Consider the following 115,343-nt stretch of genomic DNA (forward strand, 5'->3'; position numbering starts at 1 on the left):
AGGCTTTGTTTCCTTACTCGGTTTTAGTTAAAAACGCGCCTAAAATGACTAGTTGTTAGGCTATTACTACTGTTTTAGGCATACCTAACCCTGTCAGCTTATTTAACGCTTTTATCATGGCGTAAGTCTCACCAACCTGCGCATTGTAACTTCTTAAACTTAATGTACCGCTGAGCAGTTTCTTCACACGGAACATCGTCGTCTCTGAGAGCGAACGTTTATGGTAGCCGTACTTCTTTTTCCAATGCTTATTTGAACCATATAGCTTCTGACAGCCGACCGCTAGATTGCGGGGATGACCTTGCTCCCAGAAGGCTGCGCCTTCCCTCGGAGGAATAAGCGGAATAGCATTTTTGACGCGAATAGCTTCGTAGCACAACCTTGTGTCGTAAGCACCATCGCCAGATATCTCATTGATTCTTCGGCGAGTCTGTTTGAGTAAGTTTGGAAGTGCTTCTCCGTCGCTTACATTCGATAAACTTAATTCAGCGGCAATGATTTCATGCGTGTTTGTATCGACCGCTAAATGTAGCTTTCTCCAGACTCGACGCTTCCCATCAGTGCCATGCTTTTTGACTTTCCATTCGCCTTCGCCGTAGACCTTCAGACCAGTCGCATCAATGGCTAAATGCTGGATAGCTCCTTTAGTTTTTGGCTTGAACGCGACGTTGACCGTTTTGGCTCGCTTGCTAATGCATGAATAATGAGGGCATGACAATGGCAGTTGAGCAAGCTTGAAAACAGAATTGATGAATCCTTGCAGGCCTCTCAACGGCATTGAAAATACCCGTTTGACCATAAGAGCCGTCGTAATGGCTAAGTCACTAAACAAACGAGGTCTGCCACGGTTACCTTGCTTGACCTGTTTCCAGTGTTGGATTGCCTCTTCATCAATCCAAAACGTCAATGAACCACGATTGATTAAAGCTTGGTTATATTGCTTCCAGTTAGTTGTTTTGTAGCGAGGCTTGGCCATTGATCTAAGTATTTGAGTGAACTTAGCTGATCAGATCGTCGGTTAATGAGTTAGTTCCCTGATTTAGGAAACAAAGCCCCTTTTCTAGCAAAAACATATGCAACCAGCGACGAGATAATTAGACACCAATAAGCAATTTGATAAAAACTGAGGCATTGATAGGTCGAGTCCATCGACTCATATTGAGCTAAGCTATAAGCACCGTGTCAAATTGGTAACTAGTGTGATTATATTTAACTTCTGCTAAACGAGAGACAGTCACTTGAGTCCCTGAATTATCAATGGTTTTTCTTCACTAACCATTGCTCTATCATAAAGAAAATCTAACGTGTAAAAAGGAATTCCCATGTCTGTAGAAGACGATAAGCAAGCGCGTCACAAAGCGAGACAGCAAAAAGTCAAAGAACAAGTCGATGCTAGAGTGGCTGCTGCTCAAGAAGAGAAAGGGTTACTGCTGATCATCACTGGTAATGGCAAAGGCAAATCTACCTCTGGGTTTGGCACGGTAGCACGCGCCGTCGGCCATGATAAGAAAGCAGCCGTTGCACAGTTCATTAAAGGCACCTGGGCCAACGGGGAGCGAAACCTACTCGAAAAGCTTGGGGTCGAGTTTCACGTTATGGCCACGGGGTTTACTTGGGAAACTCAAAACAAAGCCGCGGATACTGAAGCTGCACAAATAGTTTGGCAAGAGTGTAAGCGCCTACTTACTGATGAGTCCATTGACGTAGTGCTGTTTGATGAACTGACCTATATGGTGAGCTATGGCTATATCGATCTTGATGAGGTCGTAGAAGCATTAAACAACCGCCCTAAGATGCAATCTGTGATTATTACTGGTCGCGGTGCTCATCGCACATTAATTGAAATGGCCGACACTGTCTCTGAAGTGAAAAATGTGAAACATGCTTTTGAGTCTGGAGTGAAAGCGCTGCAAGGTGTGGATTGGTAGCAATAACCTCACAACTATATAGTAGCTGGCAGCAAAGATAAGCTGCTGCCAGCTTTCTTAAATCAAGAGATATAACGACTCAGAAGCTCTTTTTGCCTTTCTGACATAACGGCAAGCTCATCTGAAGCCTCAAAGCAGTGACCAATACTCTCCGTATTGTCGGTAACAATTTCCGACACTTGAACAATGCTTCTAGAAACAGAATCTGTGACATCCGCCTGCTCTGAAGAAGCGGCAAAAACTAAGGAATTTTGCTCCGAGATCTTTTGCACCGCCAAAGTAATCTCATTAAATGCACCTAGAACATGCTGAGAGGATTCCTGACTACCCTTAATCAAATTAACGTTATGAAGCGTCAAATCACTCACAATGGAAGCTTGTTCTTGTAGCGCCTCAATCACATTCTGTATTTCAGCGGTCGAATCTTGAGTTTGAACAGCAAGTCCCCTAACTTCGTCTGCGACAACGGCAAAGCCTCTACCTTGCTCCCCTGCTCTTGCCGCTTCTATAGCAGCGTTTAGAGCGAGCAAATTAGTTTGATCGGAAATGTTATTAATCACCTCAATGACACGGCCGATATCTGAAGAGTGACCTTTTAACTCTCCAATCATTTCAGCTGAGCGATTAATTGATTTTGCGACTTCTTCACTACTTCTTTGCGCATCATCAATGTGCTTTTGACCAATTGAAACGAATTCAAGTGCAGAGTCAGACGCTTTTTCTGCCGCGGCAGCATTGGCGTTGACCTCTTTTGCTGTACTCGATAGTTCAGTCACAGCCACACTTATTTGAGCAAACTGCTCCTTTTCCAAATGTGAACTTTCCCTTGATTGATGCATGATAGAATTTAGCTCTGTTGCCGCTGCTGCAACCCCATCAATGTTGACGTTGACTTGCTCAATAATGTGCCCGATAGACTCCCCTAGGCCATTAATCGAGCTCGATAAACTGCCTAGTTCATTCTTCCCTACATATTGATATCTTACGCTAAAGTCACCGTTCGCCATTTCATTCAGCTTCATAGCTACGTCATTGATTGGTCTAGCAATAGTGCTTGCTACATAAGTAATGAACAACAGGGATACCAATGAAATGATGGCTAATTCGATGAGGCTGTGAATCGCGACTTGATCAGCATGAGCTTGGGTTTGGCGGAAGTCCTCACGAATACTTGAATTGATTTCATCAGAAAACTCAGCCAAAGATTGGATTAGCTTTGACGCTAGTTCGTCAGATTCCTTTAAAAAGCCAGCATACTCTTCACTGTATGCAGAATACTTGTTTTTGACCTCAGGGAGATTTCGCACATGATGATAATAATTTTTATAATTCTCTAGTCGCAACTGGGTAGCACTTTTACCATCATCGATAAAGTTTCTTTCAATGCTTTGATACCAAGAGTCTAAAGCACTGATAAACGTCCCATCTAAGCCTTCTCGACCAGCCGCTTTCAAGAACAATAATCTTATTTCATACGTCGACTGTATTTCATTGTCATAAACTGAATTAATCTTGCTGAGAGACGAACTACTGTAGCTATTCAGATTAGTAATATCGCTATTCAGGACGTTCAAGTTGTAGATATTAACAATGGTAAATAGTACTACCATTGACAAAAATGAGAGCAGTAGCTTTGTTTTAATTCGGAGCCGAGATAGGAATTTAACCATACGTCTTTTGTCTCAATATACGTTAATGAATTTAAGACAAAATTACACAAACTTAACAACACTGTATGTAGGTTTATTCTCTCGGGAGTAGGATAAGGGAGTAAGGATTGAGGCAATATAGCAGTCTAAGGCAATGACAGAATAGCGTTGAAAATCAAAGCACTAAGTTAACAGTTTTATCCAATTAAGAAATCCGAGCAAACATTGCGTTCGCTCGGATTTTGTACAGATTTTAGTTAAAAAGTCCTTTCAGTAAACCGTCAACGGCTTTCTTGGTCTCTTCATCTTTAATCTTGTCTGTCAGCTTCTCTACACCACGGTCGATTTCTTTCTGAGCTTTTTGCTTAAGCACATCATCAAACACAAGTTTGAACTTAGGCTCTGCCCATTTACCCGACACATTGATTGGAATTGTGACATCTTTTAGCTCATCGATATCTTTACCGCCTTGCCCTTCTAGCGTACCAACAATAGACGTGCTGACCGTGAAGTCGACCGTCTGATTAAGGTAGTTCGCCGCACCGTTACCACGAATTCTCAGTAATGGAGACTGCATAGTCAGGTCGTTGGTCGATACATTGCCTTTGTTCAGCTTCAGGGTTGCTTTCATCGCGCTGAAGTCCGTTTTCTGAACTTCACCTTTCGACTCTACTTTTTGGCCCTTAATCTTGGCGTAATTTTCACGGATCAACTGCGCCACGTTGATGCCATGAACCGCACCGTCTTCGAAGTTAATCGCAATCGTGCCAACCAAGTTCTTCTGAATACCTGTTGGCGTTAAGCTGCTGCCTTTAACATCAACATTAATATTACCGGTACCTTCTAGCATATCGTTATTCGCCACATCTTGAAGCAGCGGTAACACCTTAACGCCTTTGATGCGCTTTTTCGCCGTGTAAGAAGCTGGAGACTTACGCGCATCAAGTCGTGCAGTGGCACTGATCGAACCTTGGTACAGGTTAGAGGTGAAGGATTTCAGCTCTGCAATACCGCGATTCACTGAGAAGCTTGCCTTAACATTTTGCATCTTAGCGTTATTCGCTTTGAACTTATCAATAGTGATATCGCCCATTACATCTAACGTTTTCAGTGCAGATAGGTCTGGTTCAACTTCTTGAGCTGGCTTTTTAGGTGATGTCTTGGCCGTTTTAGACTCACTGTTAGCAGGGGCCGCTTCCGAGTTAGTTTCACTTGCCTTACTTTCTTGAGCCTGACCTAAGCCAAGGAACTCATCCAAATCAATATTTGGGCTGTGCAGTGAGAAACGAACTTTCGGGATGTCTGCCAAAGTAATGTCTGCTTTACCATCAAACGCCAATGCATTTGCTGTTAGCTTTTCTAGCACAAAGCTTAAATGGTTTTTGGTCAAATCAAATGAAAGATCCGACGCCATATCCACTTTCATTGGTGATTGCGGCAGCGAGTCACCTTTGAATGTCGCGTCCAGTGTCAGTTGGTTCATCACAACTTTGCTGATCGCTTGATCAACCGTCAGTGACGCTGCACCTTTCATATCGATATCTAAACCCGCAGCTTGACCCACCACTGAGTATGTCAATGCGTTGGCTTTATCAAACTCAAACGTTTCTAAGCCAATTTTTGCACTGTCGATCTGAGTAGCAGGATCGCTGAAGCTGGCATCTAAGTTGATATTGCGTAGAGCATATTGTTGGAAACCTTTCGCTAGCTTAAATTCAGCATCGCCACTAGCAGCAAATTTCTGCTTGTTCGCTTCGCCTTTCGCCGCGAAATCCACTTTGGTCCAGGTGTCCACTGCAAACTCAGAAAGATTCAGTGAGACATCATAGAGCTTAGTGAATGTGCCAGCCTGCTTATCTTGGATTTCAACCGATGCGTTAGATACCGTCACACCGGCTAGATTGATTGTCCACGCAGAAGCACCGCTTTGTTCTGTTGGTGTTGACTCTGCCGGCTTTGAATCTGATGTTGTCGCAGCTGGCGCAGATTCAGTCGCGGTCGCTTGAGCAGTTTGTGCTTGCGTCAACGCATCAATGTTCTTAGAGCCATCTTTCAATGTTTCTAACGAGAAAGCCGCGCCATCTAAGGTGATATTGCCGATTTCTAGTTGTTGGCTGAATAATGGCATCACAGAAACATCGATGCCAACCGTGTCCACTTTGAACATGTTTAGTTGCTCAAAGCCTTGCGGGTTACGCAGCTCTGTTTGGCCGAGCTCAAAACCAATTGATGGGAAAAATTGCCAGCTAATATCACCTTCAATCACAAGATCTAACCCAGTATGGGTTTTCGCTTGCTCGACAATAAGCGGCTTAAACTGGTTAGGGTTAACCAGTACAACGAGCGCAATTATAGCGCCCAAAATTGCAACCACAGGAATTGCAATAAACAGGAACAGTTTCTTCATCAGCATTATCCTTGCTAAACGAGTCTTACCAAACAGGCAACAACCCCAAGTATAAGTCTTCAAAAAGAATATTTGAGACCATAAAAAGAAAGTGGCACTTAAAGTGCCACTTATCTCATAAAAAATAAAGCCTGATTGCTTATCAAATGATTAAGCTTTCAGAAGTTTTGCAATGTGCGCTTTTAGTACATCGATAGCGATACGGTTTTTACCACCACGCGGTACGATAATGTCTGCGTATTGTTTCGATGGCTCGATGAACTGCATAAACATTGGACGAACCGTCTCTTGGTACTGCTTTAGAACTGAGTCCATAGTACGACCACGTTCTTCTACATCACGCTTAACGCGGCGTAATAGACAGATATCAAGTGGTGTATCCATAAATACCGTCGCATGCATTAGGTCACGCAGACGTGGGTCAGTCAGAAGTAGGATACCTTCAAGGATGATAACCTTCTTCGGCGTCATCGGCGTAGTATTGTCTGTACGAGTATGATCTGTGTAGCTGTACTCAGGAACTTCTACCGCTTCACCTTTGACTAGCTTTTCTAGATGCTCACACAGTAAGTCGTGATCAAGCGCGCTCGGGTGGTCATAGTTGGTTTTAACACGCTCTTCCATGCTTAGGTGGCTTTGATCGTTGTAGTAGCAATCTTCCGTAATCACACCAATTTGATGATCGCCCACTTTCTCACGTAATTCGTTATAGATAGTGCTCGCGATTAAACTTTTTCCAGAAGCAGACGCGCCAGCAATACCGACGATGACGCATTGATTATTATCAGACATTATTCTTGCACCCGATGATTTAGATTGGTGTCTTATGCTAATACTAGCAGTGCCAGTATGGACAAGCCCTAGGTATGAGCATAATTTTGGATAAACCGCCTGATTATAGGGAGTTAAGACCTTTGTTGCTAGCAAGGATTGTGAAGAAATAAGTAAATAGAATAAAAGCCACTCACGCAATCGATTACACAGAATAAAAACAAAAAGAGCGCTCATTGGCGCTCTTTATTAGTGGATAAAAAATCCGCTATTCGACCATGGTAAACATAATGTTTTCAGGCTTAGTCTTGCCTCGCCAATATAAACGAGAGCTTACTGCTTCTGCCATTGCCATATATTGCTGCGCATGTTCAGACTCAGGGCGAGCTGCCACTGTCGGCTTGCCATTGTCGATATCTTCACGCATTTGAATATGCAGTGGAATTTGCGCTAACAAATCTAGGCCATACTCGCTCGCCATTTGTTCAGCCCCACCAGCGCCAAAGATGTGCTCTTTCTCGCCGCAGTGACTACAAATGTGGTAGCTCATGTTTTCAACCACACCGACAACCGGCACATCCACTTTGCCAAACATAGCGGCGCCCTTACGCGCATCAGCCAATGCTAAGTCCTGCGGTGTCGTAACAATCACAGCGCCTGTCACTGGCACTTGCTGAGAAAGAGTCAACTGAATATCGCCGGTACCCGGCGGCATATCAATCACCAAGTAATCCAGTTCTGGCCATTCAGTTTCATTCAATAGCTGAGATAAAGCTTTTGCTGCCATAGGACCGCGCCAGATCGCCGCTTCATCTTTAGAAACTAAGTAGCCAATTGAGTGAGTGTAGATACCGTGGGCAGCAATAGGCTGCATCCACTTATTGTCACGCACTTCCGGTCTAGCCTCAGTCTGACCAATCATCAAAGGAACCGAAGGACCATAGATGTCAGCATCTAGCAGGCCAACTTTAGCACCAGACTGAGCAAGCGCCAGTGCTAAGTTCACCGACGTAGTCGACTTACCTACCCCGCCTTTCGCTGACGTCACCGCAATAACGTTTTTAACCCCTTTAATCTCATGGGCAACATGAGTTTCTAAAGGCTTAGGTGAAACATTGATTGAATAATCAAACTGAGCGACCTCTGCTGAAGCTTGTCGGCTCGCTATCCACTCATTAAGCCCAACAACTAAATCATTGGCTGCAAAAGGAATATCAATAGTGAAACCTTGTGGCTTTACTGAAACGATATTGGCTGAAGAGGCCCATTCCGAAATAAGAGATGGGTGCTCAAATTGGTTCAACCAATCACAGAAATCTTGCTTTGAAGTGAACTGACGCATAGGTCCTCCTTATGCATCTAATCGTAACACTCCACCAGCCGATACTGAACCCTGAAAAAACTAAGGTAATCCAGTCGTTCCGACCTTGGAGTCACTGGTGGGATAAGGTAGTATTACTCTCTATTTTTTTATACATCATTAGAAGCGAATATTAAGTATGGCGACTGATCCAAGAAAACTACTGGTCACTTGTGCCCTTCCGTACGCTAACGGTTCGATTCACCTAGGTCATATGCTTGAACATATTCAAGCGGATATCTGGGTTCGCTACCAACGCCTACGTGGCAACACTGTAAACTTCATCTGTGCTGACGATGCTCACGGCACGCCAATCATGCTAAAAGCACAACAGATGGGTATTACGCCAGAAGAGATGATCGCTGCAGTAAGTGAAGAGCACCAAAAAGACTTCGCTGGCTTCGATATTAGCTTTGATAACTACCACAGCACACACTCTGAAGAGAACCGTGAGCTGGCTTCGCACATCTACCTAGAGCTTAAGAAAAACGGTTTCATTTCTAGCCGTACTATTTCTCAGCTATTTGACCCTGAGAAAGAGATGTTCCTACCGGATCGTTTCGTAAAAGGTACCTGTCCTAAGTGTAAGTCAGAAGACCAATACGGTGATAACTGTGATAACTGTGGTGAAACGTATAGCCCAACTGAACTGATCGATCCTAAATCAGCAGTATCTGGCGCGACACCAGTCATGAAAGATTCAGAGCACTTCTTCTTCGACCTGCCGCAGTTTGAAAGCATGCTACAAGAGTGGACTCGCTCTGGCTCACTTCAATCTGAAACTGCGAACAAGATGCAAGAGTGGTTCGAGTCTGGTCTACAGCAGTGGGATATCTCGCGTGATGCACCTTACTTCGGTTTCGAAATCCCAGGTGAAAAAGACAAATTCTTCTACGTATGGCTAGACGCACCGGTTGGCTACATGGCTTCATTCAAGAACCTATGTAACAAGACTGAAGGTCTAGACTTTGATGAGTATTGGAAGAAAGACAGCACAACTGAGCTTTACCACTTCATCGGTAAAGACATTGTCTACTTCCACTCTCTATTCTGGCCTGCAATGCTAGAAGGCAGCGGTTTCCGCAAGCCAAACAACGTATTCGTACACGGTTACGTAACGGTAAACGGTGCGAAGATGTCTAAGTCTAAAGGCACATTCATCAAAGCAGCGACGTACCTAGATCACCTAGATCCAGAATGTCTACGTTACTACTACGCAGCTAAACTAAACAGCCGCATTGATGACCTAGACCTTAACCTTGAAGACTTCACTCAGCGCGTTAACGCTGATGTAGTAAACAAGATCGTTAACCTAGCATCTCGTAACGCTGGCTTCATCACTAAGCGTTTTGAAGGCAAACTATCTGCTAACTTCGCAGAAGCTGAGCTATACAATGAGTTCGCTGCAGCAGCTGATCGTATCGCACAGCTATACGAGACTCGTGAATTTGGTCGTGCAATCCGTGAAATCACGGCACTAGCAGACAAAGCAAACCAATACGTTGATGAGAAAGCACCGTGGGTTGTGGCGAAAGAAGAAGGTAAAGACCAAGAACTACAAGACATCTGTTCTGTTGGTATCAACCTATTCCGCGTTCTGATGACTTACCTGAAGCCGGTAATGCCAGAGCTTGCTGCACGTACTGAAGCGTTCCTAAACGAAGAGCTAACTTGGGAAGGCATCGCTGCACCACTAACGGATCACGAAATCACTAAGTTCAAAGCATTGTTCAACCGCATCGATCCTAAGAAGGTTGAAGCGATGATCGAAGCTTCTAAAGAAGACGCAGCAGCAGAAGTTGCAGCAAAAGAAGCGGCAGAAGCAGCTAAGAACAAAGCAAGCCAAACTGAGCTAGACAAAGATCCAATCGCAGACGAGATTGAATTTGATGCTTTCGCTGCAGTAGATATGCGTATCGCACGTATCATCTCTTGTGAAGAAGTGCCAAAAGCAAACAAACTGCTTAAGTTCCAACTAGACATCGGCGGTGAAACTCGTCAGGTATTCTCTGGCATTAAGTCAGCGTACAAACCTGAAGAGCTAGAAGGCAAGCTAACAGTAATGGTAGCTAACCTAAAACCTCGTAAGATGAAGTTCGGCATGTCTGAAGGCATGATCCTAGCCGCTGGCCCTGGTGGCAGCGACCTATGGATTCTTGAGCCGCACGAAGGCGCTCAGCCTGGTATGCGTGTAATGTAAACCTTAACGCATTAGCAAAAAGCCTCGCTCATTGAGCGGGGCTTTTTTATATATTTTAATCACTTAGCTTTCACTACTATGGGGACCAATTGCACCAACTAAGGACAAGACGATTACCAACAAACACTCAACTCATTGAAATATAAAGAAACTTAACCATGGCACCAAACATGCCTACCACTTTATAGGTAAAACATATAAAGGAGTTGGCTATGTTTGTATTACTTTCATTACTTTGTTCATGTGCCGTCTTGGCTTTTCTATTTCATTATTCGAAAAAGCGCCAAGTCATACTACAGCGCAAATTCGACACTCTCGTTCAACTGCGAACCCTACTTCGTTTGTGTCGAGAGCACCGAAAGCTCAGCCACCATGCACTCAGCGCGGCAATAACCGATAAATCTCTGCACAGTACCAATACACTCTATGCCGAGATCATCGATTGCTCAAATAACCTTATTGCTACCGCCCCGTTTGACAATAAGCCCATGTATCGAATCTACCAGTTAAAACTTAAAGCAATGCATGATGACTGGCATACGCGCTCTGTCTCGCGCAATCAAATTATTCATGGTAAAGCGATTCGTCATGCGATGTTCTTGATGGATGAAATCGCCTTAGCTTGGCTCATCGAATCAGAGCGTGAAGACCTCAGCGATGAGTACCACTTAAACTGGCAACAAATACTTGAAAGCATGGAAGTGCTGACTCAACTTCGACTGTGCATTCCAGACAGTGAGAGTCCAGACGGGTTCATGCGACTTAAATACTACTGTGACAAAACACGAAGAAAGCTCAACCAACTGTCATTAATTAGTCCGCTTTCGGTCGCCTCACCAGCCAGTATTGACTCAATTCATCAGCTAAGCGAGATTTCTTCAGCGATGAGTCTACCGATCAGTACCGAAGAGATGTACAGCGTTACCAGTGATATTTCAGCGACCATCTCTCAGGTTTATGATCAGATGCTATCTGAAATGTCAGAGAGCCTATATCTTCCGCTCCCTTCAATCGCTTATTCATAATTTAGTCGTCATATGGGCACGGCATGTGCCCTTTTATTTCTATCGCTATACAAGCAACTCTGCTAAAGTCACGCCCAACTATATCTCGTCAGCGATGACTTACCACAAAGAGAATCTTGTGACTAATAACGAAATCTTACGCCGTATCCAGCATTCACTTAATTTGAAAAACACTCAAATAATGAAGGCTTTTGAGCAGGTAGATACCACGGTAGCACCTAACCAAGTCAACGACTGGCTAAAGGCAGACTCAGATAAGTCTATGACTAAGATGAAAGACAAAGAGCTTGCTCTATTCCTTAATGGTTTCATCAACCTAAAGCGCGGTAAGAAAGAAGGCGAGCAGCCAAAACCAGAGCAGACACTGACTAACAACATGATTTTCATGAAGCTACGCATTGCTCTGAATATGAAAGCAGAAGATGTGTTAGATGTTCTCGAAGTGGTTGGTGTTAGCCTGAGCAAATATGAAATCGGCGCTTATTTCCGCAAGCCAAACAATAAGAACTACAAAGCATGTGAAGATCAATTGCTATGTGATTTCTTAAGCGGCGTCCAGTTCACTGCTCGTCCTGACTCAGAAGAGTTTGTCGCTTAAGCGCTAACTCATCTGCCTAGATACAAAAAACCTCAATTGGTTCATTCCAATTGAGGTTTTTGTTTATCTGTAAGGGTGCTTATTACTCATCTGAGTATTTAAAGCATCTTGCGTGCAGCTTCTACTACAACTTTGATTGAACGAGCTTCTGTCTCTTTCAGTGTTGAGTGGTCTGGAATCTCTTTCTGCGTACGGTTGATGATTACACCAGCAACACAACCTGCTTTAAGACCAGAACTTGCACACATGGTAAGTAGTGTTGCAGATTCCATCTCAAAGTTAAGTACGCCCATGTCTTGCCATTCTTGCATAGAACCTTGGAAACGCTTAACAACACGGCCAGAGAACGTATCGTAACGCTCTTGACCTGGGTAGAAAGTATCACTTGAAGCAGTTACACCCATGTGTACTGTTGCGCCTGATTCTTCAACTGCCGCTTTCATCGCTGTTGCTACTTCAAAGTCCGCTACTGCTGGGAACTCCATTGGAGCAAAGTGTAGACTTGCGCCATCTAGACGCACAGAGCCCGTTGATACAATCATGTCACCCACGTTTACATGTGGTTGAATCGCACCAGTAGTACCAACGCGTAGGAAAGTACGAACACCAAGCTGAGCTAGTTCTTCAACTGCGATAGATGTTGATGGACCACCGATACCTGTTGAACAAACAACAACAGGCTTGCCGTCAAGCTCTGCACGGTAAAGTGTGTATTCACGGTGACTTGCTAGGAATACTGGGTTCTCCATTTCCTCTGCAATTTTTTGTACACGCGCTGGGTCACCTGGAATGATAGCCAGAGTTGCACCAGCAAGATCGTCTTGAGTAACACCAAGGTGGAATACAGCTTGAGACATAGGTCGCTCCTTATGATGGCAAGTCAGCCGATGAGTTAGGTCTGCTTGCTCTATAAATTTATCGGGTACAGGAGATACTCTAACTAACCACCGAACTCTTTGAAGTGACAACGATCACAAATAAGATCGCAACAAATAATTACATTGCACATAAAAACGGTTTACATCACACTTTGCCGTAACAAACACTCCTGATTGCATAAAAAAACAGCCCTTCCATCAAAGATGCAGGGCTGTTTCATTGAGAGCTCTCGCTATAGATTTAGGCTTGATCGAGTTTCGATTTGAACTTAAGTAGCCTTAAAGCATTCAGCGTTACAATGGCAGTCGCACCGCTGTCAGCCAGCACCGCAACCCAAAGGCCTGTAATACCCAATAAGCTTGTGACCAAAAAGACACCTTTTAAGCCAAGCGCAAGCGCGATATTTTGGCGAATGTTGTTGAGCGTCGCTCGTGATAGCTCAATCATCCCCGCAAGCTCTAGCAATCGGTTGTGAGTGATTGCCGCATCTGCGGTCTCAAGCGCAACATCGGTTCCGCCTCCCATCGCGATACCAATGCTCGATGCTTTCATTGCGGGCGCATCATTAATACCGTCGCCGACCATAGCAACATTGCCTTGAGCGGAAAGCTCCTCAACATAGGTCACTTTATCTTGCGGTAGCAGGCTCGCTTTAAAGTCAATATCAATCATTGAGCTGATAGCCTGTGCACTGCGCGGGTTATCACCTGTTAACATAATTGAATGAATACCTAGGCCTTTTAGGGCTTTAACTGCCTGAGCAGAGTCCTCGCGCAAAGTATCTTGCCATGCGATCAAACCAATCGGCGTGGTTTGGCTTTCAAGCGCCACGACAACGGTTTTGCCTTGGTGCTCCAGTTGCTCAATTTGATTTTTCAAAGACTCATCAAGGTCTATGGTCAACTTACTTGGTGCTGAAACTTGATATTCAACCCCTTCAACTAAGCCACGCACACCACTACCGACTAACGCCTGCTTGTCTTGAGCCTCAATAATCTCAATACCCAGCTGTTTGGCTTTATTTACTACCGATACCGCTAGAGGGTGACTCGAACCGACTTCAATCGCTGCGACTTTGGCTAACAGTGACTCTTTTTGCCAACCCGACAAAGCCACTACATCCGTCACTTCCGGCTTACCTTTGGTCAGTGTCCCGGTTTTATCAAAGGCAATGGTCTCAACATTACCGAGCTGCTCTAATGCCGCGCCACCTTTAATTAGGGCACCACGACGAGCGGCTGCCGCTAAGCCTGAGGTAATAGCCGCTGGTGTGGAGATCACCAGTGCACAAGGACACGCAATCAATAACAGTGCTAGACCACGATATACCCATGTTTCCCACGGCTGAGCAAACAGTAGTGGAGGCGTAATGATGACCAGTAGAGAAACCAACATCATCAGCGGCGTATACCAGCGACTAAATTTATCTAAGAATCGTTCTAATGGCGCTTTACGGGATTCTGCTTCTTCAATCAAATGCAGAATTCGGTCAATGGCATTTTCACCTTGCTTAGAAGTAATGGTAAAGCGCACCACTTTATCAACCGCTACCGCGCCAGCCATTACTGATTCGCCTTCGTAACGCTCGACAGGGATCGACTCTCCGGTTAAGGCACTTTCATCAAAGCTTGCTAATGCATCGGTTAACTTGCCATCTGCAGGTAAACGGGCGCCAGGAGAAACTTCAATCATGTCACCCGGTTGTAATTCACTCGCCGACACTTCAACGCGCTTTCCATCGACTATCTTGGTTGCCGTTTCAGGCACCAGTTCCATTAATGCTTGAACACCGCTACGCGCTCTTGATGCAGCAAAAGCTTCTAGTTGCTCACCAATCAAAAACAGTAGCAACACCATCGCCGCTTCAACCGTTTCGCCAAGATAAAGGGCACCAATGGCCGCAACACTCATCAAGGTTTCAATCGCAAACGGAGTACCTGAGCGCGCTAAACTGATCGCTTTTTTACCAATTGGATAAAGACCTGCTAAACAGGTAATGAAGAATAGCCATTCACTGACTTGAGGGAATGCAGGTTTCAAAGCTGCAGCAATAGCCATCGCTGAAGCAATCGCGATCACTTGACTGTTTTGTTTGATAACAGCCTTCCAGCCTTTAGGTTTTTCTTTTTGATTCGATTCGGCAGGATTCGCGAACGTAAAACCGGTATCTAGGATTGTTTGTTCAACCAACTGAGCAACGCCCGAGCTGTCTGATTTAATCACGAGCTTTTCTGTCGCAAACAGAACCTTCGCTTCTAAAACCCCTTCGACACGATTAACGGCAGTTTCTATTTTTCGGGCACAAGATGGACAGTCCATCCCGTTAACTTTCCAACTTTGGGTGAAGCGTGCGGAAGAGCTTCCGGACTCACCTTCTTCGTCAGTCGGATCCGCCCCACTGCTGCAACTGTTCGAGCTACAACAGCCTGATTCTGTTGTACTGACATCCGCCATTTGAATCGTAGCAATTTTTGGGCTTGAACATGAGCCTGCTTGGGAAGGATTTACCGCAATTTTCTCAGAGCGGCATGCTTGATGTTTTGTGCACATATGTTTATCTCCATTCATTGTACACATCAAGTTTAAACCTTAGAGTCTACTCCAAGGTCAAACTTTTTCTGCAATTTCTTCCGCTACCTCTGCGGTGGAAGCAACATCATCAATCAAAACCGCATCGTGGCTACAAAATGGCTGGCTATTAACACTGGTTATCGATGGATCAGCTTGCGCTTGCTCAGCACATGAACCTGCCATGAGATCAGAGATGTGCTTGCGCAAGACAATAATAGCAATGATACCAAACACCACGGTACCTAATGCTTGCCCATACAGCACACCTAACGCGCCAAACCACAGCGCGCCAAAATGAACGAACGGTAATGTCCCTAACGTCGCTTTACCCAGGTTAAGAGCTGTTGAATACAACGGCTTACCTAAATTATTGAACGAGGTGTTGGCAACAAACTGTGCACCGTTAAAGATGAAACTGATCGCCACATAAGTACAAAATGCCGCGACGATAATCTGAGCATCCCCTTGCAGACTGAACATACTCACAATTAAGTCTTGGGCAAAATAGAGAATGGCACATACCGCTAGGGTATACGCGGTTGTGACAATAAGTGAGTTGTTGAGTGTCTCTTTCACTCGGTCCATACGTTCAGCGCCATAGTTTTGGCCGATAATCGGACCAACCGCGCCCGACAACGCAAAGATAACCGCAAAACAAACCGGAGTTAATCGGCCAATCACTGCGAAGCCTGCGACATAGTTTTCGCCAAACTGGGCGATGGATGAGGTAACAATGGCGTTACCAATCGGCGTGGCGATATTGGTAATAATCGCAGGGACGGCAATCGCAAGAATCAGTCTTAAATTGCTTCGCCATACTGAGTAGTTAAAGCGAGCGACCAACTGATGCACTTTGATCAACGGATAAAGAGAGAAAAATAGTACCGTAAAACGCGCAAACACCGACGCTAACGCAGCGCCTTCAACGTTCCACCCAAAACCAAAGATAAAAATCGGATCAAGAATCGCGTTAACGATACCACCAGCGAGCGTTGCCCACATCGAACGCTTAGCATCCCCTGCAGCGCGAAGCCCAGCCCCCGCAGCCATCGCAACCGCAATCACTGGCGCACTTGGCAGGATAATTCTCAAATACGCTTCTGCGCGCTCTGCTGCAACGCCTTGCGCTCCGATGGCCTGTAACAGTTCAGGGATATAGGTAAACATGATACCCGACACCAAAATACTGATGGCCACGGCGGTAAACATGATACTCGTGGTGAGCTGTTTGGCATGCTGATGCTGCTTAGCCCCAATGGCTTTCGACACCAGGGCGCCCATCGCGATAGAGGTACCAATTGAAATTGAGGTAGAGAAGAAAACCAGTGTGCCCGCAAACCCGACAGCGGCGGCCAATTCAACTTGGCCCAACATACTAATGAACAGCATGTCGATTAAGTCAACGACAAACAAGGCCATCAGACCCACTGAGCCAGCCCCTGACATGACAAGGATATGTCGCATTGTAGAACCTTCTACAAATTTGGCACTTTGGTCTGACATCACACTCTCCTAGTTACGCAGAAAAAATAAGAGGTGCACTAGGGCACCTCTTATTGTCTATCTTATGATTACTTTACACCGGATGTTTAAAGCAGTCTTCGATATTTTTACCTATCGCACGTAAAACGTCGCGGCGCGTAATGATTCCGACTAACTTGCCTGCATCAATAACTGGATACACTTTCGGTCGCCCTACTTTCATCATATCTGCCAGTTCAATAATCGAAGTCTCTGATGTCACTGAGAGCACATCTTTGTGCATGCAGTCTGAAACAATGTGGGTGTCTTGACAGTAATAACTGACCTTAACCAATTTATCGAGCAAATCCTGACCAGATAAAAAGCCAATGACTTCTCGTTGTTCATTGATAACCGGACCACCCAAATATCTTGAGTTCATAACCTTATCTAAAGCGGCACTTAACGACATTTCAGGGGTAAATGTCACCGCTTGTAGTGTCATATAGTCTTTTACTTTTAATGATTCCATTGACGTCTCCTTAACGTGCCAGCCACGCTGCCTATATTGTAATTGTTGTCTAATTTCTTGATTTTACTAAATGGAAATCAACAATTTTTACAATAGGCAATCCCTATCACGTTCCGAAGCACCTTCCATTCTATCCAATTGAATGCCTCAAAAGCCCGTCAAACTGGAGGCTACAGCGGTAAATAGGCGCCCACATCTACTTTTCATCACTTTAAACATGGTTTTAAGCTCAAAGCGCTCTCTAACTCTCCACCTAGAGACTAAACTATATAAGGAGTGCGATGTAACCCAGAGGAGTACAGATGGTGAAATCCATTTTTTCAGCGGAAGTTACAAACAATCCGGACTTAATGCATGTGGTGTTTGAGGCAATGCCAGAGCCGACTTTTCTTATCGATAAGTCAGGAACCTATGTCGAAGCATGGGGCGGCCGAGACACCAAGCGCCACCATAATCCCTCCGCTTTGATTGGCCTCAATCAATACCAAGTACTCCCCGCTGATAAAGCAATCTGGTTTAGCCAAGTCATCGTCGATGTGATTGATAGCCAAACGGCGACAGAAATTGAATACAACTTAGACCCTAAAGATCTCCCCTGCTTCGAAGGTATCGAAGGCCCTACCGACACGCAGTACTTTAGCGCTCTGGTCATCCCTTTACCCGATACGTCACTCGTATTATGGACAGTGCGCAATATTACCGAATACAAGAAAACCTCGATAAGCTGGCGCAAAATCAGCTAGAGCTGGAAAAACTCACCTACATTGATCACTTAACCCAAGTCTACAACCGCTATGCATTGGATTCGCTGCTACCTGACGCGATTGAACTGGCTAAGCTCGAACTCTCTGGCGCTGCACTCTTAATGATCGATATCGACTGCTTTAAGCAATATAACGACAGCTACGGGCATATCAAAGGAGATCGAGTCCTCTCTTCGCTAGGTCAAACGATTAGAACTTGGGCTAAGCCGAGCGACCTATGCTTTCGCTATGGCGGCGATGAGTTTTTGGTATTTGTGCCCAATACCAATGATGGCGAGATCTTAACAAGAGCGCAAAAGCTGCAAACGGATGTGAAAAATCTGGCAATTCCACACAAATCTTCAACTGTCGGCAATATTTTCTCAGTCACCATAGGTATTCAACAATACAAGCTTATGCCTGAAGCAATGAAAGCCGATGACTTTATCGCCATTGCCGATAAAGCACTGTTCTTTGCTAAAGGTCAGCAACGCGGCTCAATTCATCAATTAAGCGGAAATGAAAAAAGCTCCCTATCACTAGGGAGCTTTAAGTAAAACAGAGTTAAGTGCTAAGGCGCTACTTTTGCCAGCGTTCAGCCGCTTTAGCGTCGGAGTCTCTTGAATCGACCCAGCGCGTTTCTTCAGTGGTGCGCTCTTTCTTCCAAAATGGGGCTTTGGTTTTCAAGTAGTCCATCACAAACTCACACGCTTCAAACGCTGTACCTCGGTGGGCGCTAGACACGCCAACAAACACGATTTGGTCACCAATGTCTAAATCACCAACACGATGAATCACTCGGATATTCAGTAACGGCCAACGCTTTTCTGCCTCGTCACAGATTTCTCCCAGAGCTTTCTCAGTCATTCCAGGATAATGTTCAAGTGACAGGCCAGTCACATTGTCACCTAGGTTCATGTCGCGAACTTTACCAACAAAAGTCACCACAGCACCGGCAGCCGTGCCTTGCGCTAACGCGTCATATTCCACGCCAACAGAAAAATCATCAAACTGTACAGAAACTCGATTGTCCATCATTAACCACCTGTTACTGGCGGGAAAAAGGCGACTTCATCACCAGCTTGAATTGGGTGCTCAAGAGGAACAATGGATTGGTTTACCGCAGCAAGCAACTTGCCTTGCTCTAAGGCGATATCCCATTTACCTTCTTGCTTAGCAAGGTGACTGCGAATCGCTTCTACCGTTTGAAAATCATCTTCTAGCTGAAGTTCATCGACACCCACTAGCTCGCGAGTTTGCGCAAAAAATAGTACTTTAATCATGCTTCCACCTTAAAGTGACCCGATTTTCCGCCCGTTTTCTCCAACAGTCGAACTTGGCCAATCACCATATCTTTCTGTACCGCTTTACACATATCGTAGATAGTCAGTGCAGCAACAGAAGCCGCAGTCAGCGCTTCCATCTCTACCCCTGTCTTACCTGCTAGCTTACACACAGATTCAATGCGAACCATGTTTTCAGCTTCGATCGCTTCAAGTTGAACTTCAACTTTTGATAGCAATAGTGGGTGGCAAAGAGGAATCAAATCCCAAGTTTTTTTCGCCGCTTGAATACCTGCAATACGTGCCGTTGCAAACACATCACCTTTATGGTGAGAGCCAGATACGATCAGTTGCAATGTTTCAGGAGCCATATGAACAAACGCTTCCGCGCGCGCTTCGCGCACAGTTTCTGCTTTCGCTGACACATCGACCATATTCGCCTCGCCAGAAGCATTGATATGAGTAAATTCGCTCATGGTTTGCTCCCGACGCTAAACAGATAAGTGAGGCATGAAGTTACATGGACGGTGGCTTGCATCTAGCTGCTGCTTGATGATCTTAGTCCAACCTGTACGACAAGCACCTGTAGAACCTGGCATTGCAAAAATAACCGTATGGTTAGCAAAACCTGCAATCGCGCGAGATTGAATGGTTGATGTACCAATCTCTTCGTAAGACACTTGGCGGAACAACTCACCAAAGCCTTCAACTTCTTTATCAAATAGTGGTTTTAGCGCTTCTGGAGTGCTGTCACGTGAAGTAAAACCAGTGCCGCCAGTAATCATGATTGCTTGAACGTTTTCGTCAGCAATCCACTGAGAAACAATCGCGCGAATCTTGTACATATCATCAATCACAATTTGCTTATCAACAACATTGTGGCCTGCTTCTTTCGCATTCTCGACTAGGTAGCCACCAGAGGTGTCATTCTCTTCTGTACGAGTATCTGAAACAGTTAGTACGGCAATATTAGCTGGTTGGAATTTGCTTTCTGCGTGACCCATTTGTTCACCTATTTTTCTTAAAGTAATGTTCGCTCTAAGCTCATGCTTAGTCGATAAATTGATATTGACTGGAAAGATCAGCCGCCAATAGAGGCTAAATGCGGCGTCATGCCTGAATTTCCATCATGAAGGAAATGGCTGACTGATTTAGTTTGCAACTGCTCTTGAATTCGCTTGATCAGCGCAGCTTCTTGAGAATCTTCTTGCAGTAAGTCTCTTAGCTCTACGCCGTGATCACCAAATAGACAAAGGTGAAGCTTACCAAGCGCAGAGACACGCAGGCGGTTACAGCTTTCACAGAAGTCTTTTTCGTAAGGCATAATCAGACCGATTTCACCTTGGTAATCAGGGTGGACAAAAACCTGCGCAGGTCCGTCATTGTGATCACGAACCTTCAATAGCCAACCGTTGGCAATAAGTTGATTACGAATCGCGACACCAGAGACATGGTGACGTTGGAATAACTCATCCATTTCACCAGTTTGCATCAGCTCGATAAAACGCAATTGGATTGGGCGGTCTTTAATCCAGTTTAGAAAGGCTGGCAATTCATGAGCATTTAAGTCTTTCATCAGTACAACATTGACTTTAACTTGCTCATAGCCCACTTCGAATGCACGGTCGATACCGCCCATTACTTGAGTGAACTTATTTTCGCCTGTGATTTGATGAAACATTCGAGGATCGAGGCTATCGACACTGACATTAATATGAGTCAGGCCAGCATCTTTCCAATCCGCGACTTGTTTCTCCATACGATAGCCATTGGTCGTGGTTGCCACTTTACGAATGCCCTTCGTTGAAGCGACTGTATGGATAATGTCATTGAAATCTTTGCGTAGACTCGGCTCACCACCAGTAATGCGCACCTTAGACGTCCCGCAATCTGCGAACGCTCTAACGACACGTTTAATCTCTGGTAGTGCTATAAAAGACGAGTTTTTTTGCCCCGAAGGTTTGTAACCATCGGGTAAACAATATGTGCATTTAAAGTTACAGACATCTGTAACAGAAAGTCGTAAGTAGTAAAACTTACGATGGAATCTATCTTCGAATTGTTGCGCCACGGAACACCTTTCCAAACACGGGAGGCAGAGTCATTTCCAACTTTGCCCTTGTGACAACATGTCACTGGCTCAGCACGCTTATTCATTGTGAACTTAGCTTATTGAGCTCGGAGTTATGGCAACTACCTCACGTACGGGTAGCAGCTAGCCTATAAAATACTTAATAATTGTGTGTGTTTCTACCTTTAAAGCCAAAAAATCCTGCTTACTGCTCATTTTACCTATTCTTGAGTAGGGGATATTAATGCAATAATCTAAATTGTAGTTGGTTATAAATAGAATAGAAGCTCAGCATGACAATTTACGCTAGCAAAAAAATCGTAGCTGTTGGTGGTGGCCACGGTCTTGGCCGTATGCTTGCCGCACTTAAAGAGTTTGGCTCCAATGCCACGGGGATTGTTGCAACCACGGATAATGGTGGTTCAACCGGTCGAATCCGCAATTGCCAAGGAGGCATTGCTTGGGGTGATACACGTAACTGTATCAATCAGCTTATCACTGATCCTTCCATCAGCTCGATGATGTTCGAGTACCGTTTCAAGGGCGCTGGTGAACTAGACGGCCATAACCTTGGTAACCTAATGCTGACAGCATTAGACAACCTTTCAGTAAGACCACTGGATGCAACCAACCTTATCCGCAATATGCTCAAGGTGGACGTCAATATCATCCCGATGTCTGAACATCCTTCAGACCTTAAAGCACTTTCGCCAGATGGACGTTGGGTCACTGGTGAAACCAGTGTCGATGAAATGCCAGATAAGCTGTTGAGACTCGACCTAGAGCCAGAAGTCCCAGCGACGAAAGAAGGCGTGATGGCGATTGAACAAGCGGATGCGATCATTTTAGGCCCAGGTAGCTTTTTAACTAGCATCATGCCACCGCTGCTCCTACCAGAAATCGGTAGAGCTATTTCTTGCAACACCAAAGCGCAACTGATCTTTGTCGAAAACCTATCGCCTGAATATGGGCCTGCGGGCAAAATGACCTTAAAGGAAAAGTTAGAGTGGTGTGAGCGTTCATGCCGTGGGCGCAAGATTGATGTTGTGCTTGGAGAGGAGCCTCACCCTGAGCTCTCTGAGTGGAACTGCGTTACTGTACCGCTTGCCTCACCTAACCGAGACTGGCGCCACGATCGCACAAAGCTTCAGCAAGCGGTTGAGTTTTTATTAACTGACTAATGCCTGATATCTCTGCTGAGTTTCTCTGAGCAGAGATATCATTTTCGCCACATCCTGCTCAATATTAAGCAAGGCACCTGACTTTGCCATGCTATCAATTTCAACCGAATACGCACACAGAGCTTCGGCACCAAAACTGGCGGCACTGCTTTTCAAAGCATGACAAATCTCTTTCATATAGGCGTCATGCTCACTTTGATCTTGCTGAGTTAGGTTGTCGATATACATCGCCAATTCGCCTAAGAATATATCAAGCAAAACCGGCACATTATCTGCTCCAATTTCACCCGCTAATCGATCAATCTTACTCTGATTTAAAATATCCACTATTGTACTTCCTTGGCGTTCCATGCCTGTAATTTTCTATAAATGGTCGATGGACTTACATCCAAATATCCTGCCGCTTTTGGAATATTGCCGTCACACGCTTTAATTGCCTGCTCGATAGCATTCTTTTCAGTTAGCCATAGCGGGAAAATATCTTGTACCGATACCGAATCTGGTTGCGGCAGCATCACTCGAATTTCATTGGCTGAAGGCTGATTTAATGGCGGTGGCAGCATCTCTAAATGAATTTCTCGGCCATTGTTCAACACAACCACATTACGCAGCACATTTTGTAACTGACGTACATTGCCCGGCCATTCATAGCGAGCGAAACGTTCAACCACTTCAGGGGCTAGTCGAATAAAGTCTTTCCCTTCTTCTTTCGACATGAAACCAAGCAGTGAGTAGGCAATTTCAATAATGTCATCACCACGTTCTCGAAGTGGTGGGAGGTGCAGCGGTATCACGTATAAGCGATAGTAGAGATCTTCCCTAAAGCGCCCTTCTTCTACCTCTTTCCATGGGTCTCTGTTGGTAGCACAAACAAAGCGCACATCCACGCTCTTCATTTTAGAAGAACCCACCTTCTGGAAGGTACCCGTTTGGATAAACCGCAAAAGCTTGGTTTGTAATTCTAGGTCCATTTCACACAGTTCGTCGAGAAACAGTGTGCCGCCATCAGCAAGTTCTGCCGCTCCCTGTCTGTCCGTCGCTGCGCCAGTAAACGCCCCTTTGACATGACCAAACAGCTCACTTTCAATCAGGTCTTTTGGAATGGCCGCACAGTTGATCGCGATAAACGGTTTATCGCCACGCTTACTCGTCGCATGAATCGCTTCTGCGCACACCTCTTTACCGGTACCACTTTCGCCAGTAATGAAAATACTCGCTTTACTGCTGGCAGCCGAGTCAATGGTTCGATACACCGCTTGCATTGTATGGCTACTACCGATAAAGCCTTGGTAACCTTGGCTACCGGGACTATCCGCATCATTCTTCAGCTTGTTCGCTTTGCGTAGCGCGTTATTGACGGTGACACGTAAGCGGTCTGCTTCACAAGGTTTGATCAAGAAATCCTGAGCGCCATGTCGCATCGCTTCAACAGCGGTATCAATAGAGCCGTGCGCCGTCATAAAGATAACGGGAACATCCGGGTTCTTTTCTTTCACCGCATGCAATACGTCCATCCCCGTCATATCAGGGAGACGTAAATCAAGCAGGATCAGATCTGGTGTTCTAAAATTGAGGCTATCAATCGCGTCACGTCCAGTGCCAACAATATTGATATCAATTTGAAGTGGTGTGAGATAAGAACGATACAAGGCCGCGACTGAAGCGGTGTCTTCTACCATTAATAAATATTTTGCGTTTTTCTTTTGCGTATTATGTTGCATAACCTAGCCAGGGTATTCTTCGCATTTTGTATAAATCATTGCATTAGGCTTTGCATTATGCAATTTAAAAGCTAATAAATGCTTAATTATGGTGATGAATAGCTCATTTTCACCACAATTATTTTGGCACGCTATCTGCTAAATATTCTATGACCCGCAAGGGTCACCTAGCCAACTGACGTTGTTAGTGAACTTAGTATTCACAAATTACAGCCAATAGAACCCTGTTTCTACTGGCTATTTTTTTACCTAAAATTTAAATAATTTAGCTATTAGTAATAAACTGGCTACGTAATTTATCTATCTGGTCGCGCTTCTGTGCGGCTAGTTCAAACTCCAAGTCTTGGGCATGCTGGTACATCTGAGCTTCGAGCTTGCTGATCTCTTTATCCAGTTGCTGAGGTGTCATCACATCATAACTTTGTGACGGCTCGGCCACTTTAGACAGTGGTACCGCCTTGCTAGTGCGTTGCTTCTTACCCTTAGCGATATCACCAAGCTCCATAATATCTTTGATATTACGTTTCAGCGCTTGTGGCTCAATCCCCATTTTAGCATTGTATTCTTGCTGCTTCTCACGACGGCGGCTAGTTTCGCCCATCGCTTTTCCCATCGATTTAGTAATCGAGTCAGCGTACAAGATAGCCTTACCGGCGATGTTACGCGCTGCACGACCAATGGTCTGAATCAGAGAACGCTCAGAACGTAAGAAGCCCTCTTTATCGGCATCAAGAATCGCCACTAAAGAAACCTCTGGCATATCTAAGCCTTCTCGCAGCAAGTTGATCCCGACGAGTACGTCAAACTCGCCTAAGCGTAAGTCTCGAATGATTTCTACTCGTTCTACGGTATCTATATCTGAGTGTAAGTAACGCACCTTAACATCATGCTCGGTGAGATATTCGGTTAAGTCTTCTGCCATACGCTTGGTCAGCGTTGTCACGAGCACGCGTTCATCTTTTGCTGCACGGATACGAATTTCAGAAAGTAGATCATCAACCTGAGTTGCTACAGGCCTTACTTCAAGTTCAGGATCTAAAAGACCGGTTGGGCGCACAACCTGATCAGCAATTTCACCGTCTGACTTTTCGAGCTCATAGTTGCCAGGCGTTGCCGAGACGAAAATCGTTTGAGGAGCTATCGACTCGAACTCTTCAAACTTCATCGGTCGGTTATCGAGCGCTGACGGTAAACGGAAACCAAACTCCACCAGCGTCTCTTTACGTGAGCGGTCACCTTTGTACATAGCACCAATTTGCGGCACCGTTACGTGGGATTCGTCAATAATCAGTAAGCCATCATGAGGAAGATAGTCGAATAACGTCGGTGGCGGCTCGCCTTCACTGCGCCCACTTAAGTAGCGCGAGTAGTTTTCGATACCCGAACAAAAGCCCAGCTCATTCATCATTTCGATGTCAAACTGAGTACGTTGAGAGATACGCTGCTCTTCCAACAACTTATTGTTATCAAGCAGGTACTTTTTGCGGCTCTCCAGTTCAACCTTAATATCTTCAATCGCCGCAAGGATTCGCTCACGAGGCGTCACATAGTGCGTTTTTGGATAGATAGTGTAACGGGCAAGGTCGCGCTGCTTCACTGCCCCAGTAAGTGGGTCGAACACACTGATGCAGTCAATCTCATCATCAAACATCTCAATTCTAACCGCATCTTGATCCGATTCTGCGGGGAAGATATCGATCACTTCGCCACGTACTCGGAACTGACCACGCTCAAACGCAACATCATTGCGGCTGTATTGAAGTTCAGCTAAGCGGCGAAGAATATCGCGCTGATCCATCACGTCCCCGCGACGAACATGTAGCATCATTTTCAAATAGGATTCAGGATCACCTAAGCCGTATATCGCAGAGACTGAAGCAACAATGATGGCATCTTTGCGTTCAAGTAAGGCTTTGGTCGCCGACAAACGCATCTGTTCAATATGCGCATTCACCGACGCGTCTTTCTCAATAAACGTATCAGTGGTAGGAACGTAAGCTTCAGGTTGGTAATAGTCATAGTATGAGACAAAGTATTCGACCGCATTGTTCGGGAAGAACGCCTTCATTTCACCATAAAGCTGAGCTGCCAGAGTTTTATTCGGTGCTAATAGAATCGCTGGCCGCTGTGCAGTCGCGATCACATTGGCCAGAGTAAAAGTTTTACCTGAGCCTGTAACCCCCAATAGGGTTTGATGGGCTAGGCCTGAGTCTAAGCCTTCAAGCAACTGATGTATTGCGGTTGGCTGGTCACCTGACGGTTGATAGTCAGACACCAAATCAAAAACTTTACTCATATTCGAACTCTATTCGCAGGTGGTCAGTACCTCTATTGTGTCTGTATATATATACAGACACAATAGCTACAAAAGAAATTAATCGCTGTTTTATTGAAAGTCTTCATTAGTCACTAGATCATTACTGATGAACCTGATATTATTCTTCGCCCACCAGATCCACACCTTAGAAAAACTCACTTTTTCGCCCACAAGTTATTCACATTTTTCTCTTGAAATAGCAAAATACCCACAGCTAACGTCTGACACTCAACTTTTGTTACTTTATCCAGAATCAGCCATAAACACCCATTTTACAGTACGTTATGACTTTCTTTCGCCTTCCGCCAATAGCGCTTGTCCGTTGATATTTTACATTATTCTGACTTACTCAATTTTAACCAACACACTTATCCACAATTTTGGTGGATAAGTAAATATAGCCCTTGTCGGATAAGGGATACAGAAAAGTAAAGCGAAAAAAGTGCGAATATTTGCAATTATTTTAACTGTCGAGAGTTGACACCCGATATTTCCATAGCTAAGATTCGCCTCGCTTTAAAGCAATTCCTCCTTAGCTCAGTTGGTAGAGCGACGGACTGTTAATCCGCAGGTCGCTGGTTCGAGCCCAGCAGGAGGAGCCAACTTTAGAAAAAGCCGCATCTACTGATGCGGCTTTTTTGTTTCTAGCAGATAGAACCTATTCGACACTTTCTATTCTGAGCATCACCGCATCAGGCCGCCAGTACTCATGCTCGCAGTCCATCACTTCACCATCTTGCTTATCGTTCACGCGACATATTTTTAATACAGGTTGGCCTTCTACAAGGTTCAACGCTTTAGCGACATAGGAAGGCGCTGAAGTCGGTATGACATCGAATCGAGAGCGCTGCGTCTCATAACCATACTTCTCACGATAAATTCCGGTCAGCGACATGGTTAAGTTTTCAGATAAGATGCCGTCAAATAGCGACGCTTTAAGCACGTTTTCAACAAATAACACCGGGCGCCCATCAATATAACGCAGTCGCTCTATAATATGGATTGGCGTCATGTGCCCTACCTCTAAAGCCCTTGCGTATTCAACTGCCGCGACTTCACTGCATACATTCACCAACTTAGTCTCGGCAATGCGATGCTGCTCTCGGATCATTTGATGAAAGTGAGTACGCGATAGCGGGTTGTAGCAAATCCGTTCTGGCGACACAAACCAACCGCGGCGCTCTTCCCTATATATCAGTCCTTCTGTCTCTAGTGAGATCAACGCATCTTTTAATGTAATGCGTGTGGTCGAAAACAGTTGGCTAAGCTCTCTTTCCGAAGGTAGCTTTTGCCCTTGTACCAAACTTCCAGAATGAATTTGTTCTCTTAAGCTCTTTTTGATTTTTCCTAGCTGTGTCTGGGGTTGACAACTTACGACGACGCTCATGTTGTGATTTAGTCCATTGGTAATGTAACCAAAACAATAAGAGCATCAGATAACAAAAATATGACATACCTTAACGTCGGATACATTTCGTACTGATGAAATATCACTGCCATAGAAACGCATCAAAACTGTCAAAATAGTTGCGCTAAACCGTCACATTTTCTGCCTAGGATAATTTTCGAACTTACTGACCTAGTCCAGAAGGATAGAGACAATGAAAACTTTGCTAAATCGTTCAACTACTTTTTCTGCAAAGAAAATCGTACCCGCGGCATTGATCGCTGCAACATTATCACTGCCTGCTATGGCAAAAGATGCAGACCTAGAATCACTGGTTAAAGCCGCGCAAAAAGAAGGTGCGGTATATAGTGTAGGCATGCCAGACAGTTGGGCGAACTGGAAAGATACTTGGCTCGACTTGAAAGCAAACTACGGTTTGAAACATCAAGATACCGATATGAGCTCAGCGCAAGAAATCGCAAAGTTCGAAGCTGAGAAGAAAAACGCTACCGCTGATATTGGTGATGTCGGTTTTGCGTTTGCGCGAGTAGCAGTGAAGAAGGGTGTCACTCAACCTTATAAACCTACTACTTGGAGTGATGTTCCTGATTGGGCCAAAGACAAAAATGGCCATTGGGCACTTGCCTACACAGGCACTATCTCATTTATCTCAAATAACAACTTAGTTAAAGATGCGCCTAAAACATGGGCTGACATACTGAAAGGTGACTACAAGGTAACAGTCGGTGATGTCGGTGTTGCCTCTCAGGCCAACAACGCTGTCCTTGCTGCTGCTTTTGCTAACGGCGGTGACGAGTCTAACCTAAAGCCTGCAATCAAATTCTTCGCTGAGCTATCCAAGCAAGGCCGCCTATCGTTCACTAACCCAAGTATCGCTAACCTAGAAAAAGGCGAAGTGGAAGTCGCGATTCTGTGGGACTTCAATGCACTTAGCTACCGCGATCAAATAGACCGCCAGCGTTTCACGGTCAATATTCCTCAAGATGGCTCGGTCATTTCAGGCTACACCACCATTATCAACAAATACGCTAAGAACCCGAACGCAGCTAAGCTGGCTCGCGAATATATCTTCAGCGACCAAGGCCAAATCAACTTAGCCGAAGGTTATGCGCGCCCAATCCGTACTAATGTGACTCTACCTCACTCAGTACAAGACAAATTGATTGCAAACGACCAATACAGCAATGTTCATCCAGTGACTGATTTCAAAGCGTGGGAAAAGTCAGCGCGTAAGTTGCCTCGTCAATGGCAAGAAAGTGTCTTGATTCACCAGCAATAAGAGCCTGTAACTATGAGCAATAAGGTTATCCTTGTTGTTCTAGATGGACTGAACTATCAGGTAGCCCAAACGTGTATGGGCTACCTAAACGGTCTTTTAGAACAACCGCAGTCGAGCATGCGTGCAACACTGTATTCAATACAATGTGAATTGCCATCACTGTCGCGCCCGCTTTATGAATGTATTTTGACTGGCGTTCGCCCGGTAGAAAGCGGCATCACCAACAATGACATTGTGCGCCTATCGAATCACGACTCAATTTTCAGCCTGGCAAAATCACAAGGTAAAGTGACAGCAGCAGCGGCTTATCACTGGGTTAGTGAGCTCTACAATCGCGCGCCGTTTAATCCTGTGCGTGACCGTTTTACCAATGACGAGTCACTCAATATCCAACATGGCTGTTTCTATCATTGGGATCACTACCCTGATGAAGCCCTGTTCCTAGATGCTGAGCACTTACGTCAAACCCACCAGCCGGACTTCTTACTGATCCACCCGATGAACATCGATGATATGGGTCATAAACACGGCTTAGATTCTCGTCAGTATCGTAATAGCGCTCGTCACGCTGACATTATTCTTTCTAACTATATCGAACAATGGCTGAGTGACGGCTATCAAGTGCTGGTGACCAGTGATCATGGTATGAACAACGATCTTTCTCACGGTGGCATTCTGGCCGAAGAGCGTGAAGTGCCTTTGTTTGTGATTGGCGATAAGTTCACTCATCAGGAGTGCCACATTAAACAAACTGATCTCTGCGGCACGATTTGCCAACTATTAAATCTCGACCACACAAAATCTTATACTCAGGAATTGTTAGCACTATGAGCAGCTCCGTTCTCACTCCCAGCGCTAGTGAGCCACACTCAACAACCACTAGCACTTGGTTAAAGCGAGCGAGACCCGCCCTCTGGCTGATCCCTTTCGCGCTATTCTTCTATCTGTTTCAATTGGCGCCGATGATTTGGGTGCTGATCAACAGCTTTATCTACGATGATGAATTTGCTCTCGATAACTACATTGAGGTACTCGATTCTGCGTTTATGATGCAGGCTTTCGGTAACAGCTTATGGCTGGCGGTGTGGTCAAGCATCATCGGGCTATTGATTGCCACTGTATTGGTTTCTTCGCTACGTCGGGTAAATTCTCGAATCCGTGATGGCGTAATTGCCTTTACCAATATGAGCAGCAACTTTGCTGGTGTGCCTTTATCCTTCGCCTTTATTATTATTTTGGGCACCAATGGCGCAATTACCTTGTTACTTAAGCAATATGGCTTACTCGGTGATTTTGACCTGTATGGTAAATGGGGCTTGTTGGCGATCTATATCTATTTCCAAATCCCCCTTGCGGTATTGCTGCTCTACCCTGCCTTTGATGCCTTAAGCGATGATTGGCAAGCCGCGGCATCCTTACTCGGTGCCCGTACCTCCCAATACTGGGCAAAAGTGGCGCTACCTGTGCTATCTCCGGCACTGTTGGGCACTTTCATTATCTTGGTTGCCAATGCGATTGGTGCCTACGCCAGCGTTTACGCGCTAACTTCTGGCAACTACAACCTTATTACCATTCGTATTGCGAGCTTGGTTTCTGGTGACTTGTTCCTTGAGCCAAACCTTGCCGCAGCAATTTCAGTGATTCTGATGCTCCTTCTCGCCTTCATTACAGTCATTAACCAATGGCTGATTTCTAAAAGCTACGCGGGCAAGAGTGCTAGGAAGTAAGTGATGCAAAATATTAATACTCGATTCCACCAAACCGTGGTGTACACCATCGTCACCATTATGTTGATACCGATACTGGCTACCTTTGTCTATTCGATCTCATCACGTTGGGGAGCGACCGTTCTACCTGATGGCTTTACACTAGATTGGTATATCAAACTGCTTACCGACCCGCGTTTTTTGCAAGCATTTGGACGTTCACTGTTTATCTGTATCGCGTCGCTGACTCTAAGCGTGGCCTTGATTCTACCTGCAATTTTTGTGGTGTTTTATTACTTTCCGAAACTGGATAAGCTAATGAACATCATGATATTACTACCTTTCGCAGTGCCGCCTGTTGTGTCATCGGTCGGCTTACTTCAGCTTTACGCCGACAGTGAAATATCCCTAATTGGCACGCCCTGGATCTTGATTGGTACCTACTTCACCATCGCACTGCCATTTATGTACCGTGCAATTTCAAATAGCTTTGAGGCAATCAATCTTCACGACTTAATGGATGCTGCCCATCTGCTCGGTGCCAGTACCACCAAAGCATTCCTGCTGATCATTCTACCGAACGTAAAAAAGGGATTAATGGCCTCACTGTTCCTATCGTTCTCGTTCTTATTAGGGGAATTCGTTTTTGCCAATATCTTAGTCGGCACTCGCTATGAAACCTTACAAATCTACCTATACAACATGCGTCAAACTAGCGGCCACTTTACCTCTGCCCTAGTAATGACCTACTTCCTATTTATTTTCTTACTAACTTGGCTAGCAAGTCGTTTTAGCCGAGGAGCACAATCATGAGTTACGTAACTGCACACAACCTAACTAAGCGTTTTGGCGACAATACTGTATTTGAAGATATTCAGTTCACTATTGAGCAAGGGGAATTCATCACCCTTCTCGGACCAAGTGGTTGCGGTAAATCGACATTACTGCGCAGCCTTGCAGGGTTGAACCCAGTTGATGGCGGTGAGGTTTGGGTCAACGGTGAAGAAATCACTCACCAAGTCCCTCAGGAACGCGGCATTGGCATGGTCTTTCAGTCTTATGCCCTATTCCCCAACATGACGGTTGAAGGCAATATTGCCTTTGGTCTGAAGATGAAAAAACTTGGTGCCGATACCATTCAAGCTGAGGTAGCCAAAGTGATTGAACTGGTTGATCTCAAAGGAAAAGAAAAACATTATCCGCATCAACTTTCTGGCGGCCAACGTCAGCGTGTTGCCCTCGCCCGCGCATTGGTGGTGAAACCGCGAATCTTGCTACTTGATGAACCCTTATCGGCACTGGATGCCAAAATCCGTAAACATCTACGTCAGCAAATCCGTGATATTCAGAAAGAGATGAACCTGACGACCATTTTCGTTACTCACGATCAGGAAGAAGCGATGATCATGTCTGACCGTATCTTTCTAATGAACAAAGGTGAGATCGTCCAAGCCGGTACACCAGAAGAGATTTACACTCAACCAGCCAATGAGTTTGTTGCCGGGTTTATGGGTCATTACAACCTAGTTGAAGCAAATCATGCGAAGCAGATTTTCAATATCGACACTGATTGGAAAGTAGCGATTCGTCCAGAATCCATTTACGTCAAAGAGCAAGGCCGCCACTATGGTGAGCATATCTCGTCACCGCAAGTTGCCACCATCAAAAACCACCAGCTGTTGGGTAACGTTATCCGCTACCAAGTAGACGTTGAAGAGTGCGAACTCACGGTTGATTTACTCAATCGTTCATCAGAGCGCCTACTGGCCAATGGCAGTCAATTAGAGCTACTGTTTAACCTTAACGAAATCCAACCTGTGAGTGCCTAAACATGCCTAAACCTTTGTACGTATTCGATATGGACGAAACACTAATCAACGCCGATTGCGCGATGATTTGGAATCAGTTTATGGTTGAGAAAGGCATCGCGACCCAACCTGACTTTATCGAACAAGATCAGCACTTAATGAAGCTCTACGCTGAAGGTAAAATGGACATGGAAGACTATTTACAGTTTTCCATCGCGCCACTAGTGAATATGCCTACCGAGCAAGTCAATGCACTGGTGGAAGAGTGTGTAGAGAACCACATCCTAAATAAGCAATTTGCCCAGTCAAAGACCTTAATCGATCAGCTTTCACGTGATGGGATTGATATGGTGATCATTTCAGCTAGTGTGACATTTTTAGTAGAAGCGGTTGGTCGTCGACTTGGCATTAGCACTGCACTTGGCATCGACTTGGTTGAGAGGAACGATTACTACACGGCCGAGATAGCGGGAGTTCCAAGCTATCGAGAAGGCAAGGTAACTCGCTTAAAACAATGGCTAGACGCACAGCCAAAAGCCTACTCTGAGATCCACTTTTATACGGACTCGATCAACGATTTACCTTTATGCGAATACGCAGATTACGCTTACCTGGTCAATCCATGTTCTCAATTAGCTCAACAGGCCGCACATCGCGACTGGCCCGTTCTAAAGTGGGATTAGTTTCGAATCCAAACTTTAGCTTAGCTCGTCAGTAAACCTTCTCCTAAAGAGCAGTATTTGCTGCTCTTTTCATCTAGAAAACATTCATATCGTGAAAGATAAGCGTTCGATTTCCTTCACCTCGACGTATTTATTCAACTTTTTTAAGACAATCTCGTATAATTTTTACTCAACAATATAAAACCTTATCTTTCCTTGGTTGTTATTGAACTGGCAAAGCAGGATAATGTTGGGATCGGAATTTCTTAAATAAATAACTATGACCGAATATCTTTTGTTGTTGGTCGGCACTGTGCTGGTTAACAACTTTGTACTGGTGAAGTTTTTGGGCTTATGTCCATTCATGGGTGTTTCTAAAAAACTAGAAACCGCGATTGGTATGGGGTTAGCAACGACTTTCGTGCTGACTCTCGCATCCGTGTGCGCCTACCTAGTTGAAAGTTACATCCTTGAACCATTACATCTGCAATATCTGCGCACGATGAGCTTTATTTTGGTGATTGCCGTTGTGGTGCAATTTACCGAAATGGTGGTACACAAAACCAGCCCGACCTTGTATCGATTGTTAGGTATCTTCCTACCACTGATCACCACTAACTGTGCGGTACTAGGTGTGGCCCTACTCAACATCAATGAGAACCATAACTTCATTGAGTCGATCATTTATGGATTTGGTGCTGCTGTGGGCTTCTCACTAGTACTGATCCTATTTGCCTCAATGCGTGAGCGTATTGGTGCTGCTGACGTTCCTGCTCCTTTTAAAGGTGCATCTATTGCGATGATCACCGCAGGCTTGATGTCACTTGCCTTCATGGGCTTTACAGGTTTGGTGAAGTTGTAATGAGCTCAATATTAATCGCAGTTATCGCTATCGCTGTTCTTGCCGCGATATTTGGCGCTGTTTTAGGCTTTGCCTCTATCCGTTTCAAAGTAGAAGCGGATCCTATCGTCGATCAGATCGACAATATTCTTCCGCAAACCCAGTGTGGCCAGTGTGGCTACCCAGGCTGCCGTCCTTATGCGGAAGCTATCGCTAATGGCGATGAGATCAATAAGTGCCCTCCGGGCGGTCAAGCAACCATCGAAAAGCTTGCCGATCTAATGGGCGTTGAAGCAACTGACTCTGCACATGACCTTGAAAATGCGGTAAAGACCGTCGCATTTATTCATGAGGATATGTGTATTGGTTGTACTAAATGTATTCAAGCTTGTCCTGTTGACGCGATTGTCGGCGGTACAAAAGCACTTCACACCGTCATTAAGGATGAGTGTACAGGTTGCGACCTTTGTGTTGCCCCGTGCCCTACTGACTGTATTGAAATGATACCTGTAGAAACCACTACAGCGAGCTGGAAGTGGCAAATGGACGCCATTCCTGTTGTTGATATTACCGATTCTGCTGCTGAGCAGAAAAGTGTGAATTAAGGACTGGTATGTTGTCACTAATCGAACAAATCAAATCTGGTGCGCTGTGGACATTTCCCGGCGGTGTACACCCAGCAGAAAACAAGACTCAATCGGTCAAGACCGCCATTGCGCGCGCGCAAATACCCGCTGAAATTGTTTTACCTGTAAAACAGCATATTGGTAAACCCGGAACTCTAACAGTCGACGTTGGCGAACATGTGCTAAAAGGCCAAGCGCTAACCAAATACGACATGAGTTTCATGCTGCCAGTCCACGCACCAACGTCTGGTCGTGTGGTCGCTATCGAACCAAGAACCACCGCGCACCCGTCGGGCCTGAGCGAAACTTGTATCGTTATCGAACCTGATTTTGAAGACGCTTGGGTAGAGCGTGAAACATGGGCTGACTTTTCCCAGCGCACACCTGACGAACTGATCGAAAAAATCCGTTTAGCGGGGGTCTCAGGTATGGGTGGTGCAGGCTTCCCTACCGCGAAAAAAATTCAATCGGGTTTAGCTCGCACAGAGATTCTGATCATCAATGCGGCGGAGTGTGAACCTTACATTACTGCCGATGACATGCTGATGCGTGAGCACGCAGATGAAATAATCCAAGGCATTGAGGTCGTTGAACATATTCTAAAACCAAAACTGACAGTTATTGGTATAGAAGACAACAAACCTGAAGCCGTTAAAGCCTTACAAAAAGCAGCTGAGCATAAAGATATTGTTATCCGCGTGATTCCGACCAAATACCCATCTGGTGGTGAAAAGCAGCTGATCAAAATCCTAACTGATAAGGAAGTGCCAAACGGCGTTATTCCAGCAGACATAGGTATTTTGGTTCAGAACGTCGGTTCTCTCTACGCTATCAAACGTGCTGTGGTTGACGGTGAGGCACTGGTCGATCGAATCGTGACATTAACTGGTGACACCTTCAAGCAACCACGTAATGTCTGGTCACTGCTTGGTACCCCTGTTCAGTCATTACTTGATGAGTTTGGTTACAAAGCCGATAAGAAGTTACCTCGGCTAATCATGGGTGGTCCAATGATGGGCTTTACCCTGCCCCATTCTCAGGTGCCGATTACCAAAACATCCAACTGTATTCTAGCGCCTACACGCAAAGAGATTTCGCCGAACCAGTATGAAATGGCCTGTATCCGCTGCGGTCAGTGTGCCGAAGCGTGTCCTGCATCTCTGCTGCCTCAACAGCTTTTATGGCATTCAAAAGCCGAAGAGTTAGATAAGTGTGAAGAACTCAATATCAAAGATTGTATTGAGTGTGGCGCTTGTGCCTTCGTCTGCCCTAGTGAAATTCCACTGGTGCAATATTACCGCCAAGCAAAAGCGGAAATTCGTACCCGTAAAGAAGAGTCGGAAGCAGCAGAGCGAGCTAAAGTCCGCTTTGAAGAGAAGAAAGCACGCCTAGATCGCGATAAAGCGGCACGCGAAAACCGCTTTAAGAAAGCCGCTGACGATCGTCGTAAAGAGATGAAATCGACAGGCAGTGATGACGCTATTGCGGCAGCGATTGCGCGCGTTAAAGCTCAGAAATCAGAAGCAAGCTCGCCAGAAGAGAAAGCGGTTAAACCTGCAGTTGCAGCTGCGATTGCCAAAGCGAAAGCAGAACAAGCTGCCGCTGCCGCGAGTGATCAGGCTGAACCTGATAACTCAGAAATGGCTAAACTGCGTGAAGAGCGTAAGCAACAAGCTCGCGCACGCAAAGCCGCCAAAGAGCAACAAGATACTGCAACAACGGACAACAAGAAAGACGCCGTTGCTGCTGCCATTGCCCGTGCCAAGGCGAAAAAAGCCGAACAGGCACAAAATGCTAGCTCAGACGATCCTGTAGAAGATAAGAAAGCTGCAGTTTCCGCTGCTATTGCTCGCGCAAAAGCAAAGAAAGCACAAGCAAGCAAGTCAAATGAATCGGATGCTCCACCTGCTTCAGACGATAAAAAAACCGCTGTAGCTGCTGCGATTGCACGAGCTAAAGCGAAGAAAGCGCAAGCAAGCGAGTCAAATGAATCGGATGATCCAACAGCTTCCGACGATAAGAAAGCCGCTGTAGCTGCTGCGATTGCCCGTGCTAAAGCGCGTAAAGCTGAGCAGCAAGCGGCAAAAGCAGATGTAAGCAATGACTCTATCGAGGAACAACCTGCCGAGGAAGATCCGAAGAAAGCGGCCGTCGCTGCTGCCATCGCCCGCGCCAAAGCACTTAAAGCCGAGCAACAAGCGGAAAAAGCAGACGAAAGCAATGACGCTACTGAGGAGCAAGCTTCCGAGGAAGATCCGAAGAAAGCAGCCGTTGCTGCTGCCATCGCCCGCGCCAAAGCACGTAAAGCTGAGCAACAAGCGGTAAAAGCAGACGAAAGCAATGACGCTGTCGAGGAACAACCTATTGAGGAAGATCCGAAGAAAGCCGCAGTCGCTGCTGCCATTGCCCGTGCCAAAGCGCGTAAAGCAGAGCAACAAGCGGTAAAAGCAGACGAAAGCAATGACGCTACCGAGGATCAACCTGTAGAGGAAGATCCGAAGAAAGCGGCCGTTGCTGCTGCCATTGCCCGAGCTAAAGCTCGTAAAGCAGAAAAAGAACAACAAAAACAAACTGAGGAGAAAGAGTAGTGGCCTTTTTTATTGCCAGCTCACCCCATGCGCATAGTCGTAGAAGCACTCCTGACCTAATGAAATGGGTAGCGCTTTGTGCCCTACCCGGCTTAGCCGCTCAGACATACTTTTTGGGTTGGGGTACGATCATCCAACTACTATTGGCTATTGTCATTGGCTTAAGCCTTGAAGCACTTGTTATGCTTGCAAGAAAGCGCTCACCAATGTCTGCACTAAGAGACAACAGTGCCTTAGTGACAGCGTGGTTACTCGCGATTGCGATACCGCCACTTTCTCCGTGGTGGGTAATCACTATCGGTTTGATTTTCGCCATTGTCATTGCGAAGCACCTATACGGCGGTATTGGCCAGAACCTTTTCAACCCAGCAATGGTCGCTTACGTTGTGCTGCTTATTTCGTTCCCAGTACAAATGACCAGTTGGATATCTCCACAAGAGCTTCAAGCTACCCCTGTATCTAGTGGTGATGCATTCTCGCTCATTTTCACTGGGTTTAACCTTGAGGGGCTTTCGCTGCAACAAATTCGAACTGGTATTGATGGCATAACGATGGCGACGCCACTGGATGCATTCAAGACAGCCTTAACTGCAGGAAATACCGCTAGTGAAGCCCTAACTCAACCCCAGTTCGGCGGCTTAGCGGGTATTGGTTGGGAATGGGTTAACCTCGCTTATTTAGTCGGCGGCTTGCTTCTTATTAAACTGAGAGTCATTAATTGGCACATCCCGGTAAGCTTTTTAGTTAGCTTAACCCTGATTAGTGGCCTATTTATGTTGCTAAGCCCTGGTACAACGGCATCACCAACCATTCACCTGCTTTCAGGTGCGACTATGCTGGGTGCATTCTTTATCGCAACTGACCCGGTTTCAGCTTCAACGACCGTCAAAGGTCGACTGATCTTTGGTGCGTTCATTGGCGCAATGGTCTTTATCATTCGTTCTTGGGGTGGCTTCCCTGATGGTGTTGCATTTGCAGTGCTCCTCGGCAATATGTGTGTACCATTGATTGATTACTACACCAAACCAAGAACCTACGGTCACTAAGGCGTTATCATGTTAAATGCAATTAAAAAAAATGGTGCTGTTTTAGCGATTTTTGCCTGCGCATCAACAGGTGTTGTTGCACTGACCAACTATTTAACAAAAGATCGTATTCATCTTCAGGAGCAAAAACAGCTTCTTTCGGTATTAAACCAAGTCATTCCTCATGACTTACATGACAACGATCTTTATCAAGCGTGCACCTTAGTCAGCGATCCTAAACTCGGTACTGACCAAGCAATGCCGGTATATATGGCGACACTCAACGGTGAACCATCAGCTATGGCGATTGAAGCGATCGCACCAGATGGTTATAACGGCGCAATTAAAATTATTGTGGGTATTGAGCAAGATGGCACAATTTCCGGCACACGCATCTTAAGTCATCAAGAAACTCCGGGGCTTGGTGATAAGATAGACCTGCGTATCTCTGATTGGACTCTTGGCTTTACCGGTAAGCAAGTGACTGACAACAATCAAGCCGATTGGAAAGTACGCAAAGATGGTGGCCAATTCGATCAATTTACTGGTGCAACCATCACCCCACGAGCGGTCGTTAAAGCGGTTAAGAACACGGTAGATTTCGTTAACAGCAATCGTGACCAGATTCAGTCTCAGCCACTAAATTGTGGAGGCAATAATGAGTGATCATAAAACACTGATTAAAAATGGCATGTGGGATAACAACCCCGCACTTGTTCAGCTACTGGGTCTATGTCCATTGCTTGCGGTTTCTTCAACCGTCACTAACGCGTTGGGCCTCGGCATTGCAACGCTACTGGTATTGGTCGGTTCAAATGTCACGGTTTCCCTGGTACGTGATTACGTGCCGAAAGAAGTGCGCATCCCAGTATTCGTCATGATCATTGCGGCGCTGGTAACTTGTGTACAGCTATTGATGAACGCATACGCTTACGGCCTATACCTATCGCTAGGTATCTTTATTCCATTGATCGTAACCAACTGTATCATCATTGGTCGTGCGGAAGCATTTGCTTCGAAAAACGATGTTCTACCTTCAGCTCAAGATGGCTTTTGGATGGGACTGGGCATGACAAGTGTGTTAGTCATACTCGGTGCAATGCGAGAAATCATTGGTAATGGCACCCTATTCGACGGTGCGGATTTACTGCTCGGCGAATGGGCAACATCACTACGTATTGAAGTATTCCAATTCGATAATAGCTTCTTATTAGCGCTACTCCCACCAGGTGCCTTTATTGGTGTGGGATTGCTTATCGCACTTAAGAATGTTATCGATAAACAGATTGCCGCTCGTCAGCCAAAACCAGAAAAACAAGCGATTGAACGAGCAAGAGTGACTAACCAATAATAATCATCAAACAAACTCTGTATTGATGAACACAAGCACTGGAAAGCAGCCTCAACATGAACAAAGACAAACGAAGATTAATCCTAGAGCGTCTTAGAGAGAATAACCCCAACCCGCAAACAGAGCTCAACTGGAGTACCCCATTTGAACTTTTGATCGCGGTACTGCTCTCGGCTCAGGCAACCGACGTAAGTGTTAACAAAGCGACCGATAAACTCTATCCGGTCGCGAATACGCCACAAGGACTATTTGACTTGGGTGTGGATGGTGTAAAAGAGTACATCAAGACCATCGGCTTATTTAACTCAAAAGCTGAGAACGTCATCAAAACGTGTAGGATCATCCTTGATAAACACAATGGTGAAGTTCCAGAAGATCGCGAAGCGTTAGAAGCCCTACCAGGTGTTGGTCGAAAAACGGCAAACGTAGTGCTTAACACCGCTTTTGGCTGGCCTACCATCGCGGTTGATACTCATATCTATCGTGTTTCCAATCGAACTAAGCTGGCCATGGGCAAGAATGTCGACCAAGTAGAAGAAAAGCTTCTCAAAGTCGTGCCTAAAGAGTTTAAGTTGGATGTTCATCACTGGTTGATTCTTCATGGGCGTTACACCTGTGTCGCGCGAAAGCCACGCTGTGGTAGCTGCATCATCGAAGACCTGTGTGAATTCAAAGAAAAAGTTTACCCAGAAGATTAGGAGAACAGACAATGTCAAATGGACGTATTCTTCACACCATGCTACGTGTTGGTGACTTAGATAAATCGATTCAGTTTTACACTGACGTAATGGGTATGCAGCTACTGCGTACTAATGAAAACAAAGAGTATGAATATACTTTGGCTTTTCTTGGCTTCGGAGATGAGTCTCAAGGCGCCGTCATTGAGCTAACGTATAACTGGGGTACAACTGAGTACGACCTTGGTTCTGCGTTTGGTCATATCGCAATTGGCGTTGATGATATTTACACTACGTGCGATGCAATTAAAACGGCAGGCGGTAACGTAACTCGTGAACCTGGCCCAGTAAAAGGCGGTTCAACTCATATCGCTTTCGTAAAAGACCCTGACGGCTACATGATTGAATTAATTCAAAACAAACAAGCTTCAGCCGGTTTAGAAGGCTAAGCCACAGCCACCAATGCTATTAAAAATGGGACAGCACTTCGCTGTTCCATTTTTTTAACTTTACTCGATAATAATTATCATTTAACCTCTACCTATTCGGAGTTAGGAGAGCACAACAATGGCTATTGCAGAATGGGAGAAACATACTCTACTCGCTGATATGGCATTAAAGGAAAATGACCACTTACGCAGTATTCTTCACTACCAACAGGCCCTTACATTAAGTGAGCGTATCGGTGATGAAAGTGACGTTGATGTTGAAGACCGACTGATGATTTCAGTGATCTCATGCCACAACATGGCGATGTTTTGGCGCAATATTGGCGATATTAAGTACGAACTTAAATATCTGCAGTTAGCCTCAGAAAAAGTGCTGACCTTGGTCCCGCAATGCCCGAATACCGATTGTGACGCTTTCATCGATTCGATGGGATGTTGTAAAAAAGCCCTTGTAGAGTTTATGAAACGCCACCCGAATCCGAAGATTGCTCAGTTGGTACAAGATATCGATACCGCGACAAACTGCAATCTCATCGCTAAGTTCCGTCTCAACTAAACTCTGACTCCAGCATGATCAAAAAAGGCCACTCTCTGTGGCCTTTTTGTTTTATACCTGTGTTCTACCTAAAGAAATCACTACGCGTCGGTTTCTGTCTTTACCAATCGGTGACGCGTTATCATCAATTGGTCGACGCTTACCATAGCCTTGCACACGAATGCGGTCTTCAGGTAACCCTAGTGACTTAAAGTAGTTCTGTAGTACTTCAGCGCGGCGCTCAGATAAGTTCTGACTTGCGCTCTTACTGTCTTCCGCATCGGTGTATGTCGATACCAACACCAAATCAATATCTTGGTTGTGTTTAATGTACTCAGCGATTTGCGCCAGACGTTTTTGCGATTGCTTGTTTAGCTCGACGCTGGTTCGATCATAATGAAGAATAGTAAAGGCAATATCTTCAAAGCTATATGGCAATAAGTTTGCAATACAGTCACTAAAGACATTATATGAACGTTGGAATAGGACAGAGGAAAGTGCGACTTCTACACGTTGATCTCGGCTTCGCCACTCTTGATAACTAAAAGTGGGGTAACGTCCCTTCTCTAGCTCACCGAGAACATTCCAAGCCGTTTGACCACCTACATAGCCATCAAACTGTTGGAAGAATCGAATGTTCGTAATGCGGTCAGCACTATCACCTGGTCGCCATGCTGGTGGCATAGAAATTAGGCTCACATCACGGGTCTGACCCATTGGTCGTTTCATCTTCAACTCAAGGTCGAGATTAATTTTTTTACTCGCGTAAGATGAGAACACCGCTTCGCCATAATTAGGAATTGGATGAACCAAGCGACACTCTAATGGCGTATTGGCAACCATTTGCCATGTTGACTGTTGAGGCGTTGCAACGTACTGCTTTTCAAGCGCGAACACCGAGGGTGCTAACGTTATCAAAGACATAGCGATACCGGTTGCAAACAACTTCTTCATACAAACTTCTTCTCTCATTAGGACTGGCGGAACTTAACTTGCCGCTAGAAAATCTTCTATATGATTAATGCAAAAACCTAGCCAGAATATTTGTATAGTACAAATCACCACTGTTTCTTTTTCAATCAGCATTTACGGTTTTTCTTCCGCCTAGAATCTGCAATAATGCCAGCCCTGTCACATTATATGAAGTACACATGACTATAGAAAACGAAGCATTGACGCTTAAAAAACGATTCCGTGGCTACTTTCCGGTAGTTATTGACGTGGAGACTGCGGGTTTCAACGCCAAGACGGATGCGCTTCTGGAAATCTGCGCCGTTACTTTAAAAATGGATGAAAACGGCGACTTAGCACCAGCTTCAACCATTCATTATCATGTCGAACCTTTTGAAGGTGCCAACCTTGAAAAAGAAGCGTTAGAGTTTAATGGTATTCGCGACCCATTTAGCCCTCTACGCGGTGCTGTGACAGAAGCGGAAGCCCTCAAAGAAATCTACAAACTCGTCCGCAAAGAACAAAAAGCTGCAGACTGTAGCCGTGCCATCATGGTGGCCCACAATGCCACCTTCGATCACAGCTTTGTGATGGAAGCGAGCGAGCGCTGCAAGCTTAAACGTGTCCCTTTTCATCCCTTCGCGACGTTTGATACCGCAGCACTAAGTGGCTTGGCTTACGGCCAAACCGTGTTAGCTAAAGCGTGTAAAACCGCTGGGATGGATTTTGACAATAAAGAAGCCCACTCTGCCCTATACGATACTCAAAAAACGGCAGAACTCTTCTGCGGTATCGTCAACAAATGGAAAGCCCTTGGCGGTTGGCCAGTGGTTGAACCTGATACCGACAAAAAATAAAAACGTAAACACAACACACGAGTAAATTATGAACCCTGTTGTCATTTCTGTATGTATCATGCTTGCCTTAGCACTGATGCGCGTGAATGTCGTCGTTGCTTTGACATTCAGTGCCATCGTCGGTGGTTTGGTTTCCGGCATGAAGCTCAATCAAGCCGTGGCTGCTTTTGAAAGTGGTTTAGGTGGTGGTGCAACCATCGCATTAAGCTACGCAATGTTAGGTACGTTCGCCGTTGCGATCTCTCGCTCTGGTATCACTGACTTACTAGCCAATAGCGTCATCAAACGCATTCACGGTAAAGAGAATGCGGCTGCATCGACTGGCCTAAAATATGCGGTGTTAATTGCATTAGTTCTTGTGACCATGTCGTCTCAGAACGTTATTCCTGTCCATATCGCCTTTATCCCGATCTTAATTCCACCTTTGTTGGGCGTATTCGCTAAGTTAAATCTTGACCGTCGTATGATTGCCTGTGTGCTGACATTTGGTCTAGTCACACCTTATATGGTTCTTCCAATCGGTTTTGGTGGTATTTTCTTAAACAATATTCTGCTGAAAAACTTGCATGACAACGGTTTAGAAAACGTTGTCGCAAGCCAAGTACCTGTCGCAATGCTGTTGCCTGCTGCAGGTATGATCTTTGGTCTTATCACAGCGATCTTCTTTAGCTACCGTAAACCACGTCAGTATAAAGAGACTGAGCTAACTCGTGTTGATACTGACACGAAAGAGATCCAACCAAAGAACATTCTGGTTGCTGCTGCCGGTATTGTTGCTGCGCTAAGTGTTCAGCTAATGACAGGCTCAATGATCATCGGTGGTCTAGCTGGCTTCATGGTGTTCACCTTTGGTGGTGTGATTGCTTGGAAAGAGACGCACGACGTCTTTACTAAAGGTGTTCACATGATGGCGATGATCGGCTTTATCATGATCGCAGCAGCGGGTTTTGCCGCAGTAATGAAGCAAACTGGCGGTGTTGAGTCTTTGGTTGAGGCGCTAGCAACAAGCATTGGCGATAATAAGCCTCTAGCGGCACTGTTGATGTTAGTTGTTGGTCTACTGGTAACTATGGGTATTGGCTCATCGTTCTCGACAATTCCAATCCTAGCGACCATTTACGTTCCACTGGCAGCAGCGTTTGGCTTCTCACCAATGGCAACGATTGCTCTAGTGGGTACTGCAGCAGCGCTTGGTGATGCAGGCTCTCCAGCGTCAGACTCAACGCTAGGCCCAACGTCAGGCCTAAACGCCGATGGCCAGCACGAGCATATTTGGGAAACCGTAGTTCCGACCTTCATCCATTACAATATCCCACTGATTGTGTTTGGTTGGATTGCCGCAATGGTTCTGTAGCCTAAATTAGGCTCAGATATTCAAGGCATAAAAAAAGCTGACATCATGTCAGCTTTTTTATTACCTGTAATTTGTGGCTACTTCGATTGTTTTTCAACAACAGCAGCTAGCACAGGCGCCATATCTTGCAGTAACTGCTCTTCAACCGGCTTGCCCGTTGAGTCAGTGACGTTGATTGAAGTTCGGTTACCAAGGTCGCCAAATAGGAAAGTATAAGTACCAGACTTAAGTGCAATCGGCTTAACACCAATCTCATTCCAGAACTCATCATCCGGAGAAGCGTACTTCGCTTTAACGTGACCTTGAGATTGGTTACGCTCTTCTAAAGTAAAGCCCATCTCTGGAAGCAGTTTCGGTAGACGCTGCCACAATACGTTATATGGCGTACGAGCGATAATAACTGGGAAACCACTGCGGTCGGTGCCCATAGTAACCGGAATTTTCTTCACAAGTTCTTGCGCTTTACGTGCCGCTTCTTCACGCAGATCTAAGTCGTAGCGCGCCGTCACTAAGTTGGTCATCAGGGCGTTATAGCGCTCTTTATTGGTTGCAGTGACAGGCATATCTTTGCCTGCTTCACGCCAATCAATCAATGAGATCTTAAAGCCATGACGTCCACCAGCAGCAACACGTTCGATAGCGTAACGAGCGCCAAGTTCACCGTCTTCATCTTCTGATGTCCAAGTAACCCAATCGGTCTCAATGCGCGTTTCCGTTTGCTCACGAACACCAATTTGACGCTCTTCTAGCATGGTTAAAGCTGTCTGCCACACCTTATCCACTTCGTCTTCACGCAGTAGCCATAGCGTAGTTTCGCCCTGCTGTCTTTCAGCACGTGCACCTGGGATAAGCTCTAATACTTGTTGTGGTGGTCGAATATCAACTTCACGACCAACACCACCAGTAAACTCTCCCTGAGGGATTTTGTAGTCAATGTAAAACTGACGTTTTGCACCGTCAGCTAACGTCCACTCTTCTAACGGTGGCGTATTTAAGTACTCAAAGTCATCTTTAGCCTGACGACGTTGAGTCGCACTACCTGAACATGCACTTAAAACAAAAACAGCTAGTGAACTGACGACTAGCTGGTGTGACAATTTCATTGAAACTCCTGATACCTATATGCCGGAGCATTAAACTCCGGCAATCCATCTTTAATTTAGTAAATGCAAGCTTCTGTCATTGCTTGAGCAACAATCGGGCGAGCTTTCTCTGACAGCTCTGTCAGCGGCAGACGTAAATCGCCATGCTCAATTAGACCCATTTTGTGTGCTGCCCATTTTACTGGGATTGGGCTAGATTCAACGAATAAGTTCTTGTGTAGCGGCATCAAACGTTGGTTGATGATTTCTGCTTCTTCAAACTTACCTTCTTTCGCTAATCTGAACATTTTTGCCATGTCTTCAGCAGCAATGTTGTTCGTTACCGAGATAACACCGTGGCCACCTTGCTTAACGAATTCAAGGCCAGATGAATCATCGCCACTTAGTAAGATAAAATCTTCGCCACAAAGTTCACGATGAATTGCAATTCTGCTTAAATCACCCGTCGCATCTTTCAATGCAACAATGTTTTCGATCTCTGCTAGTCGCGCCACAGTCTCTGGTAACAAGTCTACCGCCGTACGGCCCGGTACATTATACAGGATCTGTGGGACATCGCTTTCTTCAGCGATCGCTTTATAGTGTTGGAACAAACCTTCTTGAGTTGGCTTGTTGTAGTAAGGCGTCACACTTAGGCAGCCTACAATGCCTGAGTTATTCAAGAGGCGGCTGAAAGTCACTGACTCATGTGTTGCATTAGCACCTGTGCCCGCAATCACTGGAATACGTCCTTCAGCAAACTCAACCACCTTAGTGACAACCTTGACATGCTCTTCAATAGTCAGCGTCGCCGATTCACCTGTGGTACCAACTGCAACGATGCCATCGCTTTTTGCTGCGACATGGTACTCCACTAGTTTCTTCAGGCTTACGTAATCAACTTCGCCATCATTATTAAACGGTGTAATTAACGCTACAATACTTCCTGAAAACATGTCTTTCTCCCTAATTTAGATACTAATCGCATGGTACTGTAAGGCGATTGAAAAAGACAAGCACTGAGACCCGCTTAAATCACCTATTTGAGTGAATATTTATCAGATGTTAGAACTTTGGCAACTTACTCCTTTAATTTCGGCTAATGTCAGTTCCTAGCAAGGAATACGCATGGTCGCTCACAGCTGTCTAATTTACACCCTAACACACTCATAAAATGCGTTTGAGGTGCATTTCTATAACGGTCTAATGTGCTAAGCTATCTGATTAATAATTGGAACATTGATAAGTGAAGTTATGACTCAACATTTAGTGATTACTGCCGTAGGAACGGATCGCCCTGGGGTGTGCAACCAAGTTGTACATTTAGTCACTCAATCCGGATGCAATATTGTTGATAGTCGTATTGCTCTATTTGGTAACGAATTCACACTCATCATGCTTCTTTCTGGCAATAACGCGGCCGTCACTCGTGTAGAAACAACATTGCCACTGCTTGGCCAAGAACATGATCTTATTACCATCATGAAGCGTACATCGACCCATGCGCACTTGGACAATGCCTACACATTAGAAGTTTTTGTCGAGTCTGAAGACAAGCCTGGGTTAACCGAAAAGTTCACCCACTTCTTCGCTCAAAAGAATATTGGACTGTCATCGCTCAGTGCCCAGACCATAGACAAAGACAAAATTAATGCAGAGACCAACCAGTTCCACATTGCGATTACCGCTACTGTCGACTCTGAGTGCAATTTAATGCAGCTACAAGAAGAATTTGACAATCTGTGTCAGCAATTATCGGTTCAAGGCTCTCTGAACTTTATAAAAAACAGTCAATAAAAAGGAATCTCCATGAACACGCTTACCGCAGGCGCTCCAGCTCCAGCGTTCTCTCTTCTCGATCAAAACGGCGAAACTGTTTCTCTAAATGACTTTAAAGGTAAAAAGGTTCTATTTTACTTTTACCCTAAAGCGATGACACCTGGCTGTACGGTACAAGCACAAGGTCTTCGTGACACTAAAGCAGAGTTGGATGCTCATAACGTTGTTGTATTGGGCGTCAGTATCGACCCAGTAAAACGTCTTGGTAAGTTCATAGAACGTGACAACCTAAACTTCACACTATTGTCAGACGAAGACCACGCCGTAGCCGATCAATTCGGCGTATGGGGTGAGAAGAACTTTACCCCTGAGTAATTTATATGACAGAAAACTTTGATTGTTTTTTATGACAAGTCTATCTTCAACATGTGGGTAACATATTGAGGGTTGTTTTGTGATAGAAACACATGAAGAAAAATGTTCTGATATTTATGACGATTACCGTTTACTATCCATTGAGGTTGATACGTTAGCAAAACTAAAAATATCAGAGAGCATAAATGCTAAATCTGGAGAGATGACTTATTCCCCTTATCTTTCTCCTTCCAATCTAGAATCACGTTTAAAGAAAACAGACATTATCATTGCACCCGATGGGAGTGTTGTTTATCCACAATCTCTTTACCTCGTATCTAAACTGCGTGGTGAGGGGGCCGTCAAGGACACTGACTCAATTGCAAAGGGCTTACTAGCTTTTACTCGTTACTTAGATTCAACACATCGCCCACGTTTTGATGAAGACGGGAAAGAAATTCCACGTGAGTACCTAACCTACAAAACTTTAACGAAGTATGAAGAAGATGGTGCACCTTGGCGTTTTGCAGAACACCTTTTAGCAAACTGCCGTGCCAAGCCAGGCGCAACCGGTGACGAAGCATACTCTCTTAACACTGCAAGAAGCTATATGGGCGCTGTTATTGGCTTTTATAAGTGGATGCAGAAACATGGTTACCTCAAAAATGATGATAAGCACGTAGTGACACACTTCAGCAAGGTAGAAGTTTACATAGACGACATTAATCAGCACGACATGCTTGCTCACACCAAGGGTGGCGAAAAGCGAGCCTATGAAATATCAAACATCATGAAAGCGTTTCCAAAAAGCGATAGGACACCCGCCCATAAAAAGTTAAAGCCTATGATGCTTGAGCATAAGGAACTGTTCAATCGACACATTGTCGCGTTACCCAAGGCCATTTCCTTAATGCTGAGATTGTGTGAAGAGTCAGGACTCAGGGTTGATGAAGCCACCCACTTTCCTGCTCGTAATATTGGTGACAATGATTTCAGTGAACTAGAAGTCGTGCCAGTACACATTACACACACCAAAGGCGGTGCCCCCCGCACTGTTCAAATCCCTATCGCACTTTATGAAGAATTAGAGCAATACAAAGAAAGTAGTCAGCGGCAAAAGAACCTGACTCGACGGAAAGAACTTATTGACTCTCAAGAAGAGCTAGACACCACTGATTACCTTTTTGTTTCCAACAAAGGACGACCTTACACAGAAAATACTCTGGAAGTACATTTTGGTGTACTGAAAAAGCGCATCAGAGCAATAACGCCTAGTTGGTACTACCGCATCCACGATTTGCGTTCAACCTTTGCTACTCATTGGCTTTGGAGTGAATCTCAAAAGCGACATGTTGCTTATGAATATCTGATGGATGAGTTAGCAGAATTAATGGGGCATGCCAGCACCTCAACGACGGAAATATATATTAAGTTCATGAATAAATTTGATGAACAGTTGAGGGTCGCAGAGAGTAAAAACAATAAGATAAACGAGAGGTGGTAGCATGGCAAAAAGTCCACTAGCCAAAAGCTCAAAGACTGTTAGGCATGTAAGAAATAGTAAAAATGTCGCTCCGTTACAATTTACCATTCCCTATAAGGATAGTAGAAGCAGGAAAGAGGGTGAGTTTGACATATCACACCTATTACACCTTGGTGTACTGAGAGAAAACGTCAAAATCGAAAGCCGCATTCCTTATTTAAGAAGCTTTTGCAAAAAAGCCAAGCAGTATGTTGATAATGGAAACTCACCTGCTACTGTCACGAAAGCTTATGATACATTACGGGCGTTCATTGCCTTTTGTGACGCCGTCAACGTTGACCCCTTCTCTGAGGCTGGCTACTTAAAATACGTAGGGAATGATGGTGAATTACGACATCGCATTAAAGTGCATACCCCATCCAAAAAACTATGGGAAATGAGTCACGGAGATGAACTGGGGATTAAGCTCAGCACCGCAGTTAATATTGCTTCATACCTTCGCACCGCCCTTTCATGGAGTGGACTGCCCGCTGACTTATGGGCAACTCACCACCGAGGGTTTAATGGTGAGAATAACCCATATAGAGGTTACTCTGATGCTGAAGAAAAAATTCTTGTCACGAGGCTGAGTGCGTTGTTTTTCACTCTAGCCTCACAGCTCATCACGGCAAAAAAAGAAAGCTTAGCCCTGCCTGACGAATTACCTGTCGTTATTGACTTGGGAGGGCCCCAAAAAGTCATTTCAATTAAAACATCTCTCAAGGCCCAAAGGCCGAGTAAAGCGGGTATACCAGTAAAATCTTCCGCTGCGTTTAACATGGCGATGGGGGCGGCTTATCACCTAATGTGCTTTTTTACCTCACTAAACGATAGCGACGTAAAGTGCGTCGCTCATCCTGTTACGATTCATACTGATGAACGGGATAAAAGCTTGCAAGTGGTTAAGGTATCGAGCTTTAAAGCACGGGCAAACAAAACGGTAGATGCTGTTCTTACCAACCAGAGTTTCGATGTTGATAAGCGAGATGGCGTGAAGTTTATCAAGACCCTTGAGACACTTTCAGCACTGTATGGTGATGGTGAAGAAGGCTCGGAGTTACTTTTCACACTAAATGAACAAGAGGAGATAAGCAGCACGTTTCTTTTGCAAGACATAAACAAACACCTAGTGGTAGAGTTAAATTTACTCTCTCCCAATCGGGCATCCTGCCTTCGATGGTTTAGAGAGCTATTTTACAGCTATCGAAACCAGCAAGTTATCATACTAAACAAAGAAACTAATAAACTTGGCAGAGTAACCGTAAGTAAAGTAACTCGTCCGTGCTCAAAAGCAACAGCCACACGAGGCGCTATGAATACCGCCTATTGTATTTTATCGTGTTATACAGACCAGTCACTAAAAGGTATTTTACTACCACTTTCCTACTCAGAGAAAAACGTCGATGGAAATATCAGTGTTTCTATGAAATACCGAAATGGTGAGAATCTCCTCTTCTCTATTCCGACTGCGGATAAGACGCTAATCCAAGATATCGAGCAATTCGCCACTGAGTGTGCAGATAAGCAAGGCTCAAAAAAATATGAGAGGTTGCTGCTCAAACGAGGTCATGCGGAGCAACCCCCTAAAGACTGGGACGGGCTTAGCCCTATCAGCTCCAATTTAATGAGCAGATGGGCAATTGAACCCAATGAATACTTTATATCGCTTCAATCAAGTCGCTGGAGAGAAATGACCAGTAACCAAGTATATTTCGAGAGTGGTGCAGGCAGAGCTCTGAGCCTCCTTCAAAGCCTATCAAGAATATGCCAAATACCTTGTTAGCGATGCGTCGAGACGAAAGAATGGCGGAATTATCTGGTATTTAACGAAATTAGATAGAGGCGAAAAGGAAAGATCAATCGCCTTTCAAGCCGCTTTTCTTGCACTAAGTAATCCATCACAAAAAGCAACCCTTGAGTTACTCCATAGATATAAACCCAAAATAAGAACTGATTACATCAACAAATTCCATCCAGAGCGAACATTGAAAATTGGCAACAGGACAGTAACTGGGCTTGTAGAGGCACAGTCTTTGTTTAAGCAACTCAACGGAGGTTGTCTTTGGGCGTTGATGTCTCGAACAGGAATGCGGTCAGATGAAATCTTTCACCTACATACCGCAAATGGGTGCACAACAGAAACAATATCTGGACAAACAATTCATATTATTCATGCAGACCTATCAAAAACCACCAAAGGCTCTCAATCAAAGCAGGATGAATTTGTCACTACAGAAGTTGGTAAAAAGGCTTACGAGATATTACAGGCTTTACATGAGCCACTTAGAAAGCAACATCCTGACTGTAAAGCCTTTTTCCATAAGGTAAAAGAGGACTGTGGTGCTATAAGTAAAGACCAACTTGGAAAACATCTGACTTATTGGTTTGAAGGCACACTGGGGGAGAAACTTGCGCTCACCAATGACGATGTGATTGATTTGAAGGTTTCCGACCCTAACCTTTCGTTTGATGTGGGTGATGACTATGAATTCTCAGGGCATCAGCTCCGCCGTTCGTTTGCTTACTACCTTATCGGGTATGAGCTATGCGCATATCCACAACTAAAGCAGCAGTTCAGCCATGTATCGATGGCAATGACACGCCATTACGCTAAGAATGCCAGTAAATTCCAGAAAATTAGAAAGCAAAAACAAAGCTTGGTCCACGCCATTGATGAAGAAAGAATTGACCAACAAGCGCTGGTCTACCTCAACATCTATAAGAAACTAGCGAATAAAGAACGTGTCGCTGGCGGTAAGGGTAAAGAGTTCACCAAAAACATGATGAAAGGTGAGCGTAACCTGTTCAAAGATAGGTTCGATTACGACACGCTATCGCTTAATTATTGGAAAAAACAAATCCGGGATCAAAAGCGCCACATTCATGCAGTAGCCCCAGGTGTTTACTGCACTTCAACAAGTTGTAGTCTGCGCACACAAGTAAACCTATTAGAGTGCGTGGACTGTAAGAATGATTATATTGTCGATGCCGTTTTTGCCGAGGCCAAACGCAAAGAAGCTGAAATCAATATGCTGTGGGATATTGAACATGATGAACTAACACCGCAAACAGCGTCAGAAGCGTATATCAAAATTACGGCAGCTGAACGCATTATGAATGACCTAGCGATCAACTATGAGCCTGTTGAGATACCACAAGAAGTTGAAAAAATGCTGATCCCCTACGGAGTAACTGTGTAATGACACTAGCCACAAAAAACAAGCTAATAAAAGCTCTAGAGCGACTGTTAGAAGGTAAGCCAGAGAACCAGACGCTAAGAAAAAAGGCCCGAGAAGGTAAGCTAAAAATCAACAACAGCAGCGTCGAGAAAGAAGCGGGGCTCTCGGTTGGTGCACTACGTAGGCATGAAGATGTTCGAGTCATGATCAAGACAAAATCTCTTGAAGATCGGGTTGCACAAGGTGACTCCAGTCAAACGCCAATTGATGTTTTACAATCTGAAATTAAGCAGTTAAAGCTAGATAAGGCTCAAGCAAATAGAAAGAAAAAAGAGTACCTCGACCTTGCCAGAAGTCATGAGCAAGCATTGGCTATCCAAGCTGCTAATCACATCAAGATGGTTCAAGAGTTCATGGAAATTCTGCATGAGAGTGAACGAGAGAAAGCAATGGATAAAGTCGTTAGAGCAAGACCCGATAATCTTATCAAAGGAGATTTTAGATAAAAGTTCTCCGTGTAGTGCAATCACTAGACAGGGCAGTGACTTATCGATAAAAATGGGCGCTCTAACGAATTAAAAACATGAACACGACGTAGCGGATCACTCTACGGCAGATAACATAAAATTAGAAAGTAAGGAAAAACCGATGGCAATTGAAGCTGGACAAACTGCACCAGATTTTACCCTGAATGATCAAGACAGCAACCCAGTTACCCTCTCAGAACTGAAAGGAAAGAAAGTTCTACTCTACTTCTACCCGCGCGCCTCAACACCTGGCTGTACGGTTCAAGCTCAAGGGCTTCGAGATACAAAAGCTGAACTAGACGCTCACAATGTTGTTGTGCTTGGTATCAGCCCTGACACTCCAAAAAAACTCACGAACTTTATCAATAAACAAGAGCTGAACTTTAGTCTACTAGCCGATGAAGAACATGAAGTATGTGAGAAGTACGGTGTTTGGCAACTCAAGAAGTTTATGGGGCGTGAAAATATGGGCGTTGTAAGAACAAGCTTCCTGGTTGATGAGTCTGGTAACCTTGAACATGTATTTAACAAGTTCAAGACCAAAGATCACCATGAAGTCGTATTAGACTACCTAAACAGCAAATAAGCTCCCATGATCTATTAACTGTTAGACTTGGCAGACATAATTGGCGACATTCGAATATCAGATTGACTCGAAGAACATGTGTCTGCCACCAATATAGAACTACGTGAGCGGAAGTTATCTTCCCTCACCACCTCTCGACAAAACATCATGGTGTCGGATATCACACGGCTAGGTCGCCACAAGCTTAGGACTTTTGCCAGCGCTATAGAAGCCCAGAAGCATCCTAAGCGAGCAGAAGCAAGCCATGCTAAACTAGATAAAGAGTTATCATAGCGTACTAAGCGGGTCATAAACCCACCATACGGATAGAATGAGGTTCTAAGCAGCAATGAAAGTAAAAATTGAGAAGACCTGTGATGGTGAAGCTTTCCTCAACATTCCAGAAATACTGCAAAAAGAATTGCAATGGGATGAAGGCGATCAAATCGAATGGCTGGACAATAAAGATGGTTCATGGACTCTGTGTAGAGTCGGACTTGAGAGCGATATCCAATCAAAGTCTATAGAGTACATTCTTTCACAACACCCTACTTTAAAAGATCAAATGGAGAATGTGTTTGACGACTCTGATTTGAGAACAGAATGGTTAACTTCTGCAATTCCAGCGCTGTCTGGTTTCACTCCGCTAGAAGTAGTGATTGAAGGTGACTTAAAACGCGTTTTAGATGCATTAAATCGTATCAAGTATGGTGATATTTCTTGAGATGATTTTATCTCAAAGAATTCAGGTAGATATGTCGAGTCACAACCATAGCCCATATGTCTCCTGATGTAACCTACAGCTCAAGGCAGAGATACGCGGCATAAGATGGAACAAGCACTCTAGTAACCAATCATAGTGTGTCTAAGGTCCTAAATCGCAGAAACCAAACAGACTGAATTTCCTAGCCGTGTCAGCAAAATTGCTGTGTGACAATCGGTAGATTTACATTTAAACCGTATATCCGTATTTCAACTTATTGATCTCTTCTGTCACCAGAATGATACCGGTTATTGTGTCACAGAATGAAAGTGGTGTTTCTTTACCAAACACCAAACTAGGTTTATTTAACCAGCGTAATGTCGTATCACGATCACCAAAATACCCATCTGCTTCTTTGATCATATCAATCAGCATAAGTGCATGTTCACTGGCCGTTGGGCTTAGCGTTGCGTTCGGCTCTTTCATTTTGCGCTGGAGAGTACGCAGATTAACGCCAATAATTTTCGCATACTCTGTCTTAGTCAGACCAAGAATTAACATTCCTCTATCCAACGTTCCGACTGGAAGCCCTTGACGAATGATTTTTAGACTATCGCTTACACTGTGAGCTTTGCGCTTTTCGCCTCCAAGCATTTCATAAGCTGCACTAAACATTAAAGCACCTCCGAATCTAACTACACTTACACAATAGGTGATAAATAACGTAATTTGATAACTTTAACACGGAAATGTCTCGAAGCTTGAGAGTTGCATGCTCTTTCCAATTAATGGCAAGCTGGTTTTGCTACACTAGAATTAATCTAAGCATCGTGTTTTTGTATATGCTATGAACGAAAAATGGTTCATGGAAGATAGCTACCACAGTGGAATTGATTGGGTTGTTCGCTAGTATTAACTAGCGCGTCTATATAAATCATAAGAGGGCTAGGATGTTGTTTTTAAGTATAGTATTAGTATTGAGTTTAGCTATTGGTGTTTTGCTCTCTATGCGCAAAAAGTTCACATTTGGCTCTCGAAACATATGAATGAATATGAGAAGGAGCTCGAGAAAAGCAATCCAGAAGAGCAAAAAAAGCTGAAGAAAAAATACCAATGTACAAATCACCTGATGCAACCGTAAAATTTATTAAATTTTCGGTTTAATCTTACTCCCATTCATCCCAATTTTCTGGAAAATTCAGATTCAACCGTAAATGAGGTTAAATTTACGGTTACTACTCCTAACTACTAACTCAAACTTTTGGGAAGTACAAAGACAGGTAATACTAGGGCGTAATGATCTTTGCTGTACGTATTTTGGTCAGCAATACATCGGCAACCACATTAACATAAATGCCAGTGAAGCCATGCTGGCATAATTTCTCTCTAGCTTGTCATATCTAGTTGAAATAGTTCGATAATGTTTAATTCTTGCAAACGCATTTTCAACCAAGTGTCGGTATTTATATAAGCACCAGTCCATGCTTGCTTTATCAATATCCTGACCGTAATTACGTTTGGCAATCATAGGCACTCCACCACGTTCGCGAACAAAACAGCGAAATGATTCACTATCGTACCCTTTATCGCAAACGACAGTGTTCACTTCATCAAGTTGGCCAACCAAGCTATTTGCATGAACAACATCGTGTCATTGCCCCTCGGATAGGTCAAAGAAAATCGGTAAGCCTCCACTATCTACAGCTAAGTGAATTTTGGTTGAGTTGCCCCCGCGACTTTTTCCTATTTGCTCTGAGTTTTCAGTAGCAGCACCAGTGCTATGCTGATGTGCTCGAACGATAGAGAAGTGGCCCCCAATTTTCGGACATGACTTTAAGTGATTGATCTGTTTTGATAGTACCCAGAATAACTGGAACAGATTATGACTAGAAAACGTAGAAACCACTCTCCTGAGTTTAAGGCTAAGGTGGCACTTGCTGCCGCTAAAGGTGATAAAACTCTCGCTGAACTAGCACAGAAATATAACTTACACGCCAACCAAATATCGACTTGGAAAAAAGAACTGCTCAAAAATGCAGCGATGCTCTTTGCTTCTGAAAGTCAGCTAAGCAAAGAAAGTACTGAAGAAGTCGATAAACTCCACGCAAAGATCGGTCAACTGACCATGGAAAATGATTTTTTGGCGAAAGTGCTCGGTCGCTAGATCGGGCACAGCGAAAGAATTCGCTGGATAAATCCACCCAGTTACCGATAAAACGCCAGTGTGAGCTTCTCAACATTACTTGCTCTACGGCTTATTATCAGCCCATAGGACTCTCCGCTGAGGAAGTGGAATTACGACGTATCATCAACGAAATTCACCTCCGGTATCCGTTCATGGGCAGCAGACGCATTCGAAACGAGTTGATTAATAAAGGGCATAACGTTAATCGTAAACGTATTGTTCGGGTCATGCGTGATATGGGCATTGGTGCAATTTATCCCAAGCCTAAAACGACTATTGCAAATAAGGTGCACAAGGCTTATCCCTACCTATTGCGTGATATCGAAGTTACCTACCCAAATCAAGCGTGGGCTATTGATATTACCTATATCCCGATGGCTAAAGGCTTCCTTTACTTGGTTGCCATTATCGACTGGTTTAGCCGTAAGGTTTTGTCTTGGCGTTTATCAAATACGATGGATACAAGCTTTTGTCTTGAAGCTCTTGAGGAGGCACTCCAACACTATGGACCACCAGATATTTTCAACTCTGATCAAGGAAGTCAGTTTACTAGCACAGAGTTCACACAAGCCTTACTCGACCGTGGGATACGGTTCAGCATGGATGGCAAAGTCCGCTGGGTAGATAATGTTTTTATCGAAAGACTCTGGCGAAGCTTAAAATATGAAGAGGTTTACCTAAAGGCTTACATCACACCCCAAGAAGCAGAGCTTGAAATCGGGAACTACATGGTGTTTTATAATGAAGAGCGTAACCATCAAGGACTCAATAACCTCACCCCAGATGAAGCCTACTTCGGTAGGCAGAGATACGCTGCATGAGCTGGATCAACCACTTAAGGAATTAGCTTATGTGTCCAACCATTGGGGTCCACTTCTTATAAAGTCGTACAAGAAGCATTAACGTAGGATATTTTCCGTTTTCCAAGCGGTCCCCTTGAACACTGGGTGATTCAGCAGGGCAATAAAAACATGCTCCACCCTTTTCATATTCATGGCTGTCGATTTCAGATATTTGCGATTGACGGGCAACCGCCCGCCCCGAATCTGATGAGGTGGAAAGACACCGTCCCTGTGTTTCCAAAAGGCCAAACTGAACTGCTGGTTAAGTTTGACCAGCCTGTAAACCGTGAGTTTCCGTACATGGCGCATTGCCATATTTTGGAACATGAAGACACCGGTATGATGAAGCAACTTACCGTGTCTTAATAACGTCAAGCGAATCGGATCAACTGGGATGAAGGCCGCCTTACGCGCCACCATCAGCTCAGCGTTCGTCTTCGCCTATTTATGGTTCCAGCGATGGGCCGAACTTAATGCATGCAGATCAGAGTGGTGATGGAATGCGCATAGATCAGCAAGCAACCATGAAAGACCTTGCCGGCTGGCAACTCGTCACGCAGCAACGTCGAACACAGCTCAAGTTCAAATCGTTGCTTCTCGACACAAATCTGCGTCACCCTAGCCTCACTGAAATTGATGTACCTTTCCACTTTAGGATAAATGGCTTTAAACACGCTCTCTTTGACTGAAAACACAATGGTACAAAATTGGTCAAAATCAATACTCAGTTGATAGTAAAGTTGCATTTCATCACTGTTCAGGATCTGAGGCGCGATTTTGGTTGCGACATTCATTGGGATCATCGCCTCGTGGTCAATACCCACATACGTCACGCTCCCTTCAGGCGCGACCACCGCCAAGGCCCGTTCACTGGTGTGAGAGATTGAGCCCAAGTAACCCTGGGGCCAAATTGGGTTTCGATGCGTCCCCGTCGCCACCCCGACCTCACGTGCATCCAATGACTCCAGAGCCACCATCGCTGCAATTCTGCCTGCCAAAAACTCCGCGCGGCGCTTTGTGACCGCTTTACGGATATGCTCGGGTTCATCAAACGTCAATTTTTCGTAGATATCACCACAAAACTTCTCAGCTTGATAATGACAGGCATAGACACGAATATCAGGGTGATAATCAGCAAACGGATGTCGGCGACAAGACTCAATAAAGTCGACAAAAGGCTTTTCTTTTCCCAACACCAAATGACTCGTCAGCTTACGTGAAGACACAATCGGAAGTAGCACCGCGATTCTCCCCGTAAACTTCATTCGTCAATGGTAAGCCCTCACTGAACAACTGGTTAATCACCGCCCTGATATTCGTCTCATCATGAATGAAAAAATGGTCCCCCGTGTACGCAGTAACGTTGATCTCGTCGGTGAAAAAAGGTTGCCATTCTCGCATATCCTGTTCTGTCATATTGTCATCGGTTCCATAAATGACCGTTGAGCGGCTTGGCAACTGACCACTGAACGTTGTCTTAAAACGTTCAACCACGGAAAAATCAGCCCGAATGTAGGGCAGACAGAAATCGATCAGACCTGGGGTGTGAAACACTTGCTCAGGCGTCCCATTCAGTTTTTTAAGCTCTTCGACAAATGCCGCTTGAGGTAACCCGCTAATGGGCTTCATTCGACGCGGTCTATCCGGAGCCATAGCAGCGGAGAACAAGCAATGCTCGGGCGAAGGTAACTTCGCTTCGTGCAGCATGACCAACGCCTCAAACGCAGCCAGAGCGCCCATGCTATGACCAAACAAGAGATAGGGCTTGTCCGTTAAGGCGACTAATTCGGCTTGGATGCCACGGATGTATTCCTGCATGCTGTTGATGTGAGGCTCACCGATCCGCTCTGCTCGCCCGGGCAGTTGCACGGCGTGTAATTCAACCCATTCCGGTAACCATTGCAACCAAGGATGGAAAATAGAGGCGCTCCCCCCCGCGTAGGGAAAGCAGATCAACCTCACCTTTGCGTTTGGGTTCGCCTTATAGCATGTCAGCCACTGAGTATTCACGTTGACCCCTTAATAATATTCGTCTTTGAGTGTTGTCACCGACCATGACTAGAAATAAACATTCAGGCGTGCGACCGCCATAGTATTGGCTTTGAATGCCCCGTAGTTACTTTGCGTATCACCATAAAAACCGTTATAACCGAGCGAGTACTCCAAGCGATCAGACGGTTTATAACTGAGCTTGATCTCCAGCAGGCTAGAATGATCATCAAAGTTGTACACCCCTCCGACATCCGCAGCCCAGACACCTTGGGCCCACTCATAATGATAATTTTGACTAATCTGGGGGATGACATCACCCTGTGTCTGACGTGACAACAAGGCATCAATTTCGGCACTGATCTCTTGAAGATAGCCACTCCAGCCCACCAACAAGCTCCACTGCTCAACCGATGCGCTTATCTGATCAGTCTTCACCACTCGCACTTTGTCATCGTAGCGTGCCTGCAGCTGAGCCACTCCCCCCCAATAGTTGACGTTGCAATGAACAAAGCCACTGACCGTTTTGTCGCGTTCGAGTCGCACTTCATGAGACTGTTGTACGATTGCTGGGTCATCTTGATAGATATACGCCCCGCCGACGAATAGGTCGAATCCGGTGCGGTTGATCTGGTAGCCAAGTCCAAGCTCGACGGGCTCATCAAGCGACTCTCGATCGAACGCCGCCCGCACGATGGGCGGTGAGCGATCCCACATCGACCCTTGTTGCGCTAATGTGTTGACACTAGGTTCAGCCGTCACAATCACATCAAAAACATCATCCCCCACGTACTCACGCCACCGTAAGGCTGGCGTCGCGAGATAGTTGATCGCCAATCCCGATGCCAAAGGATCGGAGCTGTCTGTCGGATTAAAATATGCGCCTTGGGATAAGGCACTCCCTGAGCCCCAAATCATCATTTGTTTGCCAACGGTGATGGTGCGCTGAGATTGCAGGATCGAGGCATACAATTCACGCACCTGGACATCCCACTCTTTCGCGTGCTCTCTTACCCCAACCGCGGGATCCCAGTCTATCGAAAAGGCGCTTTCTATGGTCAAGCCCTTATGCTCAGGCCGATAATAAGGCTCAAGCCAGAGCCGCTGCCGGACACTTCCCCACTCACTGGAACGCAGTCGGTATTGCATGGTGGACAGGGCATAACCCGTCAGCCCGACGCTTGACGCACTCGACTCTACCGCGACATCGTCGAAGCTGGCGAATGGATCATCGGCATAAACCCCCGTACTGACAACGGATAAAAGTAACCACTTGTTCACTATAACCTGCTTTGAGAAAAGTCCGCTTCGGTCAACCCAACATTGACCTGGATATTGTTGAATTGGATCAGGGTCTCGCTTTCACTGACCGCGCTTTTCGTGATCATTTTCTGCGCCATCCAATAGTCTCCAAACTGTTTGTGGCCGCCATACCAGGTCGTCTTCAACAGCTTGCCCTGTTTCGAATAACGCTCCATCTTATGCACCAGATGAATGTCTTCTCTCACCCAAGTGATGCGTTTTTGATACGATGAACTTTTGGCGTCATACGGAATACTTTCAACCACATAGCACTGCACATCTCCACACGCTTCCATTCGCAATAGATTGTGGGCGTCATCCTGGACAGAGCGACTTTGCAGATCTTCGTTAATCAAGTCACTGCGCATAAACGTCCCTTTGTTGGCCGAGCCCGAAATCCGACGGGTTAAGTTTGCGTTAGGCAGGTACAACCACATGTCATCCACCACCTTGGGGTCGTCATACGACCAGGTTAAATAACGTGTCCCCTGTACTTCCGCAGGTAAGGAAAACTCCATGAACGACTTGCGTCCTTCTTCCGTGCGAATCGATTCACTTTTGAGCACACGTTTCAGGAGCTGATCGTCTCGTTTGATCAACATCACCATGTCTTGGGTGACATCACGACTCGATTCTGCGGTATCCAACCAGATCATGACTTGTTTTCCACTCGGAGCGGCCACCGCCAAAGGCGCGACCAAAGAGAGCAACAAAGCAGTAAGTTTTAAGTGCATGTTTTATTTCCTTTATCTGTTCGCTTGAACGGAGTTCAGCGGCTGCGTGTTTTTGAGGGGCTTAAAGATGAGCAATAGAGCGGGGAGCAAGATCAGATCAGCCAGTAACGCCCAGGAAAACGCCATGCCCGACATATAACCAAATATCACGCTCTCATTGAGAACCGATAGGGTTAAGACAGAAAACCCCGTACTCAGTATCGTGGTGGTAAACACCAATGGACGCCCAGCTTTGGTGATGGCATAGCGAATCGCCTCCGCGTAATCACCCTCTTGGTCGAACGCCACTTTGAATCGGCTTAGAAAGTGGATCGTGTCATCCACCGCCACCCCCAAAATCAACGGCGAGAAAATGATTAACGATTGACTGAGTGGCATATCCAACCACCCCATCAGTCCCACAGAGACCAAAATAGGTAAGACGTTCGGCAACAACGATAATAAGCCCAATGACCAAGACTTCAGCACCACGATCAGCACCAGAGAAATGGCCACAAATGCCCAGATAAAACTGTCGAATTGGCCTTTAGACAAGTAGTCTGAGGTTTCCTTGATGTGGACGATAGGGCCTGTTACTGAGGCGTCAATATGTGTATCGAACGTACTGGCTACATAGGATTCGACCTGCTGAATAATGGCGTAGCTTTGCTCTGTTGACACCGCACGGGTGCGCACGGCAATGCGTATCTGCTTAGAGTCAAAACTGACAAATTGATCCAACATCTCACCCCCGCCCATTTCATACAGGAACAGGAAATCTGACAAGGTTCCTTGTTGGGTCGGCAATGCCGAACCTTGCTCAGGCAGCAGAACACGATTTGACTCTTTGACGATGTCCACGATAGACCTTGCCGTCACCACATGTGGGTTGGTTTTGAGCGCTGCAACCAGTGCTTCCACTCGGGTCAGTGTATCCACCGTCAGTAACGGGCTGTCGTCGCGGCTGCTCAGAACAATATCCAATGTCATGGCTCCACCCATCTTCTGATCGATGAAATCAGCCTTTTGACGCAACTCTGTTCTTGGCGACAAGTTTTCAATTGGGCTGGTGTCCAAACTGACAAACGCGATCCCGGCCGCCATGACCAATGACGTGGCCAAAAAGCCCGCCGCCCAGACTTTCGGTGCACGGATCACGCTCTCCGCCATTTTCTCCAAACTGACATCGATCCAGTCTTTTTTGTGACGATTCATGGCCGAGATCGGCTTGCGACCAAACGACAGCAGCGACGGAACCAAACAGTAACTGAACACCAATGCGACAAACACACCAATGGCGCAATACACACCCAGTTGACCAATCGGAATGATCGCCGTTCCCTGAAAAGAAAGAAAACCAATCGCCGTCGTTAAAGTGGTCAGGAAACACGGCAACGCCACTTTCGCGCTGCCGGACACTAAGGCATCATTCTTCGATTTGCCACTCGCGAGTTCATCTTGGTAAGCACAGCCAATATGGATACAATCTGCCATACCAATACACATGATCAGGCTTGGGACAATAGTGACAAAGAACGTCAGTTTCCAACCAATAAAACTGATCAAGCCGAACACGGCAATATTCGCCAGCGCCATGACTAAGATCGGCACCCAAGTCAGTCGGACGGAACGGGTAAAGTAGGCAATGATCAGCATCTCCAGACCTAGGGCAATCAACCATAAGGTTCCCGTTTCGTCGTTACTGATCTGCTCCATTTCGGCATCAAAGATGGGATCCCCAACCGCGACAATACCTAAGTCGCGATACACCTCTTTTTCAAGCAATGCGGCAATGGCAGGCGCTATGTTTTTTCTCGGATCCACTTCATCGGTTGGGTAAGGATACAGTTCCACCAACACGCCGAGATATTGACCATCTCGCGAGACAAACAGACCTTGATACAACTCATCTTGCGAGAGTTGATGAATTTTCTCGAGCAACTGTGATGTGGATTCTGTGCCCGATAGGTAGGTGTCAATCACGATCGCGCCGTCACCGACAGAACGCATTTTCTCTAGGTTATTGATGCCCGTGGCGGCACGGACATATGGGACCGACGTTTCCAGTTCCAGAGTCAGTTGGTTGAGAAGGGCAATGGTCGTCTCAGGTGCCGTTTCAGACAGCGGCATCGCCAAGACCAACGTATCCTCATTGCCGAAGGTGGCTTTGAACCGTTCCATCTCTGCGATGAGAGAAGAATTCACCGGGAGAAAGCTCTCGTTACTGTTCTCAAAGGTTAAGGTTTCTAAGCGGGTAAAGAGCCCTACTACGAGTAACACCGTCGCCAAGATAACCCAATACCGGAACCGAATGATAAAACGAACCCACGCTTGAAAGTGGAGATTAACTTTGGATTGATTCAATGGATCATCCAGTTTCCATTGCGAACTCATCGATTTTCGCCCTCGCCTTGTTGTCTTGTGCTGATAGTAGCCATGGTGTGCCGATTATCATTTCAATCGAGAATGATTACCATTCACAATCGGGAGGACTTTTATCACTCGAGGTAGCGATTTGCATAAAAAAAACGAGCGATGGTCAATCGCTCGTTGTATTTGGGGTGTTTCTCAACCGTGAGTCACTCACCTCTCTGGTTGGATAGACGTCAACACTTCCGCATATCGAGCAAACTGCGCGGGACTGACCGCAGACAATGACAGCCCTAATGCCTCAATGTAGCCTTGCGTTAACTGACAGTCTGCCACGAGAGGCGCTCGCTGAGCGTCGTCGTCCTCTTCGACGGTATAGGGCACCAAATTGATCAATTCAGGGCACTGCTCGAGCTTGGTCAATAACGCCTTGCGCCACGACGAAGCAGCCAACGCTGACAAGACGTTGCCTTTCACACACGTTTGCTGATACAGACTCGACCAAGAGACTGGTTTAGGCTGACTCATATGCCAGACTGGGCGACGAAAGGCGTCAACTTTCGCACGGACCATCACATCCGCCACCTCGTCGGTCATCGTCAGATCCGCCAACGCCGCTGACTCGGGATACGCCCCCAACAACTCACATGCCTGAACGGCACGCCAAATAATGTCTTTTTCGTTATTGATGCCTGTTCGCTGATCACCCGCCATACTCGCCAATCGGTAAATGGATACATCCAGACCACGAGACTGAGCTTGCAAACACAATTGCTCTGCCACCCACTTACTTTGGTTGTATCCCCCAATCAAATAGGGCCAGTTCGGCATCGTAGAAGATTCACAAACTCGCGTCAGATCCGATGCCGCCGAGATCAAACTCATGGTCGAGACGAAATCCAACGATTTGTGCGTTGACGTTGCGGCCAATTCCAGTAACGAGCGGGTAGCTTCCACATTCGCCTGTTTGAGTAGACCATAAGGGTAAGCAAAATTCACCCAAGCGCCGCAGTGGATGATATGGCTGACAGATTGTGCCAATCCAGACCAGCTCTCAGCGTTTAACCCTAACTGAGGCAAGGATAAGTCACCGATAACAACCGACAGGCGATCGTGGTATTCATCACGCCACAATGCCAAGGCCTTCAGCTGGCATTGTACTCGGGCCAAACCCTGACTGGCATCGTGGGCACGAACCAGACACACCACCTGTTTCGACGTGTTTCTTAGAATACTCGCGCACAAATGTGCCCCCACAAAACCCGTAGCTCCCGTCAGTAACCATTGGCCCTCTTGAGCCAAAGCCAGCCCCTGGCTATGGGTGTCGGGCGCCAGCACAGATTCTTCATCGAGATCATACTGGGTCACGATTTCCGAAAGAGGGGCCTTATGCCCCTGTTGTCTAAGTTGGAGCCAATCAGCCAGGGCCTGCATGGACGGCAATTGGTAGAATTCGCTCATCGCCACATCGACCCCGAACGTCTCTCTCAGTTGGCTCACACACTGTGCTACCTGCAACGAACTGCCTCCAATGGCGAAAAAGCTGTCCGCCAGCGAAAGCACCTCACCGTGCAACACCTGCTCCAGCATCGACACCAGTTGTTGTTCAATCACACTGAGTGGTGTCAGCGATTCAGACTTGCGCGTGATTCGCGCCGTCAACGCCTTGAGGTCGATTTTGTTGTTCGCGGTCAGTGGCCACGCTGGCAGAGACGTAAACGTCGAAGGGATCACTGCATGAGGTAAGCGAAGGGCCAAATCTTGACGCAATACCTCATTCGAAATCGGACGGTCACCTTCGGTAAGATAGAACGCATGCAGTGCCTCCACTTGGCCACCTTGCAGGCTGGGAATGACACGCGCTTCTTTCACCGTCCGACACGCTGCCAATGCCTGCTCAAGCTCCGGCAGTTCAACACGAACACCCCGGATCTTTATCTGTGCATCCAGTCGGCCCAGAATAGCGATCATACCGTGTTCATCCCTTTGGCACTGATCGCCGCTGCGATAACATCCGGAGCCGTAACGGAGCACGAATCGCTCAGACGACAATTTGGCTCTGTCATGATACCCCTTTGCCACCCCCACACCACCGATAAGCAGTTCGCCAGACACACCCGCAGGGACTGCATGGCCACACTGATCAACCAGTTCGAGCTGGACGTCAGGCAACGCAAGGCCGATGCTGTCATATTGATGCGTGTCATGCACCGGGTTGGCCACACAGTAAATGCTCGCTTCAGAAGGGCCATAGAAATTGTATAAACGTCCTCGAACTGCCCATGCCTGCGCCAAAGCAGGCGGGCAACGATCGCCCCCAACCCCAACCCAGGACAGTTGGTCCACCTCATTCACCGCCACATGAGTCAGCAACGCCGGAGGCAGGAACATCATCGTGATCCGATGCGATTGGATCAGTGCCGTGATCGACTGCGGGTTACGCACTGAATCAATCTCATCAAACACCAAAGTCCCGCCACTTGACAGCAGCATCAACACTTCGAGGATCACCGCATCAAAACTCATGCCTGAACACTGCAACAAACGGTGAGATGACGCCATGGTCGAGGACAAGTACGCCAAGCGGCTGGCTAACCCGTCATGAGTGTTCAGCGAAGCTTTCGGCTTACCAGTCGTCCCAGATGTATAAATCATGTATGCGACGTCACCGGGCTCAATCACGGTGGCGATCGGCGGGATCGGTTCGGCAATGCTGGCGTCAGCGACGTCAATCATCCGGACACGATGCTGCACACAGTGGTCGTTCAATCCCTGTGGGATCGCCTTATGGTATAGCAGCAGCGCCGCCCCGCTATCTGACAACATCTCTAGCACACGCTGTTCAGGGTATTGCGCATCAAGACCTAAGTAACAGGCTCCCACCTCCATGACCGCCAACATTTGCACAATCGATTCCGGTTCATTACGACTGAAGCAGGCCACCACCTGACCTTTTTTCACACTTTGCTCAACCAGTGAGGCCATCAGTGCTGTGATCCTTTGCCCAGCTTCCGCATAGCTGATTGTCCGCCCAGATAGGCTATCTTCCATAAAGGCCGACTCAGGCTGAGTGGCCACTAACTGCCTTAAGCGATGGCCGATCAGAGGAGAGCGTTTCGCACTTTGACACACCAAATTTGGACTCGATGCGCCTGTCGTCGCCAACGCCTTCAACGGCCGATCACCGAGACGAATCAACGATAGCATGACGTCACCGACTGCATTCGCCAACGTCGTCATCAAGGCAGGGCTCCAGCGCGAAGCCTCGTATCTCAATTGGATTTTGAACTTGTCACCCGGCCATGCATAGATCGCTAGGGGATAACCGACCGACTCTTCCGCGAGAACTGGCGACACCTGAAATGGCATCGACCGCTCTAGGGGGCTCGCTTGTTCTTCATATTGAAACACCGTTAACACCTGAAACGGCATGGCGCCCGGTTCCCACTTTGCAGCAGCCATGATATCGCTCAGCGGCAGTTGATTATGCTGAAAACTCGCGCTCAACGCCTGATGACGCGCCTGCAAGTACGCACTGCACGACTGAGACCAATCAAACCGCCACGCCTGAGGGAGAGTGTTCAACAAGGGGCCGACAATCCGCGACTCATCGAATTGATCGAGCGATCGCATCACCGTCGTCATACCAAGCACCACCTCATCCTCATGCGTCCAACGAGCCATCACCAAACTGCACGCACTTTGAAACAGGCTGCTTTCGGTGATCGCTAATGCCTGACACCCCGCTTGAAGCTCATCACGCCAAGCTTGGGACTGCAGTACCTCAACACTGGCTTGACCCGCCCCTGAATGACCCTGTTGGAGATCCAGCCCTTTCCCCACTTCGAAGGCCTCTAACTTGTCTCGCCAGAACGCAGTCGCCGCCGTAGGATCACTCAGCGACACGCGCTTAATATGGTGGGCAAGTGACGGCGCGGGGGCTAATGACCCGTTTTCCCCGCGTAACCGGGCGGCATACACGTCAGCAAGCTCTTCGGCCAACACACCAAATGACCAACCATCAATGATCAAATGGTGCACGCTCACTAGCATGTAGTATTGATCATCTGCCACTTGAAACACACCAACGCGCCACAAAGGAGCGTTTTCCAGCTCAAAACCGGCGGCTTTGTCTTGTTGAGCGTATTGGTGAAGATCAAACACCTCACTTCTGACATCATGAAACGTCCAGGGAATCGTGTGTTGAGCAGGTTTGAATACCACTTGGTGGGGCTCGGCTAAGCCCGAGTAATAGACGTGTGTGCGCAAGGCGGGATGAGCATCGGCCACAGCTTGCCAAGCTTTCTGATTCAATTCGACCTGATAGTCACCCGTGATCTCAACCGCCAATTGCTCAATGTACAATGTCTCTTTCGACTGTAACGATTGATTGAGGATGGCCGACTGCATCGCCGTCAATGGGAACGCGTCCGACACCCAGTTATTCCAAAGTTCCACCATTTTCTCCTCGCGTTTTCCATTGTGCTGTGATGCGTTGTTTCTCTTGTAGAGACAGGCCACTCAATTCGAATGGCTTGACCCAGTCACTTTGCAACAGCGCCTCGTTGTCTGCGCTGCAGCGACCACCGTTCACCTTGTCTTCCATCGCATGTAAATGCAGACATTGATAGGCGTCTGAAATCGACAGTTGTCCGCCGGACGCGGTGATTTGTCGTACCAGATCCAGTAAATCAACCGAACTGCCGCCTAAGGCAAAAAAGTGGTCTTCCGCCGATAAGGTCTCAGCGTCGATACCTAATATCATCGACCATAGCCGCTTAACATCCGGCGCTTCGGTCGACGGTGGACAAGGCGCTGTCGCTTGCTCTTCCCGTGGCATGACCGTCGCACTAGGATCCGCCCAAAAGTGCTGTGGCGCGAGCGCAATGCCGGGCAGAGGGACTCGTCGGCCTTCATTCCCTCGCCATACGCGCCAGTCGATCTCAAAACCATGCACCCACAATGTCGCCAACGTCGTCAACCACTGGTCCTCCGGTGAACGTTCCGGATCATTAGCGACCCCCGCGACCGAGTGGGTCACTTCACTGATCACCGGACTCAACTGAGATTTGGCACCGATTTCAAAAAACAACGCGTTGGGATACTGACGATGGATATTTGTGACGGCGTCACTAAATTGCACCGTCTTGCACAGATGATCACACCAATATTGGGCAGTCGTCACAGCTTGTACGTCAATTTCTTTGCCAGTCACATTGCTGTACCACGTACGCTGGGGAAGCTGAGGGCAGGACTGGGTAATGACAGAGGAAAACTCAGGCAGGATCGCATTCATGGTTCGACTGTGATAAGCATGGGAGGTCCTTAACCGGGTGTAACGAACCACCTTGGCCTCCAGCGCTTCCATTGCCCAAGCCAGTTCGCGGTCTGGGATGCTCAACACCAATTGGGTCGGGCTGTTGATGGCGGCCAAATCAATACGCTGCGACCAATCTCTGCCCAAAACCGTGTCGAGTTGCGCCTCGGACAGTTGACAAGCCAGCATCGCCCCACTGGGGGCACTCGCCATCAAACGCCCGCGTAAAAACACCACGTTCAAGGCCGTCTCGTAATCCCATACCCCGGCATAACACGCCGCCACAAACTCGCCCAAGCTGTGACCCACCAAGGTGTCGCAGACCAACTGACTGCGTTCGAGCGACATCAAATAGCTCATGGCCAGAATAAATAAAGCCGGTTGCGCCATCGCAGTATCCTGCAGAGCGACGTCATTGGCTGCACTGCGCTGGGTTAACAGCGGCAACAACGCGACTCCATACTGCTGTTCGAGGTACCCGCACCCTTGGTCAATCATCGCCCGTGCCGCCGGGCAACGCTGATAGATCCCAGACGCCATGCCCGAAAACTGACTGCCTTGGCCAGTAAACACGTACACCAGTTGCTCACTCGCCGCAGAGGCGACGAGCGGTCGTGATAACCCTTTTTCCATCGGTAAGTCAGGATCCACCACGCAAGCCACCCGATGGGAAAACGCTTTTCTGGTATGCCGTAATGTCCACTCAATGTCCTGCAGAGCATGTTGTCTAAAGGGAGCGGCTTGTGCGAAGCTCCTCACAGTCTCGAGGGATTGACGATGAGTGGGGGTCGACCATTGCAAAATATGAAGGGCAGTACTACGCATCATACACCCCGCCTAACGCACGTGACGTGTCAGGTGAAGAAGACAACACCAAATGGGCATTGGTTCCCCCAAAGCCAAACGCACTGACAGCCCCAAATACGTCACCCGTTTGGGGTAACGGCATTGTGTTTGCGTTGACAAAAAACGGGCTTGATTCCAAGCCCAACCGCGGATTGGGCTGTTCGTAATGCAAGGTGGCCGGCAACGTTCGCTGTTCAATCGATTTGGCGGCCTTGATCAACGCTGCAATCCCACTGGCACAATCTAAATGGCCAATATTGGACTTGATTGAGCCGATCGCGCAGCGCTGGGACTCACATTCACCATACGCCGCTTTGAGCGCAGCCAGTTCCATCGGATCCCCCAATTCAGTGGCGGTCCCGTGAGCCTCGACAAACGCGATATCGCATGCTTCCACCCCCGCGACCTGCATGGCTTCTTGAATGACGTCAGTCTGACCAGCAAGACTTGGCGCAGTGTAACCGGCTTTGCTCGCGCCATCGTTGTTGATGGCTGACCCTTGCACCAACGCATAAATGTAGTCCTGATCAGACAGCGCATCCTCCAAGCGTTTTAATGTAACGACACCCACGCCATCGCCAAACAATGTTCCTGATGAGCGATGGTCAAACGGCCGACAATGACCATCATGCGAACGTATCCCCTGCGGAGTATAAAGATAACCCATGGGTCCATAAGCAGACACAGAGGCACCGCCGGCCAACGCCAGATCACATTCCCCCGACAATAACGCTTGGCACGCCTGATGCACCGCCACTAACGAGGTAGAGCACGCCGTCTGGATGGTCATCGCCGGGCCAGTCAGGTTGAGCTTGTACGCGACACGCGTGCACAAAAAGTCTTTATCGTTGGCCATCATGATACTCACGGGATCACGATCGGCGTATTTCGGGTTGCCGAGAATGTTGTTTGCAAAGTACGTCCCGATCGAGCACCCCCCAAACACCCCGGTTTTTAGGCCCCGCATCTCTGGCTCAGGGTAGCCAGCATTTTCTAACGCTTGCCAGCAGATCTGCAGGAACCATCGGTGCTGGGGATCCATCATTTCCGCTTCAGCTGGCGTGATGTTAAACAAACCGGCATCGAACAACCCCGGCGCCTCCAAACATGACGCGCGGCGGACATAATCAGGGTGATCGAGCCAAGCGGGGTCAACTTTACCCACCAAGTCCTCTCGTGCGAGCGTCTCGATGGTCTCTTGCTTGTTGAGTAGCCGCTGCCACAGTGCCTCGACACTGTTGGCGCGAGGAAACACCCCCGCCATCCCGACGATTGCAATCGCTTGGTCGCTCATTGCATGCCTCCGAGATCTAGGTCTTGATCACGGACTTCCCGTTCGAGACTTTCAGCTATCACCAGTTGGTCCGCGATCACAGTCTGTAAATGCGTGCGCGTGGTTAACGGGTTCAGCATCACTGCGCGGAATAGGACCAGAGGCTGCTGAGGGTACAGGTTAGTCACACGTTTAGTGCGAGAGACGAATGTGTTGCCCAGAGCGCGTTGGCGTTTCTGTAAGGCGACATTAAACGTGTTAACGAACTCATTCTCCTGCTCTGTCAGACGTCGACCTCGATAACCTTGGGGCAAATAACGGTAAACCATTAAGTTCATTTTGGGTGCATGCACCAGTTCAAATTCTTGCGTCTCGTTGAGCATCTCAGCCAGCATCTGCGCTCTGGCTAAGCTCTTCGACAGCAGCTCACCGTAACCCGATTTGCCAATGAGATGAAAGGCGGCATGCAGATACAACGCCATCGCCGGCCTAGTTCCTTCGAGAGTAAAACGGCCCTGATCCAGCGAGGAACTCCGGATGGCATAGGGGGCCTCTTTACGAATATTGCCTAAGGTCGCCACGTCGCGTGTTAGCAACAGACCACAACCAATCGGTGTCATCAATTGTTTGTGGCCGTCAATCGTGACGGAATCGGCAAGGTGGATGTCAGATAACATGGCTTTGCCCTCCTCACACAGCACCATCGCCCCTCCCCAGGCGCCATCCACGTGCAAATGCGCCCCTTGCGCACGCGCAAGTTCGGCCATCTCGGCAATCGGATCGACACTACCAAAATCGGTTGTGCCTGCGATGGCAACCAAAGCGACAACAGGCTGATCTTGGGATTGGGCTTCACTTAACGCCTGCTTAAGGTGCGGTAGCGGCAAGCAATACTGATCATCAAACGGGAGTCGGATCAGATCCAGCCCCAGCAAATCGGCGGCTTTATCAAACGAATAATGCATCAGCTCTGAGCCGATGATCACCCCTCTTGAACCCGACGCTTGCAACGCCGCTTGGCGTTGGTTCCGCGCCACCCACATCGCAGTGATATTAGCCACCGTTCCGCCACTGGTAAAACAACCAAAATTGACGTTCGCATCCTGAACATTTTGCAGATAGGCCGCATCATCCAGATGGAAGACTTCTTTATGCAACATCGCCAGCACCTGACGCTCAACGAAATTGAGGCCTCGACAAGATTCGATTTTCATCATGTTCTGGTTGAGGATCATGACTAATCGTGACAACTGGCTGACAAAATTGGGTAACGGTGATGTCATGTGTCCAACATACGTCGGCGACGCTAGATGCGAACAATGAGGCAAGATCTGATGCTGAAATTCGTCCAAGTACTGCCCCATAGATTGCTGTTGGGCAGGCATCGTGGTGTCGGTAAACAGGGTTTTCAACTCACTGACCGGTATGGGATCACAACTGTCATTAGAGTGCAGAAACTGTTGGCACATTTCATCAATCCAGTCATCATACTGACCAAATCCTTCGGTAAATAAGCCTTCAACGTCTAGATGAGTGTCGGCCGCCAATGCGTTTGAGTAGATATTCATTTTAGATTCCTTCGGCTTACTTGGTTCTTCTGCGCATTCTTGTGGTGCGCTGTCCGCGTCGAGCGGGTTTGGTTGGTTGGTCTTTTGAACCGTAAAGGTGGTGGGCAAGCGCCCGAATGGTTGGGTACTGGAGTAAGGTCACCACTTCCACCGACAGCCCCAGCGTGGTGTTGATGTCATGTTGGACCTGATTCAGTTCCAATGACGACAGGCCGAGATCAAAGACATTCTTGTCAATGGCGCATGAGCGTACTTTCAGAGCCCGCGCATAGAGCTCGGCCAACGCCCGCTCGTGTTCTGTCGCTATCGCAGGGGCTTGTGACTCAACCAAACGCTGAGCCTCTGCCACCAACTGTTTCAACGCGACCATATTGACTTTACCGTGCGAGTGCAAAGGAAGGTGGTCCAACGCGTACAACTGAGACGGCACCATGTAATTGGGCAGAGTCTGGAGCAGGTGTTGACGAACCGGTTCCGCACTCGCGGTCCCCGTCCAACAGCCGATCAAGGCTTGCTGTTCGGCGGAAAAATACACGACCGCCCCACTGTCACCAGTCGTCTCACGCAGCGCCAACTGTACTTCCAGCACCTCGACACGATTACCGCGGATCTTCACCATGCCATCTTGGCGACCCAGCAACCTCAGTTGCCCATCGGGCAACACAGTCGCAACGTCACCCATTCTGAAACCACCTGCCTCAGATCCTTCAGGGTGTATAACCGGTTGTGGGTGATTGGTGTAGTGCCGCAGTTGCTGTTGCCCACTGACTACAATCTCGCCAGGACAGCCTATTGGCATGATCCGACCAAGCTTATCCTCCACACGAAGAGCGGCCCCCGGCACCACTTGTCCCAAGTAGCCGTGTTTCAGACTTTCAGCACAAAGCGTTTGCCACGTAATGTCGTTGACCTCAGTCGAACCGTAAAGATTGAATACGGTCGCACTCGGAAACGTCGCTTGCACATCAGACAACAGAGTCTGAGAGAAAGGTTCAGCCGTAGAGTAGAGGTGTCGAACATGAGGGAAGCGGGCGCCACCGAGACTCAACATGCGCAGCAAGCTTGGCACCGCATACAGTTTTGTAACACGCTGCGTCGTAAGTACCGTCGTCAAACGCGATACATTCGCCACATCATGCCCTAGCGCGACCACGCTTGTCGCCCCTGAAATCATGGTATCAAGGACTTCCCAAAGTGCATCAACGAACCCCAAAGGCGTCCGCTGCAGCACGCGGTCACTTGGCAAGGTCTTCAATGATTCTTGCGCAAAATTGAGGCGTGCATTCGCTGCCAACACAGAGAGAGAGGCGCCTTTAGGCGTCCCTGTCGTCCCTGAGGTATACAATAGCGCGAACTCCTCACTGGGTGTCCTTGTCCCCAACTCTTGGTATAAGGAAGTCAAGCTCGCCGTTGGCTGCGCCTCAGTCGCGAGCGCGACAACCTCAACCTGACTCTCGCCCAGCGACTTATACGCACTGTCAGCTTCCACGGCTAATAGGCTCGGACTCGCGTCGCTAAGGATTTGTCGACAGCGCGCCTCTGGCAGAGAACGGTCCATCGGTACGTAGGTCACCCCGTATAACGCACACGCCGCAAGCAATGCTTGTTGTTCAAAGCCCCTTTCCCCGTAAAATGCTACACGTTGTCCGGGTTGAAGCCCTCGCTGCGTGAAGGTTTCGAGCCACAGCGTGACGCGTTGTTTGAGATCACGAGCAGTGAACGTATTCTCACCGACCACCACCGCGATGTGCTCATCAGTTGCCGCTTCCAGTTTCGCGGCCAGTGACGACAATCGATCCAGACACTCATGGCGGCGACAGTCTAACAAGTTCAACACGGCTCGCTCCTCAGATGTGACGATCTCCACCTCCTGCAATGAACTCGTGAGCGGCGCCGTCGCTAGCGCGGTCAGAACCCGTTCATAGTGCTCAGCCAGCCACTGGATGCGCTGTTCACTGTAACGTGAGCGGTCGTAATTCAGCACCAGTTCAAACGCCTCGCCTTTGGGCCATACGTAGACTTCAAGATCCATATGTGCATACGCACTCTGAGACTCCAAGGCCGTCAACTCCAGTTCTCCCCAGTTGTCTAGGGAGACCGCTTCCGGTTGCATAACTAACCCCACCTGATAAATGGGATGACCATCGCCTTGCCAACCCACCGCTTTCACCACCTCAGGGAAGGGAGCCGCTTGATGCGCTAAGGCCTCAAGACCCGTACACTTCACCTGCTCCAAGAATGCATGCAAGCTGTCAGATTCACGCCAGGCTTGACGCAACACGATGTTATTGACAAAACAACCGATCAGCGGTTGACTTTCTATCTTGTCACGTCCAGACACATATGAACCGATCACCGATTCTTGCGTGTCATTGTAGCGACCCACCAAGTACTGAAGCGCCCCGCTAAAGAACATAAAAGGCGACATGCCCAGAGCTTGACTCCGAGCCGACAGCGCCTGCGCCAATTCCGCCCTTAAGCCATGTTTCACCACCGCCCCTTCAAACGCTGGATCTCTGCCCAACGCCGAGGACGACTCTGCAGGGAGGCGGGTCACTGGCGCATCGGTAAGTGTTTGCTGCCAATACGCAAGGGCCGTCTTCCCCGCAACATCTTGGGCGCTTGATGCAACGTCAATGTAATCCTGGCGGATCGTCGGCAATTGCCCTTGTTCCCCCAAATAAAACGCTTTTAACTCGCGAAGGAAGATCCCCATCGACCAGCCGTCAAACGCAATATGATGGAACACCATACTCAAGATATGCGTGCCATCCCCCAGTTTGGCCACGTGGGCTCGATACACTTCGCCCTGCTCGAAATTGAGCGGCCGGCTGGGTTGCGAATCAACATGCGCCTGCCAATCTGAGCCATCGTCGAATGTGTCAATACGCAATGACGTGGGGGCTGTTTGACACAGAAACTGTTGCGCTCGTCCCGCACTTGGCTCAAAGCGGTAACCGGTTCGCAGCGGCGCATGACGCTGAACCACCTGATCCAATGCCTGGCCCAATTTGGTGACATCGAGTGCCCCTTTGACCAATAAGTTCATCGTGATGTTATAGGCCGCACTCGCCCGTGGATCTTGAGACACCAACCAAACACTTTGCTGAGACGCACTGACCGGATAGGTGTCACCCACCGCTCGCACTGCCGACGACGGCTGAGTCGCGCTCTCGGTGTTGGCTTTGACTTTGGCAATCAGAGCATTGAGTTGCTGTGTATTCAGTTGCTGGATATCGATCGTTGACATAATTACTCGTCTCCTTGATTTGCTGCGTCGAGCAGCTTTTCGCCGATCAAGGTGGTTTGTAGTTGAACCGTAGGGGAAAGGAAAACGTCCGCCAGCGTGATCTCGACACCGACCGTGTCCTTGATTTGGCTTACAAGGCGGGTGGCCGTGATGGAATCAGCCCCAAGCATGAAAAAGTTATCACTCATGTGCTGCACTGGCGCGTCAATCAGTGACTGCCACAGCGTCGCCACCAACTGTGCCAAGGCGCCTTCAATGGCATGTTGCTCATCACCAGATTGACGGCACCAGTCGCCCAATTGCTGGCGATCGATCTTGTTGTTGGTCGTCAGTGGCCACGCCTCTACCACCCGCCAGATTTGAGGGATCAATGCCACGGGCAACATGTCCACTAGACGCTGTTTCAAACGCGCCTCGAGTGCCTCTTCCGGTCCCCCATCAGTGAGGTAACACAACGCCAGTTTGTCACCTTGGCTGGCAGGCACAATCAACGCCACACTTTGCACAACACCGTCCACTTCCGTAGCCAACTGCTCTATTTCACTGAGTTCGATTCGATGGCCGTTCAGTTTCACTCGGTTATCAGTTCGACCAATGAACTCCAAATTGCCACACGGACGCATTCTTCCAATATCCCCCGTGCGGTAGAGGCGACCATAATGCGGGTGATCGATAAACGCCACCGCATCAAGATCCGGGCGATGCAGATACCCGTCAAACACCCCCGTTCCAAAGCACAACATTTCACCGGCCACCCACGTCGGCGCTAAGCCGCCGTCGTAAGATAAGATCAGGTAGCCACTGTTGTCGGCAGGTCGACCATACGGTAGGGATGGCCAGTCTTCCTCCAGAGTCGTGACACGAGAATATATATTCCAAACGGAAATCTCCGTTGGGCCGCCAACCGTATAGAGTTGGCAGTGCGGGGCGAGCTGTTTAAGTCGGTCTGGCGTCGCCTTTGCCACCCAGTCTCCACCTAAAATCATCAGCCTCAAATGGGCCAGTGTCACCTCCCGTTCATTGGCGAGCGTGATCAATTGTTGCGCCGCCGCGGGCACACCATTCCAGACCGTGACTCGCTCTGCGACGGCCAATTGAAGCCACTGCTCAGGCAAACGCCGAGCGCGTTCGTCAGGCACCACCAATGCCGCTCCAGCCAGCAGGCCACTGAAAAGATCAAAGACCGACATGTCATGATGGATGGCACTCAAGGCCATGACGCGGTCGCACGGACTGAGGTTAAAGGTGCGTCGGTTAAACTGGGCAAAATTGCTTAGCCCTTGATGCTTAATCGGCACCCCTTTAGGCGTCCCCGTGGAGCCAGACGTATAAATCACGTAAGCCAGTTGCTCAGCTTGCACCGTGACCGCCGACAAGACATTCCCCCTATCCATCGCCAACTCATCCAACTCAATCCGCACTGGGGTTTCCTCAACCACGCCAGTGTCTGGCGTCTGGATGAGCAGATCCGCCCCCGACTCGGCCAGGATGGCAGACACGCGCTCGCGGGGCGCTTCGATATCAATCGGCAAATAGGCGTAGCCCGCGATCACACAAGCGTACGCTGCCATGATCTGCTTCGGTCCCTTGGGCACATGCAGTGCCACCAAGCCAGAGGTCGGATGGTGCGCTTGAATATTCGCCGCCATGATGGTGATCTGTTGATGCAACTGCGACCACGTCATCACGTCACCTGCGCCAATCAGAGCCGTACTCTCAGGCCGCGTCAACGCGTGTTGCTCGAGAACGACTCGCCAATCAATCAACTCATACGGCGTCTCGGTGTCGTTGACCGTGTCCCAAATCGCCTGTTGCATATCTGGAAGGCGCACCGTTAGCGTTTGCTGCCAATCGGCCTCCGCCGAGGCGAGGGTCTGCAACAAGCGTTCAAATTCGTCGAACATGGCGGTGATCACACCGGGCTCAAATTTATGAACCAACGCGTCCCAGTTAATATTGAGTTGATCTTTCAACATAAAGTACTGGCAATCGAGGTCAACTTGGGGGGTTTGTGAAATCGCATGTTGGATTGTGCCAAACACCGCGATCTCGTCTTCAAACTGTTTTTGCTCTTGACCTAGCTCCGGTGACGCGGTGAAGACCACCGGCATATTGGCCACACTGCCGTGCTTTTGTGTCAGTGCGCGCAGAAGTTCCATCCCACTCACAGAGGCGTGTTCCATGTCTTGCATCATTTGCTGCTGCAATCGTTTTGCTTGTTGGGCAAAAGACTGCTTAGCGTCCAGATTCACTTCTAGCAACGAAAAGGTGGCAAACTCACCGATCACGTGAGGCACGTCTGGATGAACACTCGGTCGATTAAACCGCGGAATGTTCAACGTGAATGCCGACTCGCCGGACCATTTCCCGATCACGAGACTGTATAGAGTCATCAACACACTGCTCAATGTGACGCCATACTGCTGTGCATAGCCTTTCAACTGCTGGGTTTGCTCAACCGATAACGTGGTTAAAAAACGCTGGAAGCCTTGCCCTTGTGGCTCTCGACGCGTCATGGGTAGCGCTGGGGCGGCGGGCAGTGTATCCAAACGCTGCTCCCAGTAAGCTTTCGCATTGAGCGCGGCTTGACTGTCACGTTGTTGTTGTTGGTAAACCACATAGTCACGAAACGTCAGCGTCGGGTTTTGCAACCCCTCAGCACTGCCGTGCTGATACAAGGACGCGAACTCTTTGAGCAGGATTTGATAGCTGCGGCCATCAATACACCACAAATCCAAACTCAAGTGCAGGCGGTATTCGTCGTTGGCTAATTTCGTCACCACCACCTGGTTTTGCGGCCACTGCGTCAAATCTGACTTACGATGGGCCAGCTCTTCACGCAAAGTGTCCACACGCTGGGGCGCGGCACTGAAGTCAAGCAGATCAATGCTCACCTGAGGAACATCCGACAGCACTTGCTGATGCTCCGAATCCAACACCACGGCATGCAACATATCATGCCTCGCAATGACGGCGTTCAGCGCCCATTCGAGTCGTTCAATATCATACGACGCACTCTGAAACTCCAAGTACAAATGCATCGCCACATCGCCACCGTCCAATTGACGGCTCCTGCCCAACCAATACGCTTGCTGCATATCCGTCATGGCGAATGGCGCATAACGCGCCTCTTTATTGCTCATGACGACTTCCCTTGGCGCCTCAGGACGTTTCAGTCGGTCAAGAAGCTTCGCTCTGGTTGAGTTTGGTACCTGCGTCATTGGATGCTCTCCATCTCTTCGGGTTGTTCTTCCGCTAACGCCAGTAAGGTCCTCATAAATTGACCAAACGTGCGTTGATTTAAAAAACGGCTAATAGGAAACGACAGCCCGAGTTGTTTCTCGATCTGATCGCAAATTTGAATCGCCGCTAGCGAGTTGCCACCTAGTTCATAAAAGTCACTGTCCTGATAGATAGAAACACCATGGCCCAGTTCGGCCTGCCATAGGGCTTTGAGCCACAATGTCAGCTCATCGTCATCCTCATCGACGCGGGCAGCGGACGCCGCCTTGTCGACGGGATCACCGCACCAGACAACCCGGTGGGAGGCGTGATCACTCCAGTAACGAGGGGTATCAAGGCCAGACACCGGAATGGGCGCTTGTGGCGCGCGCTGTCCGTCAAAGTTCAAACGATCGCAACAGAACGCGAGCGCTTTGGCCTGTGCCAATAACGCATTTTCCTCGTGAGGCGAAAATGCCGTTGTTACTGAGCGTTGACTGAGCACCGCCTGAACCAGTGCGCTCAATACACTGCGTCCCCCACACTCAATCAGCGCCACGTCTTGAGCCCGCAGTTGCTCGAGCACCAAATCAAAGCGAACCGTCTCAGTCAGGTGGTTGACCCAATAGTCGGCATCGACGTGAGTCAACGTTTGTCCGGTTAAGGCACTGATCCACTCTCGCTGGATAGGACGGAATTCAACACGTTCACACGCCAAACGAAAGGTCTGCTTGGCCGCATCCATTTGCCTCGAATGAAAAGCGTGTGTGGTCTTCAATCGTTTCGCTTGATGACGACGAGCCGTCAATTCAGCCTCAAAGGCTTGAAGTGCCATCTCAGACCCCGCGACCACGCATTGCTGATCACTATTCACCACCGCCAGATCAATCTCAGCGGGCAATAACGGCAACAGCGCCTCACGACCCAAGCTCACCGCCATCATCCCTACGTCACCATGGCAATGGGCGTCAATCGCCAAACCTCGTTGGCAAACCAACCACACTGCGTGCTCCTGAGTCAGCGCACCGCTGAGTACGGCCGCGGAAAACTCGCCCAAACTGTGTCCAATCAAGGTGTCAAACTCGATCCCTTGCGCCATCATTGATTTCGCCACTGCAAGTTGATAGCAGAACTGGTAGTAATGCGCCCCGCCAGCATGGGAAAAGGCCAAGTCGAAAGCCGCCCCCCCTTGCCAAACCGCTGAGGCTGGAGCGATGCCCCATTCGCTCTCTAAAACCGCATCACACTGCTCGGTGACTGCCCGGAACGTCGGATCTTGCTGATAAAGTGTGCGACCCATCTCTGGCCATTGGGCTCCCTGTCCAGTAAACGCCAGCACCAATCGCTTCGCACCGCGTTTAATGGCACCGTCACTGATGGCCTGCTCAAGCGCTTGCCACGTGTCACCCACTACCGCGAGACGATGTTCAAAGTGGTGGCGATGATTTTGTAAGGCTTGAGCGACCGTATGCAACTCAGGCCCCGTTGGTGCCTGCTTTTTCAACCACGCTTGCCAATCGCGCAACTGACGCTGTAACGACGCTTCACTCGTGCCACTTAACGTCAGTACGCAGGTCGCTGGCGACGTTGGTATCGAACGGACGACGTGATCCCGTGTCGGCGCTTGTTCGACAATCACATGGGCATTCGTGCCACCAAATCCCAGCGAACTGACCGCCGCCCGTCGGCAGTCACACGCTGGCCAGTCGACGAGTTCACTAGGCAAAACAAAATGGGATGTGTCCAGCTTAAGGGCCGGATTTGGGGTGGTGTTCCCGGCATTGGGCACAATTTTTCCGTGATAGAGCGACAACACAGTTTTGATAAACCCAGCGATCCCCGCCCCCGCATTGGCATGGCCAATGTTGCTTTTCACCGCACCCAAGTACTGAGTGGCTCGGTTCCCTCCATAGACGTCACTCAGCGCGCGTATTTCAATCTCATCACCAAGCTGAGTGCCCGTGCCATGGGTCTCTATGTACTGAATTTGATCCGCTGACAGCGCCGCCAGTTGCAAGGCTTTCTGCATCACCGCAGACTGCCCCTCAACACCGGGCGCCATAAAGTCCATTTTGGCGCGGCCATCATTATTGATCCCAGCTCCACGGATCACGGCCCAGATATGGTCCCCATCGGCTACGGCGTCTTCGACCCGTTTGAGGACAACCGTCGCGACTGTATGGCCATTTAAAGTACCCGATGCATCGAGGCTGAAGGGGGAACATTGACCATTGTGCGACAGGATGCTGCCTGGTTGACGAACATACCCAAGATCTTGGGGAAAACTCAACGCCGCTCCACCCGCGATCATCATGTCCGCTTGATAGGTCTGAAGCTGCAAGCAGGCATTCGCGATCGCCACTAATGAACTGGAGCACGCTGTCTGGACCGTGAGCGCCGGACCGGTTAAGTTCAGTTTGTATGCCGCCCATGTCGCCAAGAAGTCGTTGCTGTTGCCCGTCAATACCTGCAACGCTTTCGCATGATGGTTCGCCTCCAAATGGGTGGCAACCGTCTCGCCCAAATACCCATTGGGGTTGCTGCAAGCAATGATGCCTGCATTGAGCGCCCTCAGTTTCATCGGGTTATAGCCCGCCTGTTCAATCCCAAGCCAACACGCTTGTAGGAATCGACGGCATTGGGGATCCATCGTCTCCGCCTGCACGTCGTTCATTTCAAAGGCACGCGCATCAAACTGATCCACATCCTCCATTGGCATCGACCACGGCACATAGTGCTCGTCTTGTGTCTTACTACTTGCCATGCCCATTTCTGTCGCGGTCTGCGGCGCCGTATATCGGCCAGCACTTTGGCCTGATTGAACAAGTGACCAAAGCTCATCAATGTTACGACAGCCGGAAAACTCTCCCGACATGCCAATAACAGCAATGGCACCCAATTCGGATAAGGTTTCAATCTCAGAGTGAGTCATATTTGTCGGCTCCATTACTTATTCATTCGTCGTTTAAAGCGTTGTTTGACTGAGGCGGAGCGAGACGTTGTGACACTCTGCGCCTCTGGGATCGGCTCGGAATCAGCCGAGGTTGAACGACCACGAGTTAACATCGCGCTCATCGATTGCAATGTCGGTGCAGCAAACAGATCCGCCATCGTGACATTCTCATACCCTAAATCGTGTTCAATATGATGGTGCAGCTTGTAGAGCAGAATCGAGCTGCCGCCCAGCTCGAAGAAACTTTGCTGGTCGGGGATAACGTCGCAGCCCAACAATTGCTGCCAGATCGCTCGTAGCGGGCCGACATCGACCGATTGTCCAGCTACACCCTCCGTCGATACCTGTGGTTTAGGCGCAGGGACAGCAGAGCAAACGGGCGCGGCACCGATCAGATAATCCCCTGCCGGTAACGCTAGCAGCGATGGCATCGCCTGAAGGCAATCTGCGCTTTGCAGCGCTTGCAGTCCAGCTCGGTTTAACGCGGCAATGTCCACTTCTCCGACCGACATCCCGGTTCCTTCCCATGCACTCCAACCAAACCAATATGCCCGTCGCCCATCCAGCCTTAGCTGTGCCACGACGCTGCGAGTGGCGGCTTGCGACACGTTGTATGACAGGCTCTGGTGCCCACCCCTGACCCCATTCAGCGAGCCAAACACAAACCACTCAGTGGCCACCGCGTCGTGATCATCAGTCAGCACATCAACCAACTGCTTCAACCCGCCCGCATTGACGGCTTTGATCGCAGCCAACGTCGAGCCCGTTAAGTTGTCTAAGGTGTCGCGCTGAAACTGTGCGGCCAAGTGATAGACTCGCCCCGGCGTTTTATCTAGGATAGGGTGACCTGCTTGAGCCTTATTCCACGCCGCTTTCAGCGACTCTTGCACGCTGAAGTCCACTGGGACCCAGCAATACTGATCTGGTAAGAAACGGGCGGTGATTTTCGGCTTAGAGCGAGAGAGTAAGACCACAAATTCTCCAGCGTCGAGCAACGCCTCTAGCAGGTGATGTGCGATGCCTCCTGACGCCCCCGTCACGACGGAATACGACGCGGTTTTCAGCGTAGCTGGCGTCGAAGCGTGTTGCCAAGGCAAGGCAAATTCACGCTCTTCAAACCCCGTCATGCCATCAAAATGGAGTCGTTTGGCTTGGCTACCCGTCGGCAACCGATTGGCTGACAACGGATCTCCACAGGTCACCACCTGTATCGACACCTGAGGAGCACGGGCCAAAAACGCCTGAGCCCAACGCTCTAACGGCGGTCCGGTCGCAATATCTGTCAGCAGGACGAGCTGGGAAATGGCGTTCTGGCTAAGTTTTTGCTCAAGGGCCGCCGTGTGCTGCGGCAAGGTGCCCATATCGTCCGCCGACAGCGCCACCACAGCACGTTCGCTCGCAGAGCCTCCGGCAAGAAAATCCCGCAGAGACACCGGGCAGACCGAGATCAACGTCGCATCAGACACAGGCGCAGGAAGTAACCTCGTCATCACAATCGGGTTGTCCTTCAACGTATTATTGTTAAACCAACGCTCAACCATTTTGCGACGCTGAATTTTGCCCGCGGTCGTTTTTAGAAAGTCCGTGCTCGCCAGCCTCACCAGTTGGGTGGGATAAAACTGCAACGTTGTCGCCAATTGTCGATGAATACGCTCATCCATATCCTGCTGCATCGCGGTCGAGGTAGCGACATAGAAGACCACCGCAGCATCCCCCTGATCTTGGTAGCCCACGGCCGCCACACAGGTCTCGTCTACCCCTGACACCGAACCGACTACCGCTTCAATGTCATGGTTGAAGAAGTTCATGCCATTTAACACTATGCTTTCTTGCAATCGCCCCGTCAGATACAGCTCTCCCCTCGCAATAACGCCGCAGTCACCCGTATCGAACCATCCGTCACCGACAAAGGCTTTGTCATTCAGCTCAGGCGCCGCGAAATACCCCATAGTGATCGAAGGGCCGCGCAGCTGCATCTTACCGACTTGGTATTCGTTGAGTACCTCATTGTGGTCGTTGACGATCCGAATTTCGGTGTTGGCCACCGCCTGGCCCAAGGAAACAAACTCACTGTGTCCGATCTGGGTATACTCATCCTGACTGTCTATCGCATAGCTGTGCAGGGATAGCACCTCACCAGGTGCCACAGGGTGCGTGGAGATCACGGTGCACGACTCGGCCATACCAAACGCGGGGGTTAAGACCCGCGGACGCAAACCCCAAGGAGTAAAGGTGTCGATGAATCGACGCACCGTGTCCGCCACCACCATTTCCCCCCCATTGATCAGTTCCTTGAGAGAAGACAGATCGTAACGCTCTGTGGCAGCGGCCGCCTCACTGGTCATTAACTTATAGGCAAAATTCGGACACCAGCTGTGCGTTACCTGATACGCGTCGATCAGCGCTAGCCACCGCAATGGAGACTGCAACACAAATGACGTCGAGACATGCACTTGCTCACAACCAAGGTAGGTGTCGCGCAGGTGGGTAAACAGCAAGCCACCCACATGATCAAACCCCATCCAGTTGAGAGAAACATCGCAGGAACGTTGGCCGCGGCTTTGCGTGATCAAGTCACAGTAGTCGACAATCGTCTGATGACTTTGTTGAATGCATTTACTTTTGCCGGTCGAGCCCGAAGAGAGTTGAATAATGCCCGCGCTGCCCGCGTCAATCGTCACATCTCGATATGGGTGAACTGGCCAGTCACTTGGCACCACAATCTGTGCCTCGCTCGCGAGGTGTTGCAGCCCTGAGAGCGCCTGTTTTCCCGCCGGACAACAGACGATCACCGCCTGATTGAGATGCGTGTAAGCATCGACGACTTTGGTCAAGCCATCCTGCGTTGCCACTTGAGGGGCGTTGATTGTCGCGGGTTGTCCCCCTGCCAAGACGACGGCCCAGAAATTCACCACATACTGAGCCAAATCGGCCGCGACAACGATCACTGGACAACCAGCATGTGACCAAGGTTTTCCTTGCTGTAATCGCCCAGCCGTCTGCAAGGCTTGTTGGTAGAGTTCGTCGTAAGTTAAGACACAACGCTGGCCACCGCTCTCCACAAACGTCAAGGGTTTCTCTGGGTGGGTGGACGCCGTCTTCTTGAGCATCTGCGCAAGATTTTGTGGGCGAGTGTCCGCCGCCGGGAGGCATGCCCCTTTTATCCAAGCGGGAGTCAGGGTGGGGTCGAACGTCGACGATAGTTCATTGAACGCCTGATCAAATTGAATAAGCAAGGTATCAATGTCGGCGTTTTCATACCAAGAGGGATCGTACTCGACATTGATGCTCAGCTGGCCGTTCAACGCCGCCATTTGTATCGAAAGTGGCAATTTCGCCTGCTTGTTCTTCACGACCTCAAGCTGATGAGGCAGCGCCGAATACTCAGGATCCCAATCGAAACTTTGATAGCCAATCACGACCTGTGTCAAGGGGTTCGGATGCGCTGTGCGGTGAGGCATCACCGCATTAACAATGTGACCAAATGGCACCCCTTGGTGAGTAATGCTGTCTCGCCACTGGGCTTGCACATTCGCCAATACCTGTTTGGCCGACGTGGTTAGCAGGTGATGTTGAGTCACAGGCACCACGTTATTGAAGTAGCCCAAACTGGCTTCCAAATCAGTGTGGAGATCACGATTGGCGACGGCCACCCCCAATACCATCCGGTTACAGCGATAGTGGCGACCCAGCGCCAAGAACCAAGCGGACAGCAAGGTGCTGAATCGCTCACTTGGTGCCACGCCACTCACACTCGCCTCGCTCAATTGGTGCACCACATGGCATGCCTCACTGCTGCTAGACTGCTTGCGACGCAACCAGTCGTTCTGTTTCGGAGCGCTCGTGAGCAACCCTTTCCAGTAGGCTAGGCTCGGCTGCCATTCGCCTTGATTCTGTGCTGCTTGCTGATGCTGGGCAAAACGATCGGCACCTAAGTTCTCTTCAGCCGCGACCGCGCCTAAACGCTGCCCATAAGCCTGATCCAACATCTGACGAAAACGCACAGAACTCCAGCCGTCCCAAACAATGTGATGCACCACCACCACTAGACGGCAAGCCTGCTCGGTCTCTACCCAACAGAACCGCCACAGCGGTGGTGCACTCAAATCGAACGGCACCTGACTCACCTCAGCAAGCCAAGCTTCATAATCGGGTTCATCCAGAGTGAGGGACTCAAACGGCACTGCCGACGTCTCGCAGCGATGCAACACAACTTCGCCCCCTTCGCATTGGAACCCACTACGCAGCGCCGGTTGCTGGACTTGAATATGCGCCAACGCCGCTTTGAGGCGATCGAGATCGGGCCTTTGCTCAAATCGTAACGAAAAACACAAGTTGTAACTGGCGTTGACTGACGCCGACTGGCACAGCAGATACAGGTTTTCTTGTGACACTGAACATTGCGGTTCAGCGGCCAATTCATGCGGCGTGGCCGATGCGTTGAGCAACGTCATCAACGCCGACTTATGGTTTTTCAGTAACTCAATTTCGTTTTTGGTCAGGGGGCGCGGCGCTTCATACCCCAAATTTCCATCGTCTGTAACATGCAGAGAAATGCCGTCTGCTCGCATCGACTGCAATAGCTTTAACGCGGTTCCCATTAGATAACACCTGTTTCTTTAATGCTTGATTGGACGGAAGGTGTCGTCACAAGCGTCTCAATTAATTCGGCCAATTCGCTGAGCACCAGTGCGTCATACACCAGCCCTAAACGCAGCGACAACCCGAAGGCTTGGTTTAATGCATTGGTTAACGAGTTCACCAACAGCGAGTGCCCCCCCAAATCAAAGAAGTGACTGTCGGGATCGCGGGGGCAGATCCCCGTCAATGCCTGCCACAACTCGGCAATCGCATTTTCTGTTTCCGTTAAGGCACGCACTGCCGTCGACTTATCGGGTTGCTGTTGAAGCGCTGCTGTCACGGCTTTGACATCCACTTTTCCGGTCGCCAGCAGTGGCATACTGCCCACACCACACCACACCTGAGGGCGCATATATCGAGGTAAATACTGTTCCGCCAAGCTCTGTAGCGCTCGAGAAGGCACGGTGTCCGGGGTATACATGACCCCAATGCGCTGTTCGTCGACCATCACCACAGCCAACTGGGTGAGCGCATCATGGGCCGCCAATGTCTCTCGGATCTCAGCAAGTGATACTTTTTGCCCACGAATCTTCACCAGTTGCTGCTGGCGGCCAACAAACACCACCTCGCTTGCGTCTAAAGCGGGATGCCCTCGGTGGATCTGGGCGATGTCGCCACTGGCAAAAATCGCTTCTCCAAGTGCATTACGCGGAAACGGTGTTTCACCCAGGTAGCCACCGATCACTTGCGGACCTGAGATCATCAACTCACCTTTTCCCCCTGCCGGGGTCAGCCCCCCCCAGTTATCTCGTAGCTCAATGCGCGTGTTAAAAAACGGCTGGCCCAAGGTCATGTATGGCTCACGCAAATCAATACGTTTTGCCAGAACATCGGCGGCCACTTCTGCGCTGCCATACACGTTCCACAGTTGTAGATCCGGCCAGAGGGTCTGTACCCGTCGAGCCAACGTCAGCGATAAGGTTTCACCGCTGAGCACCACCTGTGATAGTGAGCGATAAGAGGTCGCCACCTCCGGGTGTTTCTGACTGTGCTCAACCAGCGTTTCCATCAAAGAGGGCACCATGACTAAGCGGGTAATGTCATGATGAGCAATGCACTGAGCGAATGCCTCAGGATCGTACTGAGCCTGAGTAGGGATGAGGGCAAGAGGCACCCCTTTCAGCAAGGGGGTAAACACTTCCGCAATCGAGTCAACAAAGCTGATCGAGGTTTTAAGGGCACACACTTCGTTGGCGACAAAAGGCATCTGTTGCCAAGTCCAAGCGAATCGATTCAAGGCGCCCACCTCGGTCGCCGCCACAGCTTTTGGCGTGCCTGTTGAGCCAGAGGTGAAAGTCACGTACAGCAGCGGCTCATCGAGCGGATCTCTCGCGGCGACGCCTAAAGGTCCTAAATCACTGACGTGATTTGGGGCCACGTACGGTGCGCCAAGGTCAATATCGCTGAGCCCTAACACCAGATCGCATTCCGCGATGGTCACCATTTGCTCCAGTCGCCCGTTTGGCAAATTGGTCGCCAATGGCACATAACAAGCCGAAAGTTTGACGATCGCCAGCAATGACACCAACCACTCTTCACCCAACTCGAGGTGAACACCCACTCGGGACTGCGCACCAATCCCGACAGAGGACAGCCCTTGTGCCAGGATCTGAGCGCGCTCGTCGAGTTGGGCGAACGTGCGCGTTACATGCTCGTCCATATAAGCGGGCGAGTGCGGCGAAGTCTCAACAACCGATTGCCAGAGGGTTCGGATCGGCGTCGGGGTGCTCGGCAACGACGGCCCTTCGAGAACCGCCTCTTGGGGCTCGGAGTTGTAACAAAGCGAGCGCAGCTGAACCAACGGTTGGGCCAACATTTGGTTGAGTAAACTCTGGTATTGAGCCAACAACTGACGCATGCTCAATGCGGTAAACAGCCCCGTTCGGTAGACAAGGTTGATCCGACCACTGTCCTGACATAACTGGACATTCATCTCCAGCTCCGTCGCCAAAGCCACTTGTTCGGTCGGTGTCAGCACACAACCTAATTCACCATCGAGCGATTGCGAGTTATCCAGTACAAAGCTGATCTGGTAGAGCGGATGACGACGGCCCTCCCCCCCTGCGTCCACTTCACTGACCACCCGCTCAAAAGGCAGTGTCGAATGCTTCATCGCGGCGAGTAATGTCTGGGTTTGCTCTGCGATGAGCTGCTCTACGCACCAGTGCGCTTCGACACGCTGACGGATCGCCACATTGTTCAGGAATAAGCCCGGAATGCTTTGGATCTGGGCTGTCGGTCGATTCGCAACGTGCGTGCCAATCACCACGTCATCTTGAGCCAGATAACGACTGATCAAGAGTTGAAATGCGGCCATCATGACTGCAAATTCTGTGCTGCCATGCGCTTCGGAAAACGCGCGGATCGCACTGACGGTGCTCGCGTCCAGCAGCAACGCTTCGGTCGCGGCGGAATAATCGTCGTATTGAGGTACAAGCTGGGTCGGAAGCAAAGCCGAATCCTGATAGCCGTCAAGCTGACGTCGCCAGAATGCGAGTTCGTGTTCTGGTGCCGCGGCTTGCGACTCCCATTGGCAATAATTGAAGTAATCCGCACGTTCCGCCTGAGACGCATGCTCCGCACAATAATTGTCTTGCCATGCTTTCAGAAGGACCTGCAATGACCAGCCATCAAACAGGGCATGATGCACCGTCAATAGCAATTCATGGTGCCCATCCTCGTGCTTGACAAGCCGAGCTCTCCAGCCAAGACCAGCCGCAAGATCCAACCTTGCCTGCGCTTGTTCACGACTCATCGCTTCAATCGCCGCTTCGTTAACCGGTGAGCGCTCGACGCTGACAGATGGCCTCTCCATCATTCTCGCCCAGCGGCCCTCAACTAAGATCGCCTGAAACACATCGAACTGCGATAACGTGCGTTCTAGCGACGCTTGCAGCCGCTCTAACTCACAGCCGCGACGCAGCGCGATTCGAAACGGCAGGTTAAACAGATGTGGCTGCTGGCTCATTTGCTCCACAAAGCAAATGCGTTTTTGTCCTTGCGACAGTTCCGCGTCCTCGAGGGGCTCGTCTGAAAGCGTTAACGCTCCCGCCTCAGCCTTGTCCGCCATCAACGCGGCGTGTTGTTTGACCGTGCGCAGCTCAAACAAACTGACGACCGAATGTTTATCGTGGCCCTGCGGGAACATCAGTGCAAACAGCTCAACCGCCGCCAGCGAGTGACCGCCGAGTAAGAAGAAGTCGTCGTGTGGGGTTTGAGGGGCTCGACCGAGTACTTGTTCCCACAAGACGGCAACGGCTCGGTGCTCAGGTCGCGTTATCTCAACTTGCGCCAGGTGCTGTGCAACTAGCGGCTTGCCAGCCATTGAGCTCAAGACCGACTTGTCGACCTTGCCATTGGCGGTCAATGGGACACATTCAACAACAAAATACAAAGAGGGGATCATTTGCGCCGGCAATCGAGCCTCAAGCTGCGCGTTGAGCGACTCGACCTCCGGGAGGTGCCCCTGCTCAGGCACCAAGTATGCCTGTAGCTTGTGACCATCCACCACCACTTGGGCTTGCTTTATCGCGGGATGACTTTCCAGTACACGATGTATCTCCTGGGATTCAATCCGATAACCACCGACCATGACCTGGTCATCTTGTCGCCCGATAAACTCGATGAGACCATCTGAACGATAGCGACCAAGGTCTCCCGTTCGGTAATAACGCTGACCATCCTTTCCCTCAAAGAACTTCTCTTGCTCGAGCTCAGGTCGGTTAACGTACCCAGGTGTCACCCCGACCCCACTGCAACACAGCTCGCCCTCGACCCAATTCGGGCAGTCTCGCCCGTGTCGATCGAGGATCCGGTACTGGTTATTGGCGATCGGTTGACCATAGGGCACACTGGACCATGTGTGATCAAAGGCAGTGACCTCATACATGATGTTCCACAACGTCGTCTCCGTCGGTCCACCAACGGAGACCAAGCGGGCGTTCGGCAACATCGCTTGCATGTCTGAGTGAGTCGAAAGCGGGATCCAATCGCCGCCCAAGAAAGCCACACGGACCGCGTTGAGTGACGTCGATGGTGTCTGTTTTAACGCCGCGAGCAACATTTGCATCAGCTGTGGGACACTGTTCCAACACGTCACCCCGTAATGTGCCATCTGACGCAGCCAACGCTGCGGATCACGATAATCTTGCGAGGCAGGGCACACCAACGTCCCCCCGGTTTTCAGCACTGCCAGTAGATCGAACCACGCCATATCATGGTGCAGTTGGGTCAGTCCGAAGAAAACGTCCTGCTGATCAAACTGGAAGCGTTGAATGGTCGCATTCACTGCGTTGTGCATCGCAGCGGCGGCGATTTTGACACCTTTCGGTAGCCCTGTTGAGCCTGAGGTATAAATAATTAACATGGTCGCTGACGGCGTTTGCTGAGGGCGCATGACTTCATCCGTCGCCGTGCTTGCGATCTCGATAGCGCTCACCCGCATTTGGGCGGCCAACTCACGATACAAAGGCGAACACAAAACCAACGGCGCTTGCGTATCGTCAGCAATAAACTGAAGACGAGCGATAGGATTAGAGCCATCTACGGGGACCGCAATGTGACCCTGATGGTGGATAGCCAAATACGCTGCTATTTGCTGCCAGCCTTTCTCTGCCATGATCAAAATAGGCTGATGAGGGGCCAGCGCGCAGGCCGCAATCTGACTGGCGAGAGCATTGACCCGAGCCGCCAATTGGGACCACGTCAGTTCACCTTGAGCACACGCGACCGCCATCCGGTTTGGGTAGTGTGTCACCGCTTGGCTCAGATCAGCCCAAGCATCGCCTTGCAACAAAGCGGGCTCTTGGCTCAGCGCCATCGGTACGACTTCAGGTAAGCGTGCCTGTGTGGATGCCTCAAGCAAGCCGAGAATGTTGTCGATAAACGCTTTGAACATTTGCCCGACTTGATCGGGGTAGAACTGATCGTCCCTAGCGTCCCAAAACAGGTACAGGCCATCTCGACTTTCATGGTACTGGCAATCAATCTTTACCTGAGGTGTCTGTGAAATCGCGTATTCCAAGCGGCCCAATTGCTGGAGTGTGTCGATAAACGACTGCTTTTCGCCACTGGGGGTGACCCACTCCGGCGCGTTAGTAAACACAAAAGGCATGGTCTGAACACTGTCCGTCAGCGCGTTCCTTTTACGCAGGATCTCGACGCCCGACACCCCAGCTTCAACGCTCTCTAGCACCGACCGTTGGGCCTGCTCAATGCGGCGACGACGATCCATCGTCACACCAAAATCGAAGCCCACCAACGAAAAGGTGGCGAATTCGCCAATGATTTGTTGGATCCTCGCATCGTCAGTATTGCGATTGAATCTCGGCACATTCACGGTGAATCGATCATCGCTCGACCACAGGTGGAGCACCTCAGCATATAAGGTCAGCAATGTGGCCGCTAACGTCACGCCCTGACTGGCACACCAGCTCTTAAGCTGCTGCGTCTGGTCGTTCGTCAACCAGCGTTCATAGCGCTGGAATACCGGTGCTGTGGACGAACGCCGCCTCTCCGGAACAGTGGGAGCAGCCGGTAATCGTTGAGCTTGGTGGTCAATATACGCAATCTGTGCTTGACTGAGTGCGCCGCCAACGTGACACGAGTAATCGCGAAAGGTTAACTCGATCGAAGGCAAAGGCTGTTCACCACGATACAGCTGCAACCACTCCTGAAAGAGGATTTGGTAACTCCACCCGTCGATACACCAGCAATCTAAGCTCAGACACAAGGTTTGCTTGTCGCGCGACGCCACAACCTCAAATTGGTGCTGGGGCCATTGGGTCAGATCATAATTAGCATGGGACAAACGCTGGCGCGTTTGAGCCATAACCTCCTCGAATCGCCCCTCCGCCTCTACTACAGTGAACGGGGGAACGGTCACCGTTTTGAGTACCTGTTGGTGTCCGTCTGGTGTCACCACCGCACGCAGCATATCATGACGCTGGACCATGGTTGCCCACGCAGCGTGTAACTTATCCATATCCAGCGCGTTGGCTTCGATCTCGAAATAGAGGTGGATGGCGACGCCTCCCCCCTCGACTGACTGACTGCGACCTAACCAATAAGCCTGCTGGTTTTCATTCAACGCAAAGGGCTCGAAGCGCTGCGCGTCTGACGAGACGATCTTGTCCTGGTTCTCCACTTCGCAGAAGTAATCCAGAAATGGGCGTTTATGGGCTTTGATCAGAGCCACCGTCTCTGGGTCAAGCACGCCATTCTCGCTCGACACTTTTAACTCACCATGCCTCGCTCTGACTCGGATCCCTTGCTCTTTCAGTTGTTTTAATAGAGAAAATGTCTCGTTATGATTCATAGTTAAAACGTCCATTCTTGTGTCGTTTCGTCTTGTGTTTGATTCCATTGCTGCAGTTCCACCCACTCACATATCGCCTTCGGCGATGAGTTCTCGGCCAAAAAAGACAACTCAAGACGATGAGCAAACGTCAAGCGAAGTTGGCTCAGGAGCTGCATTAAGTGCAGTGAGTTACCACCGAGCTCAAACAGGGATTTGTCACGGTCTCCGACCGGGGCACACAACACCGCTTCATAGATCGCCAAGACGGTGTGCATTGTCTCTGAATGCGGCTCTTCTAAGACAGGCCGAGGGGTCGGTTGGATAAGCGCGTCCAAGGCGTTCTGATCCACTTTGCCATTTGGGTTAAGCGGGATCGTTGCCACACGAAGGACAACCGCAGGCTGCATGTAGTGCGGCATATGAGCCACAGTCCGCCCCACGTCCGTCACATCCCCGCCATCAACACTGGTGTAAAAGGCCTGGAGTTGACGTTTGACCGGACACATACGTACATAAGCCGAGGCCACCTGCTCATGAGTCCGCAGCGCCGTCTCGATTTCACTCAGCTCAATGCGGAAACCATTGAGTTTGATCTGTGAGTCCACGCGTCCGACAAACTCAATCTCTTGCTCGGCCGACACGCGCACGTAATCCCCAGTCAAATACCCTCGCTCACCGTTAAACTCGATAAATTTCTGCTCGGTTTGCGCTTTTGCACCAATGTATTCCGTAGCAAGCCCATCGCCAAAGCACACCAGTTGACCCACTTTGCCGTGCGGGACAGGCTGCAACGCGTGATCGAGCAGAGCGACTTGGGTGCCTTTGACCGGTTTACCGATCGGCAGATCTTTCCCCTGTAGAGCGAGACAGGGATCCACCACATGCGTGGTAGTAAAGATCCCGTTTTCTGTTGGGCCATAACAGTGGATAAACTGCGTGGATGGCGCTTGTGCCAGCGCGCGGTGCACATGAGGCATGGAGACTTTTTCGCCCCCAAACATCACATAAGACAATGTGTCAAACACGGGGACAGGCGCATCAGCAATACGATTGAACAGTCCGGAGGTGAAAAATGACGTGGTGACGCCCAACCCGCGCAGCGTATCCGACAAGATCTGGACATCCAGCACTTCGTCTTTGTCCAATATCGCGAGCGTCGCACCGTTATATAGGGCCCCCCATAGCTCCAAAGCCGACGCATCAAACGCAGGATTGGCGATATAGCTAAACACTTGCTCTGACATCGAGCCTAAGAAATCTGGCTCGGCAATAAGCCTCGCAATCGCCTGTCCCGGCAAAGCGACGGCTTTCGGCAACCCTTCGGAACCCGAAGTGAAATACACATAATTCGGTTTGTTGAGCGCGAGCGGAGCTGCTGGCAGCGTCGCATCAGGCAACGGCGCCTTTAACAGGGATTCAATATGGATTAGCGCGCTATCGCAGCGCAATACACGCGCTTTTTCACTCGCCGTGATCACACACTGGCACTGCACAATGGCGATTTGAGTCTCCACGCGCTCCAGCGGCGTATCGTAGTAGATCGGCACCACCGGACAACCCAGACCATGGCAAGCGAGTGTAGCCACTATTTGCTGCACGCCCCTTTCCAGGTACAGCGCAACAGGAAGGCCAGATTGACAATGACCAGCCAGATGAGACATCAACACCTCAACCCGAGTCAGCAGTTGCGCATAGGTCACGGTCAGTTGAGTTGAGACAATGGCGGGGTGATCAGGGCGGCAACGCGCGTGGTGACGAAACACGGAATACAAGGCCTCATCAGACGTCCACTCATTGGGTGGCCCCATCAACCAAGTCCCCTCTTTCCCGCCGGCGCTCTGACAGTGCTCAACGAACAGCTCAATCTCTTTCGGGTCATAGCCTGGCGAACAGTGAATCATCGCGTCACCATCAAGCGTCATGATCAGGACATCGTATTCGCTGCCAAGCACCTCGTGCAGCTCGCCGGCCGCTCGTGCATCAAAACTGATCAGAGTACGGATATGTCGCGCTGGTGATTCAATGGGTTCAAAACGAAACCGCTGAATCACTTGTTGCTCCAATGACCATTCCAATGAGGCGATGTACCACTGCGAACTCAGCAGCACATTGCAAGCCAAATACCCTTGCCCTGTCATAGTGCCACCCACCGAAAGAAGGTGACGAACCTGATCTTGAGGGTCTCGCGGCGACAAAGACAGGATCGGATGCAAACTTAAGCCAGACTTGTCCGCCACTCGGCGCCCAACAGGCAGGAGGAAATAGTGCGCGTCCTGGTCGCTTGGAAGGAGCGAGATTTGTTCTGCTAACACGTGAAACATCCCTGTAATAATTTTTAAAAAAGGAGCTTCAGGTTAAACAAATATCTCTCAAATGCTAATGATATACATTATCAAATCCGTGCGGTGAATATTTTGCTCCGCATAATGACAAAAACATTATTGTGCGCATGCCACAATAGCCAAGTCTAGTGAAACCACTTAAACCACGGATCAAGAAATGAAGAAAAAACCACCGATATATATGGCCTTAATAAAGCTTGCTTTGCCATTAATGTTTATCCAAATCTGCCAAGCTTCGCTGGGACTGGTCGATACCCTGTTGGCTGGCCAGTACCATTATCGAGATCTGGCCGCTGTTGGCTTAGCCAGTAACATTTGGACGCCCATCGCCATCCTGATCACCGGCATCATGTACGCGTTGGTCCCCAAATTTTCCGCCGCAAATGGCCAACAAGATCCGGCAGCCGGTGCCAAGTTGCTGGCCCTAGGAAAACGCAACGCCGCGCTGCTGTCTTTGTTCGGCTTCTGTCTGGTGCAGGCGTTCGCCTTCTCCGCTCCCTATCTCATCGCCGCACAGGACGTCGCAAAGATCAGTCAGAACTATCTTCATGTTGTGGCGTTTGCGGTGCCAGGCCTCACTTATATGGTCCTATACCGCTTTTTCAATGAAGGGCGCGGCAACATGCGACCCATCGCGCTCACAGGTGCCCTGCTACTGGTGGTCAATAGCGCGCTGAACCTCGTCTTGGTCAACGGATATTTGGGCTTTCCTCAGCTAGGAGGCTTAGGCTGCGGTATTGCCACCGCCATAACGACGTATTGCGCACTGGCTGGGTTGATTTTCTTATCCCGACGCTCGCTACGGGCCCTAGGTCAACCCGCGGCTCAAGCCGCTCCTGGCGAAGCACAACGTTTACTGGTCGAAGGCTTACCGATCGGTATTGCCCTCGTCCTCGAAGTGCTTGCGCTGACGGCGTTAGCCTTCTTCGCATCCGCACTGGGCACAAAAGTGGTGGCGGCACATCAAGTCGCTATCAACATTGCCATGGTGGTGTTTATGATCCCGGTTGCAATCAGTAGCGCCGCCACCATTCAGGTGTCCCATTACCGTGGCCAGTCTCTCCCCTCCGAATCCAAACGCGCTGGCCTCGCTGCACTGACGATGGCCACCCTGTATGGTGCCATCATGACTGGCGTGATCTTAGCCTTTGGCCAACACATCGCCCCCTGGTTTAGTGACGATCCCGAAGTGGTGGCGCTCATCTCAAGCTTGATCCTCTTTATTGCCATGTTCCAATTGGTGGACGCGATACAAATGGTGGCGGCAGGCATCTTACGTGGATTGGAAGAGTTCGTTAAACCCTTGGTGACGGTGTTGTTCGTCTATTGGATTGTCATTATTCCCATCAGCTATTTCATCGGGGTCAAAGGCTGGCTGGTTGAGCAGCCCAATATCGAACAAATCTGGCTCTTGCTCACCTGTGGACTGACGTTTGCGGCCCTGCTGCTTGGGGCGCAAAGCTACCTCCAGCTCAACAAAAACCTCCTCAACCCGGAGCTCAAGACTGCGTAAGTCAAAAAAAACGGCTCAAGTATCGCTTGAGCCGTTGGTTTATTCCGCATGGACCGACTTGCGCCGATATTGTTTCGGGCTGCACATATACTGCTCTTTGAATTTTTTCGAGAAATGACCGACGTGTTTGAAGCCAACTCGATGCGCCACTTCCTGTACCGACAGATCACCGACCGCCAACAATTCACCCGCCTTTATCATTCGTTTATTGGACAAAAAACCATACACAGTTTCACCAAAGACGATCTTAAAATTCTTTTTGAGTTTATTGTCGTTAATGCCCACTTGGCGAGACAACTCAATCAGAGACGGGGGCGACTCCATCCGCTCTTCCATGATCCGCGCCGCCAGTTGAATGCAATCCATGTCTCTTGGGGTCATACCACAACACACCGTTACCTCTCGATGCATATTGTGGTACAGCAGGGCCAATAGCTCCAATACCTTGCCCTGGAGATAGAGGTTATTAGCGGTTTTCCCCAATTTAGAGCGGAAAATCTCGTCGACATTCTTAATGATATCGGTCGTCACCGGAACGGATTCAAAGCAATTCAGATCAAAATGTCTATCTGCGTCATCCTCAAACAGTGACTTCATCATCGACTTGGGCACACAGAAGTTGATGAACTTGGTCCGAGAGGTATCGTAACGAAAGTCTAATTCGCCTTGATGACAAACAAAAAACAGCGCTTTATCCTTGTCAATGGTGATCGACTCGGATCCACCAGAAACTCGCACCTCCACTTGCCCTTCAATGGCTAAACACGCACCAAAATAGTCTTGTGCGGCCTCCGTAAAACTGGTGGGATGCTTGAAAGTCACGTCGCTGTAAGTGATGTTGAGTCCCGGCGCTAGCTCGACGATATAACCATGACCTAAGCAAACCTCTTCATCAAGCTCGACTTTTGTGGTGGCGTAGTCCGCCAGTCGATTCTCACCCCCTCCTTCATACCCTGTACACATTTTGAAGGCGGACTCAACGTTACTTTCTATATAGGCCATGATGACATCTCTTAGCATTAATCTCTTTTGAGCAATCAATGAAAATACTATAAATGATAACGATTATCAATTAAATTAAGAGCTATACAAACACGAGAATTTCCATTTTAATCGAATAAAAACAATTATTTAAACTTTCCAACCTTGCGATTTCAACTGGTCATTCCACAAAGTTTGGTACACGTATGACGTTTTAATCAGCGCTTCATGGCAACCGACCGCTTCGATTTGTCCGGACGCCAACACCACGATTTGGTCCGCTTTCACCACACTGGACAGATTGTGCGCCACAACAATCACGGTTTGGTCTTTGACCAACGCCGCGATTGCTTGGTGAATAAGGGCTTCATTACCCGCATCCAGCGCAGCCGTTGCCTCATCCAGCAGCACGATCGGCGCATCTTTTAATAAGGCACGCGCTATCGAAATACGCTGTTTTTCCCCTCCAGAAAGCCTCATCCCTCCTTCACCGACCACGGTTTCGAAGCCATCGGGTAAACGCTGAATGAACTCCCAACACTGCGCCTGACGACACACCTGCTCAAGTCGTGTTGCCGAGACCTCTTGGCCCATCACTAGGTTACTATAGATGGTATCATCGAACAGATAGACGTCCTGAAACACCATGCTGACGCGCTCTGCGATCTCCACTTGGCTCATCCCCTTGATGTCCTGATCGCCAATCGTGATCCGCCCTTCATCCGTATCCCAAAATCGCGCGATCAGACTGAGCAGGGTGGATTTCCCCGAACCTGATGGCCCAACAATGGCAGTAACGGATTGCTCTGGAAACACCATATTGAGGTGCGTAAACAAGGGGGTACCTTGATAGCCAAAACACACATCGGTGAACACCACTTCGTGGCCAGATCGCTCCGCCGTGATGGCCGTATCGGCTTTCAATTCTTGTTCTTTTAATACCCCCTCAATACGCGCCATTGATACCTTAAAATACTGAAACTGAGACAATAAAATCGCCAATTGAGTCAGGGGACGATAAAATTGCATTGAAACAAGTAAAAACAGCAAGAATACCGTCAACGAAAGCGTCTGCGTTCCCATCGAGTAGAGACCAAAAAGAATAAGACTGGCAAACCCTGCTTCGGAGAAAATGATGAAAGCCGCAGGCGCCAAGCTGGCCCCCATTTCGTATTTGAGATGCGCATCGCGTGCCCGCTTCATTTTGTCGCGAAGCGCGAGCAGTTCGCCTTCCGCTTGACCGTAGGCTCTCAACACCCGTATACCCATGATGTACTCAAAGACCGCGCTGCTCAGCGTATCCGCCGCTTGAAAGAGCTGCCCTTTGCCTCGTTGCGTCAGCCGCGTTAGCCACACAAACAGAGCGGTTGCCAGTGGAAACCCGACCAACATGCTCAGTGATAAACGCCAGTCGACCACCAACAACCCCAGCAGGATCAAGAGCAAAACACAAGCAATACCCAACACATAGCTGATCACATGAGACAGCGTATGCTCGGAAAACTCAACGTCCTTCAACAAGGTATTATTCAGGGTGCCTAAATCCAGTGAAAGCAGCGTTCCCAGAGGGATACGGGTGAGCTTGTGCATCAGGTTGGTTCGCATCGTGTAGCCTGAGCGGCTGCTGAAGGCACTGTGAGTGACTAACGTGCTCCTCACCGCCATCAATCGCGCCAGCAGGCACACGACAATCACACCACAATACAACATCAGTCGCGTATCAGAAGGCGTCGGCTGCACCATTTCTGTCAAGATGAAAAAGACGCAAAAATTGGGCACCGCCATGGTCAGCGCATCCCCCATCGCCACTGCGATGTTTTTGCCAATGGTTGCCTTCGAGCAACCCGATAATCGCATGATTTGATTAAGCACAGTCGACCTCCTCGTGCTGTGTCTGCTGACCCATTGACCAAGTTTGTGCCTGCTGGCTGACCTGCCACATCTCGGCATACCACCCCGCTCGCTCGATCAATTGGTTGTGCGTTCCTCGGTCTGTCACGGCTCCGTTCTCCATCACCAAGATTTGATCGGCCGCTTGTATCGTCGCGAGGCGGTGCGCAATGATGAGCACTGTTTTTCCCGCGATCAGTGTGTTCAATGCGCTTTGGATTAACGCTTGGTTGGTCGCGTCAGAATGCGACGTCGGTTCATCCAAGACCACAATCGGTGCATCTTTTAATATCGCGCGAGCAATGGATAAGCGTTGCTTCTCTCCCCCACTCAGTCGGATCTCTTGGCCGACAACCGTGTCGTAGCCATCCGGCAATCGACAGATAAAGTCATGAGCATTGGCCGCTTTTGCTGCTGCAATCACCGCTTCCATCGGGTAGTCTTTGCCCATGGTCAGATTGCTCATGACCGTTTGTGTAAACACAAAAGCATCTTGGTAAACCAGTGCCATGGCGTCCATACGCTGGGCTTCAGACAACTGAGACAAGGGCTGCCCACCAATGAAAATTTCCCCGCTCTTGAGCGGCCAAAAACCCGCTAATAATGCGGCCAACGTGCTCTTACCGGCGCCCGACGGGCCAACAAGGGCCGTCAGACTTCCCGCCGGCAAACTCACACTGACTTGGTTGAGCGCAGGCGTGTCTTGCCCCTCGTAAGCAAAATCGACCTGCCTGAAGGCGATGTCAAAGTTGCGTATTGGCGTTTCACTCACATTCTCCGCCAACTTAGGCAGGGTCACAATATTGATAAGGCGCGCGACCCCCTCAAACACTTGCCCGAGATACGTTCCGAGCAAGGTGAGAGTAAAGAGCGGCTCTAGCATGCCCACCCCAAGTAAAATACACAGCAAGAAGCTCGACACACTGAGTGTGCCCTGTGACCAAAAATACAGCCCACAGGGCACCATAAATACGAGGCCAGAGCCCAATACCGTTTTGAATAACGCAAACGGCCAACCCGCACTCTGAGTCCAGGATTCGATATACTGCTGATGACTTTGGATATCTCGATCCAACTGAGTGTATGAACGTTCGCCGATACCAAACAAACGCACAACGGGCATGGCTTTGACGAATTCTGTCACCGATCGATTGAGCTTCTCCACCGACTCATGGTATTGCTCTGCTTTCGACTGATAGTCGCGAAACAACGCCATCTGACACAGCAGGGCCAATGGGATCGGGAGCAGGGCTATCAGCGCCATTCTGGCGTCAATCACCAACAACAAGCTGAATGTCGTCAAAGGGATCACCACGGAAGCGACCAAATCCGGCAGCTGATGCGCAATGAACACTTCTATACGGTCAATGTCTTCCGTTAGGTTTTTTTTCAGCTCACCACTGGTTTTTTGACTAAAGAATCCCAGCGTTGTCTTGGCAAGACGATCTAAGGCAGAGCGGCGAATATGGTATTGGATATGAAAAGCGCAATGGTGAGACAAGTACACCGACGCCAGTAAGCACACATAGCGACCAAGCATCAAGGCAAGTGCCACCATCGACAACCACCACAAGTGTTGGCCCCCATCCCCGGCAAGCAGGTGATCGACGATCAAGTAGACCACATAATAGGGGCCTAACGCCAAGACTGCCGCCGTCAGCGATAGCACAATCGCCAGCCAGAGCATCCACTGATGTGATTGGCATTGACGAAACAGCCAGGTTAACGGATGTACCGTGCGTTTTTGCATAATGATTCCCTTAAACACAAAGAAGGCAGCACATCACGTGCTGCCTTATGAATGGCACTGAATTAGAATTTGGCTTCTAAATCCACGCCAAATCGAAGTGGTTCACCATAGGTGCTGTAATCGGTGCCCGCCCAATTGACAGAGTAGGTTTGATACCGCTCATCGGTTAAGTTCGCGCCCCATAAACGGATGGAATAATCGTCGCGGTAAGTGAAATCAAGATTCGCATTCACAATCCAGTATGGGTCTTGGAATTTTTTGCCTTGGCCATCTTGTGCCACATCGCCGTAGTGGCTAACACTCATGCTCGGCGTAAAGCTCCAGTCCTCGCTCAGGTGAGCAAAGTACGTGGTTTCGAGGTGAATATTGTGCTCGGGAGCATACGGGACACGGTTGCCTTGCGCCATGCTGGCCCCGGTGTAACCATCAACTTGGGTGATTTTGGCGTCATTAAAACCAAAGCGTAGCGCCGCTTGCCACGCTTCTGTCAGCAACGCAGAGATTGATCCTTCTATCCCGCGAGAGAGCACTTCCTGTATCGAAGCAATCCGGGTATTGTTCCCCGCATCTGGGTAGGCATATTGGTAATTTTTCACACGAGCATCAAAAAGGTTGATGTTGGCTATCACCGTGCGATCGATCCAGTAACTTTTATAGCCAATTTCCACCACTTCACTGGTCTCAGGCGCATAGGTTTTACCATACCCCAAACGTTGACCCGACGTCGTGGTTTCCTCCGCCATCCAACTGCCACCACCGCTCAAGAGCCCTTCACCATAGCTGGTATACACCGTATGATCGCGACCAAAATCTTTGCTGATTGCAAGCTTGGGCAGGAATTTACCGTAGTCCGTAGAGTAGCTCCCTTGGGTTTGAGCTGGGCTAGAAAACATGTTGTAGAACGCAGAATCAATCTCATAGTTTTCTTTGGTATAACGACCACCAACATTGACCGACCAAGTTGGGGCGAAACGCCATAACGCATCCACATAAGCGGTGTACGTATCGCGACTAAAATCACCCGCCACACGAGTTAAATCCATATTGGTCGCCGTCATTGCCGCACGGTTACGATTGTTCTCCGTGACTTTGTAATAGGCGGCGCCAGCAATCCAGTCCACGGGTAAAGCCCCAGGCGTCGACGTAAGTCTGAATTCTTGGAAGTAATCTTCTTCGTCAAGCCAAGTGTCAACAAGCGACGACATGGCAGTAGGAGTGACCGCCAAATCCGCATCAAATCGCCCATACGTCTTGAGACTCCGATATCCAGTCACCGAACTTAACGCCCACTCAGGGTGGGCATCCCAACCCAGGTTGAGCGCCAATCCTTTCGACGTTTGGTCAAAGAGCCCCTCGACATCCATCGCCGTTTTAAGATCATCGCCTCGATTGGGTTTGGTGGCATCCGGCACATATGGGTACGCCCCGCCTTCCGTTTCGCCATAATCCATGTACAAACTGGCTGACCAGTCAGAGTCCGGTGTCCAATGGAAGCTGATCGCCACGTTGTTTTGGGTTTTGTCGTCAACGGGTTTGCCTAAGTGAGTATTGTCCACAAAGCCATCGCGAGTGAGGTGGTTGATCGCGATTTTTGCACTGAGTTCATCATCAATAATCGCACTGGACGCGAGGACCTGAGCGCTTTTCTCGTTGTAGTTCGCCGCGCCGACTTTGACGTTGGCGGTCGGTTCGTTCGCAGGCTGCTTGGTGGTAATTACAATGATACCGTCGCGAGCATTACTGCCGTATATGTTGCCTTGAGGCCCTCTCAAGAATTCAATCGATTCAACGTCAACCAAGGATAAATTGAGACCGTACAAACTGGTTTGGGGGACGCCATCAACATAAATAGGGACATTGGCCTGCTCTAAGTTCCTCGGTAAGCCACGCACTTGAATGTAATTATAATCGCCCGCAATGTCTGACAACGTCATGTTTGGAATGGTCTTAATCGCGTCAGCGACGGTGCGGTAACGTTGTGTGTTGATGTCTTCTGACGTCAGCACATCCATACTCTGAGGGACGTCTTTGATGTCTTTCTCTACGCGTGCGGCTTGTACGATCACCGTTTCATCCACGCTATCGACGGCGTGTGCAGGCAGCGTCCCAAGGAGCCCCGCGATAACAGCCCCGACCACTGTATAGTTATTCATTATTTATATCTCTGTATATTTATTAATAAAATCGACAAAAAGACTAAATGAATACAATTCTCATTTGAATATCAAAAACATCACGAATGGGAGCAATTTTAGCACTATGGGTTCTCTTGGTTTTTAATGAGGTAGAGAACAACGTCAGACTGAGCGGGCATCAACACCTTTTGCGCGCCATTGTGGCGTTAAGCAGGAATCGATGTTTGAATTCCAAATTGCCTCGATGACCCAAGTGCAAATATTCAGAGTCAATAGCTTTTTCTATCTAAAAGGGGCTTTGTTGCTTAAATCGATGGAACTAGATCAAGAAGCTACGATCTGATCTGGTTACACCCATTAATAGTCGTAGTCTCATGTCTAAACCTCGGTACAAAACAACTAACTGGAAAAAGTACAACAAAGCCTTAATAAATCGTGGCTCTCTGACCTTTTGGATTGATGAAGAAGCGATAGCCGAGAGGAAGCAAAACAAACAAGGCAAGCGTGGTAGACCTCGTCGGTTCGGTGACTTAGCCATTACTACTGCACTGATGGTGAAACGCGTTTTCTCCATGCCATTGAGAGCGCTGTAAGGTTTTCTAGACTCAGTATTTAAGTTGGCTAACATCCCTCTAGTTTGCCAGCACTACACCTGTATAAGCCGTCGAGCTAAGGAAGTTGAGGTTTCATTTAAAACTAAAACCAGAGGTGCGATACAACACCTAGCCATTGATGCCAATGGTCTCAAGGTTTATGACGAAGATGAGTGGAAGGTCAAGAAGCAGGGAACTGATGGGACGCGCAGGGTTTGGCGTAAGCTACATATTGCAGTAGATACCAACACCCACGAAATAGCCGCAGGAGAGTGAGCTTATCTAACGTAACCGATGCCGAAGTGCTTCCCAACTTGCTCAAGCAGACACGTCGCAAAATCATTGAGATATCAGGCGACGGCGATTATGACACAAGGAATTGCCATGAAGTCATACGGTTCAAGCGAGCTGTTCCGCTCATCCCGTCAAGAGAATGAGCGGCCTTCTGGGAACAAGGGCATCCTCGTAACTTAGCGGTAGTTTGCCAGAAGCTCTACGACTCCAACCTTACCTAAGATTTTTATGACATTTTTTCACGTCGAAAGACGGTAAATAGAAGTCAAATTGACAAAAAAAAATGACAACTGCTATATTTGTAGTTAAACAGGAGAAATTATTAACTTAACCCACTATTAAAGAAAGACTTTTCTGGATTTCGTCAAGATTTATGTCCTAGATTTTTTACAAGGGTGGATTATTATGGGCAAAATCTATGACGGTCTGCACCGCATCAGCTTCTTAATCAATGAAGAAGGCGTGATTGAACACGTCTTCAACAAGTTCAAAACCAAGACTCACCATGAAGTGGTGCTTGATTACTTAAACGAAAATAAGTAATTCAACCAATAAAAAAACGCCAGCGATATCGCTGGCGTTTTTGTTTGCCGTATCCAATAAGTTTATACGATGAACTTATTCAAAATTGCATCTTGTTCACGAACATTTTCAGTCTGAACTTGCATCGCCATGTTAGCTTCTTCTGCTGAATCAGCCACTTGAGTCGACAGGTCTTTGATCTTAACCGTATTACTGTTGATCTCTTCTGCCACTAAGCTTTGCTCTTCTGCCGCAGAAGCAATCTGCATGTTCATGTCACTGATACGTTGAATTGCCTCACGGATTCTTTGCAGTGCACCGTCAGCTGCTTGAGCTTTATCAACCGCATCAACCGCAGTGTTCTTACTTTCGTTCATCGCTGCAGACACTGAGCTTGCGCCCGCTTGAAGCTGCTCAATCATACTACGGATTTCCGTTGTCGACTCTTGAGTACGCTGAGCAAGTGTTCTTACTTCATCAGCTACGACCGCAAAGCCTCGACCTGACTCACCCGCACGAGCAGCCTCAATCGCTGCATTGAGTGCCAACAAGTTAGTTTGGTCCGCGATATCATTGATAACCTTCAAGATGGTTTCGATATTTGCCGTTGCTGACTCTAGGCCTTGAACTTCTTCCACCGCCTGATCAATACGGGCTGAAAGCGTATCAATCGACGCTGTAGTATCACTCACAACCGACGAACCATCTTGAGTCGCATCATCCGCTTCTTTCGCTGCGCCCGCTGCACCCTGTGCATTGTTCGCGACTTCTGTTGCGGTCACAGCCATTTCGTTCATCGCCGTTGCAAGTTGCTCAAGCTCTTCAAGCTGACTGCGCATTGCGCTCGCTGAATGTTGCGCACCTTGAACGGTCATTTCAGTACCACGCAGAATTTCAACCCCAATCGCTTTCGATTGTTGAATTTGCGTCTGCAGTGTTTGCGTAAAGGTGTTAAAGCCTTCTGCTAGTTCAGCAAACTCTTTATCGGTATTGGTATCTAGACGCTTGGTCAGGTCACCTTGGCCCGAAGCCACATCTTTAATCGCATCATTCAAGGTAGCTAGTGGACGCATCAACGCTTTGATTAGGAAGCTAAGAATAACGATACTCAGCACTACACCAATTAGGACATAGATAATTGAGCTATTACGCATGTCTGCAATCGCCGCAAATGCGATATCTTCGTCAACAACTGCACCCACATACCAGTTTTCTGATGGCACTTTAGTAAAGCGAACCATTAGGTTCTTACCATCTTGTTCGAAGTGCTGAGCACCTTCTTGTACTTTGGCACTTGGTAAGTATTTTGTCAGGTTTTCGCCATTGTTCGCCGCTTCTGGGTGAGCGATAGTGGTACCGTCAGCCGTGACAATAAATAGGTAACCCGCATCCAACAGGTTGACGCTATTGACGAGGTCTGCCAAACCGCCCAACTCCATGTCGTAGAACATACCAGCCATGAAGCTGCCATTTTCTTTAACAGGCGTACCAATTGAAATGATCACTTTTTTCGAAGAAACGTCGACGTATGGATCTGTTACCACCAAGCGGCCTTGAGCCTTAGCATCTTTAAACCATGGACGAACACGTGGATCATAATCAGGACCGGCTTCCCAACCATCATCATTTTCAACAACGAAACCATCTGCCTCATAACCAAAGCCTACAGCTAGGAAACTGCTTTTGATCTCAGGTTTCTCTAGAATCTCTTTTACTAACTGTCGATTTTGCGGATCAATCTCAATAACCTCGGTGGTTGATTGAGCCAGAGATTTCTTACTTTCCATCTCTGAAACGACGGTGTTTTTCACCCCTTTCACCATCTCAGTAAGACTGGTGTCTACCAGCGCTTCGACTTCCTGTTTAACGGTACTTAGCTGCTGAATAGACAGCAACGTCACGGTAACCAAAAGTAATGCTGAAGAAGCTGCAACGATTTTTTGGCTGAATTTCATAGTATTCCTTTATGTTCGGCAAGCTTGTTATTATTGTTATTAGTATAGTTATCGTCTGACGTAACGTTTACTTAAGAAATTTCTTACACTTTTAAATATAAGTAAATTCCAAAGGGGTGAAAAATGCCAACTGGAGCACAAATAAAAAGCCCCAAGGCAGTTGCCTCGGGGCTTTTTATGTAATCGTTTGCACTTATTTAAAGGGCTAAGTGCTCAGTTCTTCTTCATGGCTAGGGAGCGCATTCCACACCGCTTTCACCAAGGTCGCCAATGGGATAGCGAAAAATACGCCCCAGAATCCCCACAGTCCACCAAACACCAATACCGCGACAATAATCGCCACAGGGTGAAGGTTTACCGCTTCAGAAAACAGCACTGGTACTAATACGTTACCGTCTAGAGCCTGAATAATACCGTAGGCAACAAGCAACCAATAAAACTGAGGCGTAAGACCCCATTGAAATAAGCCGACAATCGCCACAGGCACTGTCACAGCTGCCGCGCCAATGTAAGGAATGAGAACAGAGAAGCCGACCGCTACCGCCAATAGCACAGCATAACGAAGGTCAAGAATGGCAAAGGTAACGTAACTAACACCACCGACGATCAAGATCTCCATCACCTTACCGCGAATGTAGTTAGAGATTTGCTCGTTCATCTCGTGCCACACTTTAGTTGCAAGACGACGATTGCGCGGCAGCATACCACTCGCCATATCGATCATCTCATCTTTATCTTTCAGTAAGAAGAACACTAGCAGCGGCACTAAAATCAAGTAAACGCCCAATGTCGCGAGACTGACTAATGAAGCGAGTGAGCCTTTCACTACAGTCTCACCCATTCCAATCACCTGATTCTTCGCATTGGTCACCAAAGATTCAACGATCTGGAAGTTTTCAAGTTCAGGGTAGCGGTGAGGTAATTCAGAGATCACGCCTTGAAGGCCAACATACATTGACGGAATGTCGTTGATAAGGTTACCAACCTGCTGCCAAATGGTCGGTACTAAACCGAAAATGGCGACTATCATCAGGCTAATAAAGCCAAGGATAACTAGAATGACGGCAAAAGTGCGGGGAATTCCCATACGAGAGAGCTGAACAACCGGCCACTCAAGTAAATAGGCCAGTACAATGGCAACCAATAGAGGTGCAATCAAATTGCCAAAGAAATAAATCGTAATGAAACCAAACAGCAGGATCGCAACTAGGCTCACTGCGTGCGGATCAGAAAAACGTCGTTTATACCAACGACTCACCATTTCAAACATTCAACTAGGTTCCTTAATCACTTGCATACGGTAATAGCCATTCATCTCTTCACATGTCAGGCTAAACAAGTGGTTATGAAGAAATCGGGTAATATCTTTCATCGAATTAGAATCGGACACTAAGATTTGAGTTTGCTCACCAACGCTCAATCCTTTTGTGTGACGCTTAGCAAGTAAAAGCGCCATAGGACACCGCTCTTGGCGTAAATCCAAAATATTAGGTTCCATTCTTTCGCCCGATGCATATTATTACGGCTAGATATTGTATAGTGTTTTTTTGCATGCGTCAGTGTAAATAGTCTGTGTGAAGTCACTACTCTGACCTGACAACTGAATTCGAAGCTGGGATTGGAAACCATCTTGACTCTACGCTGTCCAAGCGTATACCCACCTTGTTAGTATAGACCTAACCCTAGGTGAAGAATTAATGGAGTATCATCTTTCATATATGTTTAAACGTACGCGTTCATTAGTCTGCCTATGTGTCGCAGCGGCTTTAAGCACACCTGCCCCATCACTCGCAAACAGTTTGGATTTGCCAGATATCGGTACGACTGCAAGTAGCACACTCACCATTGACCAAGAAATTCAATATGGTGATGCGTATATGCGCATGATTCGTGCGAGTCAGCCCATCGTGAACGACCCGGTACTGAATGAGTATATTGATAGCTTAGGGCATCGATTGGTTGCCAACGCATCGGATGTAAAAACCCCGTTCACCTTCTTTATGATCCGCGATAGAAACATTAACGCATTTGCCTTCTTTGGTGGCTATGTTGCGTTGCATTCAGGTTTGTTTCTTCATGCACAAAGTGAAAGTGAACTGGCCTCCGTTGTTGCCCACGAAATCGCTCACGTGACGCAAAGACACCTAGCTCGAAGCATGGAAGAGCAAGCAAGACGCTCCCCTGCCACTATGGCCGCGCTTGCCGGTGCTTTATTGCTTGCGATAGCCTCTCCTGAGGCGGGTATGGCCGCGATTACCGCAACCACAGCTGGCAACATGCAAGGCCGAATCAACTATACCCGAAGCAATGAGAAAGAAGCCGATCGCTTTGGTATTAATACCCTAGCTAAAGCGGGCTTCGATGTGAATGCCATGCCTCGATTCTTCGGCCGACTTGCTGATGAATACCGCTATGCAAGTAAGCCGCCGCCGATGCTGCTGACTCACCCATTACCCGAAGACCGTATTACTGACAGTCGTGCCCGAGCGCAAAATTACCCAGCGAGAAGAGTCGATCCTTCGCTGAATTACCATTTAGCACGTGCACGTATCGTGGCTCGCTATGCAGGCATTGAGAGCAAAGCCGCGCAAGATTGGTTTAAACGCACGCAAAAGAAAGTCGCACCAAATCTAAAAGTCGCCTTCGAATATGGTAAAGCACTGGTCTATCTAGATAACAACCAGCTTGATCAAGCCGCCGTCATTTTGAATGACCTTATCAAGCAAGATCCTCACAACCTGTTTTATTTAGACGCGATGTCCGATCTGTATATCGCACAAAAACAAGCGGGTAAAGCAGAGAGCCTGCTAAAACAAGCATTGAAGTCAGCACCTAACAATGCAGTTATCACGATTAACTACGCCAACGCATTACTCAAACAAGAGAAAAATGAAGAAGCGGTAAAAGTGCTCCAGCGATACACTCACGACAACCCGAAAGATGTCAATGGCTGGCACTTACTTTCAGAAGCAAACATCCACTTAGGTAAAAGTGATGAAGATTTGGCTGCTCGCGCCGAAATCCTCGCATTAAAAGCTAACTGGAACAAAGCGATTCAATACTATACCCAAGCAAGTCAACTGGCTGAGCTGGGAAGCTTAAAACAAGCAAGATACGATGCCCGCATTGACCAGCTAATGGTTCAGCGCGATCGCTTCTTAGCCTTACAATAATAAATGGAGAAACTGCCATGTCAGTCGTGATTTATCACAACCCTCGCTGTTCAAAGAGCCGTCAAACACTTGCACTGCTTGAAGAAAAAGGCATTCAACCTGAAATCATCAAATACTTAGAATCTGCACCAAGTGTAGAACAGCTAAAAGAGCTAATGTCTCAGCTAGAGCTTACTGACGTTCGCGATATGATGCGTACTAAAGAAGATATCTACAAAGAGCTTGAGCTAAAAACGGCCGATGATGAAACGCTATTTAAAGCGATGAGCGAAAATCCAAAACTGATTGAACGCCCTATCGTGGTTGCCAACGGTAAAGCGAAACACGGCCGTCCGCCGGAGCAAGTTCTCGACATTCTATGATGTGCCAAATCGTCATCCTCTATTACAGCCGACACGGTGCGACACAGTCTGTAGCTAGGCAGATTGCTCGAGGGGTGGAGTCCATCCCTCAGTGTGAAGCATTACTGCGTACCGTTGACGAGCTAGAGGGGGAATCCAGCGCTCAAGATCCCGTTATTTGTCTTGAAGAGCTCAAGCACTGCGATGGTTTAGCACTAGGCAGCCCAACTTGGTTTGGTAATATGGCTGCGCCACTGAAACACTTTTGGGACAAAACAACGCCATTGTGGTTATCCGGTGATTTAATCGATAAGCCAGCGTGTGTGTTTACCTCCTCATCCAGTTTACACGGTGGGCAAGAAACAACTTTACACACCATGATGCAACCTCTACTGCATCACGGCATGATGATTCTTGGTATTCCCTATTCGGAGCCAAAGCTTCACTCGACACAAAGTGGCGGAACCCCTTATGGCGCAAGTACAATCAGCTCGTTAGGCGGTAAGCTTAGTGACGATGAAATAGTACTTGCTCAGCAACTTGGTAAACGCTTGGCAAATGCTGCATTAAAAATGAAGGAACGATAGATATGCACGAGATGCAACCGACCACAAAGCTATACCGCCTGTTAGCCTTGTTTGGCAACCTTGCACTGCTTGCTTGGATAGCTCTTTGGCAACTGTCGCTTTCTCCACATCCACATATCAGCAGTACGACGCTAGCCATCGCATGGGCGGTGCCGCTATTACTTCCTCTACCAGGTATTTTAGTTGGCAAGCCATACACTCATGCATGGGCGAACTTTGTTCTTATGCTTTATTTCTTGCATGGCTTCACCATTTTATGGGTCGATGACGGTGAACGCTGGCTGGCTGTGGTTGAGATACTACTGACAACGATCGCCTTCTTTGGCAACATTCTTTATGCCCGAGCAAGAGGTAAAGAGTTAGGCATGAAGCTAAAGCGCCTTTCTAAAGTAGAGAAAGAAGAAAAATCGCGATTTGAGTCTGAGTAACAAATTACAAATACAAAAAAGGGTCTGGACTTCCAGACCCTTTTTCTTTAATCAATATTTATTCTGCAGAGCTTTCTTCTTGAATAACAGACTCCACATCACTTTCTGCCGAATCCGAATCAATCACAATCTCTCCTTCAATCTTAGGCGCAACATATACATACGGCTTACCTTGCCATTCATAGACTAAGATTTGCTCAGCCGGAACTAATGGTGCTGTCGGAGTATTTACTGTCTCTAGCGAGGTCGTCGAATCTGTTGACTGTGCATTCGATTCTACCTCGCCTTGAGCAGACTCTGGCGTTGCTTCAAATGCTGGTTCTACTGGTTCAGTAATCACAACTAACGGCGTTTCAACAACACTTTCAAGCTGCTTAATTGGGCCAGCGCGTAGTACTTCTTGCTTAAATTCTTCTGGAGAAGAGAGCAAGTGCACGTTAAAGGTCACCTCGTTGCCTTGAATCTTCAGAATATCGATGGAAGCGACTGAGCTCAATTTCTTGAGCTTGTTCTCTAAAGTGAAGAAACCAACCGCGTCACTCAATTCGGTAAAGCGAACTTTGATCGCCTCAGATGATTCATTGGCAACAACAACAGCAGTCTTCTTCGCGTAGTAGTCACTAAGTTGATTGACCATCTTAACCGCTGCATCTTCACCATTATTTGAGCCCGATAACGGCGCCTGACGAGTCACACCAATTGTCGCTGGTTTTTGATCGTAAAGCGTCCAACGCAGTGAATTACCTTGCGCTTTTACTACCAGTACCGCATCGACAGGGTAACGCTGACTCGCAGCGCCTACTGGTTGGATGAAACCACCCCATAAATCAGAAACTGCAACGCCTGTAATATCATCGAAATCGCCTACTGGCACTGTCAACGGAAGCCCGCGCTTATCAGCCTGACTTTTAAGCTGTTCGAGTACTGCCGAAGGTGAGTGTTCCCAGATAATGTTTCGGTCTGTTTGTTCTTCAACCAACCAAACAAGAATATTGGCACGGGCTGCAGGCCAGACTGGAAGTTGAGCTTGGCTGAGAAGAGAACGAATATGCGGCGCACTAAAGCCCATTCGTAAAGTTTGTTCTCCGTCCAACTGACCATAACTGATCTGGGTTAGATATTGACTGTTCTGTCTTAACGCTTTTTTGACCACTTCATTAGCTACTGCATCACGGTCACCTGAAGCTCGAACAATTACTTCTTTCATACCTTCGATTCGTGCTTGTGCATCGGCATTTTTAGCCTCTTGATCAAGCACTACTTCTGAACGGTACAAATCTACATTGGTCAAAGCCATAGCAGGTAATGTAACCAGCCCTAAAACCAACAAAGCTAAATGGCGCATACTTTTCCTAAGATCAATTTACTACTCTTTAAAAGCTGATGATAAGCAACTATCGCCAACGGGGCAACTAAAGGACTACTGCCGCTTCAAAAATCTAGCCTTCCGCTGATAACCCATTGAGCCATTCAATCGATTAATCGCCAAATATTTGATCCAGTTCGAATTGCAATCGTTTGGCACAATGATAAAATCCCGCGAATTTTATTTTTGCCAAACAGATTAGCAAAGTCTGTTTTTATCCAGCCATATAAAGGAATAACAATATGAAAAATGCCATTCAAGGTGCACAAATGCTATTTGTCGCATTCGGTGCATTGGTGTTGGTACCTCTACTCACCGGATTAGACCCAAGCGTTGCTTTATTTGGTGCTGGCGTCGGAACCCTTCTTTTCCAACTTGTAACCCGTCGCAGCGTACCAATTTTCCTTGCATCTTCTTTCGCATTTATTGCCCCTATTCTTTATGGCGTACAAACATGGGGCGTGCCTGCCACAATGGGTGGCTTAATGGCTGCAGGCTTTGTCTACGTTGCAATGGGCGCGCTAATTAAAGTACGTGGTGTAGAAATCATTCACAGACTACTGCCACCAGTCGTCGTAGGCCCAGTGATTATGGTGATTGGTTTAGGGCTTGCACCTGTTGCGGTTAACATGGCGCTTGGCAAGGTTGATGGTACACAAGTTATTGATGCGGATGCGTCATTAGTCATTTCAATTGCTTCATTACTAACAACTATTGTTCTCAGTGTCTTTGCGAAAGGCTTCTTAAAGCTGACACCGATTCTAGGTGGTATTGTTGTCGGTTACTGTCTAAGCCTTGGCTACGGTATTGTTGACTTCACCCCTGTTCAGCAAGCAGCTTGGTTTGCACTGCCTAACTTTACATTCCCTGAATTCAACATCAACGCAATCCTATTTATGATCCCAGTTGCGATTGCACCGGCGGTTGAGCACGTTGGTGACATGTTGGCGATTTCAAACGTAACAGGTAAGAACTACATTAAGAAGCCTGGCCTACACCGCACCATCACTGGTGACGGGGTGGCAACCATTGCGGCATCTATGGTAGGTGCGCCGCCAAATACGACTTATTCAGAAGTAACCGGTGCGGTGATGCTTACTAAAGCTTTTAACCCTGTGATCATGACTTGGGCTGCAGTTTCTGCCATCGTACTGGCACTGGTTGGTAAACTTGGCGCAGTACTGCAAACCATCCCAATGCCAGTGATGGGCGGTATCATGATTCTGCTGTTTGGTTCGATTGCAACGGTTGGTCTAAACACTTTAATTAAGAACAACGTCGACCTACACAAGTCACGTAACCTTGTTATCGTCGCTATCACGCTAGTATTTGGTATCGGTGGCATGGCGTTCGGTGTTGGCGAGTTCAGCCTTCAGGGTGTGAGTCTATGTGGTATCGTGGCAATTCTGCTTAACCTAATCCTGCCAAGAGATTTAGGTGAGAACCATGTCGTAGATAATGCGCAGATGGAAGAAGAAACGAAGTAGATTCGATTCCAGATAAATATATTGAGAGGGTTGGTGCTTAGTGCCAACCCTTTTTTATTGCTGTTATTTTGAGACAGGGCATAAACTTTAAGTGAGCAAGAAACTGGATGAGATTCCCTACTCGCTCCTTCGTCACTCTATGGAATGACTGCAGGTGATTAAATACATAACTCCGCAAACTGGCCGCGTGTCAGCATCACTAAATCTTGTGGTGCAAGCTCAATCTCTAAGCCTCGCTTACCCGCACTGACACATATCGTCTCTAACGCTTGCGCACTTTGATGAATAAACGTTGGTAGCGCTTTCTTTTGCCCCAGTGGACTAATACCGCCAACAACATATCCGGTCGTCTTCTGTGCGATGTCAGGGTTAGCCATTTCTGCCTTTTTCGCTTTAGCGGCTTTAGCGGCTTGCTTAAGATTGAGCTTATGGTCGACAGGAATAATCGCAACAGCAAGATTTTTCGGCTCACCATTTAGGCTAAACAGTAACGTCTTAAAAACTATCGCCGGATCTTGCCCCAGTACTTCAGCTGCCTCTAACCCATAGCTGTCAGCGCGTGGGTCATGTTCATATTGGTGGATAGTGTGGGTGATTTTTTTCTTCTTAGCGAGATTGATAGCAGGAGTCATGCTCCCTCCTGATTGCAACAAACAAAGGTAATGAAAACAAAAAGCGCCACTCCGAAGAGT

Annotated in this window: 83 protein-coding genes, 1 tRNA gene, 6 pseudogenes and 1 riboswitch; of the genes and pseudogenes, 42 read left to right on the top strand and 48 right to left on the bottom strand. The window is 48.3% G+C overall.

Annotation, left to right across the window (positions count from 1 at the left end; translation table 11 throughout):
• Positions 1 to 55: 55 nt before the first annotated feature.
• Positions 56 to 976 (bottom strand): IS5 family transposase, encoded by a 921-nt coding sequence (locus ELS82_RS08390; protein WP_134835100.1) that lies wholly within the window; start codon positions 974 to 976, stop codon positions 56 to 58.
• Between the two features lie 346 nt (positions 977 to 1,322).
• Between ELS82_RS08390 and cobO the strand changes: the two genes are divergently transcribed.
• The gene (gene cobO, locus ELS82_RS08395) at positions 1,323 to 1,928 is read left to right on the top strand and encodes a cob(I)yrinic acid a,c-diamide adenosyltransferase (protein ID WP_134835101.1); all 606 of its coding nucleotides are present in this window, start codon (positions 1,323 to 1,325) and stop codon (positions 1,926 to 1,928) included.
• 62 nt (positions 1,929 to 1,990) lie between these two features.
• On the opposite strand, the gene ELS82_RS08400 is transcribed toward cobO, so the two are convergent.
• The 4 genes from ELS82_RS08400 to apbC all read right to left on the bottom strand — a co-directional run bounded on the left by ELS82_RS08400 (position 1,991) and on the right by apbC (position 8,097).
• On the bottom strand, positions 1,991 to 3,382 hold the full coding sequence (locus ELS82_RS08400; RefSeq protein ID WP_244230769.1) for a methyl-accepting chemotaxis protein: 1,392 nt from the start codon (positions 3,380 to 3,382) through the stop codon (positions 1,991 to 1,993).
• Positions 3,383 to 3,830: 448 nt separating this feature from the next.
• Positions 3,831 to 5,984 (bottom strand): AsmA family protein, encoded by a 2,154-nt coding sequence (locus ELS82_RS08405; RefSeq protein ID WP_134835103.1) that lies wholly within the window; start codon positions 5,982 to 5,984, stop codon positions 3,831 to 3,833.
• Positions 5,985 to 6,134: 150 nt separating this feature from the next.
• On the bottom strand, positions 6,135 to 6,776 hold the full coding sequence (gene udk, locus ELS82_RS08410) for a uridine kinase (protein ID WP_134835104.1): 642 nt from the start codon (positions 6,774 to 6,776) through the stop codon (positions 6,135 to 6,137).
• A gap of 247 nt (positions 6,777 to 7,023) precedes the next feature.
• Entirely contained in the window at positions 7,024 to 8,097 is a 1,074-nt protein-coding gene (gene apbC / locus ELS82_RS08415; protein ID WP_134835105.1) for an iron-sulfur cluster carrier protein ApbC, read from the bottom strand.
• Positions 8,098 to 8,254: 157 nt separating this feature from the next.
• Between apbC and metG the strand changes: the two genes are divergently transcribed.
• From metG to ELS82_RS08430, 3 genes are all read left to right on the top strand, one after another.
• The gene (gene metG, locus ELS82_RS08420; protein WP_134835106.1) at positions 8,255 to 10,315 is read left to right on the top strand and encodes a methionine--tRNA ligase; all 2,061 of its coding nucleotides are present in this window, start codon (positions 8,255 to 8,257) and stop codon (positions 10,313 to 10,315) included.
• Positions 10,316 to 10,527: 212 nt separating this feature from the next.
• On the top strand, positions 10,528 to 11,340 hold the full coding sequence (locus ELS82_RS08425) for a hypothetical protein (RefSeq protein WP_134835107.1): 813 nt from the start codon (positions 10,528 to 10,530) through the stop codon (positions 11,338 to 11,340).
• Positions 11,341 to 11,458: 118 nt separating this feature from the next.
• The gene (locus ELS82_RS08430; RefSeq protein ID WP_134835108.1) at positions 11,459 to 11,938 is read left to right on the top strand and encodes a YehS family protein; all 480 of its coding nucleotides are present in this window, start codon (positions 11,459 to 11,461) and stop codon (positions 11,936 to 11,938) included.
• Positions 11,939 to 12,036: 98 nt separating this feature from the next.
• Here ELS82_RS08430 and udp read toward each other — a convergent pair whose 3' ends face one another.
• From udp to ELS82_RS08450, 4 genes are all read right to left on the bottom strand, one after another.
• Complete coding sequence (gene udp / locus ELS82_RS08435; RefSeq protein WP_134835109.1) at positions 12,037 to 12,795, bottom strand: uridine phosphorylase; 759 nt, start codon at positions 12,793 to 12,795, stop codon at positions 12,037 to 12,039.
• 262 nt (positions 12,796 to 13,057) lie between these two features.
• Positions 13,058 to 15,367, bottom strand: coding sequence for a zinc/cadmium/mercury/lead-transporting ATPase (locus ELS82_RS08440; protein ID WP_134835110.1), 2,310 nt, complete (start codon positions 15,365 to 15,367; stop codon positions 13,058 to 13,060).
• Positions 15,368 to 15,424: 57 nt separating this feature from the next.
• Positions 15,425 to 16,891, bottom strand: coding sequence for an MATE family efflux transporter (locus tag ELS82_RS08445; protein WP_134835111.1), 1,467 nt, complete (start codon positions 16,889 to 16,891; stop codon positions 15,425 to 15,427).
• A 73-nt stretch (positions 16,892 to 16,964) separates the two neighbouring features.
• Positions 16,965 to 17,381 (bottom strand): CBS domain-containing protein, encoded by a 417-nt coding sequence (locus ELS82_RS08450; RefSeq protein WP_134835112.1) that lies wholly within the window; start codon positions 17,379 to 17,381, stop codon positions 16,965 to 16,967.
• Positions 17,382 to 17,683: 302 nt separating this feature from the next.
• Between ELS82_RS08450 and ELS82_RS08455 the strand changes: the two are divergent.
• A pseudogene (locus ELS82_RS08455) lies at positions 17,684 to 18,681 on the top strand (sensor domain-containing diguanylate cyclase).
• A 22-nt stretch (positions 18,682 to 18,703) separates the two neighbouring features.
• Here the strand turns inward: ELS82_RS08455 and moaE are convergent.
• The 5 genes from moaE to moaA form a co-directional block, all read right to left on the bottom strand.
• A complete protein-coding gene (moaE, locus tag ELS82_RS08460; protein ID WP_134835183.1) occupies positions 18,704 to 19,159 on the bottom strand; it encodes a molybdopterin synthase catalytic subunit MoaE in 456 nt (151 codons plus the stop codon).
• A gap of 2 nt (positions 19,160 to 19,161) precedes the next feature.
• Positions 19,162 to 19,407, bottom strand: a complete 246-nt coding sequence (moaD, locus tag ELS82_RS08465; protein ID WP_134835113.1) for a molybdopterin synthase sulfur carrier subunit — start codon at positions 19,405 to 19,407, stop codon at positions 19,162 to 19,164.
• The gene (gene moaC, locus ELS82_RS08470) at positions 19,404 to 19,883 is read right to left on the bottom strand and encodes a cyclic pyranopterin monophosphate synthase MoaC (protein WP_004414902.1); all 480 of its coding nucleotides are present in this window, start codon (positions 19,881 to 19,883) and stop codon (positions 19,404 to 19,406) included. Before moaC ends, moaD begins: the two co-directional genes overlap by 4 nt.
• A 15-nt stretch (positions 19,884 to 19,898) precedes the next feature.
• Entirely contained in the window at positions 19,899 to 20,411 is a 513-nt protein-coding gene (gene moaB, locus ELS82_RS08475; RefSeq protein ID WP_004414904.1) for a molybdenum cofactor biosynthesis protein B, read from the bottom strand.
• 77 nt (positions 20,412 to 20,488) lie between these two features.
• Positions 20,489 to 21,478 (bottom strand): GTP 3',8-cyclase MoaA, encoded by a 990-nt coding sequence (moaA, locus tag ELS82_RS08480; protein ID WP_134835114.1) that lies wholly within the window; start codon positions 21,476 to 21,478, stop codon positions 20,489 to 20,491.
• Positions 21,467 to 21,603: riboswitch (molybdenum cofactor riboswitch) on the bottom strand. (Overlaps the previous gene by 12 nt.)
• Before the next feature lie 168 nt (positions 21,604 to 21,771).
• Here moaA and ELS82_RS08485 point away from each other — a divergent pair.
• Positions 21,772 to 22,659 carry a YvcK family protein gene (locus ELS82_RS08485; protein ID WP_134835115.1) on the top strand — a complete coding sequence of 296 codons (888 nt, stop codon included), beginning with the start codon at positions 21,772 to 21,774 and terminating at the stop codon, positions 22,657 to 22,659.
• Here the strand turns inward: ELS82_RS08485 and luxU are convergent.
• From luxU to uvrB, 3 genes are all read right to left on the bottom strand, one after another.
• On the bottom strand, positions 22,648 to 22,986 hold the full coding sequence (luxU, locus tag ELS82_RS08490) for a quorum-sensing phosphorelay protein LuxU (RefSeq protein ID WP_134835116.1): 339 nt from the start codon (positions 22,984 to 22,986) through the stop codon (positions 22,648 to 22,650). The genes ELS82_RS08485 and luxU overlap by 12 nt on opposite strands.
• The gene (luxO, locus tag ELS82_RS08495) at positions 22,986 to 24,380 is read right to left on the bottom strand and encodes a quorum-sensing sigma-54 dependent transcriptional regulator LuxO (protein ID WP_134835117.1); all 1,395 of its coding nucleotides are present in this window, start codon (positions 24,378 to 24,380) and stop codon (positions 22,986 to 22,988) included. The genes luxU and luxO overlap by 1 nt, the downstream gene beginning before the upstream one ends.
• A 265-nt stretch (positions 24,381 to 24,645) precedes the next feature.
• Positions 24,646 to 26,676 carry an excinuclease ABC subunit UvrB gene (gene uvrB, locus ELS82_RS08500; protein ID WP_134835118.1) on the bottom strand — a complete coding sequence of 677 codons (2,031 nt, stop codon included), beginning with the start codon at positions 26,674 to 26,676 and terminating at the stop codon, positions 24,646 to 24,648.
• A gap of 547 nt (positions 26,677 to 27,223) precedes the next feature.
• On the opposite strand from uvrB, the gene ELS82_RS08505 reads away from it, so the two are divergent.
• A tRNA-Asn gene (locus ELS82_RS08505) sits at positions 27,224 to 27,299 on the top strand.
• 56 nt (positions 27,300 to 27,355) lie between these two features.
• Here the strand turns inward: ELS82_RS08505 and ELS82_RS08510 are convergent.
• Positions 27,356 to 28,084, bottom strand: coding sequence for a UTRA domain-containing protein (locus ELS82_RS08510; protein WP_134835119.1), 729 nt, complete (start codon positions 28,082 to 28,084; stop codon positions 27,356 to 27,358).
• A gap of 214 nt (positions 28,085 to 28,298) precedes the next feature.
• On the opposite strand from ELS82_RS08510, the gene ELS82_RS08515 reads away from it, so the two are divergent.
• From ELS82_RS08515 to ELS82_RS08585, 15 genes are all read left to right on the top strand, one after another.
• A complete protein-coding gene (locus ELS82_RS08515; protein WP_134835120.1) occupies positions 28,299 to 29,384 on the top strand; it encodes an ABC transporter substrate-binding protein in 1,086 nt (361 codons plus the stop codon).
• A 12-nt stretch (positions 29,385 to 29,396) separates the two neighbouring features.
• Complete coding sequence (locus ELS82_RS08520; protein WP_134835121.1) at positions 29,397 to 30,215, top strand: alkaline phosphatase family protein; 819 nt, start codon at positions 29,397 to 29,399, stop codon at positions 30,213 to 30,215.
• A complete protein-coding gene (locus ELS82_RS08525) occupies positions 30,212 to 31,111 on the top strand; it encodes an ABC transporter permease (RefSeq protein ID WP_134835122.1) in 900 nt (299 codons plus the stop codon). Before ELS82_RS08520 ends, ELS82_RS08525 begins: the two co-directional genes overlap by 4 nt.
• Before the next feature lie 3 nt (positions 31,112 to 31,114).
• Positions 31,115 to 31,903, top strand: a complete 789-nt coding sequence (locus ELS82_RS08530; protein WP_134835123.1) for an ABC transporter permease — start codon at positions 31,115 to 31,117, stop codon at positions 31,901 to 31,903.
• The gene (locus ELS82_RS08535) at positions 31,900 to 32,919 is read left to right on the top strand and encodes an ABC transporter ATP-binding protein (RefSeq protein WP_134835124.1); all 1,020 of its coding nucleotides are present in this window, start codon (positions 31,900 to 31,902) and stop codon (positions 32,917 to 32,919) included. Before ELS82_RS08530 ends, ELS82_RS08535 begins: the two co-directional genes overlap by 4 nt.
• A gap of 2 nt (positions 32,920 to 32,921) precedes the next feature.
• Positions 32,922 to 33,581, top strand: coding sequence for an HAD family hydrolase (locus ELS82_RS08540; protein WP_134835125.1), 660 nt, complete (start codon positions 32,922 to 32,924; stop codon positions 33,579 to 33,581).
• A gap of 259 nt (positions 33,582 to 33,840) precedes the next feature.
• The gene (rsxA, locus tag ELS82_RS08545) at positions 33,841 to 34,422 is read left to right on the top strand and encodes an electron transport complex subunit RsxA (RefSeq protein ID WP_004418311.1); all 582 of its coding nucleotides are present in this window, start codon (positions 33,841 to 33,843) and stop codon (positions 34,420 to 34,422) included.
• Positions 34,422 to 35,006, top strand: coding sequence for an electron transport complex subunit RsxB (gene rsxB / locus ELS82_RS08550; protein WP_004414935.1), 585 nt, complete (start codon positions 34,422 to 34,424; stop codon positions 35,004 to 35,006). Before rsxA ends, rsxB begins: the two co-directional genes overlap by 1 nt.
• 8 nt (positions 35,007 to 35,014) lie before the next feature.
• Positions 35,015 to 37,615 carry an electron transport complex subunit RsxC gene (rsxC, locus tag ELS82_RS08555; protein WP_134835126.1) on the top strand — a complete coding sequence of 867 codons (2,601 nt, stop codon included), beginning with the start codon at positions 35,015 to 35,017 and terminating at the stop codon, positions 37,613 to 37,615.
• Positions 37,615 to 38,661 (top strand): electron transport complex subunit RsxD, encoded by a 1,047-nt coding sequence (gene rsxD / locus ELS82_RS08560; RefSeq protein WP_134835127.1) that lies wholly within the window; start codon positions 37,615 to 37,617, stop codon positions 38,659 to 38,661. The genes rsxC and rsxD overlap by 1 nt, the downstream gene beginning before the upstream one ends.
• 9 nt (positions 38,662 to 38,670) lie before the next feature.
• The gene (gene rsxG / locus ELS82_RS08565) at positions 38,671 to 39,306 is read left to right on the top strand and encodes an electron transport complex subunit RsxG (protein WP_134835128.1); all 636 of its coding nucleotides are present in this window, start codon (positions 38,671 to 38,673) and stop codon (positions 39,304 to 39,306) included.
• Complete coding sequence (locus ELS82_RS08570; protein WP_053440320.1) at positions 39,299 to 39,991, top strand: electron transport complex subunit E; 693 nt, start codon at positions 39,299 to 39,301, stop codon at positions 39,989 to 39,991. Before rsxG ends, ELS82_RS08570 begins: the two co-directional genes overlap by 8 nt.
• Before the next feature lie 56 nt (positions 39,992 to 40,047).
• Entirely contained in the window at positions 40,048 to 40,689 is a 642-nt protein-coding gene (gene nth, locus ELS82_RS08575) for an endonuclease III (protein ID WP_134835129.1), read from the top strand.
• Between the two features lie 11 nt (positions 40,690 to 40,700).
• On the top strand, positions 40,701 to 41,117 hold the full coding sequence (gene gloA / locus ELS82_RS08580; RefSeq protein WP_134835130.1) for a lactoylglutathione lyase: 417 nt from the start codon (positions 40,701 to 40,703) through the stop codon (positions 41,115 to 41,117).
• A gap of 118 nt (positions 41,118 to 41,235) precedes the next feature.
• Entirely contained in the window at positions 41,236 to 41,673 is a 438-nt protein-coding gene (locus ELS82_RS08585) for a DUF2753 domain-containing protein (RefSeq protein WP_134835131.1), read from the top strand.
• A 51-nt stretch (positions 41,674 to 41,724) separates the two neighbouring features.
• Here the strand turns inward: ELS82_RS08585 and motY are convergent, their stop codons facing one another.
• Positions 41,725 to 42,606 carry a flagellar protein MotY gene (gene motY, locus ELS82_RS08590; RefSeq protein WP_004414948.1) on the bottom strand — a complete coding sequence of 294 codons (882 nt, stop codon included), beginning with the start codon at positions 42,604 to 42,606 and terminating at the stop codon, positions 41,725 to 41,727.
• Between the two features lie 197 nt (positions 42,607 to 42,803).
• Here motY and rnt point away from each other — a divergent pair, with 197 nt between their 5' ends.
• Both rnt and ELS82_RS08600 read left to right on the top strand, forming a co-directional pair.
• The gene (rnt, locus tag ELS82_RS08595; protein ID WP_134835132.1) at positions 42,804 to 43,460 is read left to right on the top strand and encodes a ribonuclease T; all 657 of its coding nucleotides are present in this window, start codon (positions 42,804 to 42,806) and stop codon (positions 43,458 to 43,460) included.
• A 28-nt stretch (positions 43,461 to 43,488) separates the two neighbouring features.
• Positions 43,489 to 44,814 carry a Na+/H+ antiporter family protein gene (locus ELS82_RS08600; protein ID WP_134835133.1) on the top strand — a complete coding sequence of 442 codons (1,326 nt, stop codon included), beginning with the start codon at positions 43,489 to 43,491 and terminating at the stop codon, positions 44,812 to 44,814.
• A 77-nt stretch (positions 44,815 to 44,891) separates the two neighbouring features.
• On the opposite strand, the gene bamC is transcribed toward ELS82_RS08600, so the two are convergent.
• Positions 44,892 to 45,917, bottom strand: a complete 1,026-nt coding sequence (bamC, locus tag ELS82_RS08605; protein ID WP_134835134.1) for an outer membrane protein assembly factor BamC — start codon at positions 45,915 to 45,917, stop codon at positions 44,892 to 44,894.
• A 56-nt stretch (positions 45,918 to 45,973) separates the two neighbouring features.
• Positions 45,974 to 46,852: a 4-hydroxy-tetrahydrodipicolinate synthase gene (gene dapA / locus ELS82_RS08610; RefSeq protein WP_134835135.1), complete on the bottom strand. Its 879-nt coding sequence runs from the start codon at positions 46,850 to 46,852 to the stop codon at positions 45,974 to 45,976.
• 298 nt (positions 46,853 to 47,150) lie between these two features.
• Between dapA and ELS82_RS08615 the strand changes: the two genes are divergently transcribed.
• The 7 genes and pseudogenes from ELS82_RS08615 to bcp (ELS82_RS08645) all read left to right on the top strand — a co-directional run bounded on the left by ELS82_RS08615 (position 47,151) and on the right by bcp (ELS82_RS08645) (position 53,843).
• Positions 47,151 to 47,693 carry a glycine cleavage system transcriptional repressor gene (locus ELS82_RS08615; protein ID WP_053440329.1) on the top strand — a complete coding sequence of 181 codons (543 nt, stop codon included), beginning with the start codon at positions 47,151 to 47,153 and terminating at the stop codon, positions 47,691 to 47,693.
• A 12-nt stretch (positions 47,694 to 47,705) separates the two neighbouring features.
• A pseudogene (gene bcp, locus ELS82_RS08620) lies at positions 47,706 to 48,038 on the top strand (thioredoxin-dependent thiol peroxidase); the annotation flags it as partial.
• A 91-nt stretch (positions 48,039 to 48,129) separates the two neighbouring features.
• Complete coding sequence (locus tag ELS82_RS08625; protein ID WP_134835136.1) at positions 48,130 to 49,533, top strand: tyrosine-type recombinase/integrase; 1,404 nt, start codon at positions 48,130 to 48,132, stop codon at positions 49,531 to 49,533.
• Between the two features lies 1 nt (position 49,534).
• Positions 49,535 to 51,334: a hypothetical protein gene (locus tag ELS82_RS08630; RefSeq protein WP_244230770.1), complete on the top strand. Its 1,800-nt coding sequence runs from the start codon at positions 49,535 to 49,537 to the stop codon at positions 51,332 to 51,334.
• Positions 51,300 to 52,751: pseudogene (locus ELS82_RS08635) on the top strand (site-specific integrase); the annotation flags it as partial. The gene ELS82_RS08630 and the pseudogene ELS82_RS08635, both read left to right, overlap by 35 nt.
• Positions 52,751 to 53,236 carry a bacterioferritin comigratory protein gene (locus tag ELS82_RS08640; protein WP_134835137.1) on the top strand — a complete coding sequence of 162 codons (486 nt, stop codon included), beginning with the start codon at positions 52,751 to 52,753 and terminating at the stop codon, positions 53,234 to 53,236. The pseudogene ELS82_RS08635 and the gene ELS82_RS08640, both read left to right, overlap by 1 nt.
• A 142-nt stretch (positions 53,237 to 53,378) precedes the next feature.
• Positions 53,379 to 53,843, top strand: a complete 465-nt coding sequence (gene bcp, locus ELS82_RS08645) for a thioredoxin-dependent thiol peroxidase (RefSeq protein ID WP_134835138.1) — start codon at positions 53,379 to 53,381, stop codon at positions 53,841 to 53,843.
• A 14-nt stretch (positions 53,844 to 53,857) separates the two neighbouring features.
• On the opposite strand, the gene ELS82_RS26290 is transcribed toward bcp (ELS82_RS08645), so the two are convergent.
• The gene (locus tag ELS82_RS26290; RefSeq protein WP_167489263.1) at positions 53,858 to 54,133 is read right to left on the bottom strand and encodes a response regulator; all 276 of its coding nucleotides are present in this window, start codon (positions 54,131 to 54,133) and stop codon (positions 53,858 to 53,860) included.
• A gap of 38 nt (positions 54,134 to 54,171) precedes the next feature.
• Here ELS82_RS26290 and ELS82_RS08655 point away from each other — a divergent pair, with 38 nt between their 5' ends.
• A complete protein-coding gene (locus ELS82_RS08655; RefSeq protein WP_134835139.1) occupies positions 54,172 to 54,546 on the top strand; it encodes an MbcA/ParS/Xre antitoxin family protein in 375 nt (124 codons plus the stop codon).
• 228 nt (positions 54,547 to 54,774) lie between these two features.
• Here ELS82_RS08655 and ELS82_RS08660 read toward each other — a convergent pair whose 3' ends face one another.
• Together ELS82_RS08660 and ELS82_RS08670 are read right to left on the bottom strand one after the other, a co-directional pair.
• Positions 54,775 to 55,200, bottom strand: a complete 426-nt coding sequence (locus tag ELS82_RS08660; protein ID WP_134835140.1) for an Xre family toxin-antitoxin system antitoxin — start codon at positions 55,198 to 55,200, stop codon at positions 54,775 to 54,777.
• Positions 55,201 to 55,846: 646 nt separating this feature from the next.
• A pseudogene (locus ELS82_RS08670) lies at positions 55,847 to 56,329 on the bottom strand (IS5 family transposase); the annotation flags it as partial.
• A 78-nt stretch (positions 56,330 to 56,407) separates the two neighbouring features.
• Here ELS82_RS08670 and ELS82_RS08675 point away from each other — a divergent pair.
• A protein-coding gene (locus tag ELS82_RS08675) for an IS3 family transposase (RefSeq protein WP_134835141.1) occupies positions 56,408 to 57,531 on the top strand; the annotation gives its coding sequence in 2 pieces (ribosomal slippage) (positions 56,408 to 56,660 and positions 56,660 to 57,531; 1,125 coding nt in all).
• 90 nt (positions 57,532 to 57,621) lie between these two features.
• Positions 57,622 to 57,918: a multicopper oxidase domain-containing protein gene (locus ELS82_RS08680; protein ID WP_134835142.1), complete on the top strand. Its 297-nt coding sequence runs from the start codon at positions 57,622 to 57,624 to the stop codon at positions 57,916 to 57,918.
• Between the two features lie 104 nt (positions 57,919 to 58,022).
• Here the strand turns inward: ELS82_RS08680 and ELS82_RS08685 are convergent, their stop codons facing one another.
• The 15 genes from ELS82_RS08685 to ELS82_RS08755 all read right to left on the bottom strand — a co-directional run bounded on the left by ELS82_RS08685 (position 58,023) and on the right by ELS82_RS08755 (position 95,606).
• On the bottom strand, positions 58,023 to 58,793 hold the full coding sequence (locus ELS82_RS08685) for a 4'-phosphopantetheinyl transferase family protein (protein WP_167489265.1): 771 nt from the start codon (positions 58,791 to 58,793) through the stop codon (positions 58,023 to 58,025).
• On the bottom strand, positions 58,765 to 59,562 hold the full coding sequence (locus ELS82_RS08690) for a thioesterase II family protein (protein WP_134835144.1): 798 nt from the start codon (positions 59,560 to 59,562) through the stop codon (positions 58,765 to 58,767). The genes ELS82_RS08685 and ELS82_RS08690 overlap by 29 nt, the downstream gene beginning before the upstream one ends.
• Positions 59,563 to 59,610: 48 nt before the next feature.
• The gene (locus ELS82_RS08695) at positions 59,611 to 60,822 is read right to left on the bottom strand and encodes a hypothetical protein (protein WP_134835145.1); all 1,212 of its coding nucleotides are present in this window, start codon (positions 60,820 to 60,822) and stop codon (positions 59,611 to 59,613) included.
• Positions 60,822 to 61,577, bottom strand: coding sequence for an outer membrane lipoprotein-sorting protein (locus ELS82_RS08700; protein ID WP_134835146.1), 756 nt, complete (start codon positions 61,575 to 61,577; stop codon positions 60,822 to 60,824). Before ELS82_RS08700 ends, ELS82_RS08695 begins: the two co-directional genes overlap by 1 nt.
• A gap of 12 nt (positions 61,578 to 61,589) precedes the next feature.
• Positions 61,590 to 63,950 carry an efflux RND transporter permease subunit gene (locus ELS82_RS08705; RefSeq protein WP_134835147.1) on the bottom strand — a complete coding sequence of 787 codons (2,361 nt, stop codon included), beginning with the start codon at positions 63,948 to 63,950 and terminating at the stop codon, positions 61,590 to 61,592.
• A gap of 189 nt (positions 63,951 to 64,139) precedes the next feature.
• Positions 64,140 to 68,387 (bottom strand): non-ribosomal peptide synthetase, encoded by a 4,248-nt coding sequence (locus ELS82_RS08710; RefSeq protein ID WP_134835148.1) that lies wholly within the window; start codon positions 68,385 to 68,387, stop codon positions 64,140 to 64,142.
• Complete coding sequence (locus ELS82_RS08715) at positions 68,368 to 70,071, bottom strand: acyltransferase domain-containing protein (protein ID WP_134835149.1); 1,704 nt, start codon at positions 70,069 to 70,071, stop codon at positions 68,368 to 68,370. Before ELS82_RS08715 ends, ELS82_RS08710 begins: the two co-directional genes overlap by 20 nt.
• Positions 70,061 to 71,383 carry a beta-ketoacyl synthase N-terminal-like domain-containing protein gene (locus ELS82_RS08720; RefSeq protein ID WP_134835150.1) on the bottom strand — a complete coding sequence of 441 codons (1,323 nt, stop codon included), beginning with the start codon at positions 71,381 to 71,383 and terminating at the stop codon, positions 70,061 to 70,063. Before ELS82_RS08720 ends, ELS82_RS08715 begins: the two co-directional genes overlap by 11 nt.
• Positions 71,380 to 72,930, bottom strand: coding sequence for an aminotransferase class V-fold PLP-dependent enzyme (locus tag ELS82_RS08725; RefSeq protein WP_134835151.1), 1,551 nt, complete (start codon positions 72,928 to 72,930; stop codon positions 71,380 to 71,382). The genes ELS82_RS08720 and ELS82_RS08725 overlap by 4 nt, the downstream gene beginning before the upstream one ends.
• A 16-nt stretch (positions 72,931 to 72,946) precedes the next feature.
• Positions 72,947 to 76,180, bottom strand: a complete 3,234-nt coding sequence (locus tag ELS82_RS08730) for a condensation domain-containing protein (RefSeq protein WP_134835152.1) — start codon at positions 76,178 to 76,180, stop codon at positions 72,947 to 72,949.
• 2 nt (positions 76,181 to 76,182) lie between these two features.
• Positions 76,183 to 79,323: a non-ribosomal peptide synthetase gene (locus tag ELS82_RS08735; protein WP_167489267.1), complete on the bottom strand. Its 3,141-nt coding sequence runs from the start codon at positions 79,321 to 79,323 to the stop codon at positions 76,183 to 76,185.
• 74 nt (positions 79,324 to 79,397) lie between these two features.
• Positions 79,398 to 82,334 carry a type I polyketide synthase gene (locus ELS82_RS08740; RefSeq protein WP_167489269.1) on the bottom strand — a complete coding sequence of 979 codons (2,937 nt, stop codon included), beginning with the start codon at positions 82,332 to 82,334 and terminating at the stop codon, positions 79,398 to 79,400.
• 14 nt (positions 82,335 to 82,348) lie between these two features.
• Positions 82,349 to 86,956, bottom strand: coding sequence for a condensation domain-containing protein (locus ELS82_RS08745; RefSeq protein WP_134835155.1), 4,608 nt, complete (start codon positions 86,954 to 86,956; stop codon positions 82,349 to 82,351).
• Positions 86,956 to 93,312, bottom strand: coding sequence for a non-ribosomal peptide synthetase (locus tag ELS82_RS08750; protein WP_167489271.1), 6,357 nt, complete (start codon positions 93,310 to 93,312; stop codon positions 86,956 to 86,958). The genes ELS82_RS08745 and ELS82_RS08750 overlap by 1 nt, the downstream gene beginning before the upstream one ends.
• Before the next feature lie 2 nt (positions 93,313 to 93,314).
• Positions 93,315 to 95,606 (bottom strand): non-ribosomal peptide synthetase, encoded by a 2,292-nt coding sequence (locus ELS82_RS08755; RefSeq protein ID WP_167489274.1) that lies wholly within the window; start codon positions 95,604 to 95,606, stop codon positions 93,315 to 93,317.
• A gap of 187 nt (positions 95,607 to 95,793) precedes the next feature.
• On the opposite strand from ELS82_RS08755, the gene ELS82_RS08760 reads away from it, so the two are divergent.
• On the top strand, positions 95,794 to 97,149 hold the full coding sequence (locus tag ELS82_RS08760; protein ID WP_134835158.1) for an MATE family efflux transporter: 1,356 nt from the start codon (positions 95,794 to 95,796) through the stop codon (positions 97,147 to 97,149).
• A 39-nt stretch (positions 97,150 to 97,188) separates the two neighbouring features.
• Here the strand turns inward: ELS82_RS08760 and ELS82_RS08765 are convergent, their stop codons facing one another.
• From ELS82_RS08765 to ELS82_RS08780, 4 genes are all read right to left on the bottom strand, one after another.
• Entirely contained in the window at positions 97,189 to 98,151 is a 963-nt protein-coding gene (locus tag ELS82_RS08765; protein ID WP_167489276.1) for a helix-turn-helix domain-containing protein, read from the bottom strand.
• 129 nt (positions 98,152 to 98,280) lie between these two features.
• The gene (locus ELS82_RS08770) at positions 98,281 to 100,002 is read right to left on the bottom strand and encodes an ABC transporter ATP-binding protein (RefSeq protein ID WP_167489278.1); all 1,722 of its coding nucleotides are present in this window, start codon (positions 100,000 to 100,002) and stop codon (positions 98,281 to 98,283) included.
• Positions 99,995 to 101,770, bottom strand: a complete 1,776-nt coding sequence (locus tag ELS82_RS08775) for an ABC transporter ATP-binding protein (RefSeq protein WP_134835161.1) — start codon at positions 101,768 to 101,770, stop codon at positions 99,995 to 99,997. Before ELS82_RS08775 ends, ELS82_RS08770 begins: the two co-directional genes overlap by 8 nt.
• A 62-nt stretch (positions 101,771 to 101,832) precedes the next feature.
• Entirely contained in the window at positions 101,833 to 103,923 is a 2,091-nt protein-coding gene (locus ELS82_RS08780) for a TonB-dependent receptor (RefSeq protein ID WP_134835162.1), read from the bottom strand.
• Between the two features lie 356 nt (positions 103,924 to 104,279).
• Between ELS82_RS08780 and ELS82_RS08785 the strand changes: the two are divergent.
• Positions 104,280 to 105,004 (top strand): annotated as a pseudogene (locus ELS82_RS08785) (IS5 family transposase); the annotation flags it as partial.
• A gap of 193 nt (positions 105,005 to 105,197) precedes the next feature.
• A pseudogene (locus ELS82_RS08790) lies at positions 105,198 to 105,335 on the top strand (thioredoxin-dependent thiol peroxidase); the annotation flags it as partial.
• Positions 105,336 to 105,397: 62 nt separating this feature from the next.
• Here the strand turns inward: ELS82_RS08790 and ELS82_RS08795 are convergent.
• From ELS82_RS08795 to ELS82_RS08805, 3 genes are all read right to left on the bottom strand, one after another.
• Positions 105,398 to 107,269, bottom strand: a complete 1,872-nt coding sequence (locus ELS82_RS08795) for a methyl-accepting chemotaxis protein (protein WP_134835164.1) — start codon at positions 107,267 to 107,269, stop codon at positions 105,398 to 105,400.
• A 205-nt stretch (positions 107,270 to 107,474) separates the two neighbouring features.
• A complete protein-coding gene (locus ELS82_RS08800; RefSeq protein WP_134835165.1) occupies positions 107,475 to 108,539 on the bottom strand; it encodes an AI-2E family transporter in 1,065 nt (354 codons plus the stop codon).
• Positions 108,540 to 108,767, bottom strand: a complete 228-nt coding sequence (locus ELS82_RS08805) for a sulfurtransferase TusA family protein (RefSeq protein WP_134835166.1) — start codon at positions 108,765 to 108,767, stop codon at positions 108,540 to 108,542.
• 220 nt (positions 108,768 to 108,987) lie between these two features.
• On the opposite strand from ELS82_RS08805, the gene bepA reads away from it, so the two are divergent.
• From bepA to ELS82_RS08825, 4 genes are read left to right on the top strand one after another with little or no spacing between them, the layout of a single operon-like run.
• Positions 108,988 to 110,442 carry a beta-barrel assembly-enhancing protease gene (gene bepA, locus ELS82_RS08810; RefSeq protein ID WP_134835184.1) on the top strand — a complete coding sequence of 485 codons (1,455 nt, stop codon included), beginning with the start codon at positions 108,988 to 108,990 and terminating at the stop codon, positions 110,440 to 110,442.
• 17 nt (positions 110,443 to 110,459) lie between these two features.
• The gene (gene arsC / locus ELS82_RS08815; protein WP_053440335.1) at positions 110,460 to 110,804 is read left to right on the top strand and encodes an arsenate reductase (glutaredoxin); all 345 of its coding nucleotides are present in this window, start codon (positions 110,460 to 110,462) and stop codon (positions 110,802 to 110,804) included.
• On the top strand, positions 110,801 to 111,370 hold the full coding sequence (gene wrbA / locus ELS82_RS08820) for an NAD(P)H:quinone oxidoreductase (protein WP_134835167.1): 570 nt from the start codon (positions 110,801 to 110,803) through the stop codon (positions 111,368 to 111,370). The genes arsC and wrbA overlap by 4 nt, the downstream gene beginning before the upstream one ends.
• 2 nt (positions 111,371 to 111,372) lie before the next feature.
• Entirely contained in the window at positions 111,373 to 111,798 is a 426-nt protein-coding gene (locus tag ELS82_RS08825; protein ID WP_134835168.1) for a DUF2069 domain-containing protein, read from the top strand.
• 58 nt (positions 111,799 to 111,856) lie between these two features.
• Here the strand turns inward: ELS82_RS08825 and ELS82_RS08830 are convergent, their stop codons facing one another.
• Positions 111,857 to 113,143, bottom strand: a complete 1,287-nt coding sequence (locus tag ELS82_RS08830; protein ID WP_134835169.1) for a DUF2066 domain-containing protein — start codon at positions 113,141 to 113,143, stop codon at positions 111,857 to 111,859.
• A 263-nt stretch (positions 113,144 to 113,406) separates the two neighbouring features.
• On the opposite strand from ELS82_RS08830, the gene ELS82_RS08835 reads away from it, so the two are divergent.
• The gene (locus ELS82_RS08835; RefSeq protein ID WP_134835170.1) at positions 113,407 to 114,651 is read left to right on the top strand and encodes a uracil-xanthine permease family protein; all 1,245 of its coding nucleotides are present in this window, start codon (positions 113,407 to 113,409) and stop codon (positions 114,649 to 114,651) included.
• 158 nt (positions 114,652 to 114,809) lie between these two features.
• Here ELS82_RS08835 and ybaK read toward each other — a convergent pair whose 3' ends face one another.
• Positions 114,810 to 115,283, bottom strand: a complete 474-nt coding sequence (gene ybaK, locus ELS82_RS08840; RefSeq protein WP_134835171.1) for a Cys-tRNA(Pro) deacylase — start codon at positions 115,281 to 115,283, stop codon at positions 114,810 to 114,812.
• Positions 115,284 to 115,343: the final 60 nt, after the last annotated feature.

The organism is Vibrio ouci, from assembly GCF_004551525.1.
GTDB lineage: Bacteria > Pseudomonadota > Gammaproteobacteria > Enterobacterales > Vibrionaceae > Vibrio > Vibrio ouci.

Bases quoted from the DNA above. Each gene is read 5' to 3' on its own strand.
- ELS82_RS08715 (WP_134835149.1), bottom strand. From the start codon at position 70,071: ATGATGCGTAGTACTGCCCTTCATATTTTGCAATGGTCGACCCCCACT.
- ELS82_RS26290 (WP_167489263.1), bottom strand. From the start codon at position 54,133: ATGACCCGCTTAGTACGCTATGATAACTCTTTATCTAGTTTAGCATGG.
- bcp (WP_134835138.1), top strand. From the start codon at position 53,379: ATGGCAATTGAAGCTGGACAAACTGCACCAGATTTTACCCTGAATGAT.
- ELS82_RS08780 (WP_134835162.1), bottom strand. From the start codon at position 103,923: ATGAATAACTATACAGTGGTCGGGGCTGTTATCGCGGGGCTCCTTGGG.
- ELS82_RS08615 (WP_053440329.1), top strand. From the start codon at position 47,151: ATGACTCAACATTTAGTGATTACTGCCGTAGGAACGGATCGCCCTGGG.
- ELS82_RS08750 (WP_167489271.1), bottom strand. From the start codon at position 93,312: ATGAATCATAACGAGACATTTTCTCTATTAAAACAACTGAAAGAGCAA.
- moaE (WP_134835183.1), bottom strand. From the start codon at position 19,159: ATGGACAATCGAGTTTCTGTACAGTTTGATGATTTTTCTGTTGGCGTG.
- dapA (WP_134835135.1), bottom strand. From the start codon at position 46,852: ATGTTTTCAGGAAGTATTGTAGCGTTAATTACACCGTTTAATAATGAT.
- ELS82_RS08535 (WP_134835124.1), top strand. From the start codon at position 31,900: ATGAGTTACGTAACTGCACACAACCTAACTAAGCGTTTTGGCGACAAT.
- ybaK (WP_134835171.1), bottom strand. From the start codon at position 115,283: ATGACTCCTGCTATCAATCTCGCTAAGAAGAAAAAAATCACCCACACT.
- ELS82_RS08440 (WP_134835110.1), bottom strand. From the start codon at position 15,367: ATGTGCACAAAACATCAAGCATGCCGCTCTGAGAAAATTGCGGTAAAT.
- ELS82_RS08655 (WP_134835139.1), top strand. From the start codon at position 54,172: ATGAAAGTAAAAATTGAGAAGACCTGTGATGGTGAAGCTTTCCTCAAC.
- ELS82_RS08720 (WP_134835150.1), bottom strand. From the start codon at position 71,383: ATGAGCGACCAAGCGATTGCAATCGTCGGGATGGCGGGGGTGTTTCCT.
- ELS82_RS08520 (WP_134835121.1), top strand. From the start codon at position 29,397: ATGAGCAATAAGGTTATCCTTGTTGTTCTAGATGGACTGAACTATCAG.
- motY (WP_004414948.1), bottom strand. From the start codon at position 42,606: ATGAAGAAGTTGTTTGCAACCGGTATCGCTATGTCTTTGATAACGTTA.
- ELS82_RS08825 (WP_134835168.1), top strand. From the start codon at position 111,373: ATGCACGAGATGCAACCGACCACAAAGCTATACCGCCTGTTAGCCTTG.
- ELS82_RS08795 (WP_134835164.1), bottom strand. From the start codon at position 107,269: ATGAAATTCAGCCAAAAAATCGTTGCAGCTTCTTCAGCATTACTTTTG.
- ELS82_RS08510 (WP_134835119.1), bottom strand. From the start codon at position 28,084: ATGAGCGTCGTCGTAAGTTGTCAACCCCAGACACAGCTAGGAAAAATC.
- ELS82_RS08725 (WP_134835151.1), bottom strand. From the start codon at position 72,930: ATGAATATCTACTCAAACGCATTGGCGGCCGACACTCATCTAGACGTT.
- ELS82_RS08760 (WP_134835158.1), top strand. From the start codon at position 95,794: ATGAAGAAAAAACCACCGATATATATGGCCTTAATAAAGCTTGCTTTG.
- ELS82_RS08600 (WP_134835133.1), top strand. From the start codon at position 43,489: ATGAACCCTGTTGTCATTTCTGTATGTATCATGCTTGCCTTAGCACTG.
- bamC (WP_134835134.1), bottom strand. From the start codon at position 45,917: ATGAAATTGTCACACCAGCTAGTCGTCAGTTCACTAGCTGTTTTTGTT.
- ELS82_RS08585 (WP_134835131.1), top strand. From the start codon at position 41,236: ATGGCTATTGCAGAATGGGAGAAACATACTCTACTCGCTGATATGGCA.
- rsxB (WP_004414935.1), top strand. From the start codon at position 34,422: ATGAGCTCAATATTAATCGCAGTTATCGCTATCGCTGTTCTTGCCGCG.
- ELS82_RS08700 (WP_134835146.1), bottom strand. From the start codon at position 61,577: ATGCACTTAAAACTTACTGCTTTGTTGCTCTCTTTGGTCGCGCCTTTG.
- moaB (WP_004414904.1), bottom strand. From the start codon at position 20,411: ATGGGTCACGCAGAAAGCAAATTCCAACCAGCTAATATTGCCGTACTA.
- bepA (WP_134835184.1), top strand. From the start codon at position 108,988: ATGTTTAAACGTACGCGTTCATTAGTCTGCCTATGTGTCGCAGCGGCT.
- udp (WP_134835109.1), bottom strand. From the start codon at position 12,795: ATGTCTCAAGCTGTATTCCACCTTGGTGTTACTCAAGACGATCTTGCT.
- ELS82_RS08765 (WP_167489276.1), bottom strand. From the start codon at position 98,151: ATGGCCTATATAGAAAGTAACGTTGAGTCCGCCTTCAAAATGTGTACA.
- ELS82_RS08745 (WP_134835155.1), bottom strand. From the start codon at position 86,956: ATGGGAACCGCGTTAAAGCTATTGCAGTCGATGCGAGCAGACGGCATT.
- ELS82_RS08705 (WP_134835147.1), bottom strand. From the start codon at position 63,950: ATGAGTTCGCAATGGAAACTGGATGATCCATTGAATCAATCCAAAGTT.
- ELS82_RS08390 (WP_134835100.1), bottom strand. From the start codon at position 976: ATGGCCAAGCCTCGCTACAAAACAACTAACTGGAAGCAATATAACCAA.
- nth (WP_134835129.1), top strand. From the start codon at position 40,048: ATGAACAAAGACAAACGAAGATTAATCCTAGAGCGTCTTAGAGAGAAT.
- ELS82_RS08445 (WP_134835111.1), bottom strand. From the start codon at position 16,891: ATGTCAGACCAAAGTGCCAAATTTGTAGAAGGTTCTACAATGCGACAT.
- moaD (WP_134835113.1), bottom strand. From the start codon at position 19,407: ATGATTAAAGTACTATTTTTTGCGCAAACTCGCGAGCTAGTGGGTGTC.
- rsxA (WP_004418311.1), top strand. From the start codon at position 33,841: ATGACCGAATATCTTTTGTTGTTGGTCGGCACTGTGCTGGTTAACAAC.
- ELS82_RS08630 (WP_244230770.1), top strand. From the start codon at position 49,535: ATGGCAAAAAGTCCACTAGCCAAAAGCTCAAAGACTGTTAGGCATGTA.
- ELS82_RS08835 (WP_134835170.1), top strand. From the start codon at position 113,407: ATGAAAAATGCCATTCAAGGTGCACAAATGCTATTTGTCGCATTCGGT.
- ELS82_RS08530 (WP_134835123.1), top strand. From the start codon at position 31,115: ATGCAAAATATTAATACTCGATTCCACCAAACCGTGGTGTACACCATC.
- ELS82_RS08660 (WP_134835140.1), bottom strand. From the start codon at position 55,200: ATGTTTAGTGCAGCTTATGAAATGCTTGGAGGCGAAAAGCGCAAAGCT.
- ELS82_RS08515 (WP_134835120.1), top strand. From the start codon at position 28,299: ATGAAAACTTTGCTAAATCGTTCAACTACTTTTTCTGCAAAGAAAATC.
- ELS82_RS08425 (WP_134835107.1), top strand. From the start codon at position 10,528: ATGTTTGTATTACTTTCATTACTTTGTTCATGTGCCGTCTTGGCTTTT.
- uvrB (WP_134835118.1), bottom strand. From the start codon at position 26,676: ATGAGTAAAGTTTTTGATTTGGTGTCTGACTATCAACCGTCAGGTGAC.
- ELS82_RS08800 (WP_134835165.1), bottom strand. From the start codon at position 108,539: ATGTTTGAAATGGTGAGTCGTTGGTATAAACGACGTTTTTCTGATCCG.
- ELS82_RS08485 (WP_134835115.1), top strand. From the start codon at position 21,772: ATGACAATTTACGCTAGCAAAAAAATCGTAGCTGTTGGTGGTGGCCAC.
- rsxG (WP_134835128.1), top strand. From the start codon at position 38,671: ATGTTAAATGCAATTAAAAAAAATGGTGCTGTTTTAGCGATTTTTGCC.
- arsC (WP_053440335.1), top strand. From the start codon at position 110,460: ATGTCAGTCGTGATTTATCACAACCCTCGCTGTTCAAAGAGCCGTCAA.
- metG (WP_134835106.1), top strand. From the start codon at position 8,255: ATGGCGACTGATCCAAGAAAACTACTGGTCACTTGTGCCCTTCCGTAC.
- luxO (WP_134835117.1), bottom strand. From the start codon at position 24,380: ATGCAACATAATACGCAAAAGAAAAACGCAAAATATTTATTAATGGTA.
- moaC (WP_004414902.1), bottom strand. From the start codon at position 19,883: ATGAGCGAATTTACTCATATCAATGCTTCTGGCGAGGCGAATATGGTC.
- rnt (WP_134835132.1), top strand. From the start codon at position 42,804: ATGACTATAGAAAACGAAGCATTGACGCTTAAAAAACGATTCCGTGGC.
- ELS82_RS08540 (WP_134835125.1), top strand. From the start codon at position 32,922: ATGCCTAAACCTTTGTACGTATTCGATATGGACGAAACACTAATCAAC.
- wrbA (WP_134835167.1), top strand. From the start codon at position 110,801: ATGATGTGCCAAATCGTCATCCTCTATTACAGCCGACACGGTGCGACA.
- ELS82_RS08710 (WP_134835148.1), bottom strand. From the start codon at position 68,387: ATGGTGGAACTTTGGAATAACTGGGTGTCGGACGCGTTCCCATTGACG.
- ELS82_RS08570 (WP_053440320.1), top strand. From the start codon at position 39,299: ATGAGTGATCATAAAACACTGATTAAAAATGGCATGTGGGATAACAAC.
- cobO (WP_134835101.1), top strand. From the start codon at position 1,323: ATGTCTGTAGAAGACGATAAGCAAGCGCGTCACAAAGCGAGACAGCAA.
- ELS82_RS08405 (WP_134835103.1), bottom strand. From the start codon at position 5,984: ATGAAGAAACTGTTCCTGTTTATTGCAATTCCTGTGGTTGCAATTTTG.
- rsxC (WP_134835126.1), top strand. From the start codon at position 35,015: ATGTTGTCACTAATCGAACAAATCAAATCTGGTGCGCTGTGGACATTT.
- ELS82_RS08450 (WP_134835112.1), bottom strand. From the start codon at position 17,381: ATGGAATCATTAAAAGTAAAAGACTATATGACACTACAAGCGGTGACA.
- udk (WP_134835104.1), bottom strand. From the start codon at position 6,776: ATGTCTGATAATAATCAATGCGTCATCGTCGGTATTGCTGGCGCGTCT.
- ELS82_RS08805 (WP_134835166.1), bottom strand. From the start codon at position 108,767: ATGGAACCTAATATTTTGGATTTACGCCAAGAGCGGTGTCCTATGGCG.
- ELS82_RS08735 (WP_167489267.1), bottom strand. From the start codon at position 79,323: ATGAGCAATAAAGAGGCGCGTTATGCGCCATTCGCCATGACGGATATG.
- ELS82_RS08525 (WP_134835122.1), top strand. From the start codon at position 30,212: ATGAGCAGCTCCGTTCTCACTCCCAGCGCTAGTGAGCCACACTCAACA.
- apbC (WP_134835105.1), bottom strand. From the start codon at position 8,097: ATGCGTCAGTTCACTTCAAAGCAAGATTTCTGTGATTGGTTGAACCAA.
- ELS82_RS08775 (WP_134835161.1), bottom strand. From the start codon at position 101,770: ATGCAAAAACGCACGGTACATCCGTTAACCTGGCTGTTTCGTCAATGC.
- ELS82_RS08830 (WP_134835169.1), bottom strand. From the start codon at position 113,143: ATGCGCCATTTAGCTTTGTTGGTTTTAGGGCTGGTTACATTACCTGCT.
- ELS82_RS08640 (WP_134835137.1), top strand. From the start codon at position 52,751: ATGACACTAGCCACAAAAAACAAGCTAATAAAAGCTCTAGAGCGACTG.
- ELS82_RS08740 (WP_167489269.1), bottom strand. From the start codon at position 82,334: ATGACTCACTCTGAGATTGAAACCTTATCCGAATTGGGTGCCATTGCT.
- gloA (WP_134835130.1), top strand. From the start codon at position 40,701: ATGTCAAATGGACGTATTCTTCACACCATGCTACGTGTTGGTGACTTA.
- ELS82_RS08730 (WP_134835152.1), bottom strand. From the start codon at position 76,180: ATGTCAACGATCGATATCCAGCAACTGAATACACAGCAACTCAATGCT.